This window comes from Bizionia sediminis (assembly GCF_042684585.1).
Classification (GTDB): Bacteria; Bacteroidota; Bacteroidia; order Flavobacteriales; family Flavobacteriaceae; genus Algorimicrobium; species Algorimicrobium sediminis.
Genome location: NZ_JBHULS010000002.1, coordinates 697775 through 813117, shown reverse-complemented (window position 1 = coordinate 813117; position 115343 = coordinate 697775). Strand labels below are relative to the sequence as shown.

The window sequence follows — 115343 nt, the reverse complement described above, 5'->3', positions numbered from 1 at the left end:
ACCACGGGTACACTAGCTACGAAAACAACTAAAATAAGCTTTAAAAATCTTAAACACCTAGCTTCTTTTTAGCACCTGTTACAAATGTGCTTCTAGGCTGGATATTAAAATTCAAGCATTACCTGAACAAATGAAAACAGAAACAGAATAGAAAACCGGAAGTTTTTGTAGCTTTGACACTACAAAAACTTAAGTAGTCATTAATAAAAAACGTAATGAACCCCGTTTTTAACTACCTAAAAATTCAAAATTCATATAAAACAAACTAATTTCTAATATACCTTATATATATGTCCAATAAAAAACGTCTTTTTCTTGTTGATGCCTACGCGCTTATATTTAGAGGCTACTATGCCTTTATAAAAAATCCACGAATTAATTCTAAAGGAACAGACACCTCTGCCATAATGGGATTCATGAACTCTTTGTTGGATGTCATTAAACGCGAACGTCCAGACCACTTGGCCGTGTGCTTCGACAAAGGCGGAAGTCAGGATCGGGTTGAAATGTTTGAAGCCTATAAGGCGAACAGGGATGAAACACCAGAGGGCATAAAAGTGGCTATCCCTTATATTTTAGATATTTTAAAAGCCATGCATATTCCTATCATGACAAAAGAAGGCTACGAGGCAGACGATATTATTGGTACACTTTCCAAACAAGCCGAGAAAGAAGGTTACCAAACCTACATGGTTACGCCGGATAAAGATTTTGCGCAACTTGTTTCGGAAAACATATTTATGTACAGACCAAAATCTTTTGGTGGTGGTTATGAAATTTGGGGCATCCCGGAAGTTCAGAAAAAATTTGAAGTAGAACACCCTGAACAGGTAATTGACTTTTTGGGTATGATGGGCGATGCGTCAGACAATATTCCAGGACTTCCTGGCGTTGGCGAAAAAACAGCCAAAAAATTTATTAAAGCTTACGGCAGCATGGAAGGCCTGCTAAACAATACCCACGAGCTAAAGGGCAAAATGAAGGAAAAAGTAGAGGCTGCCAAAGAATTAGGTCTGCTTTCTAAAAAATTAGCCACTATAATGCTAGATGTTCCGGTGGTATTTGATGCGAAAGATTTTGAGTTAGACCAACCAGATATAGCTAAAGTGACCCAAATATTTGAAGAATTGGAGTTTAAGCGTTTAACCGATAACTTTATAAAAACTTTTTCGCAGGATACCCAAACTTCAACTAGCGCGCCAGAAAACACGCAGGCGGCATCGCAAGCTGAAAACTCTAAATCTGACAACGCCGGCGCCGGCCAATTCTCTTTATTTAATGCAGATACCACAGCTACCTCACAACGCAAAAACATAACTAACACGCCACACTTCTATCAAAGTATTGCGCCTGGAATGGCTACTACACTATTTATTCAAAATTTAACAAAACAAACCTGTGTCTGTTTTGATACAGAAACAACAGGGCTTAATCCTTTAACAGCCCAATTGGTAGGCATAGCTTTTTCATGGGAAGCTGGCAAAGGCTTTTACGTGCCATGTCCAGAGGACCAAACAGAAACACAACAACTGCTTGAAAGTTTACGACCATTTTTTGAAAATCCGAACATTGAAAAAGTGGGACAAAACCTAAAATACGACATTAAGGTTTTAGCTAAATATCAAATAACCGTAAAAGGAAAACTATTTGATACCATGTTGGCACATTATTTAATTAACCCCGATATGCGCCATAATATGGATATTTTATCTGAAACCTACCTAAACTACAGTCCTGTTGCTATTGAAACCTTAATAGGTAAAAAAGGTAAAAACCAAAAAAGCATGCGCGATGTGCCCTTGGAAACACAAACTGAATATGCCGTAGAAGATGCCGATATTACGTTACAGTTAAAAGAACTTTTTACCACCGAACTAGGAGCGGCCAATACACAAAAATTATTTGATGACATTGAAATTCCGCTTTTACGTGTTTTAGCAGCTATGGAATTAGAAGGTATTAATTTAGATACCGATTTTTTACATTCACTATCCGAACAGTTACACGCCGATATTGACGCCTTGGCCCAAAAAATATACAGCGAAGCAGGCGAAACCTTTAATATAGCCTCGCCAAAACAGCTAGGCGATATTTTATTTGACAAAATGAAATTAGTAGCCAAACCTAAAAAAACCAAAACAGGCCAGTATGCCACAGGCGAAGAAATTTTAAGCCTTTTAGCAAAGGAGCACAGCATCGTCCAAAATATTTTAGACTACAGAGGTTTAACAAAACTTAAAAGCACCTATATTGATGCTTTACCACTACAAGTAGAGCCAAGCACAGGCAGGGTTCATACAGATTATATGCAAACAGTTGCCGCTACAGGGCGTTTAAGCAGCAACAACCCAAATTTGCAAAACATTCCTATTAGAACGGAACGCGGCAGACAGGTTCGGAAAGCCTTTATACCCAGAAGTAACGAGTACACTATATTAGCAGCCGATTATAGCCAAATAGAATTACGCATTATTGCCGCATTAAGTAATGAAGACACCATGATTGAAGCCTTTAACAATGGTGAGGACATTCACGCCTCTACAGCCTCCAAGGTTTTTAATGTACCCATAGAAAACGTAACTAGAGAACAGCGTAGTAATGCTAAAACCGTAAACTTTGGTATTATTTACGGTGTATCTGCATTCGGTTTAAGCAATCAAACCAACCTAAACCGAACAGAAGCTAAAGAACTTATAGACACCTATTACGAAACTTACCCCAAGCTAAAACGCTTTATAAGCACGCAAGTGTACTTTGCGCGCGACAACGGTTATGTACAAACGGTTCTAGGAAGACGCCGCTATTTAAAAGACATTAATTCCAGAAATGCAGTAGTGCGAGGTGCCGCAGAGCGGAATGCCGTTAACGCTCCTATTCAAGGAAGTGCTGCCGATATTATAAAAATAGCCATGATTAAAATTTACAAACAATTACAATCTAGCCACTACAAAACCAAAATGCTACTACAAGTGCATGATGAATTGGTTTTTGATGTATACAAACCCGAGTTAGATGCTATTAAACACCTGGTAAAAACCGAAATGGAACAAGCCTTTAACCTTCCTGTACCTCTGGTAGTAGATATGGACACCGGAAACAACTGGCTAGAGGCTCATTAACCTTTTAAAAATAGTAAAAAACACAACGTGTTAAAATTAACAGAAAGCCCTAAAAGCCTGTAAACAAATAACAAAAATACTCGTAAATTTGCATAGAGTTTATTTAATAACAAAAACACTTAAAAAAATGAAAAAATTGTTAGTTGTAATGTTTGCCGCTTTAGCTTTTAGCTGTGGTAACGACAAAAAAAATGAAAAAGCATCAGAACCTGTAAAAGCAGCTACAGAAAAACCAGCTGAAACAAAGGCTCCTGCTGCAGACCCCAATCAGGCGGTAGTTGTTATTGAAAGTAACGACCAAATGAAATACAACATGAGTGAAATTCGCGTAAAAGCGGGCCAAAAAGTAAAGCTAACGCTTAAGCATGTTGGTAAGATGAAAAAAGAAGTTATGGGCCATAATTGGGTGTTATTAACCCAGGATGCAGACGTAGCAGCTGTTGGTCAAGCAGGCGCTATGGCAGCAGATAATGATTACATTCCGGCAGACATGACGGACAAAATAATAGCGTATACTAAAATGATTGGTGGCGGCCAAAGCGATACCATCGAATTTGAAGCACCAGCGCCAGGAACTTACAGCTTTATGTGTACGTTTCCAGGACACTATGCTTTAATGAAAGGCACCTTTATTGTGGAGTAGGCATTAAAGACCGCTATACTTACACTAAAAGCGATTACATAACTCCAAAAAGTTTTGTAATCGCTTTTTTTTTGGCCAAACTTATTGCCCAACCTCCTAATTAAAACAGTCCAATTATAAAGGTGCTTTACCCATTTTGGACAGCTTTTGGTTAATATTAAAAATACGGCTTCTAATGTTGGTATACCCAAAACTTTTCAATCTTTCGGTATGCATATTCAAATAATTTTCGGCGGCTTCTTTTGTTTCAAACATATAAACACCACCTGCCTCTTGCGTGTCTTTATTTTCCGTCCAGAATTTCCAAATAAATCCAGGTTCTTCAACAATACTCTCAATAAGTTGTGTCATTTCTTGCGCTAACGCATCGCCCCATTTACCTTTGTGTGGAAAATCCACGTACATAATAACTGCCATAATTTTTAATTTAAATTTTTTGTAAAACTAGCCTAAAAAAAAGCTAAAAAACATGGCATTTGTCATAAAAAAACAAAAAACAAGCACGTTTTAAACTATCCTTTTTACACGAACCCCATTGCACCAACAAGCAAAAGAAAGAAAACACAACACCTATGTGCAGGTTAGCAAACCATAATAGCTGAAAAACGTAAGTAACAAGGTAATTGAGCGCAGGAAATAGGCATTTTAAAGCCTATGAACTAAGCAATCCACTCAGAATCAAACCCCTAATAAAAAAAGATATTAACAAGGTTATTAAAAATAAGTAATCACACTGTTTGTTAATCAAATATATAATCGTAAATTTGCAAACTCTTTTAAAGAGAGGAATGTTTAATTAGAAAAATTAATAAGTGTGGACACATTAAGCTACAAAACGATTTCAGCCAACAAAGCTACTGTAAACAAAGAGTGGGTTTTAGTTGATGCTGAAGGTCAAACATTGGGCCGTTTAGCTTCTAAAGTTGCAAAACTTTTAAGAGGAAAACATAAGCCTAACTTCACACCACACGTTGATTGCGGTGATAACGTTATTGTTATAAACGCTGAAAAAATCAACTTAACAGGTAACAAGTGGTCGGAAAAAACTTACATCCGTCATACTGGTTATCCAGGTGGTCAAAGAAGTTTAACTGCTACAGAATTGTTTGGAAAAGATCCAGCAAGGTTAGTAGAAAAATCAGTAAAAGGAATGTTACCTAAAAACAAATTAGGTGCCAATTTATTCCGTAACCTTAACGTTGTTGTTGGTGCCGAGCATGCACATGCTGCGCAAAAGCCAAAAACAATAAACTTAAACGAATTCAATTAATGGAAGTAATTCACAAAATTGGCCGTAGAAAGACGGCTGTTGCTCGTGTATACCTTGCCCAAGGAACTGGCAAGATTACGATTAATAAAAAAGACATGACGGCTTATTTTCCGACAGCAACTTTGCAGTACAAAATTAAGCAACCTTTAGTTATGACTAACAATGATAGCAACTTTGATATTACAGTAAATGTATATGGAGGTGGTATAACAGGTCAGGCAGAAGCAATCCGTTTAGGTGTTTCGCGCGCTATGTGCGAATTAGACCCTGAAAACAGATTAATTTTAAAGCCAGAAGGCTTGCTAACTAGAGATCCAAGAATGGTAGAGCGTAAGAAATTCGGTCAGAAAAAAGCGCGTAAAAAATTCCAATTCTCGAAACGTTAATCGCTTATCCATGGCGCTTATGGCGCTACATAATTGGATAGTAACAAAAAGAAACAATTTAAACAGTTATTGTTGTCCTTATATAAAAACAGGATTTAGTTTAGCATCTAAATGGTTTAGGCAATTTTTATTATTAAAAGAACCACTAAATCATTGCTAATTCAACAGAACGTAAACTATTACAAAATGGCAGTAGAAGTCAAAGAATTATTAGAAGCAGGTGTACACTTTGGACACCTAACACGTAAGTGGGACCCAAACATGGCGCCTTACGTGTATATGGAGCGTAACGGTATCCATATTATTAACCTATACAAAACAGCAGCTAAAATAGAAGAAGCTGGCGATGCCTTAAGCAAAATTGCCGCTTCGGGACGCAAAATTTTATTTGTAGCCACAAAAAAACAAGCTAAAGATATTGTAGCAGAAAAAGCATCGGAAATTAACATGCCATACATTACTGAAAGATGGCCAGGTGGTATGCTTACAAACTTTGTAACTATTAGAAAAGCCGTAAAAAAAATGGCTACTATTGATAGAATGAAGAAAGATGGCACCTTTAATTCCCTTTCTAAAAAAGAGCGTTTACAAGTAGACCGTCAGCGCGCTAAATTAGAAAAAAACTTGGGCTCTATTTCCGATATGACCCGCTTACCAGCAGCTTTATTTGTGGTAGACATTAAGCGTGAGCACATTGCTATTAAAGAAGCGCAAAAATTAAACATTCCAATTTTTGCTATGGTAGATACCAATTCAGATCCACGCCAAGTGGATTATGTAATACCTGCAAACGATGACGCTTCAAAATCTATAGACAAAGTGTTAACCCACGTAGCAGCTGCTATTTCAGAAGGTTTAGCTAAACGTAAAGCAGAAAAAGACGCTCCTAAAGCCGAAAAAGATGCACCTAAAGCTAAAAAAGAGGTAGCTAAAGAAGAAGAAGAATAAATTAAAGTAAAACAATACCTAAAAAGTCGTTTAATACCCTTCCCTTACAGAAAGCACGTTAAACGACTTTTTTAAATTAAAATACATTATCAAGCTATGGTAAAAGTAACAGCCGCAGAAGTAAATAAATTAAGACAAGCCACTGGTGCAGGTATGATGGACTGCAAAAAAGCTTTAGTAGAAGCTGAAGGCGATTTTGACAAAGCCATTGACGTATTACGTAAAAAAGGACAAAAAGTTGCCGAAAAAAGAGCAGACAGAGAGTCCTCTGAAGGTGCAGCAGTAGCCAAAGTTAACGATACCAATACACTTGGTGTTGCGCTTGTTCTTGGTTGCGAAACAGACTTTGTTGGTAAAAACGAAAGCTTCCTAGCATTAGCAAACGAACTAGCAAACCATGCCTTAAATTTCGATACTAAAGAAGCCCTATTAGAAAGCGATTTTAACGGTATGACCGTTGCTGAAAAGCTAGTAGAACAAACTGGCGTTATTGGCGAAAAACTAGAAATAACTGCATTCGAAAAATTAGAAGCACCTTATGTTGGGCAGTATGTTCACATTAACAAAATTGCTGCTTTAGTTGGTTTATCGCAGCCTGTAGAAAAAGCAGATACACTGGTTAAAGACTTAAGTATGCAAGTAGCCTCTATGGGAGCAACCTCATTATCTTACAAAGATTTTGATCCTGCTTACATAGCAGCGGAAACAGAAGCACGTATTGCCGTTATAGAAAAAGATAACATTGAATTAGGTCGTTTGGGTAAAACACTTAAAAACGTCCCTAAATACATTTCTATGGCGCAATTAACGCCTGAAGTTTTAGCGCAAGCTGAAGCCGATGCCAAAGCAGAATTAAAAGCTGAAGGCAAACCAGAACAAATTTGGGACCGTATTTTACCAGGTAAAATGGAGCGTTTCATTTCAGATAATACCACGTTGGATCAAGAACAATGTTTATTGGATCAGCGTTTTATTAAGGATGAAAAACAAACTGTTGCACAGTATGTAGCATCTTTTGGCGATGTTGCCATAACAGATTTTAAACGTGTAACCGTAGGTTAATTTTAAACTACTAACACCCTAATTTTCGCTGATTACTCACTGAAAATAATAGATTAAAAACCACGATTTCTTAAAAAAGAATCGTGGTTTTTTTATGTATACCATCGCCTCTTATAAATTGTACCCCAAAGTAAACATAAGTGTTTGTGGCATTATATAGGTTTTTGAATCCGAAATAATGTAAGCTGAAAAACTATTTTGTCTCCTAAATTGGACATCAAACACATTATTTGATTCTATTTTAAAACTCCAAGCACTATTCTCATGTCTGTAATACAAGGACATATTCGCCAAATCATAAGTACTGTTTTGATTGAATGATTTATTTTTATACCGATACATGTTATAATCGAGTGAGAAAATAAATCCGTTTAAAAAGTCGTAATCTATATTAATAAATGGTTTATTTGTTATAAATTCTGCTTTCATATTACCCGAAGTATAGTTGCCAATGTCATGTTTATATCCAATTTCTACCGTTGGAAAATTTTTATATAGTGTTTTGGCGGTCACATTCAATCCTGTCTGGTTGTTTCTACTGTTTTGGAAAAAACCATCTATTTGTTGAAGATAGTTACTACCATTATAGCTTAAACCCAAACCAAATTTTATTTTTTTAATCTTTTTACTAATATTCCCCATGATTTGCCAATTTTCGGAAGGGTTTTTTAACATTACAACACTCACAAACTGATTGGCATTTACATAATTGACCATATTTAATACACCATCTATTTTTTTAGTATATCTAGCGTTAGCATATAACATAACACCTCTATACGTGCTGAATTTCCTATAACCTAAACTCAATACATGATACAGTTCATTTTCTAATTCTTCGTTACCTTTAAAAACTGAATTATAACTTTGTAAATAAAACTGGTTAGCAAATTTAGACACATCGGAAAAGGATGTTTTAAGGTCATAATTAAACTGTAATCTCTTTGAAGTATTAAAATCTATTTTAGCTGTAAAATTAGGTAAAATGACAAATTTATTTTTTGTTATTTTCGATTCATTGTCTAAATCCCAATTGTAAGCGTGAAAAAAAGCACCCTGATTGAATGTGAAAATTCCTGTTTTAAATTTATAATTAAGACCAAGAAAGAGATCATTCAAACTAAAATTCAGATCATTACCAAAACCAGAGGAATTGAAATTATTAATAGTACCATCTAAAAGTTCTTGACTGTCGTTGGTGTAAAAAAATTGGTTTAAATAGCTATTCCCAATGGTCGTATAAATATGATTATTTTTGTTTAGCACCCAATAATATTTAAAATAGAGATTAAAATTAGTACTTTTAGTTTCCTTTAATTGATTCAACTTAATAACAGCTTCATCAATAACTGGAATTAAACCATCTAAAATAGCGTCATTACTTTCCCAGAAAGTTGTCGAATTATTTTTATCATAAACAAAATCGGCCGCAAATGAAAAGGTATGCTTTTTAGATGCTTTTTTATGCCATTCTATATTTTGGTTTAAAAATATAGCATCTAAATCTTGACGGTTAAAAAATCTACTATTGGAAACACCTATCAATGAATTTATAGTATTGTTATTTTTTAAACCTGACCCTTTAAATTGTGTTTTAAAATTCCATTGTTCGGTTAAATTGGGTAAATACTTAAAATTTAAATTTCCGATACCGAACGTGCTATTCGTATTATCAAAATCGTCCTTTAATTCATTAAAATTATTGTATTGATTAAAGGTCTGATTGAAAGTATCATCTTTGGTTTTAGAAAAAATACCATAGCCTTGAACATTTAGTTTATTATTAATTTCTTGGCTAATATTTAATGCGGCTAATTGATTCTGGCTTTTAATGACATCTCTATTTTCTAATAATTGAAGAAAATCTTTATTACTAGTATCAAATACAGTACTTCCTTCTTTAAAAGCTTCGTTAAGCCCACCTTAAAATTCAAAATAGTCTTTGTAAGTTAACACCTGCTCGGCTGTATTATTGAGATTACCAATAAAATTGATATCAGTTTTCGGACTGTAGTAAAACATATTACTATGAGCTTTATAAAAATCTTGATTCCCTTTTCCTACTTCAATATCTCCAAAAACAAAATCCTTCTTATCCTGCTTTAACTGAACATTCATAGCCATTTCCTCACTATCCACCAAATCTTTTAAAAAAGCTATTTCATTATAGTTATCTATAACTTCAATTTTATCAACGGCATTTGCAGGAATATTATCGATGGCTAATTTAGAACCGCCTCCGAAAAACGTTTTTCCTTCCACAAGCATGGTAGTCACTTTTTTCCGTTTACAGTAATAGTTCCGTCTTTTTCAACCGCAACACCTGGTAGATTATTAAGAATATTTTTTAGTTTACGTTCATTACCTGTTAAAAATTTATCTACATTGTAGGTAATAGTATCTTTTTTAACCATTACAGGTAATTCTATAAACACTTCATCTAATCTGTTATCCTGCTCTTTTAACTCAATATTTTTCGTAGTGTCCTTTTTAGAATCCGTATTAAACTTATATGAAGCATAGCCTAAAAAACTTATTGTGATCTCGTATACACTATTTTCCAATTCTAATTGATAACGACCTAGTTCATCCGTAATAGCAAATTTCATTCTTTTTAGAGAATCTTGAGGTTGGGCAATAATATTGGCATTTTGCAAAGGTTTTTGCAAACTATCTTTTACTGTCCCTTTTAAGGTACTTTGCGAAAAACCAGATAACTTACATACCAACAAAAGCAATAATAATATTTGGGTTTTCTTCATAAGATTAAACTCTAAACAAATTATTGAACTAAAATAATTAATTCCCTTTTTTCCGTTCTGCCTCCAAATCGCCAATTATGTTATGTGATTCTTCTTCGGTTAAAATTTTGCTATTTTCTTCAGGTCTAATAATTTTCACCTCCTTTTCAGGGTTTAAGATAATTGATGTAGCAGTTAAAGTAAACATATCTCTTTGAATTTCTAAAACTAAACCAGGTAAACCACTATAATTACTAGGCCCAAAATTCAATGGTAATTCTGGAGCAAACCAGGCAATAACCTGCCTGTTATAGTAAAATCCTTTTCTACTGTATAGCCTCTCTGTAGCAATAGCTTGATAACAAACATAGCCCCCGATTTTTAATGTTTTATTGGTAACTTCCCATTTTAAAGGTTCACGAGAAATAAAACCCAGATTAGGCGTCCATTGAATAATTTTGCCAGTACTTGTATTTGTATAATACGGAGATTTATCAGCTAGACTACCAATATTATAACCTTCTTCCATTTCCAATGAAGGTTTTAAATAATAATAGGACTCATTATCTTTAATATTCAAATCAAAATCTTGTGGCTGCGCATTTCGGTACATGTCTGCAACGCGTTGTTTAACACCCATTTCAACGTCTTTATTATTTTCTAAAGCAATTAAAAAGCTATCAACATATTTTTGATTTATTTCCCCAACGTAAGTTATTACAGCATTCTTGTCCTGTGCCCATACATTAGTAGAAACCTATATAATTGATAGTGCGAGTAGGGTTTTTATTTTAATCATTTTTAATATTTGTTTGTATTCATAAAGAAAAAGGTCTTTGTTTATTTAAATAAAACTATTTTGGCTATGGAGTTAACAAAAAATTAAATTAACCTTTTAGCCGTAAACAAAGACCTAATATAGTCAATTAGCAACCATTATTACTCATACAGGTATTAAAGTGGTTGTAATCATGAGGAAAAGCAACATCACAAACAGTAAAAACCGTTGAACACGGTATTTTCTTTTGCAACTTTTGGGTCCGTTCTGTCGATTCCAACTTACTTGAATCAGACATGGCAGTTACTCCCGAAAAGGAAAACCGTTGATAAAATTGTTGTTTTAAAAATTTTAGTAATATGTAAGTTTTAAGCCAGTATTAATAATATTAACAGCTGGCAGGTTTAAATAAAAAGTTTTCAGTTTAATCATATTGCCCCTAAAAATTAGCGCTCATTTAGGTTACAATCATATCAAAAAAACCACCATTATAACTGAATAAAAAATGCGTTATTTTAATGACACACTCAAAGTTATAAAAAAAAAAAAAAAAAAACGATTCTGGCAAGGATTTTAATTCAATTTATGCCGTTCATCGAAAACCTTTCATATACATTACGGTTTTCCCGTAATTTTGGCCATTTTCAGGGCAAAACTTAAAAATGAGGCATAAATTTTAGGCATACTACTATTGCTTTAAAGATGTTCTTACTTATTGTAAATCCCACGGTATAAAAATTTAAAAAATAAAAAAATTATGTAGCTTTGCACAACGCTTTATTCCTAACAAACCGGGGAATTTTATATATTTAAATTATCACATGAAATACAACAGGATTCTTCTAAAACTATCAGGCGAGGCTTTAATGGGTAACCGGCAATATGGTATCGATCCGGCACGCTTATCTGAATACGCCAACGACATAAAAGAAATAACAGATAAGGGCATTCAAGTAGCCATTGTAATTGGTGGTGGTAATATTTTTAGAGGGGTTGCTGGTGCCAGTAACGGAATGGATCGTGTTCAAGGAGACCATATGGGCATGCTAGCCACTGTAATTAACGGGTTAGCATTACAGAGCGCTTTAGAAAACGCCGGTATCCCAACACGCTTACAGTCGGCTATACATATTGAAGAAGTGGCCGAACCCTTTATTCGCCGAAAAGCTATGCGCCATTTAGAAAAAGGACGGGTAGTTATTTTTGGAGGCGGCACAGGAAACCCATACTTTACTACAGATTCTGCCGCCGTTTTAAGAGCTATAGAAATTGAAGCCGACGTTATTTTAAAAGGCACACGCGTAGATGGCATTTATACGGCAGACCCTGAAAAAGATGCTCAAGCCATAAAATTTGACCACATAACTTTTGATGATGTTCTTCGTAAAGGTTTAAAAGTTATGGATACAACCGCTTTTACCTTAAGTCAGGAAAATGAACTTCCCATTATTGTTTTTGATATGAATAAAAAAGGGAATTTATTAAAAGTGGTTTCTGGCGAAAATATAGGCACAAAAGTTAATTTATAATCATACATTTACATTTCGGCGTTGCAAAAAACGCCCTATCATTAAATACTTGTTTACAAATGGAAGACATTCAATTTATATTAGATACGGCAAAAGAATCTATGGATGCCGCTATTAAACATCTAGAAAAACAGCTGGCAAACATTAGAGCCGGTAAAGCCAGTCCTGCCATGCTGGGTAGCGTTATGGTAGATTATTATGGTTCGCAAACACCATTAAGCCAAGTTGCCAATGTAAACACTCCAGATGGCCGCACCATAACAGTTCAGCCATGGGAAAAAAATATGCTTCAAGAAATTGAACGCGGTATTATGCATGCCAATTTAGGCTTTAACCCCATGAATAATGGCGATACCATTATTATAAATGTACCACCGCTAACCGAAGAACGCCGAATTACGCTAGCAAAACAAGCCAAAGCAGAATCTGAAGATGCTAAAGTAAGTGTTCGTAGCGCTCGAAAAGATGCCAATACAGACATTAAAAAGTTAAAAGAGGTATCGGAAGATCTGCAGAAAAACGCTGAAGCTGATGTTCAGAAAATGACCGATAATTACGTGTCGAAAATTGATGGCATACTAGAGGTAAAAGAAAAAGAAATAATGACTATTTAAGGCTTGGTATAAACAATACCAAACCCTTTAATATATACTAATAGTAACATGCAAGCCTGTCATGTGGAACTACCTTATAGCTGTTTTATGTTTCCTATTCGTTCTGCATACGCATGGGCAAGCTCCCGCTATAAACCAAGATCCGATAGCCGTAAAACAGGACTCCATAAAAAAACGTGAGTTCCTTCAAAAGCTTGGTAATGGTTTTATACCTACCAAGTATTTTGATATTGATTTACGCTACCTAATAAAATACAACCAATACGAAGGTTTGCGGAATGGATTTGGCGGACTTACCAATAATAACCTATCAAAAGTATTTCGCATAAACAGCTACGTAGCCTACGGCTTCCGCGACAACCGCTTTAAATATGGTGTAGGCGGTAGTTTGCGTTTAACCAAAAATAACAAAACGTGGCTAAACCTTTACTACACCGATGATTTACAAGAAACAGGTAGCTCTAAATTTTTAACCGATAAACGCTTTTTTAGTTTTTTTGAACCACGGCTCTTAAACATCGATTTGTTTTATAAGTATATTGAACAATCCATATCCGTAACCCACGAACTTGCGCCCCAAGTACTTACCGAACTTCAATTATCTGTTAGCAATGTAAACCCTACTTACACCTACCAGTACATTCACAACGGCACTAGTTACACCGAATTTAATTTAAGTAAAGTTGTATTGTCGGCTCAATTTAACCCCTTTAGTACGTATACGCTCGTAAAAAACCGATTAAAAGAAACCACGGTAGGTTACCCTAAATTTTCAGTACAACTCACACAAGCAGCAGCCGGTATTTTTAAAAGTGAATTAAATTTTACTAAAATAGACTTTCGTACCCTATACGAAATACACTTGCCATCGCAAGCCTATAGCCGTTTTATAGTAACCTCTGGTTTAGCTGCCGGAAACGCGCCTTTGTCGCATTTATACCACGCCTACCCAAACAATATTAATAAAGAAACCATTTTACAACGGTTTTCTGTGGCCGGAATAGATAGCTTTGAAACTATGTATTTTAACGAATTTTTTTCCGATAGGTTTGTTACCCTACAATGGCGCCACTATTTTAAACCCTTTAACATTGCCGCCCGGTTTAAACCCCAATTAGTCCTTATTTCCCGATTTGCTATTGGTAACATGAGCCATATTCATAAACACCAAGGCATACAATTTGGAACGCTAAACAAAGGTTATACAGAGTCCGGTTTCGAAATAAATAAAATTCTTTTTGGCTTTGGTTTAAGCGGAACCTACCGCTATGGTGGTTACCATTTACCAGAATTTGGCGATAATATTGCCGTAAAATTTACTTTTAACCTCACATTATAAAGCAATCCCGCCCGTAATAGGTTGCTTTTCCTTAACTTTGCGGCTGTTTTAAAATAACTATGTTTAAATTACTTACAAAAGGATTTTGGGATGTTGTTGCACGACTTATTTTGCGTAACAAAATTGCCATTCTGATTAGCATTTTTGCCATAACCATATTTTTTAGTCTGCAATGGAAAAATATGCGATTTACCTACACCGAAGCAAATTTACTACCAGACGACCATCCTGTAAATTTAGTTTACCAAAATTTCCTCGACATTTTTGGGGAAGAAGGCAACTTAATTGTTTTAGGTGTAAAAGATAGCACCTTATTTACCGTAGAACACATGAACGCTTGGAACAACCTATCCAACCGTTTTAAAGCCTTCAGTGCTGTAGATGCTGTAATATCACTAAACGACCTGCAAAAACTAGTTAAAGACGAAACCAACGAGCGTTTTGTATTGGAACCTTTTATAGCAGATTCCATTAGCTCCATGGACCAACTTAATAAGCTTCAAGACGAGCTGTTTAATCAGTACCCTTTTTACGATAATTTCCTGTTTAACAAAAACACCAAAACTGTTAGAACAGCCATTTACATGAACAAGGCTATTGTAAATACGGCCGCCCGAAAAGATTTTGTTTTTGACGATTTAATACCACTTATAGCCCAATTCGAAAAGGATACCAATATTAACGTTCGGGTTTCCGGTATGCCTTACGTTAGGACCTTAAACGCGCAAAACATTGTAGACGAAATTGGTATTTTTATAGCTGGTGCTTTAGCTGTAACCTCATTAATTTTCTTTTTATTTTTCCGATCGGTGCGCGCTACACTAATATCCATGTTTGTGGTTTGTTTGGGTGTTATGTGGACCTTTGGTATTATTGGACTCCTTAACTACGAAATTACCGTGTTAACGGCTCTAATTCCGCCTTTAATTATTGTTATTGGTATTCCTAACTGTATTTTTCTAATTAACAAATACCAACACGAAGTAAAATTACACGGCAACAAGGTACGCTCCTTACAACGTGTTATTACCAAAGTGGGTAACGCCACCTTAATGACTAATGTTACCACAGCTTCTGGTTTTGCTACTTTTATTTTAACCGAAAGTACCCTGCTCAAAGAATTTGGTATTGTGGCCTCGTTAAGCATTTTAGCCATTTTTATTCTTTGCCTATTTATTATTCCTATTATCTACACCTTTTTACCTTACCCAAAAGAACGGCACCTTGAACATTTAAACAAACGCTGGATTGGTGGTTTTGTAAACTGGATGGAACGTATGGTAAAGGAACGCCGCATAACTATATATATTTCGGCAATTATTCTTTTAATTGCCAGTATGATAGGTATATACCAAATAAAAATTTCTGGCAGCCTTATTGAAGACATGTCTAAAGAAGCCGAGTTTTTTGGCGACATCCGCTTTTTTGAAGAAGAATTTAATGGCATCATGCCTTTAGAAATTTTAATAGATACCAAACGTAAAAAAGGGGCTACCAAATTAGCAACTCTAAAACGTATGGACGAACTGGAGCAGCTAATACTAGAAACACCCGAGCTTTCCAAGCCCATTTCCATAGTAGGTTTAGCAAAATACGCAAAACAAGCCTATACAAACGGAAACCCAAAATACTACCAGTTACCAACAAGTCAGGAAAATTTATTTATTTCGTCGTACATTAAAAACTCCGCTTCCGATGTGGATTTACTGAAGAGTTTTGTGGACAGCACCGGCCAGTATGCGCGCATTACCACCTTTATGAAGGATGTAGGCACCGATAAAATGGAACGTATTGAAGAAGATTTACAATCGGAAATAAACAAAACATTTCCTGCAGATAAATACCATGTTACCATTACGGGTAAAGCATTAGTATTCCAGAAAGGGACCAAGTATTTAGTAAAAAATTTAGCCATATCCTTATCGCTTGCCATTTTACTTATTTCCTTATTTATGGCCTACATGTTTAGGTCTTTTAAAATGATAATTGTATCTCTTATTCCAAACCTGCTACCCTTACTTATTACGGCTGGTTTAATGGGCTATTTAGGCGTTCCTATTAAGCCATCAACCATTTTAGTGTTTAGCATAGCTTTTGGTATTTCTGTGGATGATACCATTCACTTTTTAGCTAAATACAGGCAGGAGCTGCAAGCCAATCATTGGAAAATTAGAAAATCTGTTTACGCAGCATTACGGGAAACCGGTGTAAGTATGTTTTACACATCTATTGTGTTGTTTTTTGGTTTCTCCGTATTTACAATATCTAGCTTTGGCGGCACCGTAGCACTAGGCGCTTTGGTATCTGCTACCCTTTTATTTGCCATGCTGTCCAACCTACTATTGTTGCCTTCTTTACTATTATCTTTAGAGCGCAACATTGCTAACAAAGAAGTATTAAAAGAACCAAGTATTAATATAATTCCAGAGGAAGATGATGAGGAACCAGATAATAACCTAACCAACCACAATACCCCTACTAAATAAAGTATTGCAGTAATTTGGTGCCTTTATATCTGCCTTAAACTATTACCTTTGTAACTACAAATTTTTATAACATGACCATGCATACAGTTGCCCAATTATTAAAAAAAGGACAAACACTTCAGGAGGTAACCATTAAAGGATGGGTAAGAAGTTTTCGTTCTAAACGATTTATTGCTTTAAACGATGGCTCAACTTTACATAATATTCAGTGTGTTGTTAATTTTGAAGAAACTGATCCCAACTTACTTAAGCGTATAACAACTGGCGCTGCTTTAGCCATTACAGGCGAACTTACGGAAAGCCAAGGACAAGGCCAACAATTGGAAGTTCAAGTAACCGGTATAGAGGTACTGGGCGATTCCGATCCGGAAACCTATCCTATTCAACCTAAAAAGCACTCATTCGAGTTTTTAAGAGAAAACGCTCATTTACGCACCCGCACAAATACCTTTGGGGCAGTAATGCGTTTGCGCTCGGCGTTATCGTTTGCCATACATAAGTATTTTAACGAAAACGGGTTTTACTACATGCACACACCTATCATTACAGGTAGCGATGCCGAAGGTGCTGGCGAAATGTTTCGCGTTACCAATTTAGACCCTAAAAATCCACCGTTAACAGAAAATGGCGACGTAAATTTTTCGGAGGATTTTTTTGGAAAAGAAACCAACCTTACGGTTTCTGGCCAGTTAGAGGCAGAAACCTACGCCATGTCGTTAGGTAAAGTGTACACTTTTGGCCCAACTTTTAGGGCAGAAAATTCGAACACCTCGCGGCATTTAGCCGAGTTTTGGATGATTGAACCCGAGGTTGCTTTTATGGACCTAGCAGGTAATATGGATTTAGCCGAGGATTTTATGAAATCTGTTTTACGTTATGTTTTAGAACACAACAAAGAAGATTTAGAGTTTTTAAACCAACGGTTACTTGACGAAGAAAAAACAAAACCACAAGCCGAGCGTTCCGACATGTCCTTACTTGAGAAAATTACATTTGTGGTAGACAATAATTTTAAGCGTGTTAGCTACACAGAAGCTATAGATATTCTTAAAAATAGTAAGCCTAACAAGAAAAAGAAATTCAAATATATTATTGAAGAATGGGGCGCCGATTTACAAAGTGAACACGAACGCTTTTTAGTAGAAAAACATTTTAAATGTCCTGTTATTTTGTTCGATTATCCCGCAAATATTAAAGCCTTCTACATGCGTTTAAATGAAGATGGAAAAACCGTTCGCGCTATGGATATCCTATTTCCTGGTATTGGCGAAATGGTTGGTGGCTCGCAACGTGAAGAGCGCTTAGACGTTCTAAAAGAAAAAATGAAAGCCTTAAACATAGACGAAAAAGAACTTTGGTGGTACCTAGATTTACGTAAATACGGAACCGCCGTACACTCTGGTTTTGGTTTAGGTTTTGAGCGTTTGGTAATGTTTGCAACAGGTATGAGCAATATTCGCGACGTAATTCCGTTCCCAAGAACACCTCAAAATGCCGAGTTTTAAACCCCATCAACACCACCCAATAAGCTAAAATAATTTTATAAAACAATCTGCGTTACGCCGTAAAGTAGATTGTTTTTTTTATTTTTATACAAACCGAAAACACTGGCATGCTTAAGCAATTTTTACAATTCAAATTATCACAAAAGCTATCTCCACAGCAAATTCAATTAATGAAATTGATACAGCTGCCTACGCAAGCTTTTGAGCAACGCCTAAAACAAGAACTAGAAGAAAATCCAGCGCTTGAAAGTGGTAAAGAATCTCTGGACGATCCCTTTGAGGACGACTTTGATAATAGCCAAGATACCTACGAGGATAACGAAACCATTAATGCAGACGACATAAATGTTGACGATTATTTAAGTGATGACGACGTTCCCGATTACAGAACACAAGCCAACAATTACAGCGCCGATGACGAGGATAAATCCATACCGTATGCAGCGGGAACATCCTTTACCCAGCATTTAAAAAACCAATTAAATACCTTTCGTTTAAATGACGAAGAACGCGACATTGCCGAATTTTTGGTAGGTAGTGTAGACGAAAGTGGATACATACGAAGAGAATTGGCAGACATCATGGACGATTTAGCCTTTACACAAAATGTATATACCACCGAAGAAACAATAAAACAAGTTTTAAAAATTGTTCATCAGTTAGACCCTGCAGGTGTTGGGGCTCGTAATTTGCAAGAGTGTTTGAGTATCCAATTACACCGCAAGCAAAAAAATCCAGATGTAGAACTAGCCATTAATATTATAGACCATGCTTTTGAACAGTTTACCAAAAAACATTACAAAAAGCTAATACAAAAGTTCGATATTACCGAAATTCAACTAAAAGATGCTATTCAGGTTATTGAACATTTAAATCCAAAACCAGGCGGCTCCTACGCCGGAAACAACCGAATTGTAGAACATATTGTTCCAGATTTTGCTATCCGTATTGTGGACGGCGAGTTAGAACTAACCCTAAACGGCCGGAATGCTCCAGAGCTTCACGTATCGCGCGAGTATAGCAACATGATGAAAGGGTATAAGGAAAGTAAAGAAAAATCTAAATCGCAAAAAGAGGCTGTTCAGTTTATAAAGCAAAAGCTAGATGCTGCTAAATGGTTTATAGAAGCCATTAGGCAACGCCAACAAACCTTGTTTGTAACCATGAACGCCATTATGCACTACCAAAAAGACTATTTCCTTACTGGCGATGAACGCAAACTACGCCCCATGATTTTAAAAGATATTGCCGACGAAATTAATATGGACGTTTCTACCGTGTCCCGCGTGGCAAACAGCAAATATGTGGACACACCGTATGGCACCAAGTTAATAAAGGAATTTTTCTCGGAATCTATGACAAACGACCAAGGCGAAGAGGTGTCTACCCGCGAAATAAAAAAAATACTGGAAACCGTTATAGAAGAAGAAAACAAACGAAAGCCCTTAACCGATGATGCGCTGGCTAAAATATTAAAAGAGAAGGGCTACCCCATAGCACGGCGCACCGTTGCTAAATACCGCGAGCAGCTTGACATCCCTGTGGCCCGTTTACGAAAAAAAATCTGATGAACGCTATTTTACGAAGTATTTCGTTTATTTTTCACCCCATTATAATGCCGCTGGTAGGTGTTATTTTTTATTTCACCAAATCGCCTAGGTATTTACCATTGGATATTATTCAGGCCAAAGTGGTTTCGTTGTTTATATTAACCATACTGCTACCTATTTTAATTTATATGTTATTAAAATCTGTTGGTAAAACAAGCTCTATATATTTACAAACCACCAATGAGCGTATTATTCCTTTGTTTATAAACGCCATTATCGTTTTACTAATCATTTTAAAGGTGCTGCCTAGCAACGAAATAATAGAGCTTTACTTCTTCTTTTTAGGTATTTTAGTATCTACCTTAAGTTGCTTTATTTTAGCCATCATGCAAATAAAAGCCAGCATACATATGATGGCTGTATCTGGCGTTTTTATGTTTTTCTTGGCTTTAAGTATTCACTTTAGTATTAATATAAATGGTAGTTTGGCTTTTATGGCGTTGTTAACAGGCGCTATTGCAACGTCTCGATTACACCTGCAAGCTCACAGCGTTCCAGAACTTGTTATAGGCTTATTTATAGGCTTTATACCACAGTTAATCCTTATTAATTACTGGATGTAAGCCCACGCATAACAACTGCAAAATACCGTTATAAAATATAAAAAATAAGCCCCACTTTTAAGGCCTGCATATCCACTAATTCCGATTCCAAGTAAGCCTCCGAAAATATAGTATTCAAGCCATAATAAACGTATATATTCCACGTATTGTAGCCAGCACTTATGGTAAGCCCGTATTGAAAATCGTTAAACGATTGGATATTTTTATTTTTTATAGTCCCTAAATCGCCTTTAAACTTGGACGAATTGTAAAACACATATCCCAAGTTAAAACCCGTATATATGCGCCAAAATTTGTAATCTGTTGCCGTAGAAGTACGCCATCTAAGTTGCAAAGGAACCTCCAACATATAGGTGGTAAACTTATTTTTGGTATAGCCCACCAAGTTCTTATCCAGCACCACGTACTGTAATTCGCCACCTTCACCCGAGGTAATAAGAAAATTATTATTAAATGAATTGGTAGAAACACCCAACCCAACACCAAGCCCTACATTGCGGCGCTTGTTAATGGGTATATCGCGAATAAATCCGGCATGGAACCCACTAGAAAACCCCGACTGAGCTACACCGCTAGGCTTGTTATTAAGCAAATTATAGGTAACGCCAATATAAAATTGATCTTCCCTGTATTTGTTGTCCAATATGGTATCTGAAGGCTTGCTCTGTTCCAGCAGCGTATCCTGCGAATAAACGCCTAGCACACCCCCAATAAAAATGAATAAAAACGCTAGCTTTTTCATATGCTCCAAACAGGTTTCAGTGCGACTCAAAAAAAAGGCGTTAAGATTTCTCTAAACGCCTTTTTCCTATAAAATTAAGATGTTGTTATTGATTAAGACTTTGTAAGGCATCACCCTTTCGTGTCTTATAATTTATTTTAAGGGCATTTACTTCGCGTAATTTCTGTTTAATATCAGACACCAAGCCCATGTTGGTTTCCTTATCCACACTTAATACAGTAGTTAAAAAAGGAACTTCTTCTTCACGTTTACTATCGCGTTCTGCAGCTATAAAAGCAGGTATTTCGGACACATCGGCAAACTTATCGTTTAACTGAATACGTGCTTCAGTTCCAAATTGCTTATACGCGCTGCTAGGTTTCCCGGCGTAAATATACATTAACAAATTTCGTTTCGCTAACTTTTCTACCTGGTCGGCAGCTGGTAGGCTATTTTGAATTTTTAATGTGTTTTGACGCATTACCGTAGCAACCATAAAGAAGAATAACAACATAAAAACAATATCCGGTAAGGATGCTGTAGATATGGCTGGTACGCCTCCGCCTTTTTTCTTTTTAAATTTAGACATAAATAATATGGTTTATCTAATTAGATTTTTTTGGTTCTGCTTCCGAAAATTTCTGTGGAATTAAAAGTTTAATTTCTTCAATCTTATCTTTTAATTGTGCTTTTCTGGCCGCAGAAGTTCTGGCATCGTTATACTCGTAATCGGCTTCAACGAAATTAACGCCTAAATTAGGGTAACGCAATTCAAACTCTCGGTTACGCAACACATTATAGGCAGCAATAATTTCGTTTTGCACGGCTATATACGTTTCATAACTAGTGGCCCTATCATTTTGTAACGAAATAATGGCTTTCTGAAAGTTGTCTGAAGATTTTGGGTTACGCTTACCTTTACAAGCTTTACAAGCATCTTCACCCGTGCCACCACCGTTATCTAAAAAGTCGACAGCAGCTTTACGCAAATCTTTAAGTGCTATCAAATCGCCGTCACTTCCTGCTGCTTTAAGCAAGAGTTGGTTGTTACCATTAACGGTAATTTGAAAAATATTTCGTTCTTTAATAATTGGCGGTTCTGTTTCTTCAATTGGCGGCAACTTTCGGTTAAGACCAGAGTCTATTTCGATGGTAGTTGTTACCAAGAAGAAGATTAGTAATAAGAAAGCAATGTCGGCCATGGAGCCTGCATTCACTTCCGGTGCTGCTCTTTTTGCCATGTTATTTACTTATTATTTTTTTAAGGCTAGATAGTAACATAATTACTGCAGCCGTTGCAATTAAAATATAGAAAGCTACCAAACCGGCGCCTACTAATTGAGAAGCGCTTTCGCTGGCTTGAATTCCATTGTAGTAATAAGCCATTGAATCGCCGCCACTAACAGCGTACGCTATAACCAATACTGCAGCAAAAATACCAACGCTAATAAGTGTGTTTTTTAAGGTAGCGGTATTTGTTACTAAATTTTTTAGTACAAATAATACCACAAAACCAATAGTTAGCGCCATAATGGCATAAGCTACATAGGCCATAGGATCCACAATAGCGGTATCTCCCATTGTAGCAGCAGATTTAATAGACTCGTCGCCTTCGGAAATGATTCTTACCAAGAAAACAATTCCTAAAAGCCCGAGAAGTCCCGCTACTATTTTTAATATTTTGTGTAAAGTCATAATTTTTAAAAATTATTGCGGTTAATTATTACTTCTTGTGTCTGATTAACAAGTCCATTAACGTAATGGATGCATCTTCCATATCGTTTACAATACTATCAATTTTAGCAATGATGTAGTTGTAAAATATTTGAAGAATAATAGCAACAATTAAACCAAATACGGTTGTTAAAAGGGCCACCTTAATACCTCCTGCAACTAAAGAAGGCTGCATATCGCCGGCTGCCTGAATTTTATCAAAAGCTTGAATCATACCAATTACCGTACCCATGAAACCAAGCATTGGTGCTAATGCAATAAATAATGAAATCCAAGATACATTTTTTTCTAACTGTCCCATTTGTACACCACCGTAAGCAATAACTGCTTTTTCGGCAGCTTCAACACCTTCATCCGTACGGTCTAAACCTTGATAAAAAATGGAGGCAACAGGACCTTTTGTATTTCTACAAACTTCTTTAGCGGCTTCTACACCACCAGATTGTAAGGCATTTTCTACCTCTTGTGTAAGCTTTTTAGTGTTAGTTGATGATAGGTTTAAGAAAATAATTCTCTCAATAGCAATGGCTAAACCAAGAATTAAACATAATAATACAATTCCCATAAACCCTGGACCACCTTCTATGAATCGTTTTTTTAATTCCTGGTGAAATCCTAATTCTTCTGCAGCAGCATCATCTGCGGCATCTTGAATTGTAGTAACAACTGTGTTGGCACTTGAAAATGCGCTAGTAGTTGCGTTAGCTGTTCCGAATGCCACAAAACACATAATGGCTAGGATAGAAAATAGTCTTTTCATTTGTTCTTGTTCTTAATTTTATTAGTTAAAGTGTTAAAGATATAAAAAAATTGTAATTAAAAAATTAAAATCACTGCCGAGTTATGAAGCGCTTTTAGCTAAACAACGCTTATTAAAACCCCACAATAAGAAAAGAATTTTAAGATGTTTACAGGCTGTTTTGCCGCTATTTTTAATTTAGAATAGGACTAAAATTTTGGTAAACAGACCCATACATAAAATACTTTAGCAGAGAGGAAGGGATTCGAACCCTCGATACCCTTTTGAGGTATACACGCTTTCCAGGCGTGCGCCTTAAGCCGCTCGGCCACCTCTCTGTTTTAAGTTTTTCTTACAGGCTGCCAAATAACGAAAAATCTTTAAAAGGTAAAAATTTTGTAAGTTAATTTTAAGCCATTTCACCTCTTAAGGCTGTTTCGAATACTGTTTTAAAGGTTTTATGTGCTATTTTCTCACCCAAAAGATACATTAACTTGGTAATGGCCGCTTCTGTGGTAATGTCTTTCCCTGAAATAACGCCTAAATTTTTAAGCTGTGAACTGGTTTCGTATTGCCCCATATTTACACTACCTCCCGAACATTGGGTAACGTTTATTATATGTACACCTTTTTTTATGGCATTAGCAATGGCACTTAAAAACCAACGCTCTGTAGAAGCATTGCCTGCGCCATAGGTTTCCAACACCACACCTTTAATATTTGGATTTTGTAAAATACTTTCAAGCACATCTTGGGTAATGCCCGGAAACAACTTTATTAAAGCCACGCGGGCATCCAGATGTTTATGGACTTGTAACTTTTTCCGGTGATTAGGCTTAAAAAGCGCTTCTTTATTAATGGTAATATGCACACCAGATTCTGCCAAATGTGGGTAGTTTAAACTTTCAAAGGCTTCAAAATGTTCGGCATTAAGCTTGGTTGTTCGGTTACCACGATATAGCTTATACTCAAAATACAAACCAACTTCCTTTATAATTGGGCGGTTGCGCACTTGTAACGAGGCCATTTGTATGGAAGTAATTAAATTCTCTTTCGCATCGGTACGCAAATCGCCTATAGGTAATTGCGAGCCTGTTAAAATTACGGGTTTACTTAAATTCTCTAGCATAAAACTTAATGCAGATGCGGTATAACTCATGGTATCGCTTCCGTGAAGCACCACAAAACCATCGAAATTATGGTAATTAGCTTCAATTATCTCGGCCATTTGTACCCAATAAGTAGGATTCATATTAGAGGAATCTATGGGTTCTTGAAACGATACGGTTTCAATATGGCAAGTAAGTAGTTTAAGTTCGGGGATTTGTTTTAATAAATTATTAAAATCGAATGCCTTTAAAGCGCCTGTGTTGGTATTTTTTATCATACCAATGGTACCACCGGTATAAATTAATAATATGTTAGGTTGTGTGTGATCCATAGTCAGACTTTAAAAACAGCTTTGGAATTTTCGGTTGTAATTTTAGCAATTTCGGCAGCCGGTAATTCATATAATTCCGATAATTTGTTGAGCACCTCAATCAGGTACGCGCTTTCGTTTCGTTTTCCCCGAAAAGGCTTTGGAGCAAGATAAGGCGAATCGGTTTCCAAAACAATATGCTCCAGTGAAATTTGATTTAAAAACTGATCTATTTTGCCATTTTTAAAGGTAACTACACCACCAATACCTAATTTCATATTATAGGAAATGGCTTGTTTGGCTTGTTCGAACGTTCCGGTAAAGCAGTGAAAAATTCCGTACAAATCTGGCGATTTTTCAGACTCTAATACGTCAAAAACAGCATCGAAGGCATCCCGACAATGAATAACTATTGGCAGGTTGTATTTTTTTGCTAGCTGTATTTGGTACTTAAACGCTTCTTTTTGAATGTCCAGCGTACTGGTATCCCAGTATAAATCAATCCCTATTTCGCCAACGGCATAAAACCTGCGTTTGGCTAATAAATTGGTTACATGCTTTAGCTCGTCTTTATAATTAGCTTTCACAGATGTAGGGTGTAATCCCGTCATTAAAAACATATGGTTTGGGAACGCTGCTTCTAACTGAAACATAGCTTCTGTGTACGAGGAGTCGATGGCTGGAATAAAAAATCGGGTTATACCAGCCTGTATAGCGCGTTGAATCATTTCCTCCCTGTCGGTGTCAAACGCGTCACTGTACAAATGCGTATGGGTGTCGGTTACTATCATGATGCAAAAGTAAAAAAGTAAGCATCAAACCTGGTTACTTTCCCCTTTATAATTTCTAATTTTACGTGATACCTCGTGTACCAATTCTGCCATGGTGCTATTTAGCCTATTTAACAAGCTATTTAGCTTATTTAGTGTATTTTTGGTTTTTTTCGAAAACAAACAGCTATGACAAAATCATCAAAACCAAGTCTAAAATCCTTTTTAACAGAGCAAGGCTATATTAAAGTAAACCTTAAACTTACTAAAACCCATCATTTTGAAATGAAAGCAACGCTTAACGGCGTTAAAGGCCGCTTTATTTTAGATACAGGTGCCTCTATATCTTGCGTGGGCTTTGAAGCAGCAGAAAAGTTTAAGTTAAAGGCTAAAGACTCTCCTATGAAAGCTGCTGGCGCTGGTGCTACAGATATGATGACGCAACTTGCCAAAAAAAATACCGTAAAAATTGGCAAGTGGAAACAAACTAAAGTCCCTTTGGTGTTGTTTGATATAACCCATGTAAATACGGCACTTACCAGCCACGATGCGAAACCGGTAGATGGTATTATTGGAGCCGATATTTTGAATCAAGCAAAAGGCATAATTGACTATAATAAAAAATGCCTCTTCTTAAAGTTGGCTGTGAAGAAACCGAAAGCTAAATTAGATTCCAATTAACGCCCAACAGATTGCCTACCAGCTTAAAGAACATATGCAAACAAAAAACACAACCTATATTTAAAAAATTACGTAGGGATACGTATTTTTTAAAAAGTATAGAGGCCTTATATTTGTATTGCTATTAATTAATTACTCCTTTTGAAAAAAAGGACTTTATATAAAAGACCTTAAAAGAATTTCTTTTAGGGTCTTTTTTTATGTTGTAGCCAACCTTCAGGAAACCTCAAAGAAATGGCCTACCATATAAAGCGATAGAAGTTAAAACGAAAATACGTAAACATACGTATTTTTTAAAATGTATGAACGCCGTACCTTTACATTGCTATTAGTTAGTTATTGGAAGGAGTACTGAATAGGGCTTTTAATGATGTTCATTAAAAGCCTTTTCTTTTTTTAGTCTGTTGCACGTTGTATACTTGTAATTTCCTAATAATATATACAGTCATTAAAAGTAGCCTTCTTGGGTTTTCTAGAAACCAATCCAAACGCTCAATTTTTTTCATTACCAAAAAACGGCTTATTGGCACCGCTAATGGATAAAATAACCCATTGAGATAAAAAAATTACGTATCAATACGTATTTCACCAATCCACTAAATATAGTAATTTTACATTGCTATTAGTTAGTTATTGAGGGATTTAAAAGCTTTTTGTCGTTTTTTGATAAAAAGCTTTTTTTAATTAAATAGATTAACCGGAAATGCGTAGCGCTACGTACTTCTATATCCTTGAAATTATGTATCTTTATTCTGCTATTTTAATTTCAGTGTGGGTTTGTTAATTTATTAATTTATGAATGCCGTAAATGAACGCTTTATAAATCTGCCAAAATATTTTGGAAACCATGAAGGAATCGAACACCAACAAGTTTTTGGTTTATGGTTTAATAATAGTTGTTATTATTGTTATTTCCATGAACCTCTTCGTAAGTCTTTTTTAACCCCAAAAATGTCAAAAAAAAAGCGCTATGTCATTTTAACATAGCGCTTTTTTAATTTCTATACTTTTTTTTAAAGTTCCAGAGCCTTTTTAATGTTATTATCCATTAATAGCTCGGCTGGATTTTCTAGCGCTTCTTTTACAGCAACCAAGAATCCAACAGATTCTTTACCGTCTATAATTCTGTGATCGTATGATAAAGCCACATACATAATAGGACGAATTTCCACTTTACCGTTTACAGCAACAGGACGCTCTACAATATTATGCATTCCTAAAATACCACTTTGCGGCGGATTAATAATTGGTGTAGAAAGCATGCTTCCAAACACCCCACCGTTAGAAATTGTAAAGGTACCGCCTGTCATTTCGTCTACAGTAATTTTTCCGTCGCGTGCTCGTAACGCCAAACGTTTTACCTCGCTTTCAACACCTCTAAACGATAAGTTTTCTGCGTTGCGTATTACAGGCACCATTAAACCTTTAGGACCAGAAACCGCTATGGATACATCTACAAAATCGAAACTTATCATTTCTTTTCCGTCAATCATAGAGTTTACCGCTGGATAAAGTTTTAAAGCACGCACTACAGCAAGTGTAAAGAAAGACATAAAGCCTAAACCAACACCGTGTTTGGCTTTAAAAGCCTCTTTATACTCGTTTCGCAATGTAAAAATAGGCGACATGTCTACCTCGTTAAAAGTAGTTAGCATAGCCGTGGTATTTTTGGCTTCTACTAAACGTTCTGCAACTTTACGACGCAGCATAGACATTTTGCTTCTAGACGTAGAACGGTTTCCACCTGTAGGGGTTCCCATGGAAGGCACCGCTTTTATAGCATCTTCTTTTGTAATTCTGCCATCCTTACCGGAGCCAACAATTTGGGAGGCGTCCATTTGTTTTTCGGCTAAAATCTTTTTAGCTGCCGGACTAGCTGTTCCTGTAGCATATGTTTTGGTTTCCGCTGGAGCTTCTGGCTTTGGTGCTTCTGCTTTAGCAGGTTCCGGAGCGGGTGTATTGGCTGGCTTTTCGGTTGTTTTTTCTGAAGTGCCACTTGGTTTTTCGGCTGCAGTATCAATTAAGCAAACCACTTCACCAACGGCCACGGCATCGCCTTCTTCAGCTTTTAAGGTTATGGTTCCACTAGCTTCAGCAGGTAATTCCAAGGTAGCTTTATCGCTATCCACTTCGGCAATAGCCTGATCTTTTTCTACGTAATCACCATCAGCAACTAACCATGTTGCAATCTCTACTTCTGTTATAGATTCTCCTGGCGAAGGAACTTTCATTTCTAAAATCATCGTGATACTGTTTTAGTTTTTTTAATTTGTTGTTAATGTTGATTATTTTTAGTCTTGTCAAACACGAAGTCTATTACCTCTTTATGGCGTTTTTTAGACCGCACAGTGCTACCTGCTGCTGGTGCTCCGTATGGTCTGCGCGATGCTACACGGAAGGTTTTAACGGCATCTAAATGCATAAGCATGTGGCTGTAAGCACCCATATTACGCGGTTCCTCTTGTGCCCATACAATATCTTCGGCATGTTTGTACTTATCTAAAATAGCGTGAATGGCATTGGTTGGCAACGGAAATAATTGCTCTATTCTAACCAAAGCAACATCTGTACGCTCTAATTTTTCGCGTTCTTCTTGTAAATCGTAGTAAAATTTACCTGTTACAAAAACCAATGTTTTTACATCGGCTGTTTTAATTTCTGGATCGTCTATAACTTCTTGGAAACTTCCGTTTGCAAATTCATCGACGGTAGAAACCACTTTCGGGTTTCGCAATAAACTTTTTGGTGTAAATATAACTAATGGCTTTCTGTAGGATGCTTTTACTTGACGGCGCAAAATATGAAACATGTTGGCTGGCGTAGTACAATCTGCTACAAACATATTATCTTTTGCACACAATTGTAAATAACGCTCCATACGCCCCGATGAATGCTCTGCTCCTTGGCCTTCATAACCATGTGGCAACAACATAACCAAACCATTTTGTATTTTCCACTTGTCTTCGGCTGCAGAAATGTACTGGTCCAACATAATTTGTGCACCATTACTAAAATCGCCAAACTGCGCTTCCCAAATGGTTAGTGTTTTTGGACTTGCCATAGCGTAACCATAATCGAAACCTACAACACCATATTCGGATAACAATGAGTTATAAATAAAAAACTTCCCCTGTGTGTCGCTTAATTGGTTATGTAATATAATTTCTTCTTCGCTGTCCTCTACTTTTACAACCGCATGACGGTGCGAAAACGTACCCCGTTCCACATCTTGACCCGAAATACGCACATCATTGCCGTCTAGCAATAAAGTACCATAAGCCAGATGCTCGCCCATAGCCCAGTCCAGTTTATCTTCATCAAACATGGTTTGTCTGGACTGAATTAAACGTTCTATTTTGCGAATAAACTTTTTGTCTTTTGGAAGCGTAGAAATAACCTTGGTTACCTTTTCCAAATCGGCCACACTGCAGGTAGTATCTACAGGTTTCATCATCTCTTCTTCTTTAGCCGTGGTAAAATCTTCCCATTCATTTTGCATAAATGGTGTTATTTCTGTGGTATCTTCTTTCCTAGAATCTTCTAGATTTTCTTCTAATTTTTGCTTGTACTCCTCTTCTAATTTTTGAACGTAAGCATCATCTATAATACCTTCAGCAATTAGCTTTTCGGCATACAAATCGCGCGGATTTTTATGTTTGGCTATAGCCTTGTATAATTTTGGTTGTGTAAAACGCGGTTCATCGCCTTCGTTATGGCCATATTTACGGTAGCCTAATAAATCGATAAACACATCGCGCTGAAACTTCATTCTAAAGTGTAACGCAAACAACATGGCGTGTACAACAGCTTCCACATCGTCTGCATTAACGTGTAGCACCGGCGATAAAGTTACTTTTGCTATATCTGTACAGTAGGTACTAGAACGAGCATCCAAGTAATTGGTTGTAAACCCTATTTGGTTATTTACTACTATATGTATGGTACCACTCGTTTTGTAGCCATCTAACTGCGACATCTGCACAATTTCGTATACCAAACCTTGACCCGCAATAGCCGCATCGCCATGTACGACTATTGGCAGTACTTGCGACGGATTATCGGCGTATTTATCGTCTTGTTTGGCTCTGGCAATACCTTCTACTACGGCACCAACTGTTTCTAAATGCGACGGGTTTGGTGCAATATTTAAATTAATTTTGTTTCCATTTTTAGTTTCTCTGTCGCTGGTCCAACCTAAATGGTATTTTACATCGCCATCAAAAACTTCTTGTTCGTAGTCCTTGCCATCAAATTCACTAAAAATATCTTTAGCAGACTTGCCAAAAATATTGGTTAAGGTACTTAATCGGCCGCGGTGCGCCATACCCATCACAAACTCTTTAACGTTGTATTCCGAAGCACTTTCAATTAAGGCATCTAAAGCTGGAATAAGGGATTCGCCTCCTTCCAATGAAAACCGTTTTTGCCCTACATATTTGGTGTGCAAAAAGGTTTCGAAGGATACAGCCTCGTTTAATTTTTTAAGAATATGCTTTTTTTCGTCGGCCGAAAAGTTAGGCAAATTATCGTTGATGCTTAATTTTTCTTGAAACCATTTAATTTCCTCTGGTTTTCTAATGTACATGTACTCCACGCCTATCGAGTGGCAGTAAATGTTTTCCAGGTGTTTTATAATATTTCGAAGTGTTTTGGCACCAGAGCCAATGGTATTTCCGGCGCTAAAGGTGGTGTCTAAATCTGCTTCGGACAAACCAAAATTTTCAATAGCCAGTGTTGGCTGGTAGGTACGGCGGTCGCGAACTGGGTTTGTTTTAGTAAATAAATGACCTCTGTTTCTGTAACCATCTATTAATTGCAGTACCTGAAATTCTTTGGTAACACTTATGGAAACATGCTCACAGGACACTTCGTCTCCCATTACTTTTTCGGTTTCAACCGCATCTTCCAAGCCATAGCGCTCGCTTCCAAAGTCGAAACCTTGAAAAAAGGCCCTCCAACTTGGCTCTACAGAATCTGGGTTTTGTAAATATTGATCGTATAAGTCAGCAAAGTATGCCGAATGTGCTGCGTTTAAAAAAGAATACTTATCCATAAATGAATTAAAACTGAATCGTTCAGACTAAATTTACACAAAAGTACAACATTTACTAAAATAAGCTGTGGTTTTCTTATATTTATCGCTGCTAACTTTACTAAATTTTTTAAAATGAAAGCAGGTCTTACCAAATCGAAAAGAAACCACTTCTTGATTGCTATTTTTAGCCTTATTTGTATAAACACTTATGCCCAAAACAACTCGGGCAATTTTGGCAGTAAACTGCGTTTTGGTGGTGCAGTAGGTCTTAGTTTCTCTGGCGATTATTTTAGCGGTACCCTAGCGCCCAGCGCTATTTATAGGTTTAACCCTAAATTTGGTTTGGGGGTTTCGTTAAACGGAACTTATGCTAGCCGCAAAGACGTGTACAAATCGACTATTTTAGGCGGCAGCCTTATTGGGCTTTTTAACCCCATACCCGCCATTCAATTATCTGCCGAATTTGAACAATTAAATGTAAACAGAAAATGGGAAGACCAACTGGCCATTGCCGATGAAAACTATTGGTATCCGGCACTGTTTTTGGGAGCAGGTTACACCATTACGTCTGGACGCGTATCTACTGCAATTGGAATTCGCTACGACGTTTTGTATGATGAAGATAAGAGTATTTACGCCAATGCATGGATGCCCTTTTTTAGAATATATTTTTAGAAGCAGCACACACGACTTTTTAAGAGGTTTTCTTTCATAAAAGTTAACGGGCCTAGCGCCGCGCGAAATACGTTTAATACCGGTTTTTAAACCACACTTTTTGCCATTCGCGTTGCAGAATAAAAAAGGCTACTTGTTCTGCCATAACTAGCGTATCCGAACCATCTAGCTCCCGTACTTTGTTTTCGGAAACATCTATAATGTAAAGCAAGTTAAGATAATCCATAAACTTTTCCTGTATAAGCTTATATACCAGTTCATGCAGCATTAGTTTTAAACTGGTAGGCAAAATAGTTTCGGTAAAGGCTAAATCTACATTAGCTAAAGCCAAATCTTTATTTAATTGCTTAATTAACTTTTCGTACAGATTGGCAGCTGTTGCCTCTTGTACTAACTCGGTAAAAGTAGCTGGTAGTTGCATTACACATTTCTATTCATTAACTGTTGCCCAAAGGATTTAAGCAACTGCTTTTTCGCTTCAGAAATCTGTAAGCGCTCCAATACAGCAAAGGCTTTATTGGTATAAACCTCTATAATCTCTTTCGTGGCCAAACTGGCACCAGAGGAAACAAAAATATCCTTAACAGTTTGAATTTTATGGGTTTGGTCTGAAGGCTTCAAACTAAATAAATTTAACAGTTGTTTTTTCTCTTCGGCCCCAGAAAACTCCAAAGCTTTTAGGTACAGGTAGGTTTTTTTATTTTCTATAATATCACCACCAACTTGCTTGCCAAAGGTTTCTGGGTTTCCAAAAGCGTCCAAATAATCATCTTGCAACTGGAAGGCAATGCCTAAATTTTTACCAAACTCATAAATATTGGCTTTGTCTTCATTAGATGCTTTTGCAACAATAGCACCCATTTCCATTGCTGCAGCCACTAACACCGCGGTTTTATACTCTATCATTTTTAGGTACTCTGGAATAGACACATCGTCGCGCGATTCAAAATCAACATCGTATTGCTGGCCTTCGCACACCTGTAAAGCCGTTTTACTAAACAGCTTGGCCAATTCTTGAAAAACAGCAGACTCGTAATTTTCAAACAACTGATAGGCCATAATAAGCATGGCATCGCCAGATAAAATACCTGTATTTACATCCCACTTTTCGTGCACAGTATCTTTACCGCGTCGTAAAGGAGCCGCATCCATAATATCGTCGTGTACCAACGAAAAATTATGAAACACCTCCACGCTTAAAGCCGCGTTTAATGCCTGCTTATAAGCGCCATTAAATATATCCGCTGTCATTAGGGTTAAAACAGGACGCAAACGCTTGCCACCTAGTTGTAGAATATAATTAATAGGACCGTATAGAGATTGTGGCTCTTTTTCCTGCGTAAAGTCATTTAAATACCCCACAAAGGCCTGCTGATAAAATGATATGTTTTGCATAGCGCAAAAATAAGGCAATTCCCGCAATAATAACAACTAGCCATGGGCAATATTAAAAAAAGGTTAAAACTATGGAAACTTTTTAGGTTTTAAAAGTTTCCAACAGTATCTTTGCCACCCTTTATGAAACAGAATATTTTAAATAAAGCCGCCAACATGTTTTTAACCTACGGGTTTAAAAGCGTTACCATGGATGATATTGCCAACGAAATTGGGGTATCTAAAAAAACCATTTACCAGCATTTTAAAACAAAAACAAAATTAGTGGAAGCGGCTACTTTATATATGTTCGAATTTATTTCTAGCGGCATTAATGATATTTGCGCGTGTAACAAAAATCCTATAGACGAGATTTATGAGATTAAAATGTTTACCATGCTGCATTTAAAAAACGAAAAATCATCGCCGCAATACCAACTTAAAAAATATTATCCCAAAATTTTTGAGTCGCTTAAAAACAACCAGTTTCATGTTATGCAGGACTGTGTAACTAATAACTTAAAGCGCGGCGTTTTGGAAGGCTTATACCGAAAAACCATTGATATTGATTTTATTTCGCGTTTGTACTTTAACAACATGATGACTTTAAAAGATGTCGATATTTTTCCGCGCAACACCTTTCCAATGAGCCACCTTATGGATACATTTTTAGAATATCATATTCGCGGCATTAGCACCGAAAAAGGCCTAGCCAAACTGGAAACTATTTTACAAAATCAAGACACCTTAAAACTAAACAACTAAAATGAAACATTCTTTTTTGCTGCTTTTTGTAGTGCTTGCTTCAACCGCCTTGCAGGCTCAAGAAACACCAAACCAATTTTCATTATTGGAGGCTATAGACTATGCATTGGCGCACAACCGACAGGTTAAGAATGCCGCTCGCGATATAGATATTGCCAAGAAACAAAAATGGGAAACCACCGCAACCGGATTGCCGCAAATAAGTGCGGCTGTAGATTACCAAAGCTGGATTAAACAACAAGTTTCCTTGTTGCCTGCCGAAATAGCTGGTGGCCAACCTGGCACATTTGTCCCCGTTACCTTTAGTCCCAAGCAGAGCCTAAATGCCACAGCTACATTAAACCAACTTATTTTTGATGGCTCCTACCTAGTGGCCTTACAATCGGCAAAAGTGTTTTTAGAAATTTCGAAAAATGCCAAAATAAAAACCGATTTAGAAGTCAGAAACGCGGTTATAAATGCCTACGGTAATGTGCTTTTAGCCGAAGAAAATTTAGACATTGTGCTAAAAAACATTGCGGTTTTGGAAAAAAACCTAAAAGAAACTACTAAAATTTTCGAAAACGGTTTAACCGAAGAAGAAAGCGTGGAGCAACTACAAATTACCTTAACGGGCTTACAAAACTATTTAAACAATGTAGAACGCTCCAAAAATATTGCATACCAACTGTTTAATATTACCTTGGGAATAGATTTAAACGAACCTTTAACACTAACCGATACATTGGAAACCTTAACGCTGCAAAACATTTCGTTAGACCTACTTACGGCCAACGACAATGTTGAAAACAGCATCGATTACCAAATAGCAAAAAACCAAGAAGAAACAGCAGCCCTATTTCTTAAATTGGAAAGAAGCACTTTTTTACCACGTTTAAGCGCCTTTATAAACGCCGGATATAGCGGTTTTGGCGAAACATTTAACTTTACAAGCAGCAACCAAGCTTGGTATGGCTCGTCGCTTTTTGGTGTTAACATGTCTATACCAATTTTTAGTTCGGGCATGCGCAAAGCCGCTACACAACGCGCCAAAATTGATTTAGAAATAGCTAAAGAAGAACTTACCGAAACCGAGCAACAGTTAAAATTTCAAATTTCTGCTGCTAAAAGCGACTATCAATTCGCCATTGAAGAATATCAAAACAAACGTCAAAATTTAAATTTAGCCGAACGTATTGAGCAAAAAAATCAAACCAAGTTTTTTGAAGGTATAGCCTCCAGTTTCGATTTGCGTCAAGCACAAACACAATTGTATGCGGCACAGCAAGAATATTTACAATCTATGTTTGATGTTATAACAAAAAAATCGGCTTTAGAAACCATTTTAAATACTGTTAATTACTAAACTACACTCACAACCTGCCATGAAAAATATAACCATTTTTACACTGTTAACGCTTCTTATTAGCTCATGCGGTAATGATAAGCATAAAAATTTCGATGCTATTTTAGAATCCAATAACCTAACGGAACTAAAAGAAGCTAGAACCAACATCGATTTAAAGCAGCAAGAACTTGAAGAGCAAATAAAACGCTTAAACCAAAAAATTGCGACACTGGATAGTGTTAAAAAAGTACCGTTAATAACAACTTTTAAAGCAGAAACACGTGTTTTTAATCACGAATTAGAAATACAAGGTAACGTAACAACTAAAAATTTACTTGTGGTAACCCCGGAATACAATGGTATATTAACCCATGTATATGTTACCGAAGGACAACAAGTTAAAAAAGGCCAATTACTAGCTAAAATAGACGACGGCGGTTTAAGCCAGCAGTTAGCACAGCTAAAAATTCAAACCAATTTAGCTAAAACCACCTTCGAACGTCAAAAGCGTTTATGGGATCAGAATATTGGAAGCGAAATTCAGTACCTACAAGCCAAATCGGCCTTCGAATCGCAAACCGAAGCCATAAATCAGTTAAAACAACAACTGGAAAAAACCAATGTTACGGCACCATTTTCAGGAACCATAGACGATGTTATTACCGAACAAGGCAGCGTGGTTATGGCTGGCCAAAGTCCGCTAATGCGCCTGGTAAATCTAGATAACATGTACATTGAAACCGACGTACCCGAAACGTATATAACCAACGTAACACGCGGCAAACGTGTAACGGTGGAGTTTCCTATTTTAGGAAAAACCATAGACACAAAAATACGTCAAGCGGGTTCCGTTATTAACCCCGCCAACCGGACTTTTAAAATAGAAGTTGGCATACCAAACAACCAAGGCCTTATAAAACCCAATTTAACGGCACGCTTAAAAATTAACGATTACACCAACGAGCAGGCTATTTTAATTCCACAAAGTATTATTTCAGAAAATGCTAACGGCGACCAATACATTTATATGGTAACTAATAAAAAATTGAACGGCGAAGGCGAAGTAACCCGAAAAATTATTAAAACAGGTAAAACCCAAGGTGATGTTATTGAGGTTTTAGAAGGCATAAACAACGGCGATGAAATTGTGCAAGAGGGTGCCCGAAGCGTAAAAGACGGTCAGACTGTTAAAGTTATTTCCATGACAAGCGAAACCAATAATACAAACGCATAAAAAAATAACGCATGTCTAAAATTAAAAAACAAGTAGAAAAAGAATTTGGTTTATCATCGTGGGCAATAAACAATAAAACCACCATGTATGTACTCATTCTGGTTATCTTTTATTTAGGCGTTGCCGCATTTTTTGAAATGCCTCGCGAAAGCTTTCCAGAAGTTAACGAAACCAAAATTTACGTCAGTTCCATTTATCCGGGAAATACGGCAGAGGACGTTGAAAAGCTAATAACAGATCCGCTTGAAGACGAACTAAAAACCGTTAGTAATGTTGTGGAAATTACCTCAACATCGCAAGAAGATTACTCTATGATTATTGTAGAGTTTGACGAAAACATTACCGTAGAACAAGCCAAACAAAAAGTAAAAGACGAAATAGACACCAAAACCGCTGGCGAGGATTGGCCTATGACAAATGGAGCCAAGGTAAAACCCGATGTTTTCGAGTTAAGCTTATCCGAAGAAATGCCCATATTAAACATTAATATTTCAGGCGATTACCCGGTTCAAAAACTTAAAGAGTATGGCGAATACCTTCAAGATGAAATTGAAGATTTATTAGAAATTAAAAAAGTAGATATTCGGGGTGCTCAAGAGAAAGAAGTTGAAGTAGCTGTAGACATTTATAAAATGATGGCAGCCAATGTTACTTTCAACGACATAATTAGCACCATTAACAACGGAAATCTAACCATGTCTGCCGGAAACTTAAAAACAAGTGGCCAGCGCAGAACCATTCGTATTTTAGGCGAAATTGAAACGCCAAACGAACTAGAAAACTTTGTGGTAAAGTCGGAAAACGGAAAAGCCATTTATTTAAAAGACGTGGCAACCGTTAGCTTCCATGAAGAAGATAAAACTACATACGCCCGGGAATTTGGTGAGCCTGTAGTAATGCTAGACGTTAAAAAACGTGCTGGAAAAAACATGGTCGATGCCGCAGAACAAATACAAGCTATTGTTAAAAATGCCGTGGACACCCGATTTCCGCAGGATTTAAAAGTAACCATTGCTAACGATCAATCGTCTGTTACCATTGGCCAAGTAGACGATTTGGTTAACAACATTATTTTTGGGGTTATTTTAGTGGTAATGGTCCTTATGTTTTTTCTAGGGTTCAAAAACGCCATATTTGTTGGCTTTGCCATTCCTATGTCCATGTTTATGTCTTTAATGATTTTAAGCTTTTTAGGACAAAGCTTAAATACCATGGTCCTTTTTGGCCTCATTATGGGGCTTGGTATGCTGGTAGACAATGGTATTGTGGTAGTAGAAAATGTATACCGCTTAATGGACGAGGAAGGTATGAGCCGCATTGAAGCTGCCAAAAAAGGTATTGGCGAGATAGCGTTCCCTATTATCATTTCGACTGCTACAACCGTTGCAGCCTTTATTCCACTTGGTTTATGGCCGGGCATTATGGGCGAGTTTATGATGATTCTTCCTATTACACTTTCCGTTGTACTAGGCTCCTCCTTATTTGTAGCAATTTTCTTCAATTCTGTTTTGGTATCGCAATACATGAGTATTGAAGATAAAAATATGCCACTAAAAAAGATTATACGAAACACAGCTATCATGGCAGCAATAGGCCTATTGGTTATTCTTTTTGGTGGCGAATACCGCGGTCTTGGAACACTTATGGTTGTAACAGCCCTAATGCAATGGGTTTACCGTTTGTTTTTAAGAAAATGGGCCAATACATTTCAAACAAAAACCTTGGTTAAACTGGAGCGTTGGTACGAAGGTCAGTTGCGCTGGGCTCTATCCGGTTGGCGCTTGTATGGCATTACCATAAGTACCTTTGTACTATTAATTGTATCCTTTGTGGCATTTGGAATTTCGTTAGCCACGCAACGTACCAAAGTAGAATTTTTTCCAGATAATAAGCCCAACCAAATTATTGTATACATAGAATATCCGCAAGGCACGGCTATTGAAAAAACCAACGCCATAACCAAAGAAATTGAAAAGCGTGTTTACAATGTGGTAAATGCCAACCAGTATAAGGATGGATCCTATAACTTTATGGTAGAAAGTGCCGTGTCGCAAGTAGGTGAAGGTGCTGGAAATCCACAAACCGACGGAGGATCGGCAGCAGAAATGCCTCATAAAGCCAAAATTACAGCCTCGATGCGCGAATATAAATACCGTCGTGGCGAGGACAGCGAAATGCTTCGTCAAAAAGTGCAAGAAGCGTTGGTAGGCATATTTCCAGGTGTTTTAATTTCAGTAGAAAAAGATGTAAACGGCCCGCCGGCCGGTTCGCCAATTAATATTGAAATTGAAGGCGATGATTACGACGAGTTAATTAATACCGCCGAAAGCATGCGCGAATTTATTAACTCGAAAAACATAGCAGGCATAGATGAACTAAAAATTGACGTAAACAAAGACAAACCTTCTATGCGGGTTATTATTAACCGAGAAAAAGCAGGGGAATTAGGTATAAGTGCAGCGCAAATAGGACAGCAATTGCGTAACTCTATTTTTGGTGCTAAAGCAGGCATATACAAAGAAGGTGGCGACGATTTTGATATTTACGTGCGTTTTAATGAAGAAAACCGGTACAATACCAGCGCGTTATTTAATCAGAATATAACGTTTAGAGATAATACGGGCCAGTTAAAAACCATCCCATTATCGGCTGTAGCAACCCACGAAAATAATTCTAGTTTTAGTGCCATTAAACACAAGGACACCAAACGTGTTGTAACCGTTTATTCTGCACTGTCTCCAGGCTATACAGATGCAGGAGCTATTGTGGCTCAAATTCAAAACGAAATGAAGACCTACAAAAATCTTCCTAAAAATATTCATATAGATTATACGGGGCAAATTGAAGAGCAGAACAAACAAATGGCTTTTTTAATGGGTGCTTTTTTTACGGGACTAGGACTTATTTTCTTCATTTTAATTTTTCAATTTAACTCCATATCCAAACCAACCATTATCATGCTGGCCATATTTTTAAGTTTAATTGGTGTTTTTGGAGGACTGGTTATAACGGGTAGCGCCTTTGTTATTATGATGACTATGGTAGGTATCATTTCGTTGGCCGGTATTGTTGTAAACAATGGTGTGGTTTTACTGGATTATGCCCAATTGTTAATTGATAGAAAAAAGAACGAATTGGGTCTGGACGATTCTGATTATTTGTCTAAAAACGATTTGTTTGAAAGCATTGTTAAGGCAGGTAAAGCCCGTTTACGCCCGGTGTTGCTAACCGCTATTACAACCATATTGGGGTTAATTCCACTAGCCATAGGATTAAACATTAATTTTTTCACCCTATTTAGCGAGCTAGATCCAAACATTTATATGGGTGGCGATAATGTGGTGTTTTGGGGGCCCTTGGCATGGACGGTAATTTACGGTTTACTTATTGCCACTTTCTTAACGCTTATCGTGGTTCCGGTACTGTTCTTCTTATCTATGCAACTTAAAATGTGGATTCGAGAAAAAAGACAAGCCAACACCGCCTAATATGGTAAAACAAGATTTTTCTAGTAAAAGCCCCAATAAATGTTGGGGCTTTTTTTATTTAATAATCCGCTAACTTGCTTAAATTTGCACCCGCACATACCTTAAAGTGTAAAACAATAATATTATTATGTATAGAAGTCATAACTGTGGTGAATTACGAGCAACACACATTAATACCGAAGTTACCCTATCCGGATGGGTTCAAAAATCGCGCGACAAAGGATTTATAATTTGGGTAGATTTACGCGATCGTTACGGGATAACGCAACTGGTTTTTGATGCCGAACGCACCCCAAAAGCTATTATGGAAGAGGCACAAAAACTGGGTCGGGAGTTTGTTATTCAAGTTACTGGTACCGTTATAGAACGCGCCTCTAAAAACGCCAATATTCCCACAGGAGACATTGAAATATTAGTAACCAAATTAAGCATTTTAAATAGCGCATTACTTCCGCCATTTACCATTGAAGATAACACCGATGGTGGCGAAGACATCAGAATGAAATACCGCTATTTGGACATTAGGCGAAATCCTGTAAAAAACAGTTTAATATTTCGCCACAAGGTTACTCAAGAGGTAAGAAACTATTTGTCTGAAGCAGGTTTTATTGAAGTAGAAACCCCTTACTTAATTAAGTCCACACCAGAAGGAGCCAGAGACTTTGTAGTTCCTAGCAGAATGAACCAAGGTCAATTTTATGCGCTTCCACAAAGCCCACAAACTTTTAAACAACTATTAATGGTTGGTGGCATGGATAAGTATTTTCAAATTGTTAAGTGCTTTAGAGATGAAGATTTGCGTGCCGACAGGCAACCTGAATTTACGCAAATAGACTGCGAAATGGCTTTTGTAGAACAGGAAGATATTTTAAATGCTTTTGAAGGTTTAACCAGACACCTATTAAAAGAAATAAATGGTGTAGAAGTTAACGCCTTTCCGCGCATGCTTTATGATGATGCGATGCGTTTATACGGTAACGACAAACCAGATATTCGGTTTGGAATGACCTTTGGCGAGCTAAATGAAGTAGCACAACACAAAGATTTTGGCGTTTTTAATACCGCCGAGTTAGTTGTTGGCATTGCCGTACCTGGCGGAAATAGTTATACTAGAAAAGAAATAGATAAATTAATTGATTGGGTAAAGCGCCCACAAATTGGCGCCTCTGGTATGGTTTACTGCCGTTGCAACGAGGATGGCAGCTACAAATCGTCTGTAGACAAGTTTTATACCCAAACGGATTTAGCTTTATGGGCCGAAAAAACAAACGCTAAACCAGGCGATTTAATTTGTGTATTATCCGGCCCAACGCATAAGGTCCGTACTCAATTAAGTGCCCTACGTATGGAATTAGCGGAACGATTAGGCTTGCGCAAACCAAACGAATTTGCACCACTTTGGGTTATCGATTTTCCATTGTTGGAGTGGGATGAAGAAACCCAACGCTACCATGCCATGCACCACCCTTTTACGGCACCAAAACCAGACCAGCTGCATTTACTTGCTACCAATCCCGGTGCCGTAAAAGCAAACGCCTACGATTTGGTGTTAAATGGTAACGAAATTGGTGGTGGATCTATTCGTATTCACGATAAGAAAACCCAAGCCATGATGTTCGATTATTTAGGCTTTTCTGAAACTGAAGCCAAAGCTCAATTTGGTTTCTTAATGGATGCCTTTCAATATGGCGCGCCACCACACGGCGGTTTGGCATTTGGTTTGGATAGGTTAGTTGCCATTTTACACGGCAAAGAAACCATTCGCGATTTTATAGCATTTCCTAAAAACAATGCAGGACGCGATGTTATGATTGATGCACCGGCGCCACTGGACAGCAAACAGCTGGATGAGTTAAGTTTAAAATTACAGATAACGCAATAAATACCTAAAACCTGTCCCGATATCCTAATCGGGACAAGTTTTTTCATAGCTTTAACCAATGACACGGAAACGCATTTTTAAAATTTTCCTGTACGTTGTATTAGGTGTTACAGCTATTTTATTTGCCCTATATGGCTACACATATTATTTGTTTACCTATGCTTACACCCCGGAAAAACCAGTTACAGCTGTAGCTGGCTATATACAGCCAGAAACAGCCATACGGCACACAACTTTTACCGCTTGCAACTGGAAAGCTATTAGCTCTTACTACTCCAATGAAGCTTCTAAATACAAACAAGATAAAAACCACTTTAAAATGTTTGTAAAGCAACATTATAATAATAATAATTATACAGATTCTGGCTATGTAACGTTTCGGTTTATAATAAACTGTAAAGGTCTAGCTGGTGCTTATCAAGTTTATAAAAACAGTTTAAATTTACGACCGCAACCCTTTAATGAGGCTATAGTAAATCAATTATTACAAATTACAAGCAGCTATAATAAGTGGCGCCCGAGTTATAAAAACCAAACTGCACATGATGCCTATACGCATCTTACTTACAAGATAGAAAATGGTCAAATTACTAATATCATGCCTTAATTTAAGCTTGCTACTCTGCCTGTTTTCGTGTAAAACAGATCAGGATAAAGCTAAAGAAGCCTATAATTTTGGTATGCATTATTTTGAAGAAGGATCGGTTGGTCGTGTAAATGCCCTTATACGTGCTTTAGAATGCGATACCAGCTTTACACCTGCCGCCTTTGAACTTGCTAACACCTATTTAAAACGAGGCCTTTTACAGCAATGGCGAAGCTACATTAACCAAGCCGTAATGTCGGATTCGGTGCAGTATTTACCGTTTCGCGGCTATGCTTATCTGTGGTATTTTAAAGATTATAAAAAAGCACTTTCAGACTTTAATTCATTAAAAAATAGCGATGTAAAATTAACGAAACTTCCTGAAGCTGTAAATCTTAATTATTGGCGTGGCATAGCTTATTTGGGTGCTGAAAATTACAGGCAATCCGTTGCTAGTTTTAGTGCCTTTTTACAAACAACTAATACACAAAGCACCGCCAAACAAAATATAGCCACAGCTTATTTATATCGTGGTATAGCTTTATATAAAATGAAAGCATACAAAAAAGCGCGTAATAATTTTAGTAAACTACTAGAATACAGTACATTTAACCAAGCTGATGCTTTTTATTATTTAGCTTTAATTGCCAAACAAGAGCGCGCTATACATGTAGCTAGAAAGCATATTAACAGTGCTCTAGTAGCCTATAAAGCTGGACATTACAATAAACGTCCGGATGTTGAAACCTTACATCAAATTTATTTAGAAGATTTATTACATTTAAAAAACCAATTAACGCTGTAAATGACCCTTAAACATGCCATAAAACAAATCATGATTTGGAGATATAAACATATCTCTCAAAAAAACTTTGTCTTATTGTTAAGTATTTTGGTGGGATTACTAACTGGGGTAGCCGCTCTAACCTTAAAAAACCTTACCTATTCCATACAAGTTTTTTTAAAAAAAGGGATTGTTTTTTCCGAAAATCAGCTTTACTTCATTTTGCCTTTTATTGGTTTACTTTTGGTGTATTTATTTAAAAAATACCTTTTAAAAAATGGCATGACACCGGCTGTTCCGTCCTTTATTAAGCGGGCCGTACCTTCTGTACTATATGCTATGTTACGACAAAAAGGCCTCTTATCGTACAAACTTATTTACCACCCCATTATTATGGCGCCACTTACGGTGGGATTTGGTGGTTCGGTGGGTTTATTAGGTCCAGCCATAACCTCGGGGTCTGCCATGAGTTCTAATATAAGTAGGTGGATGCACATTGATAAAAAAACACGAACGCTGCTAATAGCTTGTGCTACGGCTGGTGCCATTGCCTCCATGTTTAAATCGCCCATTGCCGCCCTTGTTTTTGCTATTGAAGTATTTAGTTTAGACCTAACCTTTACCTCGTTACTTCCGTTGTTAATGGCCTCAATTTCTTCGGTACTCACATCGTACTTTTTTTTAGGCGATGAGGTGCTTTTTAATTTTTCAGTAACCGATAAATTTAACATTAGGGATACGGCATTTTATATGATACTTGGGCTTGGAACCGCCATTGGCTCTATTTACTTCACTAAAATATATTTTGCCATTTATGCTTTTTTTGACAGATTTAAACACCGTTTTACTAAATTATTAGTGGGTGGTTTTGCTATTGGCGTCATGCTTTATTTTATTCCACCACTGTACGGAGAAGGTTTAAGCTTCACAAAAGATTTATACGACGGTAACCATTTACACGCTTTGGGCTCCACCTTGTTTGACGCCCACCTAAACAATATCTGGGTCGTTATTTTATTGTTGCTTGGATTTACCGTTTTTAAGGCCATAGCCATGACAACCACATTTGCTGCTGGCGGCGTTGGTGGTGTTATTGTACCTACCATGGTTATGGGAAGTGCTTTAGGCAATGTTGTTGCTAAAGTGATAAACAACGTTGGCTTTGGGCATCAGGTATCTGAGGCTAATTTTACTTTAGTTGGTATGGCTGGTTTAATTGCCGGTGTGGTACATGCGCCTTTAACCGCTATTTTTTTAATTGCCGAAATAACAGGCGGCTATGTTCTTTTTTTACCGCTTATGATTACTGTGGCCATATCGTATATGATTACAAAAAATTATATGGCGCATACCATTTACACGAAAGAATTAGCAGAAAGAGGCGATTTGCTAACCCAAGACAAAGACCATAATGTATTAACCTTTATGACTATTGACAGTGTTATTGAAAAGAATTTCATCACGCTCCGTCCAGAAATGTCTTTGGGAGCCATGCTTCACGAAGGTGTTGCCAAATCCAATCGTAATTTGTTTCCTGTTATAGATGCGCAAAAACATTTGGTAGGCATTATTTTGCTGGATGACATTAGAAACATTATGTTCGACCAAGCTTTATACAATAGCACATCTGTAGAAACATTTATGCAAATACCACCAGATTATATAAATTACGAAACCGATAATATGCGCCGTATCATGCAAAAATTTCAAGATACAAACGCCTGGAATTTACCCGTAATAAAAGATGGAAAATACCATGGGTTTGTTTCTAAATCTAAATTACTAACGGCCTATAGGCGCCAACTTATAAACATTACACATTAGTTATGAAATACCTTATTATATTATTTTTTAGTGCCAGTTTAACTGCTATTATTTTAGGCTTAACACTGGAGGTTTCCTACGCACCAAAACTTGTAGGAGGTGGTGTAGTTGGTTTATTTTTTATTGTATTTCCACTATTTTCATGGTACCGTTGGAAAGATAAAAAAATGAGCGATTATTTACTAACCAAAGAAAATTTGGATAAAATGCGCGAAAGTCAAAAACGTCATAAGCTTTAATTTAAATTCCGTTTTTCAATAAAGAAGCGCTTTAATAAGGCAGCAGATTCCGCCTCTAAAACACCGCCTTTAACTTTGGTTTTAGGATGTAACTTGGTTTGTAAATGCAAACAACCTCTTGCGGCATCTTTGGCTCCGTAAACAATGTTACTTATTTGACTCCAGTATAAAGCGCCACCGCACATTTGGCAAGGCTCCAAAGTTACATACAGCGTGCAATTATGTAAATATTTACCGCCCAAAAAATTGGCTGCAGCCGTAATGGCTTGCATTTCAGCGTGGGCTGTTACATCATTTAATAACTCGGTTAAATTGTGTCCACGCGCTATAATTTTATTATCGGTTACAATTACAGCTCCAACTGGTATTTCGCCTTTATTAAAAGCTGTTTCTGCTTCTAAAAGGGCTTTTTTCATAAAATAGGTATCGTTAAAAATAGTTTCCATAGCTTAAAAATAAAAAAAGGCATCTAATAATTAGATGCCTTTTTTATTAGGTTATTACTTCTTATTAGTTTTTAATAATCTTGTGGTTTGTACTAACCGATTTTCCAGAAATATTTAAAATATACATTCCAGATGTTAAGTTTTGCATTGGTACAGTAACTGTCCCGTATAAATCGGCTTGCTTGCTGAACACTTGTCTGCCGTTTATATCGGTAATTGTTATAGTAACTGGACCCAAACTTGTATTTGTTTTAATGTAAATATCGTTATAAGTTGGGTTCGGATACACCTTAATTAAATTACTTTGGTCATACTGGTCTACACTTAAACTCGTACAGTTTTGCAATGTTGGATCGGTATCGTCTGGCATTGAAAAGTCTTGTACTTGATCTGTACGACTAGCTTTAGAGCCACCCGATGCATTTAGACCTAAACCTCTGTTAGCAAAAACTTCCCAAATTAAACACTGATCGGCGCCGCCAGTTGTGGCGTTATCTGCAGCCAATATAGCGTCGCGCGCTTCAATAAAGTCTGGATTACACGGTTGTAATTTCAAAGCATCTATAACTAATTGCATGACTTTGTTATTACCGCCAGTTCCGTTATAGATATCGGCATCAAAACCATATTTTTCTACATAAGCCGCTGTTAAGTCGTATAGCATTGTTCCCCATATAAATCCTATTCCATGTGGTTGGGAAATACTTCGTTCACTATTTGTATCGCCATAAGTAAAGCCATTTACAGAGAAATCTGTGGCATATTTGGCGTTTCTAATACCAATACCATCTACTGGCTGACCTGGTGAATAGGTAACCATACCACGTCCAGCTACGTAATCTTCTTCGGCTGTTAAGGTAATCATTAAAGCAAACCAGTCGGACCATCCTTCGCCCATTTGGGTGGCATTTGTTAAGCAATTGGCTTGGAAAGCGCCGCCTGTTAAACGGTTAGATATACCATGACCATATTCGTGAGCCACAATCATATTATCTAAACTACCATCAATAAAATAAGGACTTGGACCTTGTAAGGTTACATTTACCGTTTCATTTTGCATGGCGGCTATTAAAGCCTCTCCATTTGTATTGTTCATAAAAACAGATGGTATGGCTAAAGGTGGTGTTGTTTCGCCAGACATATTTACGTACTCCGTATAATTAGGGTCGTTATCTGGGTTGTTGTGGTTTACCACTATTACTGCCACGGCACCAGCGTTTTGAGCATTCTGAATTTTTTCAACAAACGTACATGTACCTCTTCTTATTATTGCAATTTTACCGGTAAGATCAGCTACTGGGTTACAACCCAATGTTGGAGACATGCTGCCATCATTAACTAGTTGAACATCTGCCGTAACTGGTGTTGTACCAATTCCTGGAAGGTTGCTACCGTTACCGGCAGCAGGATTAACAGCCCCATAAGATCCTGCGAAAGAACCATTATTTACCGTAACTAAATTTTGCAGGGTACCAGCACCTGGAGGCGACCATAAAAACATAGTCATACCAGGATTATTCCCTTCTGGAGGTGTACCAAAAAAGGCATTATTTAAAGACCCATCTGATCCATTTCCGTCCTGTGCATCGGCGTATACAAAGTCATTGCCTAAACCGCCGTTTCCGTAATTATTAGACTGAAAATTTCCACTTGGCTCGTCAAAACCATATTGATACCAAATGTCGTGCATAACATTGTTTATGTAAAACAAGTTAGTAATAGACACATCTTCATAACCTTCTGGTTGTTGATTTAAATTTAAAGGAAAATCAAAATTCAAAGTCTCCGTTCCATCTGGCGAATAACCTATAACATCGGTACCAGCTCTGTCTTCCATAGCCCATACATTATTACCTCGTGTAATGGTAAACTCTGGCCCAGCCACACCATTAGTGTCGTGCCAACCGTATGGCGAAGCCTGCGTATTTGCCGGTTCTACTAACAAAGTTCTGCTTCCGTGATTTGGACTCTCTATTGGTAAGGCAAATACATTATATTGTGCGCCATCGGACACGGACACCGCTTCTTTAAACAGCGTAAAGTTAGCTTCTTTTGGTGCGTATGCAGCACCTGCATGACCGTGATTTTGATGGTTTGGATCATCAAAATTACAAGCAACAATCCAATCTGTTTCATCAATTAAGTTACCAGTAACCGCATCTATACGCACGCTATACCAGTTTCTGCCATTTAAGGCCTGAATACTTAAATCCCAAGATAAAACAAGACTACCCAATTCGTTTTTAAAGTACACTAATTGTACAGGAATATTGGATTTTGAAATAGCTGCTTTAGAAAACACATACTTGTTGTTCGTTTTTTCTAGTAATTCCAAATTTTGTAACGCACCCAAATTTAATTCGGAACTCGCTCTAATAATAGCCTCCTCTGCCGTTATTTGAGGTGTAGTTGTACTAACGCGTTGGTTTAAATTGTCCACAAAATTATTGGCGTAATAAAACACAGCATTATTTTTTACCGCAACACTAGAAATGGCATTAAAAACCGGGATACCTTGGTACTGCTGACTCACATAAACGTGCGTGACTTTGGTGCTTTTTGAAAACACCTCTTGATTTATGGCTAAATCGGCTATATCGCTAACGCTTAAATTAAATTTTTCCTTGTTCTGATTGAGGTAGTTTTGGATGGTTCTACCATGTTCAGAGCTTAATAAATTACTTTGCGAATAAGCCATACTGGTAAAGACCAAACCGGCTAAAAAAAGTAACTTTGCTACATAGTTATTTTTCATTTTTCAATTTTGTTTTTTGAATTTTTATTTCCTAAACAACAAATATAAGGAAGTTGCCAATAAATTTTAGGGTATTTATTTAAATAAACGCCAATAATTAAAGAATTGATAGGTATTTTAATAATTTTACAACACATTTAGCATCTATGAATTTTCAGTTTCTAAACCACCTAAACACGCCGTCAGATTTGCGTGCTTTAGCACCCCAAGAATTACCAGACTTGGCTAAAGAATTACGCCAATACATTATTAATGTTGTGGCGACAAAAGAAGGTCATTTAGGTGCTAGTTTGGGCGTTGTTGAACTTACTATAGCACTTCATTATGTGTTTAATACACCAACCGACTTGCTTATTTGGGATGTTGGACACCAAGCTTATGCCCACAAAATTTTAACAGACAGAAAGACGGTTTTTCACACCAACCGTCAATTAAATGGTATTAGTGGTTTCCCTAAACGGGAAGAAAGCCTGTACGACACCTTTGGTACAGGGCACGCTTCCACCTCTATCTCTGCGGCTTTGGGCATGGCTTTGGCGTCTAAAATTAAGGGCGATTTGAACAAACAACATGTTGCTGTAATTGGCGATGCCTCTATTGCCGGCGGCATGGCCTTTGAAGGGCTAAATCACGCTGGGGTTAGCAATGCTAATATTTTGGTTATTTTAAACGACAATGCCATTGGTATAGACCCTAGTGTTGGCGCCCTAAAACAATATCTAACTCAAGTAAAAACCGGGATACAAACACATGACAATATTTTTGAAGCTTTAAATTTTAATTATTCTGGTCCCATTAACGGCCATGACGTTTTCAGCCTTATTACCGAATTGGAACGCTTAAAAACCATTAAAGGACCTAAATTTTTACATGTTATTACTACAAAAGGTAAAGGGCTTAAACAAGCAGAAGAAAACCAAGTGGTGTATCACGCACCAGGCAAGTTTGATGCCTTAACGGGCGATATTCTGCCAAAGGTAACTACCGCGCAGCCACCCAAATACCAGGATGTTTTTGGGCATACACTTGTAGAATTAGCCCATAAAAACGAACGAATTGTTGGCATAACGCCTGCTATGCCCACAGGTAGCTCCTTAAAATATATGATGGCCACATTTCCGGAGCGCGCTTTTGATGTGGGTATTGCAGAACAACATGCCGTTACGTTAGCAGCTGGCATGGCCACTCAAAATATGATTCCGTATTGCGCCATTTATTCTACCTTTTTGCAACGTGGCTACGATCAAATTATACACGATGTGGCATTGCAAAATTTACCGGTAATATTCTGTTTGGATCGGGCGGGTTTAGTTGGCGAAGACGGTGCCACCCATCACGGTGTTTTTGATTTAGCTTACCTACGTTGTATACCAAATTTAATAATTGCAGCACCACGCAACGAAATTGCACTCCGAAACCTGCTGTACACGGCACAATTAGGCACCTTATCCAATCCAATTGCCATAAGATATCCCCGAGGTAGAGGCACCCTTACAGAATGGCAAGTCCCTTTTACAGAAATAAGCATTGGAAAAGGCACCCAGCTAAAAAAAGGGGAAAAAGTTGCAGTTTTAAGTATTGGTACCATGGCACAAACGGTTACAGAGGCTATTAAAAACCACAGTGTGTCGCATTACGATATGCAATTTGTAAAACCTTTGGATACCGCTTTATTGCATGATATATTTAACACTTACAATGTTATAATTACCGTAGAAAACGGTACCATTGTAGGAGGCTTTGGGAGTGCTATTGCCGAATTTAAAGCCGCGCATGCTTATCCGAATACACTAAAAATTTGTGGTGTGCCCGATGTATTTATTGAACACGGAACAACAGCGGAGTTAATGGAGAAAATTGGTTTAAGCGCCGCACAATTAGAACAAACAATACACGGATTTTTACAGGCTTAAAAACCTAAAATTTAGTTTTTTTTGTTGTAAAAACAGAAATTGAATTTACTAAAATTCTACGTTAATTAAAAACAAGCAGGCTGGCAAAAGTAACTAGGAAAATAAAAATAGCTCCTAAAATATTGTGTTTCATTTTTGGTTCATTTAATCGATTTGAGTTCTTAAAGATATCAAAACAACCGATTAAAAGCAACTTTTTAAGATATTACGCCTGTTTTTACTAAAAAGCAATCCCTTTTATTTTTTTGTAAATTAAAATTGCTCGACTATCCGACAAGGAAGCCACAAAATTACACACGCCTAACAAACGTTTATAAATTTCCGACTCCTGCGTGATTACAGTATCTGGTAAGGTATTTAAAATAAGATTATCGTAATTAGATGCCGTCCCATTGTATTCATTATTAATAGCAGATACATAAGTATCTAATAAGGTATTTATTACACGATAGCCCAATATTTCCTTCTCTACAACTTCCTTGGACTGGTACACCTTGCTAATACTAATATTTATAATATCGTTAATCTGTGCCTGGTATGAACTTTTATCTAAAAGAGCGGTTTGGAACGTATTCTTTAAAATAGCTTCTTCATTTTCAATAAATATCTGCACCGCTTCGTTTATAAGTGTATTAATAGCCAAAGCTCTTAAATAACTAATGCGGTCTTGAGTACTTGCCAACTGGTTATAAGTATGCGTTTGAATTCGGCTTTTAACCAACTTAATTAAATACTCCAATGCAAATTCCTCTTGAATGAGGCCTAAATTAATACCGTCTTCAAAATCTATTATGGTGTAGCAAATATCGTCTGCCGCTTCTACTAAAAATGTTAGCGGATGTCTGGCGTAACTTGTATCCTGGTTGGCGCCTCGAGAAATTAAGCCAAGTTCGGATGCGATATCTTGAAACGCTGCTTTATTATCCTGAAAAAAACCATATTTCTTATCGGCTATATGGCTGGTTGGTTTTTTGGGTAATGACTCCTTCGGATATTTTGTGAAGGCTCCCAAAGTAGCGTAACTTAAACGCAGGCCACCAGGACGTCCTAAACGACTTTCCGTTAAAATTTTAAAGCCGTTGGCATTTCCTTCAAAATCGCATAAATCCTGGTATTCTTTAGGTGTTAATTGCCCAGCATATGTTTTTCCGTTTCCAGATTTAAAAAATTCACCTATTGCTTTTTCTCCGGAGTGCCCAAAAGGCGGATTACCAATATCGTGTGCCAAGGCAGCAGCAGCCACAATAGCTCCAAAATCGTTTGGCTGATAGCCATGAATTTCTTGAAGATGCGGATATTTTTCAATCAGTTTTTTTCCGGCTAACCGCCCCAAAGTTCTGCCTACAACACTCACCTCTAAACTATGGGTTAAGCGTGTGTGTACAAAATCGGTTTGAGATAAAGGAATAACCTGTGTTTTGTCCTGTAAACTTCTAAATTCTGAAGAAAAAATAATCCGATCGTAATCCACTTCAAAACCAATACGGGTTTCATCTTGCTCCTTTCGTAAACGTTTATTACTGTCGCCAAAACGCTTTAATGATAATAGTTGTTCCCAGTTCATAGCCAAATTTATAGGTCTGCAAGATAGTATTTTTTGAGGCTAGTAAACAGGCTACCCATTACATTATTTGGAAAATCTGGTAACATTTAGGTAATGTTTTTATGACATAGCTTTAATATGCGTTTAACGCTTAGGTAACATACAAACAATTTCTTTGCGGCATAAAATAATGGAACCAAACAGATGAAATACACATTGCTAAAGCTACTCCTACTTACTACTACTCTGGCATTTGCACAGCAAACTGGTACTATTAGCGGAAACATTACCGATAAAGCCTATAATTTAGAACCGCTACCTTTTGTAAACGTTTATATTGAAGGTACCAACCAAGGTACCACTTCAAACATGAACGGTGTGTACCAGTTAACTAATTTATCACCCGGAAACTACACCGTAGTTTATAGCTTTCTAGGCTATGAAACCCAACAAATTCCAGTTCTTGTAAAATCTGGAGAAACAACCAAAGTAACCATAGAAATGGCACCAAGTGCTTCGGTGTTAGAAGAAGTTTTAATAAGCAGCAGCAACAAACGCGAAAGCGAGGTAGCCTTATTATTACAACAAAAAAATGCCCTGGTTATGAAACAACATATTGGTGCTAACGAATTAGCCCGAAAAGGTGTTAGTACTGCTGCTGGAGCTGTTACAAAAATATCCGGTATATCTAAACAGGAAGGTTCTAGCGCGGTATATGTTAGAGGTTTAGGCGATAGGTATTTAAATACCACCTTAAACGGGTTACCCTTGCCTTCCAACAATGTGGATGAAAAGAACATCGACTTGAGCTTATTTTCATCCAACATCATTAAAAATATTTCTGTAAGTAAAGCATATGCTGTTGGATTTTACGGCGATTTTTCAGCGGGAAATATTAATATAAATTCGAAGGACTTCAAGGGAACATCGCTTTTAAATGTAGGTGTAAGCAGCGGATTTAACACCAACGCGGTAACTAAAAACTTCGTAAAAAGCGAAGGCACTGGCCATTTTGGATATTACAATCGCTACAGGCACAACCCCTTTGCGGTCGTGTTATCGCATGGTATAGATCCGGTAAGCGCAGGAACCCCCATAAACACCAACTATAGTCTTACCGCAGGTAAAAGCTTTCAATTTAAAAACCAATCCCGATTGCATATTTTCGCCACCGCATCGTTTAAAAATGCTTTCCAATACCGCCAAGGCACCACCCGAGATTACACATTGGTTGAGAAAAAAGCGTTCCAAAACAGCGCAGAGGCCTACGAATACACCACAACAACAACCGGTTTAGCAACTGCTAATTACAAAATTACACCAAACAACACACTTACCTACAATGGCATTTTTATTAATAGTACCGCCGATGTTGTAGGCTATTTTGGTATTAATGGCAATGGCAAAAACCGCGATGCCATCCGAAATACAGATGCAGGCTTCTATCAAATGAATGCGCAATTTGACCAGACCAAAATGCTGGTTAATCAATTACTAGGTCAGCATATATTTCAGAAGTTTAAAGTAAACTGGGGTTTTGGATATAATTATGTTCGCGCCCATCAACCAGACAGAAAACGTATAAGCCTAGAGAATTATCAGTTGGCTTTAGATGATAATCCCAATACCAATCCTACGTTCTACAACAACGTCGATTTTGATAACCAACGTTACTTTCAAAACATTACCGACACCGCCTACAACGGTCAGATAAATTTAGCCTACCAAGCCAATGAACAAACTACTATACATATGGGTTTTAATGGCAAACAAAAAGTTCGCGACTTTAACAACATACGTTATGGTTATGCTATTTCCGATATCAATTATCCTGTTACCGATGTGCATAATCTGAACAGTATTTTCACATTAAACAACCTTCATATTTCCGAAAATGATGGTGGTATTTACCAAATTAAGGTTATTAAACCCATTCCAGGTTTTGGCACAACCAATATGCCTGGACTTCCAGAAAACACTTACCAAGGTACTAATAGCGTCTTTGCTGCGTATGCACATGCTGAAATATTAGTAGGTTCCAAATGGCTATTTATACCTGGTATTCGAGCGGAAAGCATTAAGCAGGATATTGATTTCCACGTTATTAATTTAGGCTTACAGGGCCAAGGCCTTGTTTCTTCAGAAAATAAACTGCTGTTGCCAAGTTTACAGGTAAAGTATGGCATAAGCGACAACCAGAACTTACGATTTTCTGCCAGTAAAACAGCATCCTTACCAGAATTTAAAGAAGTCGCGCCGTTTGTGTATGAAGATATTTCGGTTCGCGTTGGTGGAAATCCAGACCTACTAAACAAGGGCTATTCTAAAATATACAATCTAGATTTACACTACGAATGGTTTTTTGGTAAAGGCGAACTCTTATCGGTTGCAGCCTTCGCTAAAACAATTAAAGACCCCATAAATTTGGTTGTAAGTGCGGATGCAACAGGCACCCAACGCTATTTTAGAACCGGAAAAAAAGCATCTGTTTATGGCATAGAATTAGAGTTCAGAAAAAATATACTTACCAATAATAACGCTAATAAAATTTTATCTACCGGCTTTAACGCCAGCTACATGCATACCAAACAGGATTTAGATACAAAAATTGACGGCAATTATTACGATGTTAGTTTTAATAAAACTTCTGATGCGCTTCAAGGTGCTTCTCCATTATTACTAAACGCCGACATTAGTTATTCACCACAATTCAAAAATTACAAGCCAACTGCCAACCTGGTGTTTTCATATTTCGCAGACAGAATTGATGCATTAGGTTCTGGCCAATTAGGCAATGTAATAGAGAAAGGTGTACCCACGCTAAATGTTATCTGGAAAAATACCATTAAAAACAATCTGGACATTACCATTAGTGTATTAAACATTTTAAATCCTAGGATACAATATTACAGGGAAACCACGCTAGGTAATGTGCTAGTAAATTCGGCCAATGGCAAAGGAATTACAGACTATAAACGCGGCCTAGAATTAGGCTTGGACCTAAACTATCGTTTTTAAAACCATAAAACTTAATAATACAAAAATAATAACACCACTTAATTATGAAAACAATTCACCTAGTAGGAATTCTACTATTAAGCGCACTTTTTTCATGCGCCACAGACGACACCGCAACTATTTATATTACCGATAACAGCGTAACAAATAATACGAGCGGTAATAACACCACTACAGATTGCACTACCATTTTAGCAGCCGTATATACCAGCGATTTAGAATTAGAGCCCTTTACCTGTTACACCATTAACGGCCCGGTTATTATGGCTACCGGCACCAATTTAATTATCCCCGAAGGTGTAACCATTTATGCTGAAGCAACCGGTGCCGAGGTATATATTGCCATATCGCAAGGCGCCAAAATTACGGCAACCGGCACGCCCAATAATCCTGTAGTATTAACATCCAATGCTAATTTACCAAAAGCTGGAGATTGGGGCGGCCTTATTATTTTGGGCAAAGCGCCTATTAATTCGGTTACAGGCAGTGCCACCGCCACCTCCGAAATAGCTAGCTTACCATATGGTGGTACCGCATCCAACGATTCATCAGGAGTTTTACGCTACGTGCGTGTGGCTTATTCTGGAGGTGCTGCCGATGGACAATCGGAAAATAACGGCTTTTCGTTTTATGGTGTTGGGAGCGGTACCACCGTAGAATATATTCAAGCTTATGAAGGCAAAGACGATGGTGTTGAGTTTTTTGGCGGTACCGTAAATGTTCGCTATGTGTCGGTTATCAATGCTCAAGACGATTCCATAGACTGGACGGAAGGTTACACCGGCAGTATTACCGATGCCTATATAAAGCAAGGCGCACAGCACGATAAAGCAATTGAAGCTGATGGCTATAACACCGATTTTAGCAATGCTGCTGGCTATTACTCCAAACCAAATGTAAGCCATGTAACAATAATTGGTTTAGGCACCGAAAGCAATCCCGATAGCGAAGCCGTTCGATTACGAGCAGGAACACAAGGTATTTTCAATAATATTTACATTCAGGGCTACGGTGAAGGGTTTGATTTGGATGGCGACCTAGGAAACAACCCTACCGGTAACGGTGTAATTAATGGCCACTTACATGTTACCAACGTGAGTTTTGTAGACGTCACACAGTACGTCCAGAACGATACACAAGTTGCGTTTTCTGAAACCGATTTTTTAACAGGAATCTCCAACGCTACACAAACAAATTATGCTGTTTGGGGCGCCAACTGGACGCTGGAATAGCCCGTGCAGAACATATTTCCCCTCTAAAAAAGACGCTAAATACCTAATAGGTTGTTTAAGCGTCTTTTTTATGAACAAAGCGCTTATTGTAAATTTATAATCCTTTTTATATGAGTATTTTACAAAAAAGCTGTGTTCAAAAAATAGGCAAATTAACCAAAAGTTAACATTTAGGTAACATTACAAAACCAAACACTACGGATATTTGCAAACTATTTTAAATTAAAATATGGATAATATATACTTATTAATGATTGTGGCCTTGGCCGTTTTAGCAGTTGCTGATTTGGTAGTAGGCGTAAGTAATGATGCGGTAAATTTTTTGAATTCCGCTATTGGCTCCAAAGCTATCTCCTTTAGAACAATAATGATTGTTGCCAGTGTAGGTGTGGCTGTAGGAGCTGTGTTTTCTAGTGGCATGATGGAAGTTGCCCGAAAAGGTATTTTTAACCCCGAAGAATTCATGTTTAATGAAATTATGATCATTTTTATGGCGGTCATGATTACGGATATTCTGTTATTGGACTTTTTCAATTCTGTTGGCATGCCCACATCTACAACAGTTTCCATTGTATTCGAATTACTTGGTGCCTCTGTTGCAATGTCTTTAATTAAAATTGGCAGTGCGGGAGGCAGTTTTACAGATTTAATTAATTACATAAACACCTCTAAAGCCACCGAAATAATTTTTGGTATCCTCCTCTCGGTTATTGTGGCCTTTACAATTGGTGCTGCCGTGCAATGGGTAGCAAGACTTTTACTATCGTATAATTTCGAGAAAAAAGCCAATTGGGTAGGAGCCTTATTTGGCGGCTTTGCATTATCCTCTATTACGTATTTTATTTTTATAAAAGGTTTAAAAGGAACCGCCTTTGCCGATAACACTTATGCCTTTTTAAATGGGATTACCATAAACGAATTTTTAGAACAGCAGTTAGGCCTCATTCTTTTAATAAGTCTGATTATTTGGTCTGCTATAGCTTATTTGGCCATTAGCTTACTAAAAACCAATATATACAAACTTATTATTTTAGTAGGAACCTTTGCTTTGGCTTTAGCTTTTGCTGGTAACGATTTGGTTAACTTTATTGGGGTGCCTATTGCTGGGTGGCTGTCCTACTCCACATGGGCTGCCTCTGGTGTTGCGGCAGATGCTTTTAGTATGGGCTTTTTAGCCGATAAAGTGGCTACACCTACCATTTTGCTGGTAGCAGCAGGCTTAATTATGGTGGTTACCTTATGGTTTTCTAGCAAAGCTAAAGACGTGGTAAAAACCTCATTAGATTTGTCCAGTCAAGGAGAAACAAAAGAACGTTTTCAACCTAATTTCTTATCGCGTAGCTTTGTGCGTTTTGCGGTGTTAGCCTCCCAAATGTCCTCTTACATTTTACCAGAATCATGGCAGAAAAAAATTGATAAACAATTTGAAGTACCTGTTTTAACTCTTAAAAAAGATAAAACTTACGAACTTCCCGCATTCGACTTGGTGCGTGCTGCGGTTAACTTAATGGTTGCTGCGGTTTTAATTTCCATTGCAACATCTATGAAGTTACCGCTATCCACAACCTATGTTACGTTTATGGTAGCCATGGGTACCTCGTTGGCCGATAGGGCCTGGGGTGCCGAAAGCGCTGTTTACCGTGTAGCTGGTGTTTTAAACGTTATTGGCGGATGGTTTTTTACCGCGTTTATTGCCTTTTTTGCCGCTGCCACCATAGCCTATTTACTTAATTGGAATGTAACAATTATGGTGCCTGTACTCTTGTTATTGGCTACTATTTTATTAGTACGTAACTATATTTCGCACAGTAAAAAATCGAAAGAACTGAAGGCCGAAGATAGCCTAACACGTGCAGAAAGTAGTTCTATACAAGGTGTTATTTACGAAAGCACTAATAATATTGCAAACGTTATAAAACGTGGCAACCGAATTTACACCAACGCCATTAATGGTTTAGCCAAACAAGATTTATCCTTGCTTAAAAAGAATAAAAAGCAAGTGGTAAAACTTGGTAACGAAATAGAGGAATTACGCGATAATATTTTCTATTTTATAAAAAACTTGGACGAATCCAGTGTGGCTGCTAGTAATTTTTACATAAACGTGTTAGGATATTTACAGGATATTACCCAGTCTTTAGAATATATTTCGAAAGTGAGCCATAAACATGTAAACAACAACCACAAAAAACTGAAATTTAGTCAGATTAAGGAGTTAAAGGAAGTTGACGAGCGTTTTGAGCGTTTATTTGAAAACACTAAAGCGGCATTCGATTCGCGCTCGTTTGAAGAAATAGGTACTATTTTAAGCAAAAAACAAGAAATTATTAAGGTAGTAACCGATAAAATTCAAAAGCAAGTTGAGCGTACACGAACCGAAGAGTCTAGTCCTAAAAACACGACTTTGTATTTTAGCATTTTATTAGAAACCAAAGACCTTTTAAATGCTACTATGAATTTATTAGAAGAGTACCATCAAGCGCACGACAGCTCTGTGGAGCCCGCAACAGTGCCGGAAGCTGATGAATAAGCACACTTCATAAGGTTAAATACAAAAACGCATCTTTCTTAACAGAAGATGCGTTTTCTGTTTTAACCTGTAAAAATGGCATTCTTTTAAAACAACAATTACCCGTTTAAAGCCAAAAAAAAAGCACCTTATTATAGGGTGCTTTTTTTTGTATTAACTCTTAAATGTACTGTCCAATTAAGATCCACACATAAGGCAATCGTCTCCTTCTGCCTCCTTTGCCTGCGCAATAAGTGCTTTCATTTCCTCGGCCGATAAAGGTTCTGCTGCATCCTTAGCTTGTGTTTGAGCAAATTTTGAAGCTGTTTTAGCTGCTTGCTGCTGCTGTGTGGTAACCGAAGTTGTTTCGGGCACTGCTTGGGGTGTTGCTTTGGCTTTTTTCTTATTATCCAGTGTAAACTTAATGGCATCTACTGCACTTTTTGTTCGTAAGTAATACATACCCGTTTTTAAGCCGCTTTTCCAAGCGTAAAAATGCATAGATGTTAATTTGGACATAGTAGCACCTTCCATAAATAAGTTTAAGGATTGCGATTGATCTATGAAGTAGCCGCGGTGTCTGGACATATCAATTATATCTTTCATACTTAACTCCCAAACTGTTTTGTACAGCTCTTTTATATCTTGCGGAATGCCTTCAATATTTTGAATAGAGCCGTTAGCTCTCATAATATCTTGCTTTAAACTGTCGTTCCACAACCCTAATGCAACTAAATCCTCTAGTAAATGCTTGTTAACAACAATAAATTCGCCAGACAATACGCGTCGTGTGTAAATATTGGATGTATATGGCTCAAAACACTCATTATTGCCCAATATTTGCGAGGTACTTGCGGTTGGCATAGGTGCCACTAATAACGAATTTCTAACGCCATGTTTTTTTACAGCTTCTCGTAATTTAGCCCAATCCCAACGGCCACTTAATTCTTCATCCTTAACACCCCACAAATTGTGTTGGAATTCGCCATTGCTAATAGGCGATCCTTGGTATGTTTGATAAGGACCATCGGCCATTGCTTCTTCCATACTCGCTGTAACGGCTGCAAAATATAAGGTTTCGAAAATTTCCTGATTTAACTTTTTAGCCTCATCGCTGGTAAAAGGCATGCGTAATTTTATAAAGGTATCTGCTAAACCTTGCACTCCTAAACCTATTGGCCTGTGGCGTAGATTGGAGTTTTCCGCTTCTATTACCGGGTAATAATTTCTATCAATTACACGGTTTAAGTTTTTAGTAACGCGTTTTGTAATTTTATATAACTGCTGGTGGTCAAATTCGCCATTTTTTATAAACATAGGCAAGGCAATAGATGCCAAATTACACACAGCTACCTCATCTGGCGAGGTATATTCCATAATTTCGGTGCACAAATTTGACGACCGAATAGTACCTAAATTTTTCTGATTAGACTTCCGGTTGGCAGCATCCTTATAAAGCATGTATGGCGTGCCGGTTTCTATTTGCGATTCCAGAATTTTTTCCCAAAGCTCGCGCGCCTTTATGGTTTTTCGTCCTTTTCCTTCCGATTCATATTTTAAATATAAAGCTTCAAATTCCGCACTGTGCACTTCATCCAAACCAGGACATTCGTTTGGACACATTAAGGTCCATGTCCCGTCTTCTTGAACGCGCCTCATAAACAAGTCGGAAATCCACATAGCATAAAACAAATCGCGTGCGCGCATTTCTTCTTTACCATGGTTTTTCTTTAAGTCTAGAAAATCAAAAATATCGGCGTGCCAAGTTTCCAAATACATTGCAAAACTACCTTTACGCTTACCGCCACCTTGGTCCACGTACCGTGCCGTATCGTTAAATACTTTTAACATGGGTACAATACCATTGGATGTCCCGTTGGTTCCTGAAATATAACTTCCTGTTGCCCGGATATTATGAATAGCAAGACCAATACCGCCAGCCGACTGCGATATTTTTGCGGTTTGTTTTAAGGTGTCGTAAATACCTTCAATGCTATCGTCTTTCATGGTTAATAAAAAGCAAGACGACATTTGTGGCTTTGGAGTGCCCGAGTTAAAAAGAGTTGGTGTGGCGTGCGTAAAATATTTTTTCGACATGAGCTCGTAGGTTTCAAGCGCCGCATCTAAATCGTTTAAATGAATTCCTATAGCCACCCGCATAAGCATGTGTTGTGGCCTTTCGGCAATTTTGCCATTTAATTTTAGCAAATACGAACGCTCTAGGGTTTTAAACCCAAAGTAATCGTAACCAAAATCCCGATTATAAATTATTGTGGAGTCTAGAACATCTTTGTTGGCCATAATTACTTGGTATACCTCATCGGATAACAGGGGTGCTTTTTTACCAGTTCTAGGGTTAACGTATTCGTACAAATCCTGCATAACCTCGCTAAAGGATTTTTTGGTATTTTTATGCAAATTAGACACTGAAATACGTGCAGCTAAACGCGCGTAATCTGGATGTGCGGTAGTCATGGTGGCCGCAATTTCGGCTGCTAAATTATCTAGCTCGCTAGTTGTAACGCCGTCGTAAAGTCCCTCTATAACACGCATGGCTACTTTTACAGGATCTACTAGTTCATTAAGGCCGTAGCATAATTTTCTAACCCTTGCGGTTATTTTATCGAACATCATGGGCTCTTTCCGCCCATCTCTTTTAATTACATACATACATTTAACGGTTTTGTATTCCTAATACAGCTTTTTAGGAATGTGGATTAATTAGCTTGTGCTACGCTGCCAGTAAAAACTTACAACATAACGGTATTGTGAAACATCCGTACAGCGCGTTTAAACGCCATACAGCAGTTTTTTAATTCTTAATTTTGAGGGTGTGATTAGAAATCGGCGTCGAAACTAAATTTATCTTCCTCTTCCTCTTTATTTAACACGCCGGCTTTTTGATATTCAGACACCCGTTTTTCAAAAAAGTTTGTTTTCCCTTGCAAGGAAATCATATCCATAAAATCGAACGGATTAGCCGTATTGTACTCTTTTTCGCAATCTAATTCGCTTAAAAGTCTATCGGTAACAAATTCTAAATACTGTGCCATAAGTTTGGCGTTCATGCCAATTAAACTAGCTGGCAGCGATTCGGTAATAAATTCGCGTTCAATATCTAAGGCTTCAATTAAAATTTCACGAATACGTGCTTTAGGTACTTTGTTTACTAAATGATTGTTGTGTAAATGCACGGCAAAATCGCAATGTACACCTTCATCGCGCGAAATTAATTCGTTAGAAAACGTTAGGCCAGGCATGAGGCCGCGTTTTTTCAACCAAAATATAGAACAAAAAGCACCTGAAAAGAAAATACCTTCTACAGCAGCAAAGGCTATTAAGCGTTCGCCAAAATTAGGCGATTCAATCCATTTTAAGGCCCAATCGGCTTTTTTCCGGATGGCTGGAAAGTTCTCTAAAGCATTAAATAGCTGGTCTTTTTCAGTTTCATCTTTTACATAGGTGTCTATTAACAACGAATATGTTTCGCTGTGAATATTTTCCATCATAATTTGAAAACCATAGAAAAATTTAGCTTCAGAATACTGGACTTCATTTATAAAGTTTTCTGCTAAATTCTCATTTACTATACCATCGCTTGCCGCAAAAAAAGCTAGTATATGTTTTATAAAAAAACGCTCATCGTCGTTTAATTTATCTTTCCAGTCTGATAAATCTTGGTGTAAATCTATCTCTTCTGCCGTCCAAAAACTGGCTTCCGACTTTTTATACCACTCCCAGATGTCGTGGTGTTGGATAGGAAAAATAACAAAGCGATCTTTATTTTCTTGAAGTATTGGTTCTGGTATTTGAGACATGTTTAGTGTTTTTTTGTGAATTAATTAACGAGATACGAGACTAACAAATATTAAAAATTGTTCCTGATATTGAAAGCTATTTACACAAAGATTGTCAACAAGTTTTTAACAAACCACTGGTTACGCCACGTCCCAACTGCTAGCCACCATGAATTGTATAGCTTACTACAAATCAACTTTTTAGAAGTACAAAAACAACGGGGACAATACAATAAATATTTTAAAAACCAGCGATTAAAAACAGTAATTTTATGACAAATTAGGCCTAAAAATTAGACTGGGTTTTGTACGAAACGGACTTTTAAAAATATGCCTACCGCGCCATTTATAGAATTTTAAAAAAAGAATGTGTGCGGTTTATACTTTTCAGGTTGAAAAACCCAAAAGCCAATTATAATGGTTTACATATTTTTTTAGAAAACGCTTCTTAATAAAGAGCTATGGACTAATTTTTGTTATCGGCCTGTTTTTCGGCAATTTTTTCCAATTGCGAATACCATTCTTCTCCAAATTTTCGAATTAAGCCCTGCTTTACAAATTTGTAAATAGGCACCTGAAGCTCTTTGCCCAAAGTACAGGCATCGTCGCAAATGTACCATTTATCGTAATTGACAGCCGAAAACTGACTGTATGCTTTTACGCGTACGGGATACAAATGGCAGGAAACGGGCTTCTTAAAATCTATTGCGCCCTGATTATAGGCCTCTTCAATACCGCACAATGCCGTACCTTTTTCATTAAAAGTAACGTACACGCAATCTGCGCCATTAATAAGTGGTGTTTCCAGTTCGCCATTGGCTGTTTTTATAAAAGTGCCTTGCGCCTCAATGGCCGCGATACCCTCCTCCCGTAAAAAGGGTTTTACTTTAGGATAAATAGCCTCTAAAATATGGCTTTCTTCTTCCTCCAGTGGAGCGCCCGCGTCGCCATCTATACAGCAAGCACCTTTACATGCCGACAAATTGCAAACAAAATCCTTTTGGATTATATCCTCCGAAACTATCGTTTTTCCTAATTGAAACATGAGGCAAAAATAGCTAAACTTTTGGTTATTATCATGATGTAATTTTACGAATAATGGCCTAAATTTGTAATCTGGTTGAAGTTAACAAAAAACCATAAAAAAAACAGACCATATAAAACACTAAAGCCTTTATAACACATTGTACTTTAGCTTATTGAATTTTTTAATACCATATGTTCTGTATTTAAAATCTCTGTACACATGAAAATACTTGCACTTATTTTATCGGTTATAGCTTTAGGGCTTATTGGATTTAATGCCACAAAAATTGATTTTGCAGCACCATTTGAGAACGATAGCATCATAGCTATTATTACCATTTTTGCGTCGCTTTGCGCACTGGTATTGCTTCAAATTTTACTGGTTTCCAAAAAAATAGAGCAAAAAACAAAACAAGCTTCCTAATGTTTGATGTATTGGTTGTTGGTGGTGGTGCTGCAGGAATGTCCTGTGCACTGGTGTTAGGATCTGCAAAAAAACAGCCTTTTGCAGCAAATAAACGTATAGGCATTATTTTGCATCAAAAAACATCGCATTTGCAAACGGCTTTGTTTAACAACGTATTGGGTGTGGCCCCTGGCACAACGGGCAAAGCCCTATTACAAGCTGGCAAAGAACAATTGCAGGCGTTATACCCGGACGTTACCTGTATAGAAAACGAAAAGGTTAAAAACATTTCAAAACATGACAATGGCTTTGAAATACACACCAACAAAGGTGTTTACCAAAGTAAATTGGTAGTAATAGCGGTTGGTTACGGTAGTTTAATGACCATAAAAGGTTTAGAGGACTATATTGAACCACATCCACGTGCAAAAATTGAAAAAGAGCGTATTTGGTTAAAAAACAACAATCATGTAGTAACCGAAGGTTTGTATGTAGCAGGCACGCTAGCTGGTTGGCGCAGCCAGTTTGCCATAGCTTCTGGAAGTGGTGCTCATGTGGCTACCGATATTTTAACCTTATGGAATAATGGCCAACATGTAAAAATACATGACAAGCTGTAAGTTATTTTGCACTAAAACTTACAAAAAGGATTGTTAATTAAAGTTATATTAAAACAGACTAGTTAGCTTGTGGCAGCTCTTTTTTTTGTGCGTCCAATTCCAATACTTTTTTAATCATCATATCACTTTTATTTAATACTTCTTCATAAGCACCTTTGCTGTACAGTTGTGAAGCCAAGGTAGCCTTAATATATTGTTTTACCTCATCGGTATAAGCTATAAAAGTTATATTGGCATTTGTTTTTGCGCTTAAATAGTCCTGAAAGGCAATTACAAATTCATCGGTAATTACAAAATTGTCTATAAAATCGCGGCGTGTATAAGCATCGTAAGCCTGTCTGTTTTTTTCAAGTTCTTCAAAAACAAAATTACTTACAAAACCCCGGCGCTGCAGAAAGTTTAGGGTTTCGTTTTCCATACTTGTATCTAGTGGCACAAAAACATCGGGAATAATTCCGCCACCACCATATACTATTTTGCCTTTTGGTGTAGTAAATTTTAACGAATCGGCTATTTCTATTTTATCAGGATCTACAAACTCTCCGTTGCTTAACCGGTTAAAGTAATCGTCGTAATAATCGTTATTCCCATTGGTGTACGGCCGTTGTATAGATCGGCCTGTTGGCGTGTAATAGCGCGAAATAGTTAAACGTACGGCACTACCATCGCCCAAATTCATTTCGCGTTGCACCAAACCTTTACCGTAGGACCGGCGCCCAATAATGGTTCCGCGATCGTTATCTTGTAAGGCACCTGCAACAATTTCGCTTGCCGAAGCCGAATTTTCATCTATTAAAACGTAAATGGCACTCTGTTCAAAATCGCCTTTTTTTGTCGCGTAGGTTTTTTCAATGGTACCTCGTTTATTTTTGGTAAACAATATTAGTTTATTGTCCTCCAAAAATTCATCGGCTATTTTTTCGGCCATAGCCAAAAAGCCACCAGGGTTGCCTCGTAAATCTAGCACCAAATCTTGTACGCCGACTGCTTTAAGGGTGTTCAATTCGGTTTTAAATTCTTTGAATGTGGATTCTGCAAAGCGATTAATTTTTACATAACCTAAGGTTTCGGTTAGCATATAAGCTGCGTCCACACTAGGAATGGGAATATGATCCCGTTTAACATGAAACACTAATAGCTCTGGATTACCTTTTCGGTATACTTCTAGTTTTACTTCAGAATTTAAAGGGCCTTTTAGTTTGCCAACAATATCGGCATTGCTTAAATCTTTTCCGTAAAGAGAATCGCCGTTGGCTGTTAAAATACGGTCGCCACCTTGGATTCCTGCTTTTTCACTAGGACTTCCTTCAATAGCGCGAATAACCGTAATGGTATCGTTATAGGTATAAAAACTAACCCCAATCCCTACAAAATCTCCTTTCATATTTTCGCTAACGCGCTGCATATCGCCTTTAGGAATATACACCGAGTGTGGGTCCAGATTTTCTAAGATACCATTTACGGTAACATCTACAATGCTATCGGTATTTACATCATCTACGTATTCGTAGTCTATATAATCTATTAGTCGGTTTAACTTTTCTTTTTTGCTATTAGACGTAAAAATCCTATCCGATTTGTCTGAAAAATTCAATTTTCCACCAATAAAAATCCCTGCCGCCATGGCGCAGCCTAAAAAAAGTGGTAAATATTTCTTTTTCAATTTAGGTACTTGTTAAGTCTGTTATTAATTGTAATTCGATACCGGCTTTTTTCAAAAATTGCAAGCCTGCATCATCTTTATAAGCATGTTGGTATACTACCCTGGTTATGCCTGCCTGATGAATTAACTTACTGCATTCCTTGCAAGGAGATAGTGTAATATACAGTGTAGCTCCCATACAGGATTGGGTAGAAGCCGCCACCTTTAAAATGGCATTTGCCTCGGCATGAAGTACGTACCATTTGGTATAGCCCGCCTCGTCTTCGCAGAAATTTTCGAAACCGGTTGGTGTACCATTGTATCCGTCGGAAATAATCATTCTGTCTTTAACAATAATGGCACCTACTTGCTTGCGTTTGCAGTAGGATAACTTACCCCATTCCGTGGCCATGCGTAAATAGGCCTTATCATACTTAAGTTGCTTTTCTTTATTCATTGGCATGCGTACTTACTGCGAAGGTAAGGGCTTCCCGAATTAATTACAACCTGAGTGTTAAAGATTTATGAAAAATTTAGGTTACACCCTATTTTAAGCCAAATAATCGCTTTCCATAATCATGGGAATAACCAAACCAACTACAATGGCGGAGATAACCATAATCCAATCGCGCTTGGAAAAACGGAAAATAGTTTGCATGATATACCCTAAAAAAAGCACGACAAACACAATCATAACTTGGGCTATTTCTATACCCAATGCAAATTGAATTAAAGTAGCCAATTTATTATCAGATTGGCCCATCATCATTTGAAATTCGCGTGCAAAACCTAAACCGTGTATTAACCCGAAGAATAAGGTTGAAAAAAACAGTACACCAATTTTTTCTTTTTGCGCACCTTTACCAGCGGTAAACACATTGTATAAAGCCACAATTAAAATTGAAATGGGTATTAGAAATTCTACCAACTGCCCATTAACGCTAACCACACCGTAGGCTGCTAAAATTAGTGATAAGGTATGCCCTAGGGTAAAAACAGATACTAAAATTAAAACGCGTTTCCAGTCTTTAAATAAATAAGCAACTGTTAGAACTATTAAAAACAGAACATGATCGTAGCCATTAATATCAATTACGTGGTTGATACCATACTCTACATTAAACCAGAAATTTTCAAGCATTTTTTTAGTGTTTTAAAGGACGCTTCCAAAGATACAATTTAAAATGAATTCATAAAATAAATGCTGTGCCTAGCCTAAAATCAGGTCTCCTTTAGGTTGTAACATACTATAAGGCTATGGGTTTGCAGGCTTTAAGGCTTGCTATCCAGTTTATTATAATCTACCGTAACCGGGATACTTGTTTGAGAACCGTACAGTTTAATTTCGGTAATATCTGCAGGCATATTTAAGCCATTTTCTATTATAACCTGTTTTACATTTCGTACCACGGCGCTTTTAACCTCTAGGGCGCGTTTGCGGTATTCTTTTGTTTTGGTCCAAAACAAAATTTTTAAATTTACGGTACTCACCCCCAAGGAGTCTACTACAACCACACATTCGTGTTCGGCATCTTCAATTACGCCTTCCGAATTTCTGACGGCATCAATTATTACCGTTCTAGCAGTTTCTATGTCGTCATCGTAATCGATACCCACCATAAAGTCCAACCTGAAATAACCGTCTTCAGTGTAATTATAAACAGCTTTTTTTATGATATCGGAATTGGGTATATACACATCGCGACCATCAAAGGTTTTTAGTTTGGTATACCGAAACTCCAACGACTGCACTTTACCAAAAATGGTATCAATCATAACGGTATCGTTTACATTAAACGGGCGGTTAAAAGATAGAATAATACCCGAAATAAAGTTTTCGCCAATATCTTTAAAAGCAAAGCCAATAATAACAGCCGATGCACCAGCCGCCGTAAGTACACCTGCAGCAATACTACCCAAGCCGGCCACTTTTAAAGCCAGCATGATAATTAAAACCAACACCCCTAATTTGACTGTTTTTGATAAAAAATTAATCATTAGCGGGTCTTGCGCCCGTAAAAGCACGGCTTTTTTAAACAAACGCGCTATAAAATTAGCCAATAAAAAGCCTATAATAACAATTAATATGGCTACAATTATTTTGGGTACACTTGCTAAAAAGTCGTGCCAATAGCCATAAATTGCTTCTTTTATAAGTTGTAAGGATTCTACCATAATTTGTTTTATTTTGAATCTGTTTTCTGTTACCTTAAATGTACGGTATTCCTATTAACAAAGAAAATTTGAATACCAATTAGCGCATTTCCTTATTTAAAACTACTTTTATTTGGGTGGTTTTAGCCCTTGTTTATTTATAGGAAAGGCGACAATAAGCGCACCATTTTTTCCCAAACGTGTATGTATTTTGGTCGGTTTAGCCACGCTTCGGCGTCTATTAAAGTTGCATGACTTAAATCGGTTTCAAAAACCTTTGTTAGCTGTGCAGCTATTTTCTTGCTGTACACCATGGCGTTGACTTCAAAGTTTAAGTCGAAACTTCTGTAATCCATGTTAGCAGATCCTATAACAGCCAAATCATTATCTACAACCATGGTTTTGGCATGCACAAAACCCTTATTGTATTTGTAAATTTTAGCACCTACAGCCAGTAATTCTGTGTAGTAAGCGCTAGCTGCTGCATTTACCATTTTTGAATCGGATACGCCCGGTATTAAAATTTTTACATCCAAGCCGCCCTGTACTGCTATAATAAGGGCGTCCATTAAACTTTCGTCTGGAATAAAATACGGACTTGTTATGTAAATACTTTTTTTGGCAGAACTTATTGCTTCCAGCAGCGCATAAAATATAACCGGTTGCTTGCTATCGGGTCCAGAGGCTGCAAACTGAACCACTTCGTTTTCTATATGTTCTTGCTGGGTACTATCAATAAAATACCGGTTAGAATAAGCAAAAGCTTTGTGGCTACAAAAATTCCAATCGCCCATAAACAAGTATTGCAAATATGCGGTTGCTTGTCCCGTAATTTTTATATGGGTATCGCGCCAAAACAAGGGCTGGTTATTCTGTAAATCGTTGCGGTATTTGTCGCTAATATTTATACCACCTACAAAGCCCACCATACCGTCTATAACCACTATTTTTCGGTGATTTCTGTAATTTATGCGGTTGGCAAAGGCGTACCATTTAATTTTATAAAACGGTGCTGTTTGTACGCCGGCATCTTCTAGTTTTTTTATAAAGGTTTTTCCCAAACCATGACTCCCAAAATCGTCGTACATAAAACGCACAGCCACACCCTGTTTGGCTTTTTTTATAAGAATATCGGCAATTTGATTTCCCGTAATATCATTCTCATAAATATAATATTCAATATGAATGTGGTCTGTAGCTTTTTCTAACGCTTGCAATAACTCCGGAAATTTTTCTTCGCCATTTATAAGCAGTTTTACTTCGTTATTGGCTGTTAACGGACTGTTGCCTGCTCGCCTAATAAACTCCACCAATGTATTGCTTTTTTGCGGAATTAAGCCCGAATTTCTAATGGCTTTGGTGTAAGCATTAAGGCGCTTTTTAATGCGTTCACGCAGCACCTCGTCGGTTACAATTTTTTTTGAATACAGCTTGCGCTTTCGGTAGTTAGTACCCACCGAAAAATAGAAAATAACACCTAAAATGGGTACGAAAATAATAAACAGAATATAGGATAGCGTTTTGGTACTACTGCGTGTATCTTGCAACACACGTGCAATAACAAAAAGAATAAAAAGCACATAGGCTATTTCCCATAAAAACGACCAATCCATACTGTATAGCTTGTAGTGTTTGTAAAATACTATTTTTTGGGATGTAAACGTTACAAAATAAAAAAACCTTGCAAAATAAATGTATGCTGCAAGGTTTTAAAATTATAATTTTAGCTGTAAACGGTTTAAAGGCGTTCTTCTTCCAGTGTGTCTTCAAGCATATCTTCGGCTTGTTCTTGATATAAATAACGCTCTTTACTATCGTCTAGCTCGTCCATCCATTCGGTATGGTGGGTTTCTGCCATGGTACCGGTTACCACACTTTGGAAAGTTTTATCGCGATAGGTTAAAATATTGTCGTCTTTATCTTTTATCCACTCTTTAAACATAACCGCCACCTTGTCTACATTAAAATCTGGATAATCTGACAAGGCCAACAAATCTTTTATATAGTTGGTTTGAAAATCGATGTGATCAAAACTAGACTTCAATTTTTCGTTTTCTATAAGCCATTTATTAATATCCAAACGGCGCGCGCCTTTAGCTGGTATTTGATAGCGATCCATCATAAAATCGCGTGCCACCCATGCTTGTGCATCAAACATATTAAACGTGTAATACTGATCCTGCATACCAAGGTATATAAGCTGGGGCAAATCGTTAAAAAATACACCCTTATATAAATGATCTGGATACAAATTATTTTTAGTTTTTAAACGCATTTCATCTGGTAAGAACGGAAATTTATGCTGATAGCCTGTGCACATAATAACAGCATCAAAACGCTGCGAGGTACCATCTTTAAAATGGGCCACATCGCCATCAAAATATTTAAGCAGCGGCACTTCTTTTATACCATCTGGCCAATTAACACCAATTGGGTTACTTCGGTAACTTAAGGTAACAGATTTAGCGCCGTGTTTGTGGCATTGTACACCAATATCTTCAGCCGAGTAGCTACTGCCAATTATGAGCAAATCCAGATTTTTGTAAGGATCGGCTCCCCTAAAATCATGGGCGTGAATTACCTGACCAGGAAACTGATCTATCCCTTCAAAATAAGGCATATTAGGTGTTGAAAAATGCCCAGAAGCTACCACCAAATAATCGAATTCTTCGGAATAGGTTTTATCAATTTTTAAGTTATCCAGAATTATTTTAAACTTTTGCGTCTCTTCGTCGAAATTCACCCAACGCACCGTTGTATTAAAACGAATATAATCGCGCACATTACTTTTTTTTATGCGACCCTGAATATAATCGAATAAAACCGGCCTTGGTGGGTAAGAAGAAATGGGTTTTTGAAAATGCTCATCAAAGGAATAATCGGAAAATTCCAAACACTCCTTTGGCCCATTGGACCACAAATATTTGTACATACTTCCATGAACCGGTTCACCATACTTGCCTACACCTGTACGCCAAGAATAATTCCACATACCGCCCCAGTTACTTTGTTTTTCAAAACACACCACTTCGGGCACCTCTAATCCTTGCTTTTTTGCGGCTTCAAATGCTCGTAATTGGGCTAGTCCGCTTGGGCCTGCGCCAATTATTGCCACTCTTTTGTTTGTCATATAATATATACTTTTAGGCCTGCCTGTCTGGAATACAGACACCAAGCCAATTAATAAATAAATTTTTCGTAAAAAAGGCTACGATACTGTAGCAAAGGAATTAGCACTCTGTTTATTTATGTTCCCACGCCTGTATGTGCAGGCCAGATTGTTAGGGAAAACCCATCGTAACGCCATTCAGGTATACCTTCATACACGAATATTTACGACAAAAGCAGGGATTTTAATGATTGCTTTTTTTATAAAAAAGAGGCTATTTTCCGAAAAAGCATAAAGATACCATTTGTTACACAACCGCACAAATTTTTAGCATAATAACCCCTTCTTGGCCACTTATTGAAACGTGTGTTATAGGGTTAAATTTATACGCGTAACAAGCTATGTATTCCTACAGTTTTAGACCAAAACGCACAGAAACAGCCTTGTTTTTTGGCATTAAAAAAGCCCTGACACATTTGGGTAAATATGCCACGGCTGTTAGTATACCATTTTAAATTGTGCTACTAGCTATCCCATTCGCTTTTAATATCCTCCATAAGTTGGTGGTAACGCGCTTCTAGCTCCGCAGACATCCCTTTGGAAGCTGTATGTAATTTTCGTAGCTGCAAGGCCAAAATCATGCTGAACAATCCGGCAAACAAAAAGCTTAAAGCTACCAAAATAACAATGCTTAAACCAGCAAATACGGGATTCCAAATAAGTATAAACGAAAACACAATACCTAAAATTCCTAAAGCCAAAAGCAAGCCCCAGTTTTTAGTGCCATAACGCTTCAAATCTAAAGCAAAACTAATGGCTGCCACAGAACGAAACAACACAATAAAACCAATGTAAAAGGCCAAAACACTAATAGACAAAGCGGGATGTGTTAAAAGCGATACGCCCACAATAAAGGTAATAATACCAAAAGCCAAGGACCAACCCCAATTGTGTAATTGACGGCGGTTAACCAGTGCAAAAGCCACTTCGGATAAGCCACCAAATAAAAACGACAAGGCAAATAGTATAGATAAGGTAAGTAAGGATCCTGCTGGCGATGTAAAAGCAATAATGCTAACAATTACAAAAAATAAGCCCACAAAAAACGGAATATACCAGTGTTTTACGGCGTCTTTAATAGTTTTTACAAATAATGTTTCCATAGTGATTGTCTGTTTAAAAAGTATTAGTAGCCAACAAAGTACTAAAATTATACTAATTAATCATGTTTATGGTAAGGGTTTTGTTTTCGTTAAACAAAAACTTGCAGTCCTTGTATTTAGGCGCCGAAAAGCGCGGTTTTACATTATTGGAAAACCCATAAGGTTCCTTAGGAATACCTAAATAGTTTCTGTTAAACTCGCCATCGGAATTTTCATCATGGTAAATAGAAATTGCAAATTCGCCATAAGGCAAATCGGTAATTACCAACTCTTGTGTATTTTTAGTTACAGGCATGGTATATTTTTTTATTCTGCCTTCCTCCTTCAAAAAATTAGTTTCCGTATTAAAAACGGCAATAACTATATGCCCCTGAATGGGTTTAATATTATTTACAGTAAGCGTAAGCTTTGGGTTTGTTGGAGTAATAAAAGCAAAAACCAAGCATATATAAAGCAAAAAACTATTCATTCTATTTAGTTATTATATTGGGTTACTAGCGTTATAATAGTTGTTTATTAACATATAACTGCAAAACAACCGGTTTATTTTAAAACATGGAAAACTACTACTTTTTTTTGGCATAATACCATTAGTGGCATGTATATTCCCAAACGTTTTTTACTGCCTCCCCACTTTAAAACGCTCACAAAAAACTGCAATACTTTGGCGGTGGATTTTCCTGACACATTTGGGCGTTACCCTTTGGGTCGGGCTTTCCGTTGCAATCTTTTTGAACGTGCCTTACAAAAAGGATTTCCACTACAATCCCTAACGCTAACAAACGGTTTTATTAAACAACAAACAATTATAAATAAGAACTAGATTTATCTATACAAACACTAACCACTTTACAAATTCTATCTTTTATCAAGCCATAATGGTTCGTGTTGCCAATTAGGCTTCATTCCTAATGCATTAGGGTCTACATTAGGGTATTTAACGAATAAATCATTTAATCGCGTTGTGAATTGATTGTTAGGTTGTATTGTGTTCAGTAAATATTTCATTAAACACATATGTACATAGAGTTTACTAAACTCGTGTTGTTTAGGTATATTTTCATTATCTTTAATCCAAGGATTGGGTGGTTTGGGTAATAGCTTTACGGTTCCTGGCAAGTTTCTATTCCATAATCTTGAATGATGTGCACAAAAGTTGCGAATTTGAGCAATAGACTGTAACCAACTTGGCAAATAGGTATGGTTAACTGCTCCAAATTCTTGCGCAATGCTATCTTTAGAATTAACCTTATGTGTTAAATTACCATACAGTTTTGATAAGTTCCCAAAACTTACTTGTTCTAAACTCTTCCAAGATGGTGGAAATCTTAAATCATCTTTATGCTTTTTAAAATGGTTTTTTATGGTAACATCCTTACTTCTTGCCCTGGTAATTTCTTCTTCAATTTTAGCCAGTGTTCTTGTAAATTGTATTCTATCAATAAAAATTTCTGAATTACAGAACCACCAAGGGTCTATTTCGTGTGAAAGATTGTAAATGAGCTTGGTTCGTAAGCTGATTTCTATTTTTTCAATAACATCAAATAACAATAGGCGTAATTCTGCATCAAAATTATATAAGGCTACGACATCTGTAAATCTACTATGGGGCTTAAAAATATGTTGCTCTTTATCTGCTTGCATGACATACCAATATTCTCCAAGACGGTAGTAACTTATATTGGTCAAGTATTTTTCTGCCAATGGTTCATTGGTAATTTCCAGACCTCTTTTTTGTAATTGAGCAATCTGTTGTAGTATGGTAATTGGTTTTTTGCTAAACATAGAAAGTGGTATTACTGTTTAACAAAAGGAAGGTATATAAAGCAAAAGACACACCCTGGGACGCTGTTCTAATGGGTAGCGTGGTGTGTACTGTTACTGCAAAAGTACAAACTTTATACCATATTTTACTATTCTTTACCATATTTTTTGGTTTTATAGTCACTTATGAGTCATCTAAAACATCTTTATTTAAAAGTTTATTGACTGATTGCATATTTTGATAAGTAGATTTTGCTCTTAACATTATCTTATCCATAACTTCTGCTGATACATCCATTTTGCGCATTAATCCAATACCAACTATATAATCCAATAAAAAGGAAATGTATAGCAACTCAAATTGAGAAAAAATGTTATTCTTAATCTTATTTCGATGAGTTAGATAATCCCTATGCCTCACAATTTTAGAAACATATCCTTTAATTTCATTTTCAGGAATTGAAGTAATTCTATGAATTAACTCTTTATGCTCTAATAAATACTTTTCTACAGTTGGATTTCTATATGTTTTACCGAATTTAAAACTAAAGGCTTCAAAAGCAGAGTATGAATTTGTAAATCTTCTACTATGACTTGTTTTAACAGATAGTAAATTTTCCATAATTATATCTGCACAATACGTAATATCTGGATTCGTAAACCAATGATGAATTATTTTAGATAAATCTTCATTAATTGTATCATAATCGAGTGTAATAAAACCTGAAATATTCTCCTTATTAAAATCATCCTTATAATATAATGAAGCCCACTTACCACAACTTAAACATTTAAAATTAAAGGACTTAAACTGAACAGATTTACCATAAATGAAATGAAATAATTTTTGGAATGAATTGTAAAACTCTATGCTTTCCAGAATACTCAAATTCTTTCCTAACTTGAAATCTACATAGCCTACGTTATCCATTCTTAAAAAGTCGTGATTGGAAGTGTATGTAGTAGATTTTGTAATTGTTAGCGTTAAGTCTTCTGAAATAACTGTTTGGTGTTTTATGTCCTCTTGTTTTTCAATCTTATCTTCGATTGAATTATACCAGTTCATTTTTCTTACCCATTTGACAATTGCTGCATTATCGATTTGAAACTCATTTGTCTTGAGGTTTCTAGGGTCTATTAGATGATAGGCACAAACAAAAGTGTATTTAGGTATATAAACTTTAGTTTCAACAACGCCAGTACTACCGTGCTGAATGTTACAGTTAACAAAGGTTACATAGCCCAAACCTGTGAACATACCATAAATCACGTCTATTTGATAAGCTGTATATTTTTCGGTGAGGTTTGTAGTAATAAATATTTTGTCATCTATCAATTCAAGAACACAGAAGCATTTAGTATCCTCTGAATCCTTAAACCATACTTCACCGAAATATTTATTTTCCTTAAACATGACTACTTTTAACTATTCTCTACAATTTCTATTTCTTCATCTGTTAAACCATACAGCTCATAAACCATAGTATCAATTTCTTTATCTGTTTGATTAATTTGAGTTTGTAAGGCTTGTGCTTTTTGTTTGTTTTCTTCAAAGAGGTCTAACCACTCAAACTCATCTTTTTTGGTTAGGGTTGGCATCTCTATTGGATGAGATTTCTCGACTGCGCTCGAAATGACACCTTCTGCAACTTGTTTAGCTTTTAGTTTGTTATTTGCTTTTATGGCTTTGTTTAATTCTTTTATAAACTCGCCAAACTCTAACTCGTGCCAGTTTTGTAGTTTTTTGGATAGTTTTGTTAATTGAAATTTATGTTTTAAATAATTTTGGAATTTATTATCGCTTTTTTGTTGCTCTGTATTTAAAACAATCATAATACGAACTTTATCAATCACCATTTGTTGCTCCTCACTACTAACTTTTTTAATAGGCAAAGATTTTAACTGATAACCTTTAATTTTTGGAAAAAGCTGTTTACCATCCGAGTATTTAAACAACCAATAATACTCTAAAAGTTTCGAGTTTAATATCCCGAAAATATAGTCTAAATCGTAATATTGATCTTTCAAATAAATATTATACAAGGTATTTGAAGTTACTATATTTGGTTTACATAACCCAACGATAGGAGTTTTCCCAATCTGCCTAATTACAATTCGTTTTTTTTTGTACACATCAAAATCTCCTCCACTTTTAATATTTTCCGGTAGAAAATTAAAATATTTAACAGGGATTGAATATTTATAACGAAAAATATCTCCCCCATCAATTACCCCTAAATAATTATCATTAATTTTAATGTCTGAAATTGAAGATTTTCTGTCGTATGCTTGAATACCAAAATAGGAATTACAAATTTCTTCTAACTTAACACAGTCATTAAATTCTATTGTAAACTTTTCTTTAAGATTAAATAAATTTTCATCATCGTTCTCCCATTCAGATTGAAACTTTTCTGTAATTTTATTGAACACTCCATTTTTATCAGAATATAAAGCTTCAATAATATTAGTTTTAGATTTATTTTTTTCTAAAATTATTGTAGAAACATCAACGCTTGCTTCAGAAAAAACAGCTTCTTCGTGATTAATAACTTGTTTTATATTAGTCTTTTTAAGAATATAATTTCTTAACGGTTTTATATATTTATTATTTAAATAAGTATTTGGAGTAATAAAGCCTAAAACACCTTTAAAATTTAATATTTGGATTGATTTTTCAAAAAACAAGTGAAATAAATCTATTTTATAACTGGCAACTTCAAATGTTTTAAAAAAATCTAAAACAGGTTCAGTTGTATTTGATGGCTGGCATAATACATAAGGCGGATTCCCAATAATCACATCAAAACCACCTTTTTCAAACACTTTAGGGAACTGCTCTTGCCAATTAAAGGCTTTATTGCCTGCTACTGCTTTGCTATCTATTAAAGAGTTTCCGCATTTAATATTGCTACTTAAATCGTTTAATTTACGCCTTGGCTGTGCGGTACGTAACCACAAGGATAGCTTGGCTATTTCTACAGATTCTTCGTTTAAATCAACCCCATAAATATTGTTTTCTAATATGGTATTTTCTATATCGGGAAATTGTAAACCACCACCTAGTACTTTGGTCTTCAACTCATCTATATAAGCATGTTCTTTAATTAAAAAGTCTAACGCTTGGTTTAAAAATGCTCCAGAGCCACAGGCAGGATCACAAATGGTAAGTTGTAAAAGCCAGTCACGATACGTTTCTAGTATTAATACCAACTTTTCAATGGTAGCTTTGTTTCTGTTTTTTCTGCCTTTAAAATATTCTTCTTCTTTAAAACCTAATTCGGTTTTCTTTTCTTCGCATAATTTACCAATGGTGTTTTCTACAATGTATTTGGTAATGTATTTAGGTGTGTAGAAAACGCCATCTTTTTTACGCTTGGATGTTTGTTTATCAAAGTCGCCTCCTTCAATTTCGGCATTAACACTTTCTATTTCATTTAGTGAGTTTTCGAAAATATGGCCTAAAATGTTGACATCAACTTGGCTTTCAAAATCATAAGCTGCTAACTGTTTGGTGTATTTATAAAGTAATTGGTTATCTATTTCTAAACCATCTAACAGTTTATCCTCTTTAAATAAGCCTCCATTATAGGCGTATATCTCTGCTCTGCTTGCGGTTCCTTTACGTCCTTGATCTAGAAAATTAAAATACTGTTTAAATAGGTCGTAAAGTGGACGCTCATCACCGAAATCTATATCAGCTTTCCACTTATCTAAAATCTGTTGGGTGCTATTGGCCGGCAATAGGCCTCTATCTTCGGCAAAAAATATAAATAAATAACGATCTATAAGTTTCTGCGACTTTTTGAAGAGCGTTAGTTTAATGTTTTTCTCTAACTTGACTAATTCCGCTTTATATGATTCAGAATGAGTGTCTTCATGTTGACTACTACTAGTTCGTAATTTGGCGTTAGCCTTAATAGTTTTGGTATTACGTTTTACCAAATCGCGATACAGTTCCCGTTTAAATAATGAATAATCTTTATAAAACTGTTTGGTTATTTGCTCCTCCTTCACAATGGAAGCTTCCTTTATATTTAAAGGCAAATTATTTATTACGTTGTCTTTTTGCAGGCATAAATACATTAAAGCGAAACGCTCTTGCGATAACTCGAACAAATTAAATTCTTCAAACTCGGTCGCATCATTAATATAAAACCGCAGTTTTTCGAAGTTTGAGGTTATGACATACACGCAACCTTTTTGATTGACTTTATAATCGAAAGCTTGTTTCCGGATACTTTCTAAATCTTTTGTGTTAGTTCCTTTTAATTCAATAACACCAATAGCAACATCATTATGCAGTATAGCGCCATCCGCTTTCCGTGCATTCGTTTCATTCTTATATTCGGCAACTAGGTTAAAATCGGCATTTGGTTTTAAGGTATAACCTAAAATATTTCCAAATAATTCAGTTAAAAATATACCTTGATACTCCTCTTCTTTAGAATTACGTATGTTTTCTTGAATGGTTGAATTTAAAAAATATTTACTATAGTTTTTGTAGGCCTTAAGAACAACATCTTGATTTTGTAGATTTAAATGTTGCTTTAATACGGAAACTTGATATAATGACATTAATAGCTTAAATTTTATTTAAAGACTAAAATAGTAATAATAGCAGAAAGGTAAATAGAAAAGCGACAGAAAAGATTCATTAAAAAATTAATACAGACTAATGAACGTTAAACCGAATTAAAGAGGTAAAAATTAAAAAATTTTCGGGAAATTTTCGGGAAAATCACTAAACAAAAAACCGTAAACATTTAAAATACAATTGTTTACGGTTTAACCTAGTACTCAAGGTGGGAATCGAACCCACACTCCCGAAAGAACTGGATTTTGAATCCAGCGCGTCTACCAATTCCGCCACTTGAGCTAAAGTGCCTGCAAATTTAATCTTTATCCGCTAAAAAAAGAAGTTTTTCTTTATCAAATCTTCACTTTTATTAAATTCCACCATGTAGTCCATCCAGCCCTTGTTTTCCTATTATGTTTTTAACAGTAAAATTAAGTGTTGGTTACCACAAACCGGGTTTATTTGCCGTAAATGATAAGCAGCTACAAAATGTTTTCAAAAGCCGGCTTTTGTTGGTTAGGCAACTTCTTTCATAAGGATAAATGCGGTGTAAACTACGTAGCATAAAAGCAATACGCCGGCCTCCCAGCGGTCCAAACGTTTTCGCGTGCCCGTAAACATTCCCAAAAGCAGAAATAAAGTACCGCCAATTAAAATAAGTAAATCCAGATTAAAATTAACGCTGTAAGCCACCGGATTTATTAGCGCACTTATGGCCAATACAAATAACATATTAAAAATATTGGAGCCTATTACGTTGCCTATAGCTATATCGCTATTTTTTTTGAAAGCTGCCACCACAGAGGTTACTAATTCAGGCAATGAAGTTCCAGCAGCAATAATGGTAATGCCTATTACTTTTTGACTTATACCCAACTGGGTGGCTACTGCAATACTATTGGAAACCACTAGCTTGCCACCAATAAGCAAACCTACCATACCTAATACAATAAACATCCAAATTTTTAATGTAGACTGCTGCACAATGGTGGTTGTTGGTGTAGTTTCACGCTGTAATTGCCTAAACACATAATACATAAAACCCAAAAAAATAAGACCCAGTGCCAAACCATCCAATCGGGATATTTGTGGATTTGGGAATACGAAAAAATTATTGGCAAGGGCTAACAACAATACGGCCACTAGCAAGGACAACGGAATTTCTTTCCAAGCGGTTGAGGATTGCACCGTTATAGGATAAATTAAGCCAGCAACACCAAGAATAACAAACAAATTAAAATTGTTACTGCCTATAATATTGGCAAAAACAATATCTGAAAAACCATTAAAAGCGGCAACCGAGTTAACAACCAACTCGGGAGCTGAAGTACCAAAGGCTACAATGGTGAGTCCTATTACCAAATCGGATACCTTATTCTTTTTTGCTAGCCAAGAAGCACCTGTTACCAAACCATTAGCACCAAAAATTAAGCTAGCAAAACCTAAAAAAATTAATAAAAACGCTAGTAGCATATATATAAATAGATTAAAATTCCCGATTTATTTTTGAAATTGCTTTGATACCTGTATACAAAACCGGCAAACCCACTAAATTTTACAGAAGCGTTTTACAAGAAAGTCCACTATGCAACCCAAAATAATTCAGGTAATTAAAAATACATCATTTTATACCTGCGGAGTAAAATAAATTCATAAATTTGCAGCTTGTTATTAAAAACACAATTTAAACAGCTACCATACAACTAATTAACCATGTTAAACGCGCAAACAGAAGCCAAAATTTTTACTTGTACGCAAAGCAACGTTTTAGCCCAAAATATAGCGGATGCTTTTGGCGTTAAAATGGGTAATGTGATAACATCTACGTACAGCGATGGTGAATTTCAGCCATCGTACGAGGAGTCTATTCGTGGGGCTCGTGTGTTTATTGTGGGGTCTACAAACCCAGGTCCAGAAAATTTAATGGAACTTTTATTAATGATAGATGCCGCTAAACGCGCATCTGCTAGGCACATTACGGCAGTAATACCGTATTTTGGCTGGGCCAGACAAGACAGAAAAGACAAACCACGTGTTCCTATTGCTGCAAAGTTAGTTGCCAAAATGTTGGAGGCTGCAGGGGCCACACGTATTATAACCATGGATTTGCACGCCGACCAAATTCAAGGATTTTTTGAAAAACCAGTGGACCATTTATTTGCATCCACTATTTTCCTACCGTATTTACAAAGCTTAAAATTAGATAATTTAACCATTGCATCGCCGGATATGGGAGGTTCTAAACGTGCCTATGCCTATTCCAAAGCACTTGAAAGCGATGTGGTTATTTGCTATAAGCAACGCGCCAAGGCCAACGTTATTTCTCACATGGAACTAATTGGCGACGTTACCGGAAAAAATGTGGTACTTGTAGACGATATGGTGGACACCGCAGGCACCTTAACCAAAGCCGCCGATGTTATGATGGAACGGGGCGCCTTGAGTGTGCGCGCCATTTGTACCCATCCTATTTTATCGGGTAAAGCTTATGAGCGTTTGGAAAACTCGCAATTACAAGAATTAATTGTAACCGATTCCATCCCTTTAAAACAGGAAAGCTCTAAAATTCGCGTGTTAAGTTGTGCTAAACTGTTTGCTGAAGTCATGCAAAATGTACATTACAACAAATCTATTAGTTCCAAATTTGTTATGTAACACCTTGTAAAAGGGCTCGCTTACAAATTTGAAAATAAATGAATATTAATAATTATTATATATAAACAATGAAATCAATTACAATTAACGGATCTCAAAGAGAAAGCGTGGGCAAAAAAGCAACAAAAGCCTTACGTAATGCTGGACAGGTACCTTGCGTATTATACGGAGGTGATAAACCAGTACATTTTAATGCTGAAGAGCTTGCATTTTCAAAACTGGTATATACGCCTAATGCGCATACAGTTGTAATTTCTTTAGATAATGGCGACGAATACAATGCCGTTTTACAGGACATTCAATTTCACCCAGTAACAGACAGAATTCTACACATCGATTTCTACCAGTTATTTGAAGACAAACCAATAACCATGGAAATTCCAGTACGTTTTGTAGGTAACTCTCGCGGTGTTAAAGCAGGTGGTGTTTTACGTAAAAACGCACGTAAATTGCGCGTTAAAGCATTGCCAAACTTACTACCAGACTTTATTGAAATAGACATTACACCTTTAAAAATTGGGGCTAAATTGTACGTTACGGCTTTAGAAAACGACGACTACAAAATCATGCACGCACCAAATACAGTTGTTTGCCAAATTAAACGTGCTAGAGCAGCTATGTCTATCACGATTGATGAAGACGAAGACGAAGAAGGTGCAGATAACGCTCCAGAAGCGGAAGCAGACGAATAAACCTTTTTTAAATAGTTTTAATAAAAGCATTCTGAACCCCTATTTTTTTGGGAATCAGAATGCTTTTTTATTTTTGCACCACCTAGAAAACCATGTTTAAATTTTTTTCTTTCTTAAAAGCAACTAAAACAAACGCGTTTAAAACGGACGACACAGATACTATGAAAAAATTCCTAATTGTGGGGCTTGGAAATATTGGCGAAAAATACCAAAATACACGCCATAATATTGGCTTTAAAATAATCGATTTTCTAGCCGAAAAAGAAAGCTTGTCCTTTACTACCGATAAACTAGGCGACCTAGCTAGCTACCGATATAAAGGCCGCACTTTTATCTTGTTAAAACCAAGTACCTACATGAATTTAAGTGGTAAAGCAGTACTGTACTGGCTTACTAAAGAAAAAATTCCTTTGGAAAATTTGTTGGTTATTACAGACGACTTAAACTTACCTTTTGGCAGTATTCGCCTTAAAACAAAAGGTAGCGATGGCGGCCACAATGGTTTAAAAGATATTCAGGAAAAACTAAACACAACCAAATACAACCGATTTAGATTTGGTATTAGCGACGCTTTTAGCAAAGGCCGCCAAGTAGATTATGTGTTAGGTAACTGGACAGATGCCGAAAATAAATTATTACCAGAACGTTTAGAAAAAAGTGTAGAACTTATTAAGTCGTTTGGTACAGCAGGCGTTAACAATACTATGAACAGTTTTAATGGTAAATAAAAAAAGGGAAGTTTTGTAACTTCCCTTTTTTTTTGTGTTGCTAAATACACTATTTATTCTACAATTATTTTTTTAGTAGTTGTTTTAGCACCTTCCGTAACTTGCAGCAAATACATTCCTGCAGCAGCGTTGTTAAGGTTTACTACTTGACTAAATTCCGAACTTTCTGTAAACGTATCGGCAAACACGCGTCTGCCTCTTAAATCGTAAACGGCTACAGATACCGTTTCGGTAACACCCGACATTTTAATGGTAAAACTACCATTATTTGGATTTGGGAATACCGAAAACTCCGAAACTGCAAACTCGTTTGTAGACAACGACGCAAGCACATTAACGGTGTAATCTTCTACTTCGCCATCATGACCATTTTCGCAGGATGTTGGAAAATCGTTTTCACCTGGATTGGTATATTTTGTTGTAACACGCATTACGGTATTTCCTAATGCTGCGTTAGCTGGCACTGTAATAGATAAAGGCGAATTTGCAGATAGTAAATTATTGCTGGTGGCACTGCCTGGGTTGGTTCCTAAATCGTACTGCTCGCCTGGGTCGTCAAAACTACAGTTTTGGTTCCAGTCCACCCACACGTAGGTAATGGTTTGGTACGGTCCGTCGGGATCGTAATACACAGATAAGTCGTAGGCCTCGTCGCGGTTTACATCTGTAGAAATAGCTGTATAATCGCTATATCCAGAAGGTTTACCTGTATTCAAATTACTAATTGTACCAAATACAACACCTTGTGTACCTGTACCGTACAAGGTATTTCCTACAGAGGCACAAACCCCATTATTTACCGTTAAGGTTACCTCTAAATCTTTAAAAACGGTTTGTGCGGCTCCGGTAACGGTTATAACATAATCGCCTTCTGCGGCGCCTCCTAAATTACTAATATCCATTACTACTGTCCCTGTATTTGATATGGTTGCTGGAGAAAACACCACCACACTGCCCGGTGGATTTCCGGTAGCAGAAAAAGTGGTTGTTTCGTTAAAACCATTTATGGCTGTGTAATCAAATTCAAAACTTACCGAAGTAGATCCGCAGGTTCCTTGGTCGCCGTTTGTATTAGTTACAATAAACGTTGGGTCGTTACTTATAATAGAAAAGTTTGTGCTTGATACTGCATAGAAAATATTACCAACAGCCTCTACCATAATGCGTGCCGTTGTGGTTAAAAAATTAGGAACTACAATATCATGCGACCCGTCATTAGGGACATTGGAAGCCAGTACCGTATCAAAACTAACACCGTTGTTAGTAGACAATAGTATGTTAACATTGCTGGTATTTATGCCATTAGCAGTTGTTCCAGCTACATCCCAAGTTATGGTTTTTGTTTCGCCCTCTGCCCAAACAATTCCCGGGCTATTTTGCGAGGTTACCGCAAAAGGTCCAGCGTTACCACTTACGGTTACGGTCATTAAATCGGCATCGGTTTGGCCAATTCCAGCAGGAAAACCACTACCATTGTCTCTTACCATAAAGGCAAATTCCATATTCCGCGCCACCGATGGTGTTACCTCCCAGGTTGGCGTTAAATTTCCAGCTACTACATCGCTTAATTTTGGCATATATCTGTTTGGCGATACCGAAGGTAAAACAGAACGATACAAAGGTCCTTGCGTCCAAGTTGGTTGTGGAGCGCCTGATCCTGGAGCTTGCTCTGGGTCGTTTTGACTCCAATTATACGTTAAAGATGCCAACCCATCTGGATCGGTTGCCGTACCTTTTAGTACATAAGCTGTACTTTTTGGAATGGTAAAATTTGGCCCCGCATTGGCTACTGGCGGTTGGTTAGCTAAATTAGTTTCTACATCGCAAGAGCTGCTTACACCAAATTGAATGTTAGATGCAATATCGCGCACGTTTACGTAATTAAAATGCGCATCGCTATTGTTTTGTACATTGGTTGCACAAATTCCTGCATAACCCATAATAGAACTTCCTGATGCTGGTTCCACCTCGGTTGTACCATTTCCGGAACGGCTACAGGTATTCATGGTGTGCCAGCCGTTAAACTGATGGCCCATTTCATGAGCTACATAATCAATATCAAACGGATCGCCTGTTGGATCAGGACGCCCAGTATAGGCTCTACCTTTGTGAAAACTAGATTGATTTTGTGTAGAGCACACACAACCTAAACAACCAGCACTTCCACCACCCGTGGTATTAAAATTATGACCAATATCGTAGTTATTTGGCCCTATAACATTATCTAGAGTCACTGCTGTTGTGGTATTAAACTCGCCTGTCCAAGGGTCGGTTGCCGGATTCAAGTAAATAACAGCATCATTATTAGCTACAAAAACAAGGGTAATAGCCAAATCGCGCTCGTAAATTTCATTTACACGGTTTATTGTTAAAACCATTTGAGCCTGTACATTGGCTTTTTGTTGCGCAATGCTACCTGTGCCCGCAAAAATTTGGCCGTACTCGCCGTTACATGACTGTGCTAAACGGTAAGTTCGTAATTTTCTATCGTCGGTATTGGCAGTACTAGAAGCGCGCTCGTTGGTAAGCGAGTTTAAGTTAACGTTTTCATCTGTTAAGCATTCGAAACCTTGTAAATCTTCGCCTAACGAATTTCTACTGTACACCATATATGTTTGTCTGTCCGCTGTGTACGGATCTATATACACGGCGCTTCTAATACCAGAAAGCATCATGGTATGTAACCCAAATTGCGTGACACTAAAACGCATGGTGGCTGTGGGATCGTCTACACCAACAGCTTTATACGTTTTAATCATGGGGTATTTTTCGGCTAGGCCTGGTTCCATAATTGGAGACTCTGAAACCATAAATTTCTCTAATTTTCCGTTTCCAACGGGAAATTCAACGATAACATTGGAGCGCGTGGCCGTTTCACTTCGTAATGGCGCTCGTTGTATAACAGACTTAAAAGCCTGCATATCCAGACTAAAAACCTCGAAAGTATGCGGGTGCGATGCCCGGTGTACTTTCTCTACCTTCGAAAAAGCACTCTTGGAAGCCGGTGTCCAGTAACTAGAGCTTTGTTGAGCCATTAGGGCCGAACCACACAAAAACACAGCTATTAACAGCTGAATTTGGGTCCATTTAAAATGATGTTTTGTAACTTTTTTCATGAAAATCTAATTTTGTTAATGGGATGTTAAATTACTGTAAATTACGCGATTTACATAATTTTAAACCAAAAAATTAGAATTTCCCAACTTTTTACAAGAATTACAGGAATAATCAATAAGGTTTACTTATTTTTAGGGTTTCTAAATAACTAAATGGATTAACCCACTTAAAAACAAACTTTTTTAATCTTTAACATGAAACAAAACAACTTAAAGGTTGTCTGGCTTTTACTATTATCACTAGGCGTGTTTAGTATTCAGGCACAACAAAAATCGGCCCCTAATCAAGCCCAAAATGAAACACTACAACTTACCCCAGAAAACCAAAGACATTTGCAAGAAACGGGTTACGTACGTTGCGTAACAGAAGAAATGGATGCCTTACGCAGACAAAACAACCCGAATTTACCATCGAAAGATGCTTTTGAAGAATGGTTGGCGCCCCTAATTTTAGAGCGTGAACAGCGTATTGCTAACCAAATAGCAAATGGCACTTATAGAAACACAGAAGTTAACATCCCTATTATTTTTCATGTAATAACTGGTTCTCAAGGCGATGCTAACGATATTTCAGCCGCAAGAATTCAAGCACAAATAGATCAGTTGAATTTGGATTTCAACAATTTGTCTGGAAGCACCCATCCAGCAGCCGCTTCAGCTCAAATTAATTTTATTCCTGCACAGGTAGATCCTAATGGTGTGCTATTGCCAGAACCTGGTATAAACCGCGTTTACGGTTATCCAGGAACCATTACAACAAACCAAATGGATGCCACTATAAAACCAGCAACCATTTGGGACCGCTCATTATATGCTAATATTTGGAGTGCTAATTTAAGTGGTGGCGTTTTAGGCTACGCGCAATTTCCCTCTAACTCTACCTTACCAGGTATGCCTCAAAATGGTGGCTCTGCTCTTACAGATGGTGTAGTAGTAATTCCAGGTAGTATTGGTTCTTTAGCAAACCCAGGAACGGCAGCGCCCTATAATGCAGGCCGTACATTAACACATGAAATTGGTCACTGGATTGGTTTACGCCATATTTGGGGTGATTCTAACTGTGGTAATGATTTCTGTCCAGATACACCTCAAAGTACATCTTCCAATTTTGGTTGTCCAACCAACCAAACCACTTGTGATAACATAAGAGACATGGTTGAAAATTACATGGATTATACAAACGATGCCTGTATGAATATTTTTACAGCAGACCAAGTTAGTAGAATGTTAACTGTATTAGAAAATGCGGATGGTATTTCTAATTTACCAAACTCTACAACCGGTAATACTGCGCCCGTAATTGGGTTCAGTACCTTGGCATTAGAAGGTTTAGAAGGCACGGGTTGCGCCCAAGCAGATATAACTATTCCAATGGCTATTGGTATGGCCCCGTCTGCAGATGCTACGGTTACCTTTTCCTTAAGTGGTACGGCAACCAATTTAGCCGATTATGAATTAATTACGCCAAGTGTTACATTCCCTGCCGGGTCTAACGCTAACCAAAACCTAACATTACGGGTGTATCAAGATGGTTTTATAGAAACAGATGAAACCATTGTCATAACCATGAGCCTTACCACCACTGGCGATGCTACATTGTCGCCAAATGGGTCAACTTTTACATACACCATTTTAGATGACGATATTGCACCAGCTGACGGTTCAGTTCAAACTATTTTTAATGACGATTTTGAAAGTTACACCAATTTTATAATTGAAAATATTGGCGATTGGATAACTTTAGATTTAGACGGTTTACCAACTTACGCTGGTGGTGTAGAAGATCCAACTTACCCGAATGTATTTTCTCCAATGGCGTTTCAAATATTTAACCCATCTGCAACAACACCAACTGCGGCTACAAACTCTGCAGGTGCAGACGGCGAAAACCGTAATTTCGATCCGCGTAGTGGTGCTAAATACGCAGCATCTTGGGCTGGAATTCCAGAAGGAGCCACTACTTCAAACAACGATTGGTTAATATCGCCGGTTTTAGCATTAGGTACATCGGGAAGTTCGGTTACATTTTATGTAAAATCCTTATCTAGCTCTTATGGTTTAGAAAGCTTTAATGTTGGCGTTTACACAGGAACTGGGGTACCAACTTCTGGATCCGACTTCACTATTATTTCTGCCGCATCTGAAACCGCGCCATTTGGTGTTTGGGGTGAAGTTACTATTGATTTGTCTGCATACAACAACCAAGATATTAGAATTGGTATTCACAACACGTCCGCTGATGTGTATATGCTAATGGTTGACGATTTTAGTGTGATTACAGCTACGCAAACCGATATTCAAACTACCGTTAATACTGCAACAGCAGCTAACATGGAATTTAAAGGAACTGGAAATGCTTATGCTTATGATGCTACAACTGGCAATGTTATGGCGAGACTGCAAAATAACGATGCTTACGATTACGGTTGTTTAAACGTATCTGTAAGTCGGGAAGGTACCGGATCGCAATTATTTGAGAATCCAGATCCAACCGAATTTGTAATGAACAAAACGTTCACTTTAGCTGCTACTAACTCCAATACAACAGGTAATGCCACAGCTACTTTCTACTTTACAGAGGCTGAAATTGCTGGTTGGGAAACTGCTACCGGAAAACCACGTGCAGACCTTTATATTTTACGAGAAGTAGATGGCACTGTACAAGAAGTTGTAGCGGCTACTGTAGCCTATTTTAATAATAATGTAACACTACAAGCTGGTTTTACCGATCTTAACGGAACTTTCTACTTTGGGCCATTAAATGCCTCTTTAAGTGTAGAAAACAACTTGGCAAACAACTTTAGTATGTTTCCAAACCCGGTATCTAACCAATTAACCATTAAGGCGGCAAACAATTTATTGCCAGATAGCTATGCGGTTTACAACATGCTTGGCCAAGTGGTTTTAAGCAAGTCTGTTCAAAACGAATCAGATTTACTAATTAATACCTCTGGTTTAAGCAACGGGATGTATTTTATTAGACTAACGCAAAACGCTAATCAAATAGCATTGCCGTTTATTAAGAAATAACAAACGTTTCTTTTAAAACTTAAAAGCGGATTGGTATTTATATCAATCCGCTTTTATATTTTTGTAAAAACACCGAATACCTTGAAAATAATACAAACGCTGCAAAGCGACTTTAAAACGAATACCGTTGTTACCATTGGCACCTTCGATGGTGTCCATATTGGGCATAAAAAAATTATTGAACGGTTGGTTTCTTCTGCAAAAAAAAATAATTTAAAATCTGCCATACTCACTTTTTTCCCTCATCCACGTATGGTTTTGCAGAAAGATCCGTCAATAAAACTACTAAACACGTTAGATGAAAAAGCCGCAATACTAGAATCGTTAGGACTGGATTATTTAGTGGTAAAAAAATTCACAAAAGCATTTTCGCGATTAAGTGCAGAGGCTTTTGTATCCAACATTCTTGTAGATACTTTGCATGCTAAAAAAGTAATTATAGGCTACGACCATCATTTTGGCAGAAATAGAACAGCTAATATTAACGATTTGCGTGACTTTGGAAAAAAACACGATTTTCAAGTAGAAGAAATTACCGCGCAAGATATAAACGACGTTTCTGTTAGCTCCACGAAAATACGAACTGCCCTTGAAAATGGCGACATCCAAACAGCAAACAGTTATTTAGGCTACCATTATATGCTAAATGGTACCGTTGTACACGGCAAAGGACTAGGCAAGCAAATTGGCTTTCCAACCGCCAACCTATATATTGCAGAAAAGTACAAACTTATTCCACGCCACGGGGTTTATGTTATAAAGGCCCATATAGAAAATGAAACGTTTTATGGCATGATGAATATTGGCACCAACCCTACTGTTAACGAAACAGATACCCAATCTGTTGAAATTAATTTCTTTAACTTACAGGCTTCGTTATACTATAAAAAACTAACTGTATGTATGCTACACCGCATCCGAGACGAACAGAAGTTTAATTCCGTAGCCGATTTAAAAATACAGTTACAAAAGGATAAAAACGCCGCTTTACAATACCTTCAAACGCATGCAAATAACTAATTTTCTTTTTAAGCAGGTAGATAATTCATCGTTAATCGTGTTCCGAATAATGTTTGGAGCACTCTGCTTTTTAGAATCGGTTGGCGCTATTTTTACCGGCTGGATTAACCGCACACTCATAGAGCCTCAATTTACTTTCTCGTTTATTGGTTTCGAATGGCTTCAACCCCTTCCCGGAATTGGTATGTATGTTTATTACCTTATTATGGGAGTGTTTGGTCTATTTATAATGCTAGGCTACAAATACCGCTTAAGTGCGTTCATTTTTACAATTATGTGGGCCGCTACTTATTTCATGCAAAAAGCCTCCTATAACAACCATTATTATTTACTCATACTCTTGAGTGCCATAATGGTTATTTTGCCGGCGCATAAACACAGCTCTATAGATGCCAAGCAAAACCCAAGTATTACGCGCATAGCCATGCCAAACTGGTGCCGCTATATTTTTGTCCTACAAATGTTTATTGTATACACCTACGGCTCTATTGCTAAACTTTACCCAGACTGGCTGGACGCGTCGGTTATGGCTATTTTAATGAAAAGTAAAGAACATTATTATGTAATTGGGCCGCTGCTTCAAAACGAGTGGCTACATTATTTTTTAGCCTATGGGGGTATTCTTTACGACGGTCTGGTTATTCCTTTCCTACTGTATAAACCTACCAGAAAATGGGCTTTCTATGCATCGCTGTTTTTTCATTTATTCAATTCTGTTGTATTTCAAGTTGGCATATTCCCTTACTTATCGTTAGCTTTTGCCGTATTCTTTTTTGAACCAAAATTAATTCACAAACTATTTTTAAAAAACAAACCCTTTTACGAAGGTTCGGAAATTATTGTACCAGCCTACAAAAAACCAATGCTTACGGTATTTGCCATTTACTTTTTGGTGCAAATAGCCTTACCACTGCGTCATTATGCTTTTAAAGAATCTGTTTTATGGACCGAAGAGGGGCACCGCATGTCTTGGCGCATGATGTTGCGTTCCAAAAGTGGCTCGGTAATTTATCAAGTAGAAGACAAAAACACCAAAGAAACCCATCATATAAATTTGGACGACTACCTAACCAAAAAACAACAGCGTTTAGCCAGCACCAAACCAGACGTTATTTGGCAGTTTGCCCAAATTTTAAAAAAGAAATATGCCGAAAAAGGCCAAGATATTGCCGTGTATGTAGATTGTAAAATTAGTGTAAACGGCAGGCCTTATATTTCGCTCATAAACCCTAAAGTAGATATGGCAGCAGCAAAATGGTCGGCCTTTTCGCATAGTGAATGGATTTTACCCCCAAAACAAGATTATTTCACGCGGTAATTATGTAAATTTGCGGCTTAAATTTTTTATGCCATGTTACAAATACCGTTTATTAGAACGCACAAAGATTTGATTATTGAACGTTTAGAAAAACGTCACATTGATGCTACCAGCATGATTAATCAGGTTATTGCTTTGGATGAGCAAAGACGCCAACAGCAAACAGAACTTGATTCACTTTTAGCAGAATCCAACGCACTTTCTAAAGACATTGGTATTTTATACAAATCGGGCGACGCTGAAAAAGCCAATAGTTTAAAGGTACGCAGTACAGAACTAAAAACACTATCTAAAACCCTAACAGACAATTTGAGTCAAACCGCAACCGAATTAAACGAATTGTTGTACAAAATTCCTAATGTACCTAACGAACTAGTACCTGCAGGTAATTCGGAAGCAGAAAATGAAGAAATTTTTGCCGAAGGTACTATTCCAGAACTACACGAGCAGGCCTTACCACACTGGGAATTAGCAAAAAAATACGATATCATCGATTTTGAATTGGGCAACAAAATTACGGGTGCTGGTTTTCCGGTTTACAAAGGCAAAGGTGCTAAATTACAACGCGCACTTATTGCCTATTTTTTAGATAAAAATACAGAAGCTGGCTATAAAGAATACCAATTACCCTTGTTAGTAAATGAGGCTTCTGGTTTTGGCACCGGCCAACTACCAGACAAAGAAGGCCAAATGTATCATGTAACAGAGGACGATTTATACCTCATCCCAACTGCCGAAGTTCCTGCCACCAACATTTTTAGAGATGTTATCCTAAACGAAACCGATTTACCTATAAGCATTACAGGCTACACACCTTGTTTTAGACGTGAGGCTGGAAGCTATGGCGCGCACGTGCGTGGCTTAAATAGGCTACACCAATTTGATAAAGTAGAAATTTTACGTATTGAACGCCCAGAGGATTCTTACCAAGCATTGGATGGTATGGTAAACCACGTAAAAGGTATTTTACAAGAACTGAAATTGCCTTATCGTATTTTACGATTATGCGGAGGCGATTTAGGGTTTACATCGGCTATGACATACGATTTTGAAGTGTTTTCAACAGCTCAAAACCGCTGGTTAGAAATTTCGTCGGTTTCCAATTTTGAAACCTTTCAAGCCAACCGCTTAAAACTTCGTATTAGAAATAACGAAGGTAAAAACGAATTGGCCCATACCTTAAATGGTAGCTCGTTAGCCTTACCACGCGTTTTAGCCGGAATTTTAGAAAACTACCAAACACCAGAGGGCATTGTAATTCCAGAGGTTTTGGTGCCTTATACGGGTTTTTCAATTATAGACTAACATCTTAATTATAAAATATAAACACCTAGTCCGTGTTAAGAAAATCGATAGCATGCAAGGAAGCTTGTATCTTATCGATTTTCTTTGGTTTTACTTGTCTGATTACTATATATTTTAGAAATTAGTGCTACCAAAAACTTAAAACCTACTTTTATGAAAACCCGAATACGGTTTACACACGCACGCGCCTTTTTTTGGCCTGCCCATACTTACAGCCCTTATTATTTTTCGAATTTTTTTAAAAGCTGTTGTTCAACACTCCTTACAAACTAGCTGCGCAGCTTTTATACCAATAAAGCCTTCCAAATAATTGATTCCTTTTGTTTTACACACTGGTTAATAGCACCTTTATTTTGGTAGGTAAATGCCTGGATTTTATTCAGGCATTTTTTTATAATAACATTCACAGCTTCTAAAATCCACTTTTAGTATCTTTACACAAACAAATACTATGCGGTTTTTATTCTTATGTATGTTATTATTAGGCACTAGTGTGTTTTCGCAAGAAGACTTACTGGCAAAAGAATACGTTAAAAACGGTGAGTTCGAAAAAGCCTTAATTGCCTATCAAGAACTGTATAACAAATCGGCCAACAATAACAATTACTTTTTAGAGCTTGTTAAAACACACCAACAGCTAGAACAACTGGATCAGGCAGAAGCTTTAATTATTAGCCAAATAAATCGTATAAACTATCCGGCTTTGTACGTGGAATTAGGGTATAATTACCAGCTTAAACAAAATACAGAACAAGCTACACAAAATTACACGAAAGCCATTGAGTCCGTTGCCACCAATCCTAATTACGCCTATTCGGTTGGTAAGTTTTTTGAAAACCGCTCTTTGTTGGACCAAGCTATTGCCACCTATTTAAAAGCCACCGAGCTTAAACCCAGTTTAAACTTTAATATTCAGCTAGCCCGTATTTATGGCGAACAAGGTAATGTTGAAAAAATGTTTGAAAGCTACCTCCAATTTATAAACACCAACAACTCCTATGTTAGCACTATAAAACGAGCCATGAGCGATTTTATAACTGAAGATGCCGACAATGAAAACAACGCCATTCTTAGAGGTATTTTGCTTAAAAATATACAACAAACGCCCAACTTATTATGGAACGAGCTGTTAAGCTGGCTGTTTATCCAGCAAAAAGATTACAAAAAAGCTTTTGCACAGGAAAAAGCTATCTTTAACAGGCAACCAGAAAGCTTAAACCGGATAGAAGAACTGGCTTTTATAGCCATGAACGACACCGATTACGAGGCAGCAAAAACCATTTTTACCTATTTAGCAGAAACCGCTCAAAATCCAGATGTACAAATTGGCGCACACTACAATTTGCTTCAAATAGATTTAAAAACACAAACCAACATAACAGCTATAGAAGCTACTTATCTGGAACTTTTTAACACCTTTGGCACCTCCATACAAACCTTAAAATTACAAATTGCTTACGCGCATTTTCTAGCATTTTACAAACAAGACCCAAAAGCGGGTACCCAATTTTTAAAACAGAGTTTAGAATTACCTCTTAGTCCATTAGAAGAAGGTCAGGTTAAACTAGCTCTAGGCGATATTCTGGTGCTTCAAGAAAAATTTAACGAAGCCCTTATTTATTTTACACAAATACAACGCAACCTAAAAAACAGCACACTAGCTCAAGAAGCGCGCTTTAAAGTGGCACAAACCAGTTATTACAAAGGCGATTTTAAATGGGCCGAGTCGCAACTTAAGGTGTTAAAATCCTCAACATCCCAGCTTATAGCCAACGATGCCTTGGACCTTATGCTATTAATAACCGACAACAAGTTTGAAGATTCCACACAAGCTGCCCTAAAATTGTATGCCAAAGCAGACCTTATGGCATTCCAAAATAAGCCGCTGGAGGCCATTAAACTGTTAAATACCATTCTGGAAAACTACAAAGGGCAATCCATAGAGGATCAAGCACTTTATAAGCAAGCCAAGCTATATGAAAATAATAAAGACTTTGAAAAAGCAATTACCAATTACCAACGTATTATAGCTAATTTTAAAGAGGATATATTAGCAGACGACGCCTATTTTTCATTAGCACAAATTTACGAGAAGCACCTAAATGATCCGGCCACAGCAAAAAGCTATTACGAACAAATTATATTTAATCATCAAGATAGTATTTATTTTGTTGAGGCCCGAAAACGTTTCCGTCTGTTACGCGGCGATAACGTAAATTAAAACAGCCCTAATTTTGCATAAAAAGCCTAAAACCTTTTGATACTGTTATCAAACATCGGTAATTTGTGGCACATTTTAATACTATTCCTTTTACACCTAATGCTATGATTATTTATAATGTTACCATTAATATAGACACAAGTGTTCACGACAACTGGTTAACATGGCTAAAAACGGACCATATTCCTAAAGTTTTGGCTACCGGACATTTTTCAGAAGCCAAACTAACACGGGTATTAGTTACTGAAGATATGGGCGGTATAACCTATTCTGTTCAGTATAGAGCGCATTCTAGAGACGCTTTGGAACGCTACTATAAGCATGATGCCGACAAACTACAAATGGAAGGTCATAAAAAATTTGCCGATAAAATGCTGGCATTTCGCACCGAGCTGGAAGTAATTGAAGAATTTCAAGTGGCTCCTAAATAAGTCACGTGTCCCGAAAACACAACTAAATTTAAAAACATGTCTGTAAAAGCTAAAAAACACCTAGGCCAACATTTTTTAACCGACGAAACCATAGCGGAAAAAATTGCCAACACTTTATCCTACAAAGGCTACAAGCATGTTTTGGAAATTGGACCAGGTATGGGCGTGCTCACAAAATACCTACTAAAAAAGGACATTACCACCCACGTTATAGAAATAGACACAGAATCTGTTGCCTATTTAAAAAACAACTATCTAAATTTAGCAGACCGGGTTATAGAACAGGATTTTTTAAAATACGATGTTAGCAGCATTTTTAAAGACCAGCAATTTGCCATAATAGGCAACTTTCCTTATAATATATCCTCACAAATTGTATTTAAAACACTGGAAATGCGCCGGCAAGTTCCGGAATTTGCTGGCATGTTTCAAAAAGAAGTGGCGCAGCGTATATGTGCGCAAGAAGGCAATAAGGTGTACGGTATTTTATCGGTATTAACCCAAGCTTTTTATACGGCCAGCTATTTATTTACCGTGCCACCAAACGTTTTCAATCCGCCGCCTAAAGTAGATTCTGGTGTTTTGGTATTAAAACGCAAAGAAAACATACAGCTACCTTGTAACGAAAAACTATTTTTTCAGGTAGTAAAACAAGCCTTTCAACAACGCAGAAAAACACTCCGAAATAGTTTAAAAAGTTATAATCTATCTCATAATTTAAAAGCAAATAGTATCTTTGACAAGCGCCCAGAACAATTATCTGTAACAGCATTTCTGGAGCTAACCCAACTTATAGATACCGATACACCCGATTAAACACCTCGGGTTTCAAAAAAGTAAAACGCGAACAATTGCATGTCTGAAGAAAACGAAAATATCCAATTTCAGCTTACCGACGAACTTATAGAGGCCGTAGAAAACCTTATTGAATTAAAACACGATAAGGAATTAGAAACGCTTTTAAATGAGTTTCACCCCGCCGATATTGCCGAAATTGTAGACGAAGTTAATTTAGAAGAGGCCATCTACATTATAAAATTATTAGATTCGGAAACAACATCGGATGTTTTAATTGAGTTAGATGAAGACACACGCGAAAAAATTCTTAAAAACCTTTCGGCTAAAGAAATTGCTGAAGAAATTGAAGAACTCGACACCGATGATGCGGCCGATATTATTGCCGAACTCTCCGAAGAACGCCAAGCGGAGGTTATTTTTCACATTGAAGATAACGACCACCGAAACGAAATTACCGAGCTACTAACCTACGACGAAGACTGTGCCGGTGGTTTAATGGCCAAAGAGTTGGTAAAAGTGTACGAAACATGGACCGTTGCAGGCTGCCTGCGCCGCATTAGAAGCCAGGCGCAAGATGTTAAGCGCGTTCATTCCATTTATGTCGTGGATAAACAAAACAAACTTAAAGGACGCCTGTCCTTAAAGGATTTAATTGTAGCCAAAAGCGATCAAAAAATTGCCGACATTTACATAACTAGCGTGGACTATGTGTTTGTAGACGAGGACGCTGAAGAAGTGGCGCGTATTATGCAAAAATACGATTTGGAAGCCATTCCAGTAGTCGATAAAAATTACACCCTATTAGGCCGTATTACCATTGATGATATTGTAGATGTTATTCGGGAAGAAGCCGATAAAGATTACCAATTGGCTGCAGGTATTTCGCAAGACGTAGAAGCCGACGATAGCATCTGGAAACTCACCAAAGCCCGACTGCCTTGGTTACTTATTGGCATGTTTGGTGGTTTGGGAGCTGCCGGGATTATAGAACAATTTAACGACCACATGGGCGCCTTTGTGGTATTGCTAAGCTTTGTTCCACTTATACAAGCAACCGCCGGAAATGTTGGTGTACAATCCTCTGCCATTGTAGTACAAGGTCTGGCAAACGACACCATTGATGGCAATATTATAAAACGCCTCATTAAAGAAGCCTTGCTCGGTTTAGTTAACGGTGTAGCCATTGCCTGCATAGGTTTACTTATTACACACTTTGTTTTTAACACCCCGTACATTGTATCCATTACCATTAGTATAGCCTTAATTGCTGTAATTATCTTGGCCGCCCTTGTTGGCACCTTCATCCCCATTTTTTTAGACAAACGAGGTATCGATCCCGCCGTAGCAACAGGACCATTTATAACCACCAGTAACGATTTATTTGGCATACTTACCTACTTCCTTATTGCCAAACTCATTTTAGGGTTTTAAGTCGTTTTTATTTTGGGCGCTACTTAAAAGTCCGCGCTGTCCACTGTATCTTTTATTTTTTTAAGAAAAATAAAAGGATGCCGTTTCCATCGCTAGCGCAGCTTGTTCCGCTATAAAAAACAAAATGCACAAAGCATATTTTCCTATCTTTGTTACAACAAGGAACCAATTTAGTAACGCACAAATACCCCGAATATGTAACTGCTTAATTTACGAAACAGCCAATGTATTTACATAGCCACAAGCACATAACCCTGTTAAGAACGTCCATGCACAACCAAACCAGCCAACCTGTAAGTAGCCCAATACCTAGCTAACCATTACCAACCAGAATTGCTTATTACATACTCATGAAAATACTGCACCTAGACACCAATCATCCCTTATTATTAGAACAATTAAACGCACTAGGGTTTCAAAACGACGAAGATTACAGCAGCTCCAAAACCGAAATAGAAGCTAACATACACCACTATCAAGGCATTATTATTAGAAGCCGTTTTCCTATTGACCAACAATTTTTAACTGCCGCCAAGCAATTAAAATTTATTGGGCGCGTAGGTGCTGGCCTAGAAAACATAGACTGCCATTTTGCTACACAACAAGGCATCCAACTTATTTCAGCACCCGAAGGTAACCGAAATGCGGTTGGCGAGCATAGTTTAGGCATGATCCTAGCTCTTTTTAACAAGTTGCATACAGCCGATAAAGAAGTACGCGGCGGCAAGTGGCTGCGCGAGGAAAATCGCGGTCTGGAATTGGATGGTAAAACAGTTGGTATTATTGGCTATGGCAACATGGGTAAAGCCTTTGCTAAAAAATTACGCGGCTTCGACGTTCAGGTTTTGTGCTACGATATTAAACCTAACGTTGGCGATGCGCATGCCAAACAAGTGGACCTAAAAACACTTCAAAAACACACCAATGTTTTAAGTCTGCACACCCCGCAAACGCCATTAACCAACAGGATGGTAAATACCCAATTTATACAGGGCTTTCAAAACCCCTTTTGGCTTATTAATACGGCACGTGGCAACAGTGTGGTAACAGAAGATTTGGTAGCCGCCTTAAAATCTGGAACTATTTTAGGGGCAGGCTTGGATGTTTTAGAATACGAAAAAGCGTCATTCGAATCACTTTTTTCAAACCACATGCCAGCTGCCTTCCATTATTTAATTGAAGCAGAAAATGTACTGTTATCCCCACATGTAGCGGGTTGGACTGCAGAAAGCAAAACAAAATTAGCACAAACTATTGTGGATAAAATAAAAGCTAAATTTTGTTAATACACTAAACATGATGCAAACAGCTATAAAATACGGACTAATAAGTAGCGCCGTGCTTTCCCTGTTTTTTGGGGCCTCTTATTTATTAGAATATTATTTTAAATTTTACAGCAGTCAATTTATAGGGTTTAGCGGTATCCTATTGGCACTTTCCTGTGTTTATTTTGGTATTAAAAAGGCTAAAACCAAAGCCCATCAAGGGCTTTTAAGCTTAACAAAAGCCATAAAGCTGGGCCTATTAATTAGTATTTTTCCTGCCATAACTTTTGGTTGCATTCATGCCGTTTACACCAACCTTATAAATCCAGAGTTTTCAGAAACCTACTACCAAGAGGCTATTAAAAATCAACAAAACACCCTACCAGCAACCGATTTTAAAAAGAAACGCCAGGCGCTACAAGCACAGCAACAAGCCTTTACCAATCCAGCTTTTAAATTTTTCCTATTAAGTAGTTTGGTATTTAGTATGGGTTTTTTGGTATCTATAACTGCAGGCCTGTTTTTAAAACAAAAAAAATAACAGTATGAGCCACCAAATAACAACGCCAGAAGCATATATTTTACAAGCACCCGAAGCACGACAAGAAGCTTTGGCCAAACTACGCAACACCATAAACAAGCATTTGCCTCCTGGTTTTAAGGAGGGTATCCAGTATGGCATGATAGCCTATTATGTACCTCATAACTTGTACCCCAATGGCTATCACTGCAACCCCAAAGAACCTTTGCCTTTTATAAGCTTTGCATCGCAAAAAAACAGCATCAATTTATACCATAGCGGCCTTTATGCCATACCAGAATTATACGAATGGTTTGTACTGTCATATCCAAAATACTGTAAACACAAATTAGATATGGGAAAAAGTTGTATTCGTTTTAAAAAATATACGGAAATCCCTTTTGATTTGCTAGGAGCGCTTGTCGGTAAAATTACTGTAAACGAATGGATTACATGTTATGAAAGCCACTTAAAAAAGTAAGTTTTATCATTGCTAAACACCTTCCAATATTACGATTCGTTTTGCTCCGAAAGTTTGCGTTCCAATTCTGCTTGAAACTCTTCCATAACAGGTTTTACGGTGCTTTCCGGTAAATCGGCAATTTTTATATACATAAGGCCATCAACCGAGTTATTAAATAACGGATCCACATTAAAGGCCACCAAACGGGCGTTTTGTTTAATATACTTTTTCAATAAAACAGGCAGTCGTAATGCACCTGGTTCTACCTCATCAATAATTTTGTCGAACTTATTTAAATCGGCTTCAGCTTCATCAAAAACAAAATCCTTATCGGCATCCTTCAATTTTACTTTAAATTCTTTTTTAGGATGTACATACTGCGCCACATAGGGATCGTAGTAATGCGATTTCATAAACTCAATCATTAACGATTTCGAGAAATTAGTAAACTGATTGCTAATACTTACACCGCCTATTAGGTATTTGTGTTCTGGATAGCGCAACGTGGTATGCACAATACCCTTCCATAATAAAAACAAAGGCATGGGTTTTTGCTGGTAACTTTTTATTATAAATGCCCGCCCCATTTCAATAGATTGGCTCATCATTTTATGTAGTTCGGGTTCAAAGCGAAACAGATCTTGTAAATAAAATCCATCAATACCAAACTTCTTATAAATTTCAGACCCCAAACCCATTCTGTAGGCGCCTACTAATATATTTTCATCGGAATCCCACAAAAACATATGATGGTAATACGTATCAAAGGCATCCAAATCGATGGCCTCATTGGTGCCTTCGCCAACCTCCCGGAAGGTTATTTCGCGCAAACGCCCTATTTCCTGCAAAATATTAGGAACCTTACTGGCTGGTGTCAAAAACACCTCGTAATTTTTACTTTGTAGCAACCTATAATCGTCTTCGCGTAGTGTATTTACCTCTTCTATGAGCAAATTCCTATCTACCTCACCCACTATCCGCTTAGGTGGTTTTGGTAATTTTAATGTGGTGGGAAAATGGCTTAATAAATTGCCTTTTTCGTCAAAGGAATTAGCCAGCATGTATGTTTTTCTCCTTAAAAACTCTGAAAACCCCTCTAGAGTGGCATATTCATTTTGGTCTGCTACAGAAATAGGTTTGCCAATTCTTACTTTTATGGTGCGGCGTTTTTGCGTTAACAACTCGCTTGGTAGTTTAGCCGTTCTAAAGGTATCGCTAATTTTAGAAAGCTTGTAAAACAACGGGCTGTTTTTAGCATGAAAATAAATAGGCACAACCGGCACATTGGCTTTTTGTATGAGCTTAATAGCGGCTGGTTCCCACGGTTTATCTACCACCAGTTTACCGTCTCGGTAGGTAGACACCTCGCCGGCTGGAAAAACACCCAAGGGGTGGCCATTGCGTAAGTGTAATATGGCATTTTTAAATCCGGCAACACTAGACTTTACATCTTTTTTATCCTCAAACGGATTTACAGGCATGATGTAAGGCTTTAATGGCAGAATTCTATTAAGTAAAAAATTGGCTATAATTTTAAAATCGGTGCGCTGCTCTAGCATGAGTTTTAAAAGCAAAATACCATCTATACCACCAAGCGGATGATTTGATACCGTAATAAAAGCACCCGATTTTGGCAGCCTTTTAAGGTCTTCTTCCGGGATGTCGAATTTTATTTGAAATTCGTTTAAAATAGCATCCAAAAACTCCAAGTCAGATAAATGCTTGTTTCTATTATAAATAGCATTTAAGGTAGAAATTTTTAGAAGTTTCATTAAACACCAACCTGTAAATGTGCCTAAAACCCCATATTTATCTACTTGAATAGCCTGCGCTACTTCCTTGGCCGTAACTAGCCCCTTATCTGTTTCTTTACTCATTTACTAAATTGGTAATTAATCGGTTTATACCGTAATCATTTGCATGGTTTCTTGGGCTAATTGCTTCATTAAAATGGTTTTACCTTTTTCTAAAGCTGCAACGGCTTCCAAATTGTAATGCCTGATGGTGTATAAAGATACATTTTCATAGCAAGTTACTTTAAATTTTGCTTTCAAATGTTGTAATAATTTATCCAAATTCTGATACACATCATCCACACAAACGGAAAAACTAATAGCCGAATTTTGTATCACATCTACTTTCATTTTATATAAATGTAGTAAATTAAAAATATCGCTAATGTTCTCTTCCACAATATATGAGAAATCTAAAGACGATAAAGAAATTAAAGTTTGATGCCGTTTTAATATAAAACAGGGCACTTTTGGTTGTATGGCGTCGCCTTTTCCAACCCGTGTACCCGGATTTTTAGGATTTAAAAACGATTTTACATAAAGCGGTATTTCCTTTTGCTGCAACGGTTGCAAGGTTTTTGGATGAATAACCGATGCCCCATAGAAAGCTAATTCTATGGCTTCTCTGTAAGATAGGGCATTAAGTAACTGGGCATTTTCAAAATACCGCGGATCGGCATTTAAAACACCAGGTACATCTTTCCAAATAGTTACCTGTTGGGCGTTTAGGCAATAGGCAAAAATAGCCGCCGTGTAATCGCTTCCCTCGCGCCCTAGTGTGGTGGTAAAGTTGTGAGCATCGCTACCTAAAAAGCCTTGCGTAATATGCAATTTACTTTTGTTAAAATTACTTGTAATTTGGGCTTGTGTATCCTGCCAGTTTACATTAGCGCGCCGATAATAACTATCGGTTTTAATAAAATCGCGTACATCCAGCCAATTATTTGCTACACCAGCTTCATTTAAATAGGCACTCACAATGGTAGAGGACACCAACTCCCCAAAACCAATAACTTGATCGTAAACAAAATTATAATCGGGCGATTTGTTGCGCTCTAGAAACGCCATTAACTCTTGAAAAAGGGCTGCTGTTTGTTTAAAAATAACGTGATTTTCGTTCTCAAACAAATCGATTAAAATGGCATTATGAAATTTTTTAACCTCTTGCAAAGCACTCTGCAACTGGCTGGAATTATTAAAGTAATTTCCTATAACCACCTCCAAAGCATTGGTGGTTTTTCCCATGGCAGAAACCACAATTAAGGTATCTTGGTAACCCGTTTCCTGCAAAACCGTTACCAAATTTTTTACCCCATTGGCATCCTTAATGGACGCCCCTCCAAATTTAAATACCTGCATGTTATATTTTTGACATATATGTTTGTATGGCTGCTTCATCCATTTGTACAACATCCCAGTCGCGCATTACATTTGCGCCTTTTTGTTCGTAAAACTTTATAGCGGGTTCGTTCCAATCCAATACTTCCCAACAAATGCGTTTTACACCCAATTCAGATCCTTGTTTTACTACAGCATTTAGCAAAAGCGTACCAATACCATGGCCGCGTTTGGCCTGGCTAACCACAATGTCTTCTAAATGTAAAACAGGCCCTTTCCAGGTGGAATAGCGCATGTAGGTTAAGGCAATACCAACAATTTCCGAATTCATTTCGGCTACAAAACAATGAAAAGCTGGGTGACTACCAAACCCGTCTCGTTGTAAATCGGTTTCAGTAACTTCCACAGCATGGGGTTCTTTTTCGAAAGCGGCTAACTCTTTTATTAGCGCTAAAACCGATTTCATATCTTCTTTTTTGGCGTTTCGGACTACAATACTCATACCTAAATTTTGGGGTAAATATAGTTTAATCTGTGGTATTTAGCCATATTTATATGAAGACAACTGATTGTAGTTTGGTAAAAAATACGATATTTGTACCAACCATATACCTTGTTCCATGTCCAGAAAAAATCAAACTTTAGGCGAATTTATAATTGAAAATCAGGCATCCTTTAAATACACCTCTGGTGAGCTATCGCGCCTAATAAATTCTATCCGTTTGGCCGCAAAGGTGGTTAATCATGAGGTTAATAAAGCCGGATTAGTAGATATAATTGGCGCTGCCGGCGAAACCAATATTCAGGGTGAAGACCAACAAAAACTAGATGTTTATGCTAACGACAAGTTTATACAAACCCTAACTAACAGGAACATTGTTTGCGGCATTGCCAGTGAAGAGGAAGACGATTTTATTACCATTAATAGTCAAGACGAAAACAACAACAATAAATACGTGGTGTTAATTGACCCACTAGATGGCTCTTCCAATATTGATGTAAACGTATCGGTAGGAACTATTTTTTCGGTTTACAGACGTGTGACACCTGTTGGTACACCGGTACAATTAGAAGATTTTTTACAAAAAGGAAACCAGCAAGTAGCCGCCGGATATGTTGTTTATGGCACGTCTACCATGCTTGTTTACACCACAGGACACGGTGTAAATGGGTTTACACTAAACCCAGCTATTGGTACATTTTATTTATCGCACCCAAACATGACCTTTCCTACAGATGGTAAAATATACTCGGTAAACGAAGGCAACTACATCCACTTTCCGCAAGGCATAAAAGATTATATTAAATACTGCCAAATGGAAGAAGGCGACCGGCCATACACCTCGCGCTACATTGGCTCTTTGGTGTCCGATTTTCATAGAAACATGATAAAAGGCGGCATTTATTTATACCCTAAAAGCTCCAAAACATCTAACGGTAAACTGCGTTTATTGTACGAATGCAACCCAATGGCCTTTTTAGCAGAGCAGGCCCAAGGTAAAGCCAGCGACGGTTTTACACGCATTTTAGATATTGAACCAACGGAGCTACACCAACGCGTACCCTTTATTTGTGGTAGTAAAAATATGGTAGAAAAAGCCGAAGAATTTATGCGTTTAGCAACCTAAAACAAATAAAAACAGTCCATAAAAAAAGCCACTTAAACAGTGGCTTTTTTTTAAATATTATGCGTAAATCTTAACGATTCATATTTCTCATTTCCTCGGTAAAGGTATCTAAATCCACTCCATTACTTACCAATGTTAAGGCCTTATCTACCACGTATTTTACATTTTCCGACGAAAAGCCAAGTCCAATGGCTATTTTTCGTAAAACAACTTCTTCATGATCGCCTTTAATATGATCTACATAAACCATGCGCGCCAAATCGTATAAACGCTCTAAACGTCTGTCGTAGGAAGTTGGCGGATTTATGGGATGCGACTGGTAGTCTTTTAAAATAGTTTTATACTCACTATCGCTTATGTCCAAGTTTCTGGCTAAACGATCTAAAAAGGCACGCTCTTCGTCGCTAATTATTCCATCATCCATGGCGACTCTAACAATGGCTGCAAAATGATCTTCGTTACGCTTTTTAAAGCCGCTATCAAACAAATCTGAAAATGACATATATATGTGTTTTTAATACTCGGAATTACAAAACCGCAAATATAAATAAAGTTACCACCTTTTAAAATATAAATTTCGGTTTTATTAAAAAGGGTTTAGGATAGTAATAAACATTATTTTTTGTACTTTAACAATAATCTTGAACCAATAAAAATCTTAAACAAAGCCTTTTTTTCGGGAAAACCGCAACGGTTTTTTTAAGTTTCCCCTGAAAGACATGTTTCTAACAAAAATCGTTGGTAGCTATCTTTCTTAAAGCGGAAATTTGATTACCAAAAATGCCTTAACACTAAAATTAGAAGCCGTTTTGAACTTAATTTAGATAAATTTCCTACAAAAACTAGCGCTAGTTTAAAATTTAGTAATGGGCTTCTTTAATTAGGCTTCCAAATATCATTACCTATTTTAGATTTAAGTATGACCCAAACTTCGGACTAAAAGATAACATTGCAGCCTGTATCTTTAAATGCAGTCAAAGCCTTATATTTGCAAAAAATAACATTGCTTTTGAGTACATCTATCCTCTCGCAAACATATGCACAGGCTTTGCAAACGCAAAATCTGCAAACTGCTATTGCCAAAAACGAAAACCGTATCCATTTAAAAGGCCTTGTGGGGTCGGCTTTTTCATTCGTAATTAGTGAAACTTTTAAACAGGCAGACAAGCCTTTTTTAATTGTTTTTAACGATAAAGAAGAAGCTGCTTTTTACCTCAACGATCTAGAAGCTTTGTTAAATGATAAAGACGTACTTTTTTACCCAGGTAGTTACAGGCGCCCATATCAAATTGAAGAAACCGATAATGCCAATGTTTTACTGCGCTCCGAGGTTTTAAATCGTATTAATTCGCGTAAAAAACCGGCTATTATTATCACCTATCCAGATGCGCTTTTTGAAAAGGTGGTGACGCGCAAGGAACTGGAAAAAAACACGCTTAAAATTGCCGTTAATGATAATTTATCTATCGACTTTGTAAACGAAGTTCTTTTCGAATACAAATTTAAACGGGTCGATTTTGTTACCGAACCCGGCGAGTTTTCCGTACGTGGTGGTATTGTGGATGTGTTTTCATTTTCGCACGACGAACCCTACCGCATCGAATTTTTTGGCGATGATGTGGATAGCATCCGCACCTTCGATGTAGAAACCCAACTCTCCACAGATCAGATTAAAAAAATAAGCGTTATTCCTAATGTTGCCAATAAGTTTCTAGATGAAAGTCGCCAAAGTTTCCTAAAATACATGGCGCAAAAAACCGTTGTATTTACAAAAAATGCCGATCTTGTTTTCGATAGAATTGACGCCTTTTACGGCAAAGCTGAAACGGCCTTTAAAAATCTTTCATCCGAACTAAAACATGCCAAACCAGAAACATTATTTTGTAGTGCCACCGAACTAAAAAAACAGTTATTGGATTTTAATTTGGTAGAATTTGGCAGTAAAGCTGTATTTGTAAAGCCCGAACTTACGGAAACTGCTAATCCAAGCAAATTATCTGGGCAAATCATTACATACAATACCACACCACAACCTTCATTTAATAAGCAATTCAACTTATTAATAGACGATTTAAACGCACACCATAAAAGAGGTTATACCAATTATATAGCTTGTGTAAGCGCACAACAAGCCAAGCGTTTTCACGATATTTTTGACGATGCCGAAGCCACGGTTCATTACAAAACCATTGTATTAAGCTTATACCAAGGCTTTACAGATCATGACACTAAAATAACATGCTACACAGACCATCAAATTTTTGAGCGTTATCATAAATTTAATTTAAAAAATGGTTATGCCAAAAAACAGGCCATTACGTTAAAAGAATTAACCAATTTAGATATTGGCGATTATGTTACCCATATAGACCATGGTGTGGGCCGATTTGGTGGGCTTCAAAAAATAGATGTTGAAGGCAACAAACAAGAAGCCATTAAATTAATTTACGGTGAACGGGATATATTATATTTAAGCATTCATTCGCTTCATAAAATAACCAAATTTAACGGCAAAGATGGCAAGCCGCCAAAAGTTTATAAATTAGGAAGTAAGGCTTGGAAAACACTTAAAGCCAAAACCAAATCGCGCGTTAAAGAAATAGCCTTTAATTTAATTAAGGTGTATGCCAAACGAAAACTAGAAAAAGGCTATCAATACCATCCAGATAGCCACATGCAACACGAATTGGAAGCTTCGTTTATTTACGAAGACACGCCAGACCAAAGTACTGCTACGGCCGATGTAAAAGCCGATATGGAAAGTGAACGCCCTATGGACCGACTGGTTTGTGGCGACGTTGGTTTTGGTAAAACAGAAGTCGCAATTCGTGCCGCATTTAAAGCCGTAGACAATGGCAAGCAAGTAGCCGTTTTAGTACCAACAACTATTTTAGCTTACCAACATTGGCGCACGTTTTCCGAGCGTTTAAAAGAATTCCCCGTAACGGTAGACTATTTAAACCGCTTTAGAACAGCCAAAGAAAAACGCGAAACTTTAGCTAATTTAGCCTCTGGTGCCGTCGATATTATTATTGGAACACACCAATTGGTAAATAAAAACGTAGCCTTTAAGGATTTAGGTTTGCTAATTGTGGACGAAGAGCAAAAATTTGGTGTAGCCGTTAAAGAAAAATTAAAAACACTAAAAGAACATGTAGATGTCCTCACGCTTACAGCAACACCTATACCGCGTACCCTGCAATTTAGCCTTATGGCAGCTCGCGATTTATCTGTCATTACCACACCACCACCCAACAGATATCCTATAGAAAGTCATGTTATTCGGTTTTCCGAAGAAACTATTCGCGATGCCGTATCATACGAAATTCAGCGAGGCGGACAAATATTTTTTATTCATAACCGCATAGAAAACATTAAAGAAGTAGCCGGCATGTTGCAACGCCTAGTGCCCGATGCCAAAATTGGTATTGGACATGGCCAAATGGAAGGCAAAAAACTAGAGCAGCTTATGCTTGCCTTTATAAATGGTGAATTTGATATTCTTGTAAGTACCACCATTGTAGAAAGTGGTTTGGATGTCCCTAATGCCAATACCATATTTATAAACAACGCCAATAACTTTGGGTTAAGCGATTTACACCAAATGCGTGGTCGTGTAGGCCGAAGCAACAAAAAAGCCTTCTGTTATTTTATTACTCCAGAATACTCCGCAATGACGGAAGATGCCCGAAAACGCATGACAGCTCTCGAACAATTTAGCGAATTAGGCAGCGGATTTAATATTGCTATGAAAGATTTAGAAATTCGCGGTGCTGGCGATTTGCTAGGTGGCGAACAAAGCGGCTTTATAGCAGATATTGGCTTTGATACCTATCAAAAAATATTAAACGAAGCTATTGAAGAATTAAAAGAAACCGAATTTAAAGATTTATACGACAATGATGGTAAAGAAAAAGATTATGTAAAAGATATTACCATTGACAGTGATTTTGAATTACTATTTCCAGACGATTATGTAAACAATATTACGGAACGTTTAAACCTTTATACCAAGCTTAACGACATTAAAACAGAAAGCGAATTACTAACTTTTGAGCAGGATATTCGCGATCGCTTTGGACCCTTACCAACACCCGTTGTAGAATTACTTAACAGCGTGCGTTTAAAATGGCTAGCCACAAAAATGGGCTTGGAAAAAGTAGTTATGAAACAAAACAAACTTATTGGCTACTTTATTACAGACCAACAAAGTGGATTTTACCAAAGTAAAAACTTTACACGTGTGTTACAATACGTACAAACGCATCCTAAAGCTTGTAAAATGAAGGAAAAACAAACAAGAAACGGCCTGCGTTTATTGGTAACCTTTGAAAACATAAAAAGCGTTAAAAGCGCTTTACTTGCCTTGGAACCAATTAGTTTAACACCGGAAACCACCAATCTGTAAGACTCAAAATAAAAAAAACACCATGAAAAAGTACCTATTTATAGCATTTCTAATACCCTTAATAACGAGTGCCCAACATAGCATTCAAGGTACTTTTTTGCCGGCAGCAGATTTTAATTTTGCCTTACTTTACTACGTAACGCCCACTGGTACCGAATATATAAATCAAACCAAAACCAAAACAGACGGCAGTTGGTCCTTTACATTAAACAGCCAAGCCAAGCCTGGAATTTATAAAATTGTGTACGCCGTGCCTGTGGAAACCTATAATTTTGATGTGTTTTATTCCGGTAACGAATCGGTTGCGCTAACGTTTAGTTTGGAAGAAGGCTTAAATTTTACAGCGTCTGAAGAAAATATGGTTTGGCAAACCTACACCGATTCGCTAGCAACTATTAACAAACTAATAAGCCAGTATTACACTACCGAAAATTCTAAAAAGCAGCAAAAATCGGCTTTAGCCACCATTTTTAAAACCCAACGGAACACACAAGATTCTTTTGAAGCCAAAACTTCTAATATGATGATTGCACCATTTGTTAAAGCCAGTAGAACCCATATTCCCAAAGGCTACCAAGCGGCACAGCAATATGCTCAAAACATAAAAGAACAGTATTTCGACTTTATAAATTTTGGCGACACCCTGTTACAAAACACCAAGTTTTTAAATGATCGGGTGTTGGCTTATGTTTTGGCCATGCCACCAGAACAAGAGTATTACAAACAAGCTGTTACTACTATCGTTACCGCTAGCAAGCCACATGATACCGCAACCATTATGTTACTTGCCAACTTATGGCAATACATGATCCAAAACCAACAACCCGAAGTAGCTAATTTTATTAGCGATACCCATTTGTTGCCCCTAGCAAAACAATACAACCAAACCCATTTGGTAAACACCCTAGAAACCTATAACAAAACAGCTATAGGAAAACAAGCAAGCAATTTTAATTTTACTTATCTGGATTCTAAAAAAGTAACAAACACCACACTTTACAATTTTAACACCAGCCTAAAAACGCTACTCATTTTTTGGAGCAGTAGTTGCAATCACTGTTTAGAAACCTTACCTAAAGTAGCCGCATTTATGGAACAATATCCTAACATTGTTGTTTTGGCTTATGCCTTGGAAGATGGTGTACGCCAATGGAATAAATTTATAACGTATTTACCCCAATTTACACACACCTACGATTTACAAAAATGGCAAAGTCCGGTAGTAGAAACTTACGGTGTAAGCGGCACGCCTTCGTATTATGTGTTGGATAGCAACAAAACAATATTAGCAAAGCCCGAAGATTTTGAGGCACTAAAAATGTATTTCAAGAACAACCATAAGCAGCCTTAAAAATGATAAAAGGCATCTTCATAGTGTGTAATAACTTCCTGGTTTTTATTTTTTAATACGGCGACAATATCAAATCGGCATTCCAAATCAATGGCATTTTCGGTCATGTAGGCGTCCATAGCCTTTACTAATAATTTTATTTTTGAAGCGGTAACAAACTCCTGCGGATCGCCAAAAAAGTCTGAATTTCGCGTCTTTACCTCTACACAAATAACCATGTTGTTATGTTGCGCAATAATGTCTACCTCCGCTTTCTGAAAGGTGTAATTTTGTTCTAGAATATCGTAACCTTTGTTTTGTAAATGTGCTGCGGCTAATTTTTCGCCTAAAACACCTAGTTCGTTGTGTTGGGCCATAGTATAACATTAATTTGTGTTCGCTTTATTCAAAAAAATAATAAAACGGATAAAAATGCTTCCAAAAAGGTACGAAAAAAAAGTTTGGTACGGTGCTTCAACTTAAACTGTAAACAAAACATATAAATTTCTAAATGCCACTTTTAGTCGTACCTTTGTTTTTTCATTAATTACGCGCTATGGCCAGTCATATAAAATGTCCCAATTGTGGTATTTACAATACAAACAAGGAATATTGTACCAACTGTGGTGCCTTATTATCGCATCAAAAAAGACGTGAATTAGCTTTTGCTCAAGAGGAAAAAGACCGTAAGGAACGCGAGCGTATTCAAAAGGAACAATCGCCTCCGTTTATTGAAAAATACGGAAATCATCGCTTTTTAATCGTTCGTATTTTTGCCAAAATAGTACACGGTATTTGGATGGTTTTTATGGCAATTGGTATGTTTATAGCTTGGCTTATTTCAACCATAGTGGCATGAAAATTTTAGCACAACCTGTTTTTTATATTAGTATTGGCATAGCCGCTAGTATTTATTTTGCGCAACGGCTTAACATACCACTACCTTCTTGGATAAATAATTACGTAAACGATTTTTTATGTATGCCAATAGTTTTAAGCATAAGCTTGGCCATTTTACGGTTTATTAAAAAAACAGAGGATTTATTTGTGCCGCTACCAGTTATTTTAGGATTAACCCTTTATTTTTCGGTTTATTTTGAATGGTTTATGCCGCAAGTAAGCGCCAGATATACCGCCGATTTTATAGATGTTGGTTTGTATTTTATTGGCGCGCTATTATTTTTTCGCTACCAGAAGCGTTTATTTTAAAAATTGCAGCGTACTAAAATCGGTGCCTACTTCCATACGTACCTCCTGCCCTAAAATAAGAGCTCTGTTATCTGCTTCGTGGCCAGCTGGCATATTAAAAGCTATCGGAAACTGGTATTCGGCTAATGCATCTAATATTAATTGTTCTACAGAACTTCCCCAGGAAGTAGTGTTTTTTCTTATTTTGCTCATATCGCCTACCAAAAGTCCAGCGCAATCATCAAAATAACCAGCACGTTTTAAGCTCTGTAACATCCTATCAATATGATACTTATACTCACCTATTTCTTCAATAAACAGAATTTTTCCACGGGTATCTAGGCTGCTTTTAGATCCTAACATGGTGTGTAAAATGGTTAAGTTTCCACCAACAATTGGTGCTTGCACACTACCTGGCTTGTTGTAATTGGAGCCCTTTAAGGTGTAGGTTTCCAAGTTGCCAAAAAGCGCTTTTTTTAAGCTTGCAATGGTATGATCCATACCTGCAGTATTGGCTGTTAAATTGGTGCACATCATAGCATGAATGGTTTCGTAACCCGCATTATGAAAATCGTTATGCAACGCTGTAATGTCGCTATACCCTATAAGCCATTTTGGATTTTCATGGAATTTGGTGTAGTCTAATTTATCCAAAATACGCACCGTACCATAGCCACCTCTGGCTGCCCAAATAGCTTTTACATTGGGATTGTCCATCGCGTTCTGAAAATCTTCGCAACGCTGGGCATCGGTACCCGCAAAATGGTTGCCTTGCTTAAAAACATGTTGCCCAACTAGGGCATGCAAACCCCAACTTTCTAGCAAATTTACGGCGCGTTGTATTTCGGCTTCTCTATGTTTTAAAATTCCGGAAGGCGCCACAATAGCCACAGTATCGCCAAGTTTTAAAAAGGGTGGTTGTATCAATTTATTAGCTTTTGGTAAACGTTCATTATTAGTGGGCGCACTAGCTATTCCCAAGCATAGTACGGCACCCAGTAACAATACGAATAAAGATATTTTTGACATACTGTAAATGTACATTTTTTTTAATTTCCGTGGTTTTATTAGGTCTTTAAATCTGAAAAAAATAAGGTAGCATTTACAATCAAAATTTTATAATAGCACGGGTAGAAAAAGCCTGTAAAATCCGTACTTTTGTCCTTTAATATAAAATTATAACCCGGTAAGCTTAACGTTTCTTACCGCTTTTTTATTAGGAAAACAACATCATGAATACACCAAAACGATATACCATTACCGCCGCTTTACCATATACCAATGGCCCCATTCATATTGGGCATTTGGCAGGCGTTTACGTACCAGCCGATATTTATGCACGCTATTTGCGCTTAACAAATAACGATGTGGCTTTTATATGCGGAAGTGATGAACATGGTGTGCCCATTACCATTAAAGCAAAAAAAGAAGGCGTTTCACCACAGGATGTCGTGGATAAATACCACGCTATTATCAAGCAATCGTTTGTAGATTTTGGAATTACTTTCGATAATTACTCGCGCACATCCGCAAAAATACACCACGACACTGCACAGGAATTTTTTAAAACCCTGTACGATAAGGGTGAATTTATAGAAGAAGTTACCGAACAACTTTACGACGAAGAAGCGAACCAGTTTTTGGCCGATCGTTTTGTTACTGGCACCTGCCCAAAATGCGGTAATGAAGAAGCTTATGGCGACCAATGTGAAAAATGCGGAAGCAGCTTAAATGCCACAGATTTAATTAATCCGAAATCTGCCATAACTGGCAATGTACCCACATTAAAGGAAACCAAACACTGGTTTTTACCTCTAGATAAGCATGAAGCCTTTCTAAAAGAATGGATTTTAAAAGGCCATAAAAAAGACTGGAAACCCAATGTTTACGGGCAAGTAAAATCGTGGATAGACGACGGTTTACGACCAAGAGCGGTAACACGCGATTTGGATTGGGGTATTCCTGTACCCCTAAAAAATGCTGAAGGCAAAGTACTTTATGTATGGTTTGATGCGCCCATTGGATACATTTCTGCAACTAAAGAATGGGCCGAGCGCGAAGGGAAAGATTGGCAGCCTTACTGGAAAAATAACGACACAAAGCTGGTTCACTTTATTGGTAAAGACAATATTGTGTTTCATTGCATAATTTTTCCGAGTATGCTAAAAGCAGAAGGCTCGTATATACTCCCAGACAATGTGCCTGCTAACGAGTTTCTTAATTTAGAAGGCCAAAAACTTTCTACCTCTAAAAATTGGGCCGTTTGGCTACCAGATTATTTAAAGGATTTTCCTAATCAGCAAGATGTCCTGCGCTACGCCTTAACTGCTAACGCACCAGAGAGCAAGGATAACGACTTTACTTGGGCAGATTTTCAAGCTAGAAACAACAACGAACTAGTTGCTATTTTTGGTAATTTTATTAACCGCGTGGTAGTTTTAACTAATAAATACTACCAAGGTTTGGTACCAGCGCCAGCAACATTTACAACCGTAGACAACGAAATCTTGGCAGCCATAAAGGCCTATCCAGCTGTTATTGCTAGCAGTATTGAACGCTACAGGTTTCGGGAAGCCTCGCAGGAATTCATGAATTTAGCACGATTAGGTAACAAATACCTAGCCGATGAGGAGCCATGGAAACTGGTTAAAACCGATGAGGAACGCACTAAAACCATCATGTTTGTAGCGCTTCAAATAGCAGCTGCCCTAGCCACTCTAGGCGAACCATTTTTACCCTTTACCAGCACCAAGCTAAAAGCCATGTTAAATTTGGATACCAAACAAGAACAAGCAGAATTAAATACATGGAACAACGTTGCTACCGCAAGTGTTTTAATTCCATCGGGACACCAAATTAATAAGGCCGAATTATTATTTTCTAAAATTGAAGACGAAACCATTGCATTACAATTGGAAAAATTAGCAGCCAGTAAACAAGCCAACGAAACCGCCAATAAAACAGTAACACCTCAAAAAGAAACTATTACATTTGAAGATTTTTCGAAACTCGATTTGCGGGTAGGCACTATTATAGAGGCTGAAAAAATGCCGAAAGCAAACAAATTATTAGTGCTAAAAGTAGACACAGGTTTGGACGTTAGAACCATTGTTTCAGG

Annotated in this window: 91 protein-coding genes and 2 tRNA genes (1 of these 93 cut by a window edge); 50 read left to right on the top strand and 43 right to left on the bottom strand. The window is 37.1% G+C overall.

Features of this window, described 5'->3' with window-relative positions; genetic code table 11:
* The first annotated feature begins 290 nt into the window (after nucleotides 1–290).
* Together polA and azu are read left to right on the top strand one after the other, a co-directional pair.
* Entirely contained in the window at nucleotides 291–3119 is a 2829-nt protein-coding gene (gene polA, locus ACFSQP_RS07995; RefSeq protein WP_376893184.1) for a DNA polymerase I, read from the top strand.
* 127 nt (nucleotides 3120–3246) lie between these two features.
* Complete coding sequence (azu, locus tag ACFSQP_RS07990) at nucleotides 3247–3762, top strand: azurin (RefSeq protein WP_376893182.1); 516 nt, start codon at nucleotides 3247–3249, stop codon at nucleotides 3760–3762.
* Nucleotides 3763–3876: 114 nt separating this feature from the next.
* Here azu and ACFSQP_RS07985 read toward each other — a convergent pair whose 3' ends face one another.
* Nucleotides 3877–4179: a monooxygenase gene (locus ACFSQP_RS07985; protein WP_376893179.1), complete on the bottom strand. Its 303-nt coding sequence runs from the start codon at nucleotides 4177–4179 to the stop codon at nucleotides 3877–3879.
* Nucleotides 4180–4576: 397 nt separating this feature from the next.
* On the opposite strand from ACFSQP_RS07985, the gene rplM reads away from it, so the two are divergent.
* The 4 genes from rplM (at nucleotide 4577) to tsf (ending at nucleotide 7428) form a co-directional block, all read left to right on the top strand.
* Complete coding sequence (gene rplM / locus ACFSQP_RS07980) at nucleotides 4577–5032, top strand: 50S ribosomal protein L13 (RefSeq protein WP_376893176.1); 456 nt, start codon at nucleotides 4577–4579, stop codon at nucleotides 5030–5032.
* On the top strand, nucleotides 5032–5418 hold the full coding sequence (rpsI, locus tag ACFSQP_RS07975) for a 30S ribosomal protein S9 (protein ID WP_376893174.1): 387 nt from the start codon (nucleotides 5032–5034) through the stop codon (nucleotides 5416–5418). Before rplM ends, rpsI begins: the two co-directional genes overlap by 1 nt.
* 186 nt (nucleotides 5419–5604) lie before the next feature.
* Nucleotides 5605–6366, top strand: coding sequence for a 30S ribosomal protein S2 (rpsB, locus tag ACFSQP_RS07970; protein WP_376893172.1), 762 nt, complete (start codon nucleotides 5605–5607; stop codon nucleotides 6364–6366).
* A 96-nt stretch (nucleotides 6367–6462) separates the two neighbouring features.
* Complete coding sequence (gene tsf, locus ACFSQP_RS07965; RefSeq protein ID WP_376893170.1) at nucleotides 6463–7428, top strand: translation elongation factor Ts; 966 nt, start codon at nucleotides 6463–6465, stop codon at nucleotides 7426–7428.
* Nucleotides 7429–7539: 111 nt separating this feature from the next.
* On the opposite strand, the gene ACFSQP_RS07960 is transcribed toward tsf, so the two are convergent.
* The 4 genes from ACFSQP_RS07960 to ACFSQP_RS07945 all read right to left on the bottom strand — a co-directional run bounded on the left by ACFSQP_RS07960 (nucleotide 7540) and on the right by ACFSQP_RS07945 (nucleotide 10809).
* Nucleotides 7540–8973 (bottom strand): hypothetical protein, encoded by a 1434-nt coding sequence (locus ACFSQP_RS07960; protein ID WP_376893168.1) that lies wholly within the window; start codon nucleotides 8971–8973, stop codon nucleotides 7540–7542.
* A 378-nt stretch (nucleotides 8974–9351) separates the two neighbouring features.
* Complete coding sequence (locus tag ACFSQP_RS07955) at nucleotides 9352–9705, bottom strand: hypothetical protein (protein WP_376893166.1); 354 nt, start codon at nucleotides 9703–9705, stop codon at nucleotides 9352–9354.
* The gene (locus ACFSQP_RS07950; protein ID WP_376893164.1) at nucleotides 9702–10190 is read right to left on the bottom strand and encodes a carboxypeptidase-like regulatory domain-containing protein; all 489 of its coding nucleotides are present in this window, start codon (nucleotides 10188–10190) and stop codon (nucleotides 9702–9704) included. The genes ACFSQP_RS07955 and ACFSQP_RS07950 overlap by 4 nt, the downstream gene beginning before the upstream one ends.
* Before the next feature lie 37 nt (nucleotides 10191–10227).
* A complete protein-coding gene (locus ACFSQP_RS07945) occupies nucleotides 10228–10809 on the bottom strand; it encodes a GLPGLI family protein (RefSeq protein WP_376893161.1) in 582 nt (193 codons plus the stop codon).
* Nucleotides 10810–11768: 959 nt separating this feature from the next.
* On the opposite strand from ACFSQP_RS07945, the gene pyrH reads away from it, so the two are divergent.
* From pyrH to ACFSQP_RS07910, 7 genes are all read left to right on the top strand, one after another.
* Entirely contained in the window at nucleotides 11769–12476 is a 708-nt protein-coding gene (pyrH, locus tag ACFSQP_RS07940; RefSeq protein ID WP_376893158.1) for a UMP kinase, read from the top strand.
* Between the two features lie 59 nt (nucleotides 12477–12535).
* Nucleotides 12536–13090 (top strand): ribosome recycling factor, encoded by a 555-nt coding sequence (gene frr, locus ACFSQP_RS07935; protein WP_376893156.1) that lies wholly within the window; start codon nucleotides 12536–12538, stop codon nucleotides 13088–13090.
* 61 nt (nucleotides 13091–13151) lie between these two features.
* Nucleotides 13152–14429 (top strand): hypothetical protein, encoded by a 1278-nt coding sequence (locus tag ACFSQP_RS07930; protein ID WP_376893154.1) that lies wholly within the window; start codon nucleotides 13152–13154, stop codon nucleotides 14427–14429.
* 59 nt (nucleotides 14430–14488) lie between these two features.
* Nucleotides 14489–16915, top strand: coding sequence for an efflux RND transporter permease subunit (locus ACFSQP_RS07925; RefSeq protein ID WP_376893152.1), 2427 nt, complete (start codon nucleotides 14489–14491; stop codon nucleotides 16913–16915).
* A 71-nt stretch (nucleotides 16916–16986) separates the two neighbouring features.
* A complete protein-coding gene (gene asnS, locus ACFSQP_RS07920; RefSeq protein ID WP_376893150.1) occupies nucleotides 16987–18420 on the top strand; it encodes an asparagine--tRNA ligase in 1434 nt (477 codons plus the stop codon).
* 107 nt (nucleotides 18421–18527) lie between these two features.
* A complete protein-coding gene (gene rpoN, locus ACFSQP_RS07915; protein WP_376893148.1) occupies nucleotides 18528–19988 on the top strand; it encodes an RNA polymerase factor sigma-54 in 1461 nt (486 codons plus the stop codon).
* Nucleotides 19988–20593: a hypothetical protein gene (locus tag ACFSQP_RS07910; protein ID WP_376893146.1), complete on the top strand. Its 606-nt coding sequence runs from the start codon at nucleotides 19988–19990 to the stop codon at nucleotides 20591–20593. Before rpoN ends, ACFSQP_RS07910 begins: the two co-directional genes overlap by 1 nt.
* Nucleotides 20594–20621: 28 nt before the next feature.
* Here the strand turns inward: ACFSQP_RS07910 and ACFSQP_RS07905 are convergent, their stop codons facing one another.
* The 8 genes from ACFSQP_RS07905 to ACFSQP_RS07870 form a co-directional block, all read right to left on the bottom strand.
* Entirely contained in the window at nucleotides 20622–21335 is a 714-nt protein-coding gene (locus ACFSQP_RS07905) for a porin family protein (protein WP_376893144.1), read from the bottom strand.
* An 85-nt stretch (nucleotides 21336–21420) separates the two neighbouring features.
* Nucleotides 21421–21903 (bottom strand): ExbD/TolR family protein, encoded by a 483-nt coding sequence (locus ACFSQP_RS07900; protein ID WP_376893142.1) that lies wholly within the window; start codon nucleotides 21901–21903, stop codon nucleotides 21421–21423.
* 16 nt (nucleotides 21904–21919) lie between these two features.
* On the bottom strand, nucleotides 21920–22555 hold the full coding sequence (locus tag ACFSQP_RS07895; RefSeq protein WP_376893140.1) for an ExbD/TolR family protein: 636 nt from the start codon (nucleotides 22553–22555) through the stop codon (nucleotides 21920–21922).
* 1 nt (nucleotide 22556) lies between these two features.
* Complete coding sequence (locus ACFSQP_RS07890; protein ID WP_376893138.1) at nucleotides 22557–23009, bottom strand: hypothetical protein; 453 nt, start codon at nucleotides 23007–23009, stop codon at nucleotides 22557–22559.
* A gap of 28 nt (nucleotides 23010–23037) precedes the next feature.
* A complete protein-coding gene (locus ACFSQP_RS07885) occupies nucleotides 23038–23808 on the bottom strand; it encodes a MotA/TolQ/ExbB proton channel family protein (RefSeq protein ID WP_376893136.1) in 771 nt (256 codons plus the stop codon).
* Nucleotides 23809–24037: 229 nt separating this feature from the next.
* Nucleotides 24038–24125: transfer RNA gene (locus ACFSQP_RS07880), tRNA-Ser, on the bottom strand.
* Between the two features lie 71 nt (nucleotides 24126–24196).
* The gene (locus tag ACFSQP_RS07875; protein ID WP_376893134.1) at nucleotides 24197–25228 is read right to left on the bottom strand and encodes an asparaginase; all 1032 of its coding nucleotides are present in this window, start codon (nucleotides 25226–25228) and stop codon (nucleotides 24197–24199) included.
* Nucleotides 25229–25230: 2 nt separating this feature from the next.
* Nucleotides 25231–25998, bottom strand: coding sequence for a TatD family hydrolase (locus ACFSQP_RS07870; protein WP_376893132.1), 768 nt, complete (start codon nucleotides 25996–25998; stop codon nucleotides 25231–25233).
* Nucleotides 25999–26166: 168 nt separating this feature from the next.
* Here ACFSQP_RS07870 and ACFSQP_RS07865 point away from each other — a divergent pair, with 168 nt between their 5' ends.
* Nucleotides 26167–26658, top strand: a complete 492-nt coding sequence (locus tag ACFSQP_RS07865; protein ID WP_376893130.1) for a retropepsin-like aspartic protease — start codon at nucleotides 26167–26169, stop codon at nucleotides 26656–26658.
* A gap of 1013 nt (nucleotides 26659–27671) precedes the next feature.
* On the opposite strand, the gene odhB is transcribed toward ACFSQP_RS07865, so the two are convergent.
* Nucleotides 27672–28901 (bottom strand): 2-oxoglutarate dehydrogenase complex dihydrolipoyllysine-residue succinyltransferase, encoded by a 1230-nt coding sequence (gene odhB, locus ACFSQP_RS07860; RefSeq protein ID WP_376893128.1) that lies wholly within the window; start codon nucleotides 28899–28901, stop codon nucleotides 27672–27674.
* A gap of 32 nt (nucleotides 28902–28933) precedes the next feature.
* A complete protein-coding gene (locus ACFSQP_RS07855) occupies nucleotides 28934–31711 on the bottom strand; it encodes a 2-oxoglutarate dehydrogenase E1 component (RefSeq protein ID WP_376893125.1) in 2778 nt (925 codons plus the stop codon).
* Nucleotides 31712–31825: 114 nt separating this feature from the next.
* On the opposite strand from ACFSQP_RS07855, the gene ACFSQP_RS07850 reads away from it, so the two are divergent.
* Nucleotides 31826–32368 carry an alpha-ketoglutarate decarboxylase gene (locus tag ACFSQP_RS07850; RefSeq protein ID WP_376893123.1) on the top strand — a complete coding sequence of 181 codons (543 nt, stop codon included), beginning with the start codon at nucleotides 31826–31828 and terminating at the stop codon, nucleotides 32366–32368.
* Nucleotides 32369–32441: 73 nt separating this feature from the next.
* Here ACFSQP_RS07850 and ACFSQP_RS07845 read toward each other — a convergent pair whose 3' ends face one another.
* On the bottom strand, nucleotides 32442–32789 hold the full coding sequence (locus tag ACFSQP_RS07845) for a hypothetical protein (RefSeq protein WP_376893121.1): 348 nt from the start codon (nucleotides 32787–32789) through the stop codon (nucleotides 32442–32444).
* A complete protein-coding gene (locus tag ACFSQP_RS07840; RefSeq protein WP_376893119.1) occupies nucleotides 32789–33763 on the bottom strand; it encodes a polyprenyl synthetase family protein in 975 nt (324 codons plus the stop codon). Before ACFSQP_RS07840 ends, ACFSQP_RS07845 begins: the two co-directional genes overlap by 1 nt.
* A gap of 123 nt (nucleotides 33764–33886) precedes the next feature.
* Between ACFSQP_RS07840 and ACFSQP_RS07835 the strand changes: the two genes are divergently transcribed.
* The 9 genes from ACFSQP_RS07835 to ACFSQP_RS07795 all read left to right on the top strand — a co-directional run bounded on the left by ACFSQP_RS07835 (nucleotide 33887) and on the right by ACFSQP_RS07795 (nucleotide 45871).
* Complete coding sequence (locus ACFSQP_RS07835) at nucleotides 33887–34507, top strand: TetR/AcrR family transcriptional regulator (protein ID WP_376893117.1); 621 nt, start codon at nucleotides 33887–33889, stop codon at nucleotides 34505–34507.
* 1 nt (nucleotide 34508) lies between these two features.
* The gene (locus ACFSQP_RS07830) at nucleotides 34509–35852 is read left to right on the top strand and encodes a TolC family protein (protein ID WP_376893115.1); all 1344 of its coding nucleotides are present in this window, start codon (nucleotides 34509–34511) and stop codon (nucleotides 35850–35852) included.
* A 19-nt stretch (nucleotides 35853–35871) separates the two neighbouring features.
* Nucleotides 35872–37068, top strand: a complete 1197-nt coding sequence (locus ACFSQP_RS07825; RefSeq protein WP_376893113.1) for an efflux RND transporter periplasmic adaptor subunit — start codon at nucleotides 35872–35874, stop codon at nucleotides 37066–37068.
* An 11-nt stretch (nucleotides 37069–37079) separates the two neighbouring features.
* The gene (locus ACFSQP_RS07820) at nucleotides 37080–40556 is read left to right on the top strand and encodes an efflux RND transporter permease subunit (RefSeq protein ID WP_376893111.1); all 3477 of its coding nucleotides are present in this window, start codon (nucleotides 37080–37082) and stop codon (nucleotides 40554–40556) included.
* 127 nt (nucleotides 40557–40683) lie between these two features.
* A complete protein-coding gene (aspS, locus tag ACFSQP_RS07815) occupies nucleotides 40684–42438 on the top strand; it encodes an aspartate--tRNA ligase (RefSeq protein WP_376893109.1) in 1755 nt (584 codons plus the stop codon).
* Between the two features lie 58 nt (nucleotides 42439–42496).
* Entirely contained in the window at nucleotides 42497–43045 is a 549-nt protein-coding gene (locus ACFSQP_RS07810) for a hypothetical protein (RefSeq protein ID WP_376893107.1), read from the top strand.
* Nucleotides 43017–43829, top strand: a complete 813-nt coding sequence (locus ACFSQP_RS07805) for a hypothetical protein (RefSeq protein ID WP_376893105.1) — start codon at nucleotides 43017–43019, stop codon at nucleotides 43827–43829. The genes ACFSQP_RS07810 and ACFSQP_RS07805 overlap by 29 nt, the downstream gene beginning before the upstream one ends.
* Nucleotides 43830–45632, top strand: coding sequence for a chloride channel protein (locus ACFSQP_RS07800; RefSeq protein WP_376893103.1), 1803 nt, complete (start codon nucleotides 43830–43832; stop codon nucleotides 45630–45632). It abuts the gene before it with no gap.
* Nucleotides 45633–45634: 2 nt separating this feature from the next.
* Nucleotides 45635–45871, top strand: a complete 237-nt coding sequence (locus tag ACFSQP_RS07795; RefSeq protein WP_376893101.1) for a hypothetical protein — start codon at nucleotides 45635–45637, stop codon at nucleotides 45869–45871.
* On the opposite strand, the gene ACFSQP_RS07790 is transcribed toward ACFSQP_RS07795, so the two are convergent.
* Together ACFSQP_RS07790 and ACFSQP_RS07785 are read right to left on the bottom strand one after the other, a co-directional pair.
* Nucleotides 45868–46317 (bottom strand): nucleoside deaminase, encoded by a 450-nt coding sequence (locus ACFSQP_RS07790; protein ID WP_376893099.1) that lies wholly within the window; start codon nucleotides 46315–46317, stop codon nucleotides 45868–45870. The two genes, ACFSQP_RS07795 and ACFSQP_RS07790, sit on opposite strands and share 4 nt — an antisense overlap.
* A gap of 64 nt (nucleotides 46318–46381) precedes the next feature.
* Nucleotides 46382–49072 carry a T9SS-dependent M36 family metallopeptidase gene (locus ACFSQP_RS07785; RefSeq protein WP_376893097.1) on the bottom strand — a complete coding sequence of 897 codons (2691 nt, stop codon included), beginning with the start codon at nucleotides 49070–49072 and terminating at the stop codon, nucleotides 46382–46384.
* A gap of 146 nt (nucleotides 49073–49218) precedes the next feature.
* Between ACFSQP_RS07785 and dxs the strand changes: the two genes are divergently transcribed.
* Entirely contained in the window at nucleotides 49219–50985 is a 1767-nt protein-coding gene (gene dxs / locus ACFSQP_RS07780) for a 1-deoxy-D-xylulose-5-phosphate synthase (RefSeq protein WP_376893095.1), read from the top strand.
* A 220-nt stretch (nucleotides 50986–51205) separates the two neighbouring features.
* Here dxs and ACFSQP_RS07775 read toward each other — a convergent pair whose 3' ends face one another.
* Complete coding sequence (locus tag ACFSQP_RS07775) at nucleotides 51206–52549, bottom strand: deoxyguanosinetriphosphate triphosphohydrolase (protein WP_376893093.1); 1344 nt, start codon at nucleotides 52547–52549, stop codon at nucleotides 51206–51208.
* A gap of 183 nt (nucleotides 52550–52732) precedes the next feature.
* Here ACFSQP_RS07775 and ACFSQP_RS07770 point away from each other — a divergent pair, with 183 nt between their 5' ends.
* The 3 genes from ACFSQP_RS07770 (at nucleotide 52733) to ACFSQP_RS07760 (ending at nucleotide 59308) form a co-directional block, all read left to right on the top strand.
* Nucleotides 52733–55546 carry a TonB-dependent receptor gene (locus tag ACFSQP_RS07770; protein WP_376893091.1) on the top strand — a complete coding sequence of 938 codons (2814 nt, stop codon included), beginning with the start codon at nucleotides 52733–52735 and terminating at the stop codon, nucleotides 55544–55546.
* 44 nt (nucleotides 55547–55590) lie between these two features.
* Complete coding sequence (locus tag ACFSQP_RS07765; RefSeq protein ID WP_376893088.1) at nucleotides 55591–56778, top strand: multidrug transporter; 1188 nt, start codon at nucleotides 55591–55593, stop codon at nucleotides 56776–56778.
* Nucleotides 56779–57007: 229 nt separating this feature from the next.
* Nucleotides 57008–59308, top strand: coding sequence for an inorganic phosphate transporter (locus tag ACFSQP_RS07760; RefSeq protein WP_376893086.1), 2301 nt, complete (start codon nucleotides 57008–57010; stop codon nucleotides 59306–59308).
* 177 nt (nucleotides 59309–59485) lie between these two features.
* On the opposite strand, the gene ACFSQP_RS07755 is transcribed toward ACFSQP_RS07760, so the two are convergent.
* The 3 genes from ACFSQP_RS07755 to ACFSQP_RS07745 form a co-directional block, all read right to left on the bottom strand.
* Nucleotides 59486–61957 carry a ribonucleoside-diphosphate reductase subunit alpha gene (locus ACFSQP_RS07755; RefSeq protein ID WP_376893083.1) on the bottom strand — a complete coding sequence of 824 codons (2472 nt, stop codon included), beginning with the start codon at nucleotides 61955–61957 and terminating at the stop codon, nucleotides 59486–59488.
* A gap of 167 nt (nucleotides 61958–62124) precedes the next feature.
* On the bottom strand, nucleotides 62125–63105 hold the full coding sequence (locus tag ACFSQP_RS07750) for a ribonucleotide-diphosphate reductase subunit beta (protein ID WP_376893081.1): 981 nt from the start codon (nucleotides 63103–63105) through the stop codon (nucleotides 62125–62127).
* 445 nt (nucleotides 63106–63550) lie between these two features.
* Nucleotides 63551–64129, bottom strand: coding sequence for a DUF3109 family protein (locus ACFSQP_RS07745; RefSeq protein WP_376893078.1), 579 nt, complete (start codon nucleotides 64127–64129; stop codon nucleotides 63551–63553).
* Nucleotides 64130–64330: 201 nt separating this feature from the next.
* On the opposite strand from ACFSQP_RS07745, the gene ACFSQP_RS07740 reads away from it, so the two are divergent.
* Both ACFSQP_RS07740 and ACFSQP_RS07735 read left to right on the top strand, forming a co-directional pair.
* The gene (locus ACFSQP_RS07740; protein WP_376893076.1) at nucleotides 64331–64534 is read left to right on the top strand and encodes a hypothetical protein; all 204 of its coding nucleotides are present in this window, start codon (nucleotides 64331–64333) and stop codon (nucleotides 64532–64534) included.
* Entirely contained in the window at nucleotides 64534–65136 is a 603-nt protein-coding gene (locus ACFSQP_RS07735) for an NAD(P)-binding domain-containing protein (protein WP_376893074.1), read from the top strand. The genes ACFSQP_RS07740 and ACFSQP_RS07735 overlap by 1 nt, the downstream gene beginning before the upstream one ends.
* A gap of 58 nt (nucleotides 65137–65194) precedes the next feature.
* Here the strand turns inward: ACFSQP_RS07735 and ACFSQP_RS07730 are convergent, their stop codons facing one another.
* The 13 genes from ACFSQP_RS07730 to ACFSQP_RS07670 form a co-directional block, all read right to left on the bottom strand.
* Nucleotides 65195–66760, bottom strand: coding sequence for a S41 family peptidase (locus ACFSQP_RS07730; RefSeq protein WP_376893209.1), 1566 nt, complete (start codon nucleotides 66758–66760; stop codon nucleotides 65195–65197).
* Nucleotides 66761–66800: 40 nt separating this feature from the next.
* Nucleotides 66801–67235 (bottom strand): deoxycytidylate deaminase, encoded by a 435-nt coding sequence (locus tag ACFSQP_RS07725; RefSeq protein ID WP_376893072.1) that lies wholly within the window; start codon nucleotides 67233–67235, stop codon nucleotides 66801–66803.
* 93 nt (nucleotides 67236–67328) lie between these two features.
* Nucleotides 67329–67919 carry a HupE/UreJ family protein gene (locus tag ACFSQP_RS07720; protein WP_376893070.1) on the bottom strand — a complete coding sequence of 197 codons (591 nt, stop codon included), beginning with the start codon at nucleotides 67917–67919 and terminating at the stop codon, nucleotides 67329–67331.
* A gap of 131 nt (nucleotides 67920–68050) precedes the next feature.
* Complete coding sequence (locus ACFSQP_RS07715) at nucleotides 68051–68953, bottom strand: mechanosensitive ion channel family protein (RefSeq protein WP_376893068.1); 903 nt, start codon at nucleotides 68951–68953, stop codon at nucleotides 68051–68053.
* Between the two features lie 137 nt (nucleotides 68954–69090).
* A complete protein-coding gene (cls, locus tag ACFSQP_RS07710; RefSeq protein WP_376893066.1) occupies nucleotides 69091–70545 on the bottom strand; it encodes a cardiolipin synthase in 1455 nt (484 codons plus the stop codon).
* 125 nt (nucleotides 70546–70670) lie between these two features.
* Entirely contained in the window at nucleotides 70671–72062 is a 1392-nt protein-coding gene (locus ACFSQP_RS07705; RefSeq protein ID WP_376893064.1) for a flavin-containing monooxygenase, read from the bottom strand.
* A 503-nt stretch (nucleotides 72063–72565) separates the two neighbouring features.
* Complete coding sequence (locus ACFSQP_RS07700; RefSeq protein ID WP_376893062.1) at nucleotides 72566–73204, bottom strand: HdeD family acid-resistance protein; 639 nt, start codon at nucleotides 73202–73204, stop codon at nucleotides 72566–72568.
* A gap of 52 nt (nucleotides 73205–73256) precedes the next feature.
* A complete protein-coding gene (locus ACFSQP_RS07695) occupies nucleotides 73257–73673 on the bottom strand; it encodes a DUF2141 domain-containing protein (RefSeq protein WP_376893060.1) in 417 nt (138 codons plus the stop codon).
* Nucleotides 73674–74062: 389 nt separating this feature from the next.
* Nucleotides 74063–74989 (bottom strand): Abi family protein, encoded by a 927-nt coding sequence (locus tag ACFSQP_RS07690; RefSeq protein ID WP_376893058.1) that lies wholly within the window; start codon nucleotides 74987–74989, stop codon nucleotides 74063–74065.
* 163 nt (nucleotides 74990–75152) lie between these two features.
* Nucleotides 75153–76382 (bottom strand): ApeA N-terminal domain 1-containing protein, encoded by a 1230-nt coding sequence (locus tag ACFSQP_RS07685; RefSeq protein WP_376893056.1) that lies wholly within the window; start codon nucleotides 76380–76382, stop codon nucleotides 75153–75155.
* Nucleotides 76383–76390: 8 nt separating this feature from the next.
* Entirely contained in the window at nucleotides 76391–79546 is a 3156-nt protein-coding gene (locus ACFSQP_RS07680) for an Eco57I restriction-modification methylase domain-containing protein (RefSeq protein ID WP_376893054.1), read from the bottom strand.
* 219 nt (nucleotides 79547–79765) lie between these two features.
* Nucleotides 79766–79847, bottom strand: a tRNA-Leu gene (locus tag ACFSQP_RS07675).
* Between the two features lie 216 nt (nucleotides 79848–80063).
* Nucleotides 80064–81020, bottom strand: coding sequence for a calcium/sodium antiporter (locus ACFSQP_RS07670; protein ID WP_376893052.1), 957 nt, complete (start codon nucleotides 81018–81020; stop codon nucleotides 80064–80066).
* A gap of 240 nt (nucleotides 81021–81260) precedes the next feature.
* Between ACFSQP_RS07670 and ACFSQP_RS07665 the strand changes: the two genes are divergently transcribed.
* From ACFSQP_RS07665 to pth, 3 genes are all read left to right on the top strand, one after another.
* Nucleotides 81261–82202 (top strand): ribose-phosphate pyrophosphokinase, encoded by a 942-nt coding sequence (locus ACFSQP_RS07665; RefSeq protein WP_376893050.1) that lies wholly within the window; start codon nucleotides 81261–81263, stop codon nucleotides 82200–82202.
* 68 nt (nucleotides 82203–82270) lie between these two features.
* A complete protein-coding gene (locus tag ACFSQP_RS07660; protein WP_376893048.1) occupies nucleotides 82271–82894 on the top strand; it encodes a 50S ribosomal protein L25/general stress protein Ctc in 624 nt (207 codons plus the stop codon).
* Between the two features lie 161 nt (nucleotides 82895–83055).
* A complete protein-coding gene (pth, locus tag ACFSQP_RS07655) occupies nucleotides 83056–83622 on the top strand; it encodes an aminoacyl-tRNA hydrolase (RefSeq protein WP_376893207.1) in 567 nt (188 codons plus the stop codon).
* A 53-nt stretch (nucleotides 83623–83675) separates the two neighbouring features.
* Here pth and ACFSQP_RS07650 read toward each other — a convergent pair whose 3' ends face one another.
* Nucleotides 83676–86738 carry a zinc-dependent metalloprotease gene (locus ACFSQP_RS07650; RefSeq protein ID WP_376893046.1) on the bottom strand — a complete coding sequence of 1021 codons (3063 nt, stop codon included), beginning with the start codon at nucleotides 86736–86738 and terminating at the stop codon, nucleotides 83676–83678.
* Between the two features lie 195 nt (nucleotides 86739–86933).
* On the opposite strand from ACFSQP_RS07650, the gene ACFSQP_RS07645 reads away from it, so the two are divergent.
* The 11 genes from ACFSQP_RS07645 (at nucleotide 86934) to ACFSQP_RS07595 (ending at nucleotide 100558) form a co-directional block, all read left to right on the top strand.
* On the top strand, nucleotides 86934–89768 hold the full coding sequence (locus ACFSQP_RS07645) for a M43 family zinc metalloprotease (RefSeq protein ID WP_376893044.1): 2835 nt from the start codon (nucleotides 86934–86936) through the stop codon (nucleotides 89766–89768).
* A gap of 81 nt (nucleotides 89769–89849) precedes the next feature.
* Nucleotides 89850–90788 (top strand): bifunctional riboflavin kinase/FAD synthetase, encoded by a 939-nt coding sequence (locus tag ACFSQP_RS07640; RefSeq protein ID WP_376893042.1) that lies wholly within the window; start codon nucleotides 89850–89852, stop codon nucleotides 90786–90788.
* Nucleotides 90775–92106 (top strand): HTTM domain-containing protein, encoded by a 1332-nt coding sequence (locus ACFSQP_RS07635; RefSeq protein WP_376893040.1) that lies wholly within the window; start codon nucleotides 90775–90777, stop codon nucleotides 92104–92106. Before ACFSQP_RS07640 ends, ACFSQP_RS07635 begins: the two co-directional genes overlap by 14 nt.
* A gap of 33 nt (nucleotides 92107–92139) precedes the next feature.
* Entirely contained in the window at nucleotides 92140–93411 is a 1272-nt protein-coding gene (gene serS / locus ACFSQP_RS07630; RefSeq protein WP_376893038.1) for a serine--tRNA ligase, read from the top strand.
* 472 nt (nucleotides 93412–93883) lie between these two features.
* On the top strand, nucleotides 93884–95632 hold the full coding sequence (locus ACFSQP_RS07625; protein ID WP_376893035.1) for a tetratricopeptide repeat protein: 1749 nt from the start codon (nucleotides 93884–93886) through the stop codon (nucleotides 95630–95632).
* Between the two features lie 104 nt (nucleotides 95633–95736).
* Nucleotides 95737–96063 carry a DUF4286 family protein gene (locus ACFSQP_RS07620; RefSeq protein ID WP_376893205.1) on the top strand — a complete coding sequence of 109 codons (327 nt, stop codon included), beginning with the start codon at nucleotides 95737–95739 and terminating at the stop codon, nucleotides 96061–96063.
* Between the two features lie 36 nt (nucleotides 96064–96099).
* Nucleotides 96100–96879, top strand: a complete 780-nt coding sequence (gene rsmA / locus ACFSQP_RS07615) for a 16S rRNA (adenine(1518)-N(6)/adenine(1519)-N(6))-dimethyltransferase RsmA (protein ID WP_376893033.1) — start codon at nucleotides 96100–96102, stop codon at nucleotides 96877–96879.
* Nucleotides 96880–96918: 39 nt separating this feature from the next.
* Nucleotides 96919–98292, top strand: coding sequence for a magnesium transporter (mgtE, locus tag ACFSQP_RS07610; protein ID WP_376893031.1), 1374 nt, complete (start codon nucleotides 96919–96921; stop codon nucleotides 98290–98292).
* Between the two features lie 350 nt (nucleotides 98293–98642).
* A complete protein-coding gene (locus ACFSQP_RS07605; protein ID WP_376893028.1) occupies nucleotides 98643–99578 on the top strand; it encodes a 2-hydroxyacid dehydrogenase in 936 nt (311 codons plus the stop codon).
* Between the two features lie 10 nt (nucleotides 99579–99588).
* Nucleotides 99589–100098, top strand: a complete 510-nt coding sequence (locus ACFSQP_RS07600) for a DUF4199 domain-containing protein (RefSeq protein WP_376893025.1) — start codon at nucleotides 99589–99591, stop codon at nucleotides 100096–100098.
* Nucleotides 100099–100102: 4 nt separating this feature from the next.
* Nucleotides 100103–100558 (top strand): DUF1801 domain-containing protein, encoded by a 456-nt coding sequence (locus ACFSQP_RS07595; protein ID WP_376893023.1) that lies wholly within the window; start codon nucleotides 100103–100105, stop codon nucleotides 100556–100558.
* A 29-nt stretch (nucleotides 100559–100587) separates the two neighbouring features.
* Here ACFSQP_RS07595 and ACFSQP_RS07590 read toward each other — a convergent pair whose 3' ends face one another.
* The 3 genes from ACFSQP_RS07590 to ACFSQP_RS07580 are packed head-to-tail and all read right to left on the bottom strand — an operon-like array spanning nucleotide 100588 to nucleotide 104173.
* Nucleotides 100588–102417, bottom strand: a complete 1830-nt coding sequence (locus ACFSQP_RS07590; RefSeq protein ID WP_376893020.1) for a GNAT family N-acyltransferase — start codon at nucleotides 102415–102417, stop codon at nucleotides 100588–100590.
* A 24-nt stretch (nucleotides 102418–102441) separates the two neighbouring features.
* Complete coding sequence (locus ACFSQP_RS07585) at nucleotides 102442–103692, bottom strand: aspartate kinase (protein WP_376893018.1); 1251 nt, start codon at nucleotides 103690–103692, stop codon at nucleotides 102442–102444.
* Nucleotide 103693: 1 nt separating this feature from the next.
* Nucleotides 103694–104173, bottom strand: coding sequence for a GNAT family N-acetyltransferase (locus ACFSQP_RS07580; protein ID WP_376893016.1), 480 nt, complete (start codon nucleotides 104171–104173; stop codon nucleotides 103694–103696).
* A 118-nt stretch (nucleotides 104174–104291) separates the two neighbouring features.
* Here ACFSQP_RS07580 and fbp point away from each other — a divergent pair, with 118 nt between their 5' ends.
* Nucleotides 104292–105299, top strand: coding sequence for a class 1 fructose-bisphosphatase (fbp, locus tag ACFSQP_RS07575; RefSeq protein WP_376893014.1), 1008 nt, complete (start codon nucleotides 104292–104294; stop codon nucleotides 105297–105299).
* Between the two features lie 70 nt (nucleotides 105300–105369).
* On the opposite strand, the gene ACFSQP_RS07570 is transcribed toward fbp, so the two are convergent.
* Entirely contained in the window at nucleotides 105370–105801 is a 432-nt protein-coding gene (locus tag ACFSQP_RS07570; RefSeq protein ID WP_376893012.1) for a TerB family tellurite resistance protein, read from the bottom strand.
* 507 nt (nucleotides 105802–106308) lie between these two features.
* Here ACFSQP_RS07570 and mfd point away from each other — a divergent pair.
* Together mfd and ACFSQP_RS07560 are read left to right on the top strand one after the other, a co-directional pair.
* Nucleotides 106309–109707: a transcription-repair coupling factor gene (mfd, locus tag ACFSQP_RS07565; RefSeq protein ID WP_376893009.1), complete on the top strand. Its 3399-nt coding sequence runs from the start codon at nucleotides 106309–106311 to the stop codon at nucleotides 109705–109707.
* A gap of 22 nt (nucleotides 109708–109729) precedes the next feature.
* Nucleotides 109730–111058 carry a TlpA family protein disulfide reductase gene (locus ACFSQP_RS07560; RefSeq protein WP_376893007.1) on the top strand — a complete coding sequence of 443 codons (1329 nt, stop codon included), beginning with the start codon at nucleotides 109730–109732 and terminating at the stop codon, nucleotides 111056–111058.
* On the opposite strand, the gene ACFSQP_RS07555 is transcribed toward ACFSQP_RS07560, so the two are convergent.
* Nucleotides 111055–111414: a YraN family protein gene (locus ACFSQP_RS07555; protein WP_376893005.1), complete on the bottom strand. Its 360-nt coding sequence runs from the start codon at nucleotides 111412–111414 to the stop codon at nucleotides 111055–111057. The genes ACFSQP_RS07560 and ACFSQP_RS07555 overlap by 4 nt on opposite strands.
* A gap of 179 nt (nucleotides 111415–111593) precedes the next feature.
* Between ACFSQP_RS07555 and ACFSQP_RS07550 the strand changes: the two genes are divergently transcribed.
* Both ACFSQP_RS07550 and ACFSQP_RS07545 read left to right on the top strand, forming a co-directional pair.
* Nucleotides 111594–111896 (top strand): hypothetical protein, encoded by a 303-nt coding sequence (locus ACFSQP_RS07550; RefSeq protein WP_376893003.1) that lies wholly within the window; start codon nucleotides 111594–111596, stop codon nucleotides 111894–111896.
* Nucleotides 111893–112246, top strand: coding sequence for a hypothetical protein (locus tag ACFSQP_RS07545; protein WP_376893001.1), 354 nt, complete (start codon nucleotides 111893–111895; stop codon nucleotides 112244–112246). The genes ACFSQP_RS07550 and ACFSQP_RS07545 overlap by 4 nt, the downstream gene beginning before the upstream one ends.
* Here the strand turns inward: ACFSQP_RS07545 and ACFSQP_RS07540 are convergent.
* The gene (locus tag ACFSQP_RS07540) at nucleotides 112238–113254 is read right to left on the bottom strand and encodes a S66 peptidase family protein (protein WP_376892998.1); all 1017 of its coding nucleotides are present in this window, start codon (nucleotides 113252–113254) and stop codon (nucleotides 112238–112240) included. The two genes, ACFSQP_RS07545 and ACFSQP_RS07540, sit on opposite strands and share 9 nt — an antisense overlap.
* Nucleotides 113255–113457: 203 nt before the next feature.
* Here ACFSQP_RS07540 and metG point away from each other — a divergent pair, with 203 nt between their 5' ends.
* A protein-coding gene (gene metG / locus ACFSQP_RS07535) for a methionine--tRNA ligase (RefSeq protein WP_376892996.1) crosses the window boundary here: on the top strand, nucleotides 113458–115343 show its 5' portion. 190 nt of this gene lie beyond the right edge of the window; 1886 of the gene's 2076 nt are visible here — the first part of the coding sequence; it begins with the start codon at nucleotides 113458–113460; the stop codon falls past the right edge of the window.

What these genes read in the sequence shown, in the direction of transcription:
- cls (WP_376893066.1), bottom strand. Translation starts at nt 70,545, where the DNA reads ATGGATTGGTCGTTTTTATGGGAAATAGCCTATGTGCTTTTTATTCTT.
- rpoN (WP_376893148.1), top strand. Translation starts at nt 18,528, where the DNA reads ATGCTTAAGCAATTTTTACAATTCAAATTATCACAAAAGCTATCTCCA.
- ACFSQP_RS07770 (WP_376893091.1), top strand. Translation starts at nt 52,733, where the DNA reads ATGAAATACACATTGCTAAAGCTACTCCTACTTACTACTACTCTGGCA.
- ACFSQP_RS07840 (WP_376893119.1), bottom strand. Translation starts at nt 33,763, where the DNA reads ATGCAAAACATATCATTTTATCAGCAGGCCTTTGTGGGGTATTTAAAT.
- ACFSQP_RS07950 (WP_376893164.1), bottom strand. Translation starts at nt 10,190, where the DNA reads ATGAAGAAAACCCAAATATTATTATTGCTTTTGTTGGTATGTAAGTTA.
- ACFSQP_RS07800 (WP_376893103.1), top strand. Translation starts at nt 43,830, where the DNA reads ATGACCCTTAAACATGCCATAAAACAAATCATGATTTGGAGATATAAA.
- ACFSQP_RS07550 (WP_376893003.1), top strand. Translation starts at nt 111,594, where the DNA reads ATGGCCAGTCATATAAAATGTCCCAATTGTGGTATTTACAATACAAAC.
- ACFSQP_RS07670 (WP_376893052.1), bottom strand. Translation starts at nt 81,020, where the DNA reads ATGCTACTAGCGTTTTTATTAATTTTTTTAGGTTTTGCTAGCTTAATT.
- ACFSQP_RS07560 (WP_376893007.1), top strand. Translation starts at nt 109,730, where the DNA reads ATGAAAAAGTACCTATTTATAGCATTTCTAATACCCTTAATAACGAGT.
- rpsB (WP_376893172.1), top strand. Translation starts at nt 5,605, where the DNA reads ATGGCAGTAGAAGTCAAAGAATTATTAGAAGCAGGTGTACACTTTGGA.
- ACFSQP_RS07790 (WP_376893099.1), bottom strand. Translation starts at nt 46,317, where the DNA reads ATGGAAACTATTTTTAACGATACCTATTTTATGAAAAAAGCCCTTTTA.
- rsmA (WP_376893033.1), top strand. Translation starts at nt 96,100, where the DNA reads ATGTCTGTAAAAGCTAAAAAACACCTAGGCCAACATTTTTTAACCGAC.
- ACFSQP_RS07805 (WP_376893105.1), top strand. Translation starts at nt 43,017, where the DNA reads ATGGTCAAATTACTAATATCATGCCTTAATTTAAGCTTGCTACTCTGC.
- ACFSQP_RS07700 (WP_376893062.1), bottom strand. Translation starts at nt 73,204, where the DNA reads ATGGAAACATTATTTGTAAAAACTATTAAAGACGCCGTAAAACACTGG.
- ACFSQP_RS07665 (WP_376893050.1), top strand. Translation starts at nt 81,261, where the DNA reads ATGTTAAACGCGCAAACAGAAGCCAAAATTTTTACTTGTACGCAAAGC.
- ACFSQP_RS07910 (WP_376893146.1), top strand. Translation starts at nt 19,988, where the DNA reads ATGAACGCTATTTTACGAAGTATTTCGTTTATTTTTCACCCCATTATA.
- ACFSQP_RS07645 (WP_376893044.1), top strand. Translation starts at nt 86,934, where the DNA reads ATGAAACAAAACAACTTAAAGGTTGTCTGGCTTTTACTATTATCACTA.
- mgtE (WP_376893031.1), top strand. Translation starts at nt 96,919, where the DNA reads ATGTCTGAAGAAAACGAAAATATCCAATTTCAGCTTACCGACGAACTT.
- ACFSQP_RS07925 (WP_376893152.1), top strand. Translation starts at nt 14,489, where the DNA reads ATGTTTAAATTACTTACAAAAGGATTTTGGGATGTTGTTGCACGACTT.
- ACFSQP_RS07745 (WP_376893078.1), bottom strand. Translation starts at nt 64,129, where the DNA reads ATGTTTCAATTAGGAAAAACGATAGTTTCGGAGGATATAATCCAAAAG.
- ACFSQP_RS07985 (WP_376893179.1), bottom strand. Translation starts at nt 4,179, where the DNA reads ATGGCAGTTATTATGTACGTGGATTTTCCACACAAAGGTAAATGGGGC.
- fbp (WP_376893014.1), top strand. Translation starts at nt 104,292, where the DNA reads ATGTCCAGAAAAAATCAAACTTTAGGCGAATTTATAATTGAAAATCAG.
- ACFSQP_RS07865 (WP_376893130.1), top strand. Translation starts at nt 26,167, where the DNA reads ATGACAAAATCATCAAAACCAAGTCTAAAATCCTTTTTAACAGAGCAA.
- rpsI (WP_376893174.1), top strand. Translation starts at nt 5,032, where the DNA reads ATGGAAGTAATTCACAAAATTGGCCGTAGAAAGACGGCTGTTGCTCGT.
- ACFSQP_RS07625 (WP_376893035.1), top strand. Translation starts at nt 93,884, where the DNA reads ATGTTATTATTAGGCACTAGTGTGTTTTCGCAAGAAGACTTACTGGCA.
- dxs (WP_376893095.1), top strand. Translation starts at nt 49,219, where the DNA reads ATGAATTTTCAGTTTCTAAACCACCTAAACACGCCGTCAGATTTGCGT.
- ACFSQP_RS07740 (WP_376893076.1), top strand. Translation starts at nt 64,331, where the DNA reads ATGAAAATACTTGCACTTATTTTATCGGTTATAGCTTTAGGGCTTATT.
- ACFSQP_RS07540 (WP_376892998.1), bottom strand. Translation starts at nt 113,254, where the DNA reads ATGTCAAAAATATCTTTATTCGTATTGTTACTGGGTGCCGTACTATGC.
- ACFSQP_RS07725 (WP_376893072.1), bottom strand. Translation starts at nt 67,235, where the DNA reads ATGAATAAAGAAAAGCAACTTAAGTATGATAAGGCCTATTTACGCATG.
- ACFSQP_RS07795 (WP_376893101.1), top strand. Translation starts at nt 45,635, where the DNA reads ATGAAATACCTTATTATATTATTTTTTAGTGCCAGTTTAACTGCTATT.
- ACFSQP_RS07735 (WP_376893074.1), top strand. Translation starts at nt 64,534, where the DNA reads ATGTTTGATGTATTGGTTGTTGGTGGTGGTGCTGCAGGAATGTCCTGT.
- ACFSQP_RS07580 (WP_376893016.1), bottom strand. Translation starts at nt 104,173, where the DNA reads ATGAGTATTGTAGTCCGAAACGCCAAAAAAGAAGATATGAAATCGGTT.
- ACFSQP_RS07900 (WP_376893142.1), bottom strand. Translation starts at nt 21,903, where the DNA reads ATGTCTAAATTTAAAAAGAAAAAAGGCGGAGGCGTACCAGCCATATCT.
- ACFSQP_RS07650 (WP_376893046.1), bottom strand. Translation starts at nt 86,738, where the DNA reads ATGAAAAAAGTTACAAAACATCATTTTAAATGGACCCAAATTCAGCTG.
- ACFSQP_RS07825 (WP_376893113.1), top strand. Translation starts at nt 35,872, where the DNA reads ATGAAAAATATAACCATTTTTACACTGTTAACGCTTCTTATTAGCTCA.
- asnS (WP_376893150.1), top strand. Translation starts at nt 16,987, where the DNA reads ATGACCATGCATACAGTTGCCCAATTATTAAAAAAAGGACAAACACTT.
- ACFSQP_RS07760 (WP_376893086.1), top strand. Translation starts at nt 57,008, where the DNA reads ATGGATAATATATACTTATTAATGATTGTGGCCTTGGCCGTTTTAGCA.
- ACFSQP_RS07820 (WP_376893111.1), top strand. Translation starts at nt 37,080, where the DNA reads ATGTCTAAAATTAAAAAACAAGTAGAAAAAGAATTTGGTTTATCATCG.
- ACFSQP_RS07845 (WP_376893121.1), bottom strand. Translation starts at nt 32,789, where the DNA reads ATGCAACTACCAGCTACTTTTACCGAGTTAGTACAAGAGGCAACAGCT.
- ACFSQP_RS07635 (WP_376893040.1), top strand. Translation starts at nt 90,775, where the DNA reads ATGCAAATAACTAATTTTCTTTTTAAGCAGGTAGATAATTCATCGTTA.
- ACFSQP_RS07905 (WP_376893144.1), bottom strand. Translation starts at nt 21,335, where the DNA reads ATGAAAAAGCTAGCGTTTTTATTCATTTTTATTGGGGGTGTGCTAGGC.
- ACFSQP_RS07875 (WP_376893134.1), bottom strand. Translation starts at nt 25,228, where the DNA reads ATGGATCACACACAACCTAACATATTATTAATTTATACCGGTGGTACC.
- pyrH (WP_376893158.1), top strand. Translation starts at nt 11,769, where the DNA reads ATGAAATACAACAGGATTCTTCTAAAACTATCAGGCGAGGCTTTAATG.
- ACFSQP_RS07570 (WP_376893012.1), bottom strand. Translation starts at nt 105,801, where the DNA reads ATGTCATTTTCAGATTTGTTTGATAGCGGCTTTAAAAAGCGTAACGAA.
- ACFSQP_RS07695 (WP_376893060.1), bottom strand. Translation starts at nt 73,673, where the DNA reads ATGAATAGTTTTTTGCTTTATATATGCTTGGTTTTTGCTTTTATTACT.
- frr (WP_376893156.1), top strand. Translation starts at nt 12,536, where the DNA reads ATGGAAGACATTCAATTTATATTAGATACGGCAAAAGAATCTATGGAT.
- ACFSQP_RS07690 (WP_376893058.1), bottom strand. Translation starts at nt 74,989, where the DNA reads ATGTTTAGCAAAAAACCAATTACCATACTACAACAGATTGCTCAATTA.
- ACFSQP_RS07605 (WP_376893028.1), top strand. Translation starts at nt 98,643, where the DNA reads ATGAAAATACTGCACCTAGACACCAATCATCCCTTATTATTAGAACAA.
- ACFSQP_RS07765 (WP_376893088.1), top strand. Translation starts at nt 55,591, where the DNA reads ATGAAAACAATTCACCTAGTAGGAATTCTACTATTAAGCGCACTTTTT.
- ACFSQP_RS07810 (WP_376893107.1), top strand. Translation starts at nt 42,497, where the DNA reads ATGACACGGAAACGCATTTTTAAAATTTTCCTGTACGTTGTATTAGGT.
- ACFSQP_RS07870 (WP_376893132.1), bottom strand. Translation starts at nt 25,998, where the DNA reads ATGATAGTAACCGACACCCATACGCATTTGTACAGTGACGCGTTTGAC.
- ACFSQP_RS07755 (WP_376893083.1), bottom strand. Translation starts at nt 61,957, where the DNA reads ATGTATGTAATTAAAAGAGATGGGCGGAAAGAGCCCATGATGTTCGAT.
- ACFSQP_RS07685 (WP_376893056.1), bottom strand. Translation starts at nt 76,382, where the DNA reads ATGTTTAAGGAAAATAAATATTTCGGTGAAGTATGGTTTAAGGATTCA.
- tsf (WP_376893170.1), top strand. Translation starts at nt 6,463, where the DNA reads ATGGTAAAAGTAACAGCCGCAGAAGTAAATAAATTAAGACAAGCCACT.
- aspS (WP_376893109.1), top strand. Translation starts at nt 40,684, where the DNA reads ATGTATAGAAGTCATAACTGTGGTGAATTACGAGCAACACACATTAAT.
- ACFSQP_RS07730 (WP_376893209.1), bottom strand. Translation starts at nt 66,760, where the DNA reads ATGGCGGCAGGGATTTTTATTGGTGGAAAATTGAATTTTTCAGACAAA.
- ACFSQP_RS07885 (WP_376893136.1), bottom strand. Translation starts at nt 23,808, where the DNA reads ATGAAAAGACTATTTTCTATCCTAGCCATTATGTGTTTTGTGGCATTC.
- ACFSQP_RS07705 (WP_376893064.1), bottom strand. Translation starts at nt 72,062, where the DNA reads ATGACAAACAAAAGAGTGGCAATAATTGGCGCAGGCCCAAGCGGACTA.
- ACFSQP_RS07835 (WP_376893117.1), top strand. Translation starts at nt 33,887, where the DNA reads ATGAAACAGAATATTTTAAATAAAGCCGCCAACATGTTTTTAACCTAC.
- ACFSQP_RS07545 (WP_376893001.1), top strand. Translation starts at nt 111,893, where the DNA reads ATGAAAATTTTAGCACAACCTGTTTTTTATATTAGTATTGGCATAGCC.
- ACFSQP_RS07590 (WP_376893020.1), bottom strand. Translation starts at nt 102,417, where the DNA reads ATGAGTAAAGAAACAGATAAGGGGCTAGTTACGGCCAAGGAAGTAGCG.
- ACFSQP_RS07930 (WP_376893154.1), top strand. Translation starts at nt 13,152, where the DNA reads ATGTGGAACTACCTTATAGCTGTTTTATGTTTCCTATTCGTTCTGCAT.
- ACFSQP_RS07600 (WP_376893025.1), top strand. Translation starts at nt 99,589, where the DNA reads ATGATGCAAACAGCTATAAAATACGGACTAATAAGTAGCGCCGTGCTT.
- ACFSQP_RS07555 (WP_376893005.1), bottom strand. Translation starts at nt 111,414, where the DNA reads ATGGCCCAACACAACGAACTAGGTGTTTTAGGCGAAAAATTAGCCGCA.
- ACFSQP_RS07715 (WP_376893068.1), bottom strand. Translation starts at nt 68,953, where the DNA reads ATGGTAGAATCCTTACAACTTATAAAAGAAGCAATTTATGGCTATTGG.
- ACFSQP_RS07890 (WP_376893138.1), bottom strand. Translation starts at nt 23,009, where the DNA reads ATGACTTTACACAAAATATTAAAAATAGTAGCGGGACTTCTCGGGCTT.
- ACFSQP_RS07855 (WP_376893125.1), bottom strand. Translation starts at nt 31,711, where the DNA reads ATGGATAAGTATTCTTTTTTAAACGCAGCACATTCGGCATACTTTGCT.
- polA (WP_376893184.1), top strand. Translation starts at nt 291, where the DNA reads ATGTCCAATAAAAAACGTCTTTTTCTTGTTGATGCCTACGCGCTTATA.
- ACFSQP_RS07620 (WP_376893205.1), top strand. Translation starts at nt 95,737, where the DNA reads ATGATTATTTATAATGTTACCATTAATATAGACACAAGTGTTCACGAC.
- odhB (WP_376893128.1), bottom strand. Translation starts at nt 28,901, where the DNA reads ATGATTTTAGAAATGAAAGTTCCTTCGCCAGGAGAATCTATAACAGAA.
- ACFSQP_RS07775 (WP_376893093.1), bottom strand. Translation starts at nt 52,549, where the DNA reads ATGAACTGGGAACAACTATTATCATTAAAGCGTTTTGGCGACAGTAAT.
- ACFSQP_RS07830 (WP_376893115.1), top strand. Translation starts at nt 34,509, where the DNA reads ATGAAACATTCTTTTTTGCTGCTTTTTGTAGTGCTTGCTTCAACCGCC.
- ACFSQP_RS07680 (WP_376893054.1), bottom strand. Translation starts at nt 79,546, where the DNA reads ATGTCATTATATCAAGTTTCCGTATTAAAGCAACATTTAAATCTACAA.
- ACFSQP_RS07660 (WP_376893048.1), top strand. Translation starts at nt 82,271, where the DNA reads ATGAAATCAATTACAATTAACGGATCTCAAAGAGAAAGCGTGGGCAAA.
- ACFSQP_RS07785 (WP_376893097.1), bottom strand. Translation starts at nt 49,072, where the DNA reads ATGAAAAATAACTATGTAGCAAAGTTACTTTTTTTAGCCGGTTTGGTC.
- ACFSQP_RS07720 (WP_376893070.1), bottom strand. Translation starts at nt 67,919, where the DNA reads ATGCTTGAAAATTTCTGGTTTAATGTAGAGTATGGTATCAACCACGTA.
- ACFSQP_RS07595 (WP_376893023.1), top strand. Translation starts at nt 100,103, where the DNA reads ATGAGCCACCAAATAACAACGCCAGAAGCATATATTTTACAAGCACCC.
- ACFSQP_RS07585 (WP_376893018.1), bottom strand. Translation starts at nt 103,692, where the DNA reads ATGCAGGTATTTAAATTTGGAGGGGCGTCCATTAAGGATGCCAATGGG.
- azu (WP_376893182.1), top strand. Translation starts at nt 3,247, where the DNA reads ATGAAAAAATTGTTAGTTGTAATGTTTGCCGCTTTAGCTTTTAGCTGT.
- ACFSQP_RS07850 (WP_376893123.1), top strand. Translation starts at nt 31,826, where the DNA reads ATGAAAGCAGGTCTTACCAAATCGAAAAGAAACCACTTCTTGATTGCT.
- pth (WP_376893207.1), top strand. Translation starts at nt 83,056, where the DNA reads ATGAAAAAATTCCTAATTGTGGGGCTTGGAAATATTGGCGAAAAATAC.
- serS (WP_376893038.1), top strand. Translation starts at nt 92,140, where the DNA reads ATGTTACAAATACCGTTTATTAGAACGCACAAAGATTTGATTATTGAA.
- ACFSQP_RS07945 (WP_376893161.1), bottom strand. Translation starts at nt 10,809, where the DNA reads ATGGGTGTTAAACAACGCGTTGCAGACATGTACCGAAATGCGCAGCCA.
- ACFSQP_RS07750 (WP_376893081.1), bottom strand. Translation starts at nt 63,105, where the DNA reads ATGTCTCAAATACCAGAACCAATACTTCAAGAAAATAAAGATCGCTTT.
- ACFSQP_RS07895 (WP_376893140.1), bottom strand. Translation starts at nt 22,555, where the DNA reads ATGGCAAAAAGAGCAGCACCGGAAGTGAATGCAGGCTCCATGGCCGAC.